The organism is Methanococcus voltae, from assembly GCF_017875395.1.
Lineage (GTDB): Archaea > AGJL01 > Methanococci > Methanococcales > Methanococcaceae > Methanococcus > Methanococcus voltae_C.
Genome location: NZ_JAGGMO010000005.1, coordinates 1 through 115,343, shown reverse-complemented (window position 1 = coordinate 115,343; position 115,343 = coordinate 1). Strand labels below are relative to the sequence as shown.

91 protein-coding genes and 1 pseudogene (1 of these 92 running past the window's edge) are annotated in these 115,343 nt (G+C 29.7%); 58 read left to right on the top strand and 34 right to left on the bottom strand.

Features of this window, described 5'->3' with window-relative positions; translation table 11 throughout:
- Together J2127_RS06440 and J2127_RS06435 are read right to left on the bottom strand one after the other, a co-directional pair.
- Window positions 1-442 carry the 5' portion of a fibrillarin-like rRNA/tRNA 2'-O-methyltransferase gene (locus tag J2127_RS06440; RefSeq protein ID WP_209732746.1) on the bottom strand. Its footprint begins 245 nt before the window's first position, so only the first 442 of its 687 coding nucleotides appear in the window; the start codon lies at window positions 440-442; its stop codon lies beyond the left edge, outside the window.
- 110 nt (window positions 443-552) lie between these two features.
- Entirely contained in the window at window positions 553-2,157 is a 1,605-nt protein-coding gene (locus J2127_RS06435; RefSeq protein ID WP_209732745.1) for a Pre-mRNA processing ribonucleoprotein, read from the bottom strand.
- Window positions 2,158-2,534: 377 nt separating this feature from the next.
- Here J2127_RS06435 and ftsY point away from each other — a divergent pair, with 377 nt between their 5' ends.
- Together ftsY and J2127_RS06425 are read left to right on the top strand one after the other, a co-directional pair.
- A complete protein-coding gene (gene ftsY / locus J2127_RS06430; protein ID WP_209732744.1) occupies window positions 2,535-3,737 on the top strand; it encodes a signal recognition particle-docking protein FtsY in 1,203 nt (400 codons plus the stop codon).
- A 198-nt stretch (window positions 3,738-3,935) separates the two neighbouring features.
- Window positions 3,936-4,205 carry a hypothetical protein gene (locus J2127_RS06425; RefSeq protein WP_209732743.1) on the top strand — a complete coding sequence of 90 codons (270 nt, stop codon included), beginning with the start codon at window positions 3,936-3,938 and terminating at the stop codon, window positions 4,203-4,205.
- 63 nt (window positions 4,206-4,268) lie between these two features.
- Here J2127_RS06425 and J2127_RS06420 read toward each other — a convergent pair whose 3' ends face one another.
- Complete coding sequence (locus J2127_RS06420; RefSeq protein ID WP_209732794.1) at window positions 4,269-5,567, bottom strand: Nre family DNA repair protein; 1,299 nt, start codon at window positions 5,565-5,567, stop codon at window positions 4,269-4,271.
- Between the two features lie 217 nt (window positions 5,568-5,784).
- On the opposite strand from J2127_RS06420, the gene J2127_RS06415 reads away from it, so the two are divergent.
- A complete protein-coding gene (locus J2127_RS06415; protein WP_209732742.1) occupies window positions 5,785-6,153 on the top strand; it encodes a hypothetical protein in 369 nt (122 codons plus the stop codon).
- Window positions 6,154-6,311: 158 nt separating this feature from the next.
- Here J2127_RS06415 and cbiT read toward each other — a convergent pair whose 3' ends face one another.
- Window positions 6,312-6,899: a precorrin-6Y C5,15-methyltransferase (decarboxylating) subunit CbiT gene (gene cbiT, locus J2127_RS06410; RefSeq protein ID WP_209732741.1), complete on the bottom strand. Its 588-nt coding sequence runs from the start codon at window positions 6,897-6,899 to the stop codon at window positions 6,312-6,314.
- A gap of 214 nt (window positions 6,900-7,113) precedes the next feature.
- Between cbiT and J2127_RS06405 the strand changes: the two genes are divergently transcribed.
- The 4 genes from J2127_RS06405 (at window position 7,114) to radA (ending at window position 10,491) form a co-directional block, all read left to right on the top strand.
- The gene (locus J2127_RS06405; RefSeq protein ID WP_209732740.1) at window positions 7,114-7,470 is read left to right on the top strand and encodes a hypothetical protein; all 357 of its coding nucleotides are present in this window, start codon (window positions 7,114-7,116) and stop codon (window positions 7,468-7,470) included.
- A 213-nt stretch (window positions 7,471-7,683) separates the two neighbouring features.
- Entirely contained in the window at window positions 7,684-8,061 is a 378-nt protein-coding gene (locus J2127_RS06400; protein ID WP_209732739.1) for a hypothetical protein, read from the top strand.
- 301 nt (window positions 8,062-8,362) lie between these two features.
- Window positions 8,363-8,746 (top strand): hypothetical protein, encoded by a 384-nt coding sequence (locus J2127_RS06395; RefSeq protein ID WP_209732738.1) that lies wholly within the window; start codon window positions 8,363-8,365, stop codon window positions 8,744-8,746.
- A 776-nt stretch (window positions 8,747-9,522) separates the two neighbouring features.
- A complete protein-coding gene (gene radA / locus J2127_RS06390; protein ID WP_209732737.1) occupies window positions 9,523-10,491 on the top strand; it encodes a DNA repair and recombination protein RadA in 969 nt (322 codons plus the stop codon).
- Between the two features lie 156 nt (window positions 10,492-10,647).
- On the opposite strand, the gene J2127_RS06385 is transcribed toward radA, so the two are convergent.
- On the bottom strand, window positions 10,648-11,871 hold the full coding sequence (locus tag J2127_RS06385; protein WP_209732736.1) for an acetylornithine transaminase: 1,224 nt from the start codon (window positions 11,869-11,871) through the stop codon (window positions 10,648-10,650).
- Between the two features lie 267 nt (window positions 11,872-12,138).
- Here J2127_RS06385 and J2127_RS06380 point away from each other — a divergent pair, with 267 nt between their 5' ends.
- The 5 genes from J2127_RS06380 to J2127_RS06360 all read left to right on the top strand — a co-directional run bounded on the left by J2127_RS06380 (window position 12,139) and on the right by J2127_RS06360 (window position 19,276).
- Entirely contained in the window at window positions 12,139-12,657 is a 519-nt protein-coding gene (locus J2127_RS06380) for a hypothetical protein (protein ID WP_209732735.1), read from the top strand.
- Between the two features lie 168 nt (window positions 12,658-12,825).
- On the top strand, window positions 12,826-14,976 hold the full coding sequence (locus J2127_RS06375) for an ATP-binding protein (RefSeq protein ID WP_209732734.1): 2,151 nt from the start codon (window positions 12,826-12,828) through the stop codon (window positions 14,974-14,976).
- A 312-nt stretch (window positions 14,977-15,288) separates the two neighbouring features.
- Window positions 15,289-15,876 carry a hypothetical protein gene (locus J2127_RS06370; protein WP_209732733.1) on the top strand — a complete coding sequence of 196 codons (588 nt, stop codon included), beginning with the start codon at window positions 15,289-15,291 and terminating at the stop codon, window positions 15,874-15,876.
- A 213-nt stretch (window positions 15,877-16,089) separates the two neighbouring features.
- Window positions 16,090-17,004 (top strand): hypothetical protein, encoded by a 915-nt coding sequence (locus J2127_RS06365; RefSeq protein ID WP_209732732.1) that lies wholly within the window; start codon window positions 16,090-16,092, stop codon window positions 17,002-17,004.
- A gap of 1 nt (window position 17,005) precedes the next feature.
- Complete coding sequence (locus tag J2127_RS06360) at window positions 17,006-19,276, top strand: cohesin domain-containing protein (RefSeq protein WP_209732731.1); 2,271 nt, start codon at window positions 17,006-17,008, stop codon at window positions 19,274-19,276.
- A gap of 102 nt (window positions 19,277-19,378) precedes the next feature.
- On the opposite strand, the gene J2127_RS06355 is transcribed toward J2127_RS06360, so the two are convergent.
- Complete coding sequence (locus J2127_RS06355) at window positions 19,379-20,176, bottom strand: D-aminoacyl-tRNA deacylase (protein WP_209732793.1); 798 nt, start codon at window positions 20,174-20,176, stop codon at window positions 19,379-19,381.
- Between the two features lie 252 nt (window positions 20,177-20,428).
- On the opposite strand from J2127_RS06355, the gene serB reads away from it, so the two are divergent.
- Complete coding sequence (serB, locus tag J2127_RS06350) at window positions 20,429-21,121, top strand: phosphoserine phosphatase SerB (RefSeq protein ID WP_209732730.1); 693 nt, start codon at window positions 20,429-20,431, stop codon at window positions 21,119-21,121.
- Between the two features lie 56 nt (window positions 21,122-21,177).
- Here serB and J2127_RS06345 read toward each other — a convergent pair whose 3' ends face one another.
- The 3 genes from J2127_RS06345 to J2127_RS06335 all read right to left on the bottom strand — a co-directional run bounded on the left by J2127_RS06345 (window position 21,178) and on the right by J2127_RS06335 (window position 23,395).
- Window positions 21,178-21,693 (bottom strand): chorismate--pyruvate lyase family protein, encoded by a 516-nt coding sequence (locus J2127_RS06345; protein ID WP_209732729.1) that lies wholly within the window; start codon window positions 21,691-21,693, stop codon window positions 21,178-21,180.
- Between the two features lie 172 nt (window positions 21,694-21,865).
- Entirely contained in the window at window positions 21,866-22,462 is a 597-nt protein-coding gene (locus tag J2127_RS06340; protein WP_209732792.1) for a DUF106 domain-containing protein, read from the bottom strand.
- A gap of 360 nt (window positions 22,463-22,822) precedes the next feature.
- On the bottom strand, window positions 22,823-23,395 hold the full coding sequence (locus J2127_RS06335; RefSeq protein WP_209732728.1) for an ATP-dependent Clp protease proteolytic subunit: 573 nt from the start codon (window positions 23,393-23,395) through the stop codon (window positions 22,823-22,825).
- Between the two features lie 292 nt (window positions 23,396-23,687).
- Between J2127_RS06335 and hemB the strand changes: the two genes are divergently transcribed.
- Entirely contained in the window at window positions 23,688-24,668 is a 981-nt protein-coding gene (hemB, locus tag J2127_RS06330; RefSeq protein ID WP_209732727.1) for a porphobilinogen synthase, read from the top strand.
- Window positions 24,669-24,727: 59 nt separating this feature from the next.
- On the opposite strand, the gene J2127_RS06325 is transcribed toward hemB, so the two are convergent.
- The 3 genes from J2127_RS06325 to glnA form a co-directional block, all read right to left on the bottom strand.
- Window positions 24,728-25,993: a peptidase U32 family protein gene (locus J2127_RS06325; RefSeq protein WP_209732726.1), complete on the bottom strand. Its 1,266-nt coding sequence runs from the start codon at window positions 25,991-25,993 to the stop codon at window positions 24,728-24,730.
- A gap of 94 nt (window positions 25,994-26,087) precedes the next feature.
- The gene (gene cobQ / locus J2127_RS06320) at window positions 26,088-27,635 is read right to left on the bottom strand and encodes a cobyric acid synthase CobQ (RefSeq protein ID WP_209732725.1); all 1,548 of its coding nucleotides are present in this window, start codon (window positions 27,633-27,635) and stop codon (window positions 26,088-26,090) included.
- 305 nt (window positions 27,636-27,940) lie between these two features.
- Window positions 27,941-29,281: a type I glutamate--ammonia ligase gene (glnA, locus tag J2127_RS06315; protein WP_209732724.1), complete on the bottom strand. Its 1,341-nt coding sequence runs from the start codon at window positions 29,279-29,281 to the stop codon at window positions 27,941-27,943.
- A 316-nt stretch (window positions 29,282-29,597) separates the two neighbouring features.
- Here glnA and thiM point away from each other — a divergent pair, with 316 nt between their 5' ends.
- The 3 genes from thiM to J2127_RS06300 all read left to right on the top strand — a co-directional run bounded on the left by thiM (window position 29,598) and on the right by J2127_RS06300 (window position 33,297).
- On the top strand, window positions 29,598-30,407 hold the full coding sequence (gene thiM / locus J2127_RS06310) for a hydroxyethylthiazole kinase (protein WP_209732723.1): 810 nt from the start codon (window positions 29,598-29,600) through the stop codon (window positions 30,405-30,407).
- Between the two features lie 450 nt (window positions 30,408-30,857).
- Entirely contained in the window at window positions 30,858-31,478 is a 621-nt protein-coding gene (gene thiE / locus J2127_RS06305; protein ID WP_209732722.1) for a thiamine phosphate synthase, read from the top strand.
- Window positions 31,479-31,656: 178 nt separating this feature from the next.
- On the top strand, window positions 31,657-33,297 hold the full coding sequence (locus J2127_RS06300) for a Na/Pi cotransporter family protein (RefSeq protein WP_209732721.1): 1,641 nt from the start codon (window positions 31,657-31,659) through the stop codon (window positions 33,295-33,297).
- Window positions 33,298-33,560: 263 nt separating this feature from the next.
- On the opposite strand, the gene J2127_RS06295 is transcribed toward J2127_RS06300, so the two are convergent.
- On the bottom strand, window positions 33,561-34,961 hold the full coding sequence (locus J2127_RS06295) for an NAD(P)/FAD-dependent oxidoreductase (protein WP_209732720.1): 1,401 nt from the start codon (window positions 34,959-34,961) through the stop codon (window positions 33,561-33,563).
- A 232-nt stretch (window positions 34,962-35,193) separates the two neighbouring features.
- On the opposite strand from J2127_RS06295, the gene endA reads away from it, so the two are divergent.
- The 8 genes from endA to J2127_RS06255 all read left to right on the top strand — a co-directional run bounded on the left by endA (window position 35,194) and on the right by J2127_RS06255 (window position 45,667).
- Window positions 35,194-35,742: a tRNA-intron lyase gene (endA, locus tag J2127_RS06290; RefSeq protein WP_209732719.1), complete on the top strand. Its 549-nt coding sequence runs from the start codon at window positions 35,194-35,196 to the stop codon at window positions 35,740-35,742.
- Between the two features lie 115 nt (window positions 35,743-35,857).
- The gene (locus tag J2127_RS06285; protein ID WP_209732718.1) at window positions 35,858-37,042 is read left to right on the top strand and encodes an archaeosine biosynthesis radical SAM protein RaSEA; all 1,185 of its coding nucleotides are present in this window, start codon (window positions 35,858-35,860) and stop codon (window positions 37,040-37,042) included.
- A 264-nt stretch (window positions 37,043-37,306) separates the two neighbouring features.
- Entirely contained in the window at window positions 37,307-37,561 is a 255-nt protein-coding gene (locus J2127_RS06280) for a selenium-binding protein (protein WP_209732717.1), read from the top strand.
- Window positions 37,562-38,377: 816 nt separating this feature from the next.
- Window positions 38,378-39,205, top strand: coding sequence for a formate/nitrite transporter family protein (locus J2127_RS06275; protein ID WP_209732716.1), 828 nt, complete (start codon window positions 38,378-38,380; stop codon window positions 39,203-39,205).
- Between the two features lie 482 nt (window positions 39,206-39,687).
- Window positions 39,688-40,227 (top strand): hypothetical protein, encoded by a 540-nt coding sequence (locus tag J2127_RS06270; protein WP_209732715.1) that lies wholly within the window; start codon window positions 39,688-39,690, stop codon window positions 40,225-40,227.
- 233 nt (window positions 40,228-40,460) lie between these two features.
- Window positions 40,461-40,934: a beta-class carbonic anhydrase gene (locus J2127_RS06265; RefSeq protein WP_245326491.1), complete on the top strand. Its 474-nt coding sequence runs from the start codon at window positions 40,461-40,463 to the stop codon at window positions 40,932-40,934.
- Between the two features lie 1,270 nt (window positions 40,935-42,204).
- On the top strand, window positions 42,205-44,232 hold the full coding sequence (gene fdhF / locus J2127_RS06260) for a formate dehydrogenase subunit alpha (RefSeq protein WP_209732714.1): 2,028 nt from the start codon (window positions 42,205-42,207) through the stop codon (window positions 44,230-44,232).
- Between the two features lie 274 nt (window positions 44,233-44,506).
- Window positions 44,507-45,667, top strand: coding sequence for a Coenzyme F420 hydrogenase/dehydrogenase, beta subunit C-terminal domain (locus J2127_RS06255; protein ID WP_209732713.1), 1,161 nt, complete (start codon window positions 44,507-44,509; stop codon window positions 45,665-45,667).
- 266 nt (window positions 45,668-45,933) lie between these two features.
- On the opposite strand, the pseudogene J2127_RS08565 reads toward J2127_RS06255, so the two are convergent.
- Together J2127_RS08565 and J2127_RS06245 are read right to left on the bottom strand one after the other, a co-directional pair.
- Window positions 45,934-47,898, bottom strand: a pseudogene (locus J2127_RS08565) (cache domain-containing protein).
- A 299-nt stretch (window positions 47,899-48,197) separates the two neighbouring features.
- Complete coding sequence (locus tag J2127_RS06245) at window positions 48,198-48,554, bottom strand: response regulator (RefSeq protein ID WP_209732712.1); 357 nt, start codon at window positions 48,552-48,554, stop codon at window positions 48,198-48,200.
- A 512-nt stretch (window positions 48,555-49,066) separates the two neighbouring features.
- On the opposite strand from J2127_RS06245, the gene J2127_RS06240 reads away from it, so the two are divergent.
- Window positions 49,067-50,575, top strand: coding sequence for an FIST signal transduction protein (locus J2127_RS06240; RefSeq protein WP_209732711.1), 1,509 nt, complete (start codon window positions 49,067-49,069; stop codon window positions 50,573-50,575).
- Window positions 50,576-50,722: 147 nt separating this feature from the next.
- Here the strand turns inward: J2127_RS06240 and J2127_RS06235 are convergent, their stop codons facing one another.
- Window positions 50,723-51,829 carry an ABC transporter substrate-binding protein gene (locus tag J2127_RS06235; RefSeq protein ID WP_245326490.1) on the bottom strand — a complete coding sequence of 369 codons (1,107 nt, stop codon included), beginning with the start codon at window positions 51,827-51,829 and terminating at the stop codon, window positions 50,723-50,725.
- A 479-nt stretch (window positions 51,830-52,308) separates the two neighbouring features.
- Here J2127_RS06235 and J2127_RS06230 point away from each other — a divergent pair, with 479 nt between their 5' ends.
- Window positions 52,309-53,097 (top strand): winged helix-turn-helix transcriptional regulator, encoded by a 789-nt coding sequence (locus tag J2127_RS06230; protein WP_209732710.1) that lies wholly within the window; start codon window positions 52,309-52,311, stop codon window positions 53,095-53,097.
- 97 nt (window positions 53,098-53,194) lie between these two features.
- Here the strand turns inward: J2127_RS06230 and J2127_RS06225 are convergent, their stop codons facing one another.
- The 3 genes from J2127_RS06225 to dph5 all read right to left on the bottom strand — a co-directional run bounded on the left by J2127_RS06225 (window position 53,195) and on the right by dph5 (window position 57,549).
- Entirely contained in the window at window positions 53,195-55,102 is a 1,908-nt protein-coding gene (locus J2127_RS06225; RefSeq protein WP_209732709.1) for a molybdopterin biosynthesis protein, read from the bottom strand.
- A 268-nt stretch (window positions 55,103-55,370) separates the two neighbouring features.
- Window positions 55,371-56,486, bottom strand: a complete 1,116-nt coding sequence (locus tag J2127_RS06220; protein ID WP_209732708.1) for a protease inhibitor I42 family protein — start codon at window positions 56,484-56,486, stop codon at window positions 55,371-55,373.
- A 295-nt stretch (window positions 56,487-56,781) separates the two neighbouring features.
- Window positions 56,782-57,549, bottom strand: a complete 768-nt coding sequence (gene dph5 / locus J2127_RS06215; RefSeq protein ID WP_209732707.1) for a diphthine synthase — start codon at window positions 57,547-57,549, stop codon at window positions 56,782-56,784.
- A 472-nt stretch (window positions 57,550-58,021) separates the two neighbouring features.
- On the opposite strand from dph5, the gene J2127_RS06210 reads away from it, so the two are divergent.
- Window positions 58,022-59,197 carry a cation:proton antiporter gene (locus J2127_RS06210; protein ID WP_209732706.1) on the top strand — a complete coding sequence of 392 codons (1,176 nt, stop codon included), beginning with the start codon at window positions 58,022-58,024 and terminating at the stop codon, window positions 59,195-59,197.
- Between the two features lie 133 nt (window positions 59,198-59,330).
- Here J2127_RS06210 and hdrB (J2127_RS06205) read toward each other — a convergent pair whose 3' ends face one another.
- Both hdrB (J2127_RS06205) and hdrC (J2127_RS06200) read right to left on the bottom strand, forming a co-directional pair.
- Window positions 59,331-60,251, bottom strand: coding sequence for a CoB--CoM heterodisulfide reductase subunit B (gene hdrB, locus J2127_RS06205; protein ID WP_245326489.1), 921 nt, complete (start codon window positions 60,249-60,251; stop codon window positions 59,331-59,333).
- A gap of 133 nt (window positions 60,252-60,384) precedes the next feature.
- Window positions 60,385-60,966, bottom strand: a complete 582-nt coding sequence (gene hdrC / locus J2127_RS06200) for a CoB--CoM heterodisulfide reductase subunit C (RefSeq protein WP_209732705.1) — start codon at window positions 60,964-60,966, stop codon at window positions 60,385-60,387.
- A gap of 272 nt (window positions 60,967-61,238) precedes the next feature.
- Between hdrC (J2127_RS06200) and J2127_RS06195 the strand changes: the two genes are divergently transcribed.
- The 5 genes from J2127_RS06195 to tgtA all read left to right on the top strand — a co-directional run bounded on the left by J2127_RS06195 (window position 61,239) and on the right by tgtA (window position 68,042).
- Window positions 61,239-62,234: a permease gene (locus J2127_RS06195; protein WP_209732704.1), complete on the top strand. Its 996-nt coding sequence runs from the start codon at window positions 61,239-61,241 to the stop codon at window positions 62,232-62,234.
- Between the two features lie 137 nt (window positions 62,235-62,371).
- A complete protein-coding gene (locus J2127_RS06190) occupies window positions 62,372-63,103 on the top strand; it encodes a 4Fe-4S binding protein (protein WP_209732703.1) in 732 nt (243 codons plus the stop codon).
- A 423-nt stretch (window positions 63,104-63,526) separates the two neighbouring features.
- Entirely contained in the window at window positions 63,527-64,573 is a 1,047-nt protein-coding gene (locus tag J2127_RS06185; RefSeq protein WP_209732702.1) for a FecCD family ABC transporter permease, read from the top strand.
- A gap of 101 nt (window positions 64,574-64,674) precedes the next feature.
- Window positions 64,675-65,793: a FecCD family ABC transporter permease gene (locus tag J2127_RS06180; RefSeq protein ID WP_209732701.1), complete on the top strand. Its 1,119-nt coding sequence runs from the start codon at window positions 64,675-64,677 to the stop codon at window positions 65,791-65,793.
- Window positions 65,794-66,023: 230 nt separating this feature from the next.
- Entirely contained in the window at window positions 66,024-68,042 is a 2,019-nt protein-coding gene (gene tgtA / locus J2127_RS06175) for a tRNA guanosine(15) transglycosylase TgtA (RefSeq protein WP_209732700.1), read from the top strand.
- 120 nt (window positions 68,043-68,162) lie between these two features.
- Here the strand turns inward: tgtA and J2127_RS06170 are convergent, their stop codons facing one another.
- Complete coding sequence (locus J2127_RS06170; protein ID WP_209732699.1) at window positions 68,163-69,227, bottom strand: TIGR00341 family protein; 1,065 nt, start codon at window positions 69,225-69,227, stop codon at window positions 68,163-68,165.
- 334 nt (window positions 69,228-69,561) lie between these two features.
- Here J2127_RS06170 and J2127_RS06165 point away from each other — a divergent pair, with 334 nt between their 5' ends.
- The 6 genes from J2127_RS06165 (at window position 69,562) to hdrB (J2127_RS06140) (ending at window position 75,710) form a co-directional block, all read left to right on the top strand.
- Window positions 69,562-70,410, top strand: a complete 849-nt coding sequence (locus tag J2127_RS06165; RefSeq protein ID WP_209732698.1) for a substrate-binding domain-containing protein — start codon at window positions 69,562-69,564, stop codon at window positions 70,408-70,410.
- A 171-nt stretch (window positions 70,411-70,581) separates the two neighbouring features.
- A complete protein-coding gene (locus tag J2127_RS06160; RefSeq protein WP_245326488.1) occupies window positions 70,582-71,349 on the top strand; it encodes a 4Fe-4S binding protein in 768 nt (255 codons plus the stop codon).
- A 489-nt stretch (window positions 71,350-71,838) separates the two neighbouring features.
- The gene (ilvC, locus tag J2127_RS06155) at window positions 71,839-72,828 is read left to right on the top strand and encodes a ketol-acid reductoisomerase (RefSeq protein ID WP_209732697.1); all 990 of its coding nucleotides are present in this window, start codon (window positions 71,839-71,841) and stop codon (window positions 72,826-72,828) included.
- A 145-nt stretch (window positions 72,829-72,973) separates the two neighbouring features.
- Entirely contained in the window at window positions 72,974-73,489 is a 516-nt protein-coding gene (locus J2127_RS06150; protein ID WP_209732696.1) for an arsenate reductase ArsC, read from the top strand.
- A 637-nt stretch (window positions 73,490-74,126) separates the two neighbouring features.
- Window positions 74,127-74,684 (top strand): CoB--CoM heterodisulfide reductase subunit C, encoded by a 558-nt coding sequence (gene hdrC / locus J2127_RS06145; protein ID WP_209732695.1) that lies wholly within the window; start codon window positions 74,127-74,129, stop codon window positions 74,682-74,684.
- Between the two features lie 141 nt (window positions 74,685-74,825).
- Window positions 74,826-75,710 (top strand): CoB--CoM heterodisulfide reductase subunit B, encoded by an 885-nt coding sequence (gene hdrB, locus J2127_RS06140; RefSeq protein WP_209732694.1) that lies wholly within the window; start codon window positions 74,826-74,828, stop codon window positions 75,708-75,710.
- Between the two features lie 86 nt (window positions 75,711-75,796).
- Here hdrB (J2127_RS06140) and J2127_RS06135 read toward each other — a convergent pair whose 3' ends face one another.
- From J2127_RS06135 to aksF, 3 genes are all read right to left on the bottom strand, one after another.
- A complete protein-coding gene (locus J2127_RS06135) occupies window positions 75,797-76,336 on the bottom strand; it encodes a DNA-binding protein (RefSeq protein ID WP_209732693.1) in 540 nt (179 codons plus the stop codon).
- A gap of 15 nt (window positions 76,337-76,351) precedes the next feature.
- Complete coding sequence (locus tag J2127_RS06130; RefSeq protein ID WP_209732692.1) at window positions 76,352-77,014, bottom strand: nucleotidyltransferase domain-containing protein; 663 nt, start codon at window positions 77,012-77,014, stop codon at window positions 76,352-76,354.
- A 209-nt stretch (window positions 77,015-77,223) separates the two neighbouring features.
- Window positions 77,224-78,255, bottom strand: coding sequence for a homoisocitrate dehydrogenase (gene aksF / locus J2127_RS06125; protein ID WP_209732788.1), 1,032 nt, complete (start codon window positions 78,253-78,255; stop codon window positions 77,224-77,226).
- 243 nt (window positions 78,256-78,498) lie between these two features.
- On the opposite strand from aksF, the gene J2127_RS06120 reads away from it, so the two are divergent.
- The 3 genes from J2127_RS06120 to pyrC all read left to right on the top strand — a co-directional run bounded on the left by J2127_RS06120 (window position 78,499) and on the right by pyrC (window position 81,920).
- Window positions 78,499-79,377 (top strand): AIR synthase related protein, encoded by an 879-nt coding sequence (locus J2127_RS06120; protein ID WP_209732691.1) that lies wholly within the window; start codon window positions 78,499-78,501, stop codon window positions 79,375-79,377.
- A gap of 88 nt (window positions 79,378-79,465) precedes the next feature.
- Entirely contained in the window at window positions 79,466-80,599 is a 1,134-nt protein-coding gene (locus J2127_RS06115; protein WP_209732690.1) for an RluA family pseudouridine synthase, read from the top strand.
- Window positions 80,589-81,920 (top strand): dihydroorotase, encoded by a 1,332-nt coding sequence (gene pyrC / locus J2127_RS06110; RefSeq protein ID WP_209732689.1) that lies wholly within the window; start codon window positions 80,589-80,591, stop codon window positions 81,918-81,920. The genes J2127_RS06115 and pyrC overlap by 11 nt, the downstream gene beginning before the upstream one ends.
- 221 nt (window positions 81,921-82,141) lie before the next feature.
- Here the strand turns inward: pyrC and J2127_RS06105 are convergent, their stop codons facing one another.
- The 4 genes from J2127_RS06105 to pth2 all read right to left on the bottom strand — a co-directional run bounded on the left by J2127_RS06105 (window position 82,142) and on the right by pth2 (window position 86,044).
- Entirely contained in the window at window positions 82,142-83,368 is a 1,227-nt protein-coding gene (locus tag J2127_RS06105) for an ammonium transporter (protein WP_209732688.1), read from the bottom strand.
- Window positions 83,369-83,453: 85 nt separating this feature from the next.
- Window positions 83,454-83,795: a P-II family nitrogen regulator gene (locus tag J2127_RS06100; protein ID WP_209732687.1), complete on the bottom strand. Its 342-nt coding sequence runs from the start codon at window positions 83,793-83,795 to the stop codon at window positions 83,454-83,456.
- A 482-nt stretch (window positions 83,796-84,277) separates the two neighbouring features.
- Entirely contained in the window at window positions 84,278-85,516 is a 1,239-nt protein-coding gene (locus tag J2127_RS06095; RefSeq protein WP_209732686.1) for a methanogenesis marker 15 protein, read from the bottom strand.
- A 177-nt stretch (window positions 85,517-85,693) separates the two neighbouring features.
- Window positions 85,694-86,044 (bottom strand): peptidyl-tRNA hydrolase Pth2, encoded by a 351-nt coding sequence (gene pth2, locus J2127_RS06090; RefSeq protein ID WP_209732685.1) that lies wholly within the window; start codon window positions 86,042-86,044, stop codon window positions 85,694-85,696.
- A 257-nt stretch (window positions 86,045-86,301) separates the two neighbouring features.
- Here pth2 and J2127_RS06085 point away from each other — a divergent pair, with 257 nt between their 5' ends.
- The 3 genes from J2127_RS06085 (at window position 86,302) to J2127_RS06075 (ending at window position 91,406) form a co-directional block, all read left to right on the top strand.
- Window positions 86,302-87,501: an FprA family A-type flavoprotein gene (locus tag J2127_RS06085; RefSeq protein WP_209732684.1), complete on the top strand. Its 1,200-nt coding sequence runs from the start codon at window positions 86,302-86,304 to the stop codon at window positions 87,499-87,501.
- Window positions 87,502-87,661: 160 nt separating this feature from the next.
- Window positions 87,662-88,027 carry a divalent cation tolerance protein CutA gene (gene cutA, locus J2127_RS06080; RefSeq protein ID WP_209732683.1) on the top strand — a complete coding sequence of 122 codons (366 nt, stop codon included), beginning with the start codon at window positions 87,662-87,664 and terminating at the stop codon, window positions 88,025-88,027.
- A gap of 388 nt (window positions 88,028-88,415) precedes the next feature.
- Window positions 88,416-91,406: a heavy metal translocating P-type ATPase gene (locus tag J2127_RS06075; protein WP_209732682.1), complete on the top strand. Its 2,991-nt coding sequence runs from the start codon at window positions 88,416-88,418 to the stop codon at window positions 91,404-91,406.
- Window positions 91,407-91,505: 99 nt separating this feature from the next.
- Here J2127_RS06075 and J2127_RS06070 read toward each other — a convergent pair whose 3' ends face one another.
- On the bottom strand, window positions 91,506-91,931 hold the full coding sequence (locus tag J2127_RS06070) for a molybdenum cofactor biosynthesis protein MoaE (RefSeq protein WP_209732681.1): 426 nt from the start codon (window positions 91,929-91,931) through the stop codon (window positions 91,506-91,508).
- Window positions 91,932-92,234: 303 nt separating this feature from the next.
- On the opposite strand from J2127_RS06070, the gene J2127_RS06065 reads away from it, so the two are divergent.
- Window positions 92,235-92,732, top strand: a complete 498-nt coding sequence (locus J2127_RS06065; RefSeq protein WP_209732680.1) for an archease — start codon at window positions 92,235-92,237, stop codon at window positions 92,730-92,732.
- A 139-nt stretch (window positions 92,733-92,871) separates the two neighbouring features.
- On the opposite strand, the gene J2127_RS06060 is transcribed toward J2127_RS06065, so the two are convergent.
- The gene (locus J2127_RS06060; protein ID WP_209732679.1) at window positions 92,872-94,167 is read right to left on the bottom strand and encodes an L-serine ammonia-lyase; all 1,296 of its coding nucleotides are present in this window, start codon (window positions 94,165-94,167) and stop codon (window positions 92,872-92,874) included.
- Between the two features lie 157 nt (window positions 94,168-94,324).
- A complete protein-coding gene (gene aroE, locus J2127_RS06055) occupies window positions 94,325-95,335 on the bottom strand; it encodes a shikimate dehydrogenase (protein WP_209732678.1) in 1,011 nt (336 codons plus the stop codon).
- A gap of 219 nt (window positions 95,336-95,554) precedes the next feature.
- On the opposite strand from aroE, the gene J2127_RS06050 reads away from it, so the two are divergent.
- The 11 genes from J2127_RS06050 to J2127_RS06000 all read left to right on the top strand — a co-directional run bounded on the left by J2127_RS06050 (window position 95,555) and on the right by J2127_RS06000 (window position 109,239).
- Complete coding sequence (locus tag J2127_RS06050; RefSeq protein WP_209732677.1) at window positions 95,555-95,908, top strand: carboxymuconolactone decarboxylase family protein; 354 nt, start codon at window positions 95,555-95,557, stop codon at window positions 95,906-95,908.
- A 61-nt stretch (window positions 95,909-95,969) separates the two neighbouring features.
- Window positions 95,970-96,326 carry a class II SORL domain-containing protein gene (locus J2127_RS06045; RefSeq protein ID WP_209732676.1) on the top strand — a complete coding sequence of 119 codons (357 nt, stop codon included), beginning with the start codon at window positions 95,970-95,972 and terminating at the stop codon, window positions 96,324-96,326.
- A 199-nt stretch (window positions 96,327-96,525) separates the two neighbouring features.
- Complete coding sequence (locus J2127_RS06040; protein ID WP_209732675.1) at window positions 96,526-96,708, top strand: rubredoxin-like domain-containing protein; 183 nt, start codon at window positions 96,526-96,528, stop codon at window positions 96,706-96,708.
- Window positions 96,709-96,807: 99 nt separating this feature from the next.
- A complete protein-coding gene (locus J2127_RS06035; protein WP_209732674.1) occupies window positions 96,808-97,158 on the top strand; it encodes a DsrE family protein in 351 nt (116 codons plus the stop codon).
- 429 nt (window positions 97,159-97,587) lie between these two features.
- Complete coding sequence (locus J2127_RS06030) at window positions 97,588-102,450, top strand: right-handed parallel beta-helix repeat-containing protein (RefSeq protein WP_209732673.1); 4,863 nt, start codon at window positions 97,588-97,590, stop codon at window positions 102,448-102,450.
- A gap of 363 nt (window positions 102,451-102,813) precedes the next feature.
- Entirely contained in the window at window positions 102,814-103,800 is a 987-nt protein-coding gene (locus tag J2127_RS06025) for a cell wall-binding repeat-containing protein (RefSeq protein WP_209732672.1), read from the top strand.
- Window positions 103,801-104,115: 315 nt separating this feature from the next.
- Window positions 104,116-104,781 (top strand): hypothetical protein, encoded by a 666-nt coding sequence (locus tag J2127_RS06020; RefSeq protein ID WP_209732671.1) that lies wholly within the window; start codon window positions 104,116-104,118, stop codon window positions 104,779-104,781.
- Between the two features lie 255 nt (window positions 104,782-105,036).
- Window positions 105,037-105,534, top strand: a complete 498-nt coding sequence (locus J2127_RS06015; protein ID WP_209732670.1) for a hypothetical protein — start codon at window positions 105,037-105,039, stop codon at window positions 105,532-105,534.
- A gap of 259 nt (window positions 105,535-105,793) precedes the next feature.
- Window positions 105,794-106,144 (top strand): ArsR/SmtB family transcription factor, encoded by a 351-nt coding sequence (locus tag J2127_RS06010; protein ID WP_209732669.1) that lies wholly within the window; start codon window positions 105,794-105,796, stop codon window positions 106,142-106,144.
- Window positions 106,145-106,406: 262 nt separating this feature from the next.
- The gene (locus J2127_RS08550; protein ID WP_209732668.1) at window positions 106,407-107,567 is read left to right on the top strand and encodes a hypothetical protein; all 1,161 of its coding nucleotides are present in this window, start codon (window positions 106,407-106,409) and stop codon (window positions 107,565-107,567) included.
- 109 nt (window positions 107,568-107,676) lie between these two features.
- Window positions 107,677-109,239, top strand: coding sequence for an alkaline phosphatase family protein (locus tag J2127_RS06000; protein WP_209732667.1), 1,563 nt, complete (start codon window positions 107,677-107,679; stop codon window positions 109,237-109,239).
- Window positions 109,240-109,333: 94 nt separating this feature from the next.
- Here the strand turns inward: J2127_RS06000 and topA are convergent, their stop codons facing one another.
- Entirely contained in the window at window positions 109,334-111,871 is a 2,538-nt protein-coding gene (topA, locus tag J2127_RS05995) for a DNA topoisomerase I (RefSeq protein WP_209732666.1), read from the bottom strand.
- 295 nt (window positions 111,872-112,166) lie between these two features.
- Complete coding sequence (locus J2127_RS05990; RefSeq protein ID WP_209732665.1) at window positions 112,167-112,604, bottom strand: universal stress protein; 438 nt, start codon at window positions 112,602-112,604, stop codon at window positions 112,167-112,169.
- A gap of 310 nt (window positions 112,605-112,914) precedes the next feature.
- On the opposite strand from J2127_RS05990, the gene J2127_RS05985 reads away from it, so the two are divergent.
- Window positions 112,915-115,343: right-handed parallel beta-helix repeat-containing protein (locus tag J2127_RS05985; RefSeq protein ID WP_209732664.1), on the top strand; the 2,429-nt coding region annotated here is incomplete at its 3' end.

The following is a 115,343-nucleotide window of genomic DNA, read 5'->3' as shown; positions in this document are numbered from 1 at the left end:
CTTCGAATATAACGTCTACTTTTTCCACGATGTTCGCATATTCATCTGGTTTGTTTGCATCGCCTAAAATAGGGAATAAGTTTTTCCTACCTTCACAGCTTTCAATGAACTCTCTCATAATTCTTGGTGCAAACTCAACAGCGTAAACTGGAGAATCTTCAGCAATATCTGCAACGTGTGACGGAGTAGTACCTGCAGAAGCTCCCAAGTATAAGACTTTACTGCCTTTTTTAATTGGCATTTCCTTTAATCCGTTAATGATAGATGCTCCCAACTTACTTTTGTTAGGGTTCCATACTCTGTACTCTGTATTTTTAACGTTAACTAATTTTTCGCCGTATACTCTTTTGTTTGGAACTAATGATTTTGTACCAATTCTTTCAATTCCATCGCCTAAATCTAATTCAAATACATTATCGAACTTTTCTTTAACTTTTGCCATATGACCACCGATTAAATCATTTAAAAATTAATAAAATTATTTGTATTTATTAATTTAATATTTTTTAGCTTTTCTTTAACGTTTAAGTTTTATTTTTATTATTATTTTTATTATTTGTTAATTTTTGAAGACGTTTTTCCAATAACAACTCTTTCAACTTTACGTTTTTCGCCTTTACCTGCTTTACCGCCTTTGTTTGCGTTGTTAGGTTTACTATCTCTACTTTTTCCATCTCTAGTAGGTTTACTACTTTTCTCGTTTCTTCTGTCGTCGTTTCTACCGTCTCTTCTGCCTTTATTGTCTTTTCCCCTATTATCTCTACTATCCCTATCGTCTCTTCTACCGTCTACCCTACTATCTCTTCTACCATCTCTTTTTTTATCGTCCCTTCTTCTGTCGTCGTTTCTACCGTCTCTTCTTTGAGGTTTTCCTGCACCTGGTTTTCCAGGTCTACTTGGTCTTCCTTTACCTTGTGGTCTTTTGGATTTCTTTTTAACTGGTGGTTTTGGGAATTTAACTTTAATATCTGCTACTTTTTTGTCGATTTGTTCTGATAAGGTGTCTGCAATGTAATTTCCGCTCATATCTGCTTTAATTGCAATGGACATTTTACAAGCAATTGCTCTTGATATTTTACCACGTGTCCAACCTGTAGCACCTTGTATGTAAGGGTGTTGGAATATAATACCGTGTTTTGGAGAGTCTGCTCTTTCTCTTAAGTGTGCAAATAAAGCTTTTTCAGCACCGATAACTTGTATCGTTGAACCCGGTAATATTGAAAGTCTGTCCATACCGCCTGCAAGGCTTATAAGTCTTGCACCGATTGAAGGTCCTGCAATTTTTGTCAAGTTAGGCGCAACTTCAGTCATGGAAACTTCTAAGTAAGCCTGTAATTCTTCTCTGTACTTGTATAAATTGTGTATTTCATTAGCAAGGCTTTTTATAATCTGTAAATCTACTTCCGAGATTTCAGCACCCATAGATTTTTTAGCTGCTAAGGATAAAGTTCTTGCTAAGTTTTGAGGCATCTCTTCTTTTAATCTAGTTCTGGTGTAATTTTCTCTGAATCCGTATTCTGAAACTAATTGTACGTACGCGTCTTGTTTTTTAACAATATTGTCCATTTCTGGGAAGTACAATGAGTACCATTCTCTTAATCTTTCTGAAAATAAGTTTAAGGTCTCATCAAGGTTGTCCAAAGCGTTAACGGTTTGCACGATTAATTTATCTTTTGCCTGTGAACTTCTTTTCATCATCATTTTAGTATATTGAACGGTCCATTCATTCATTTTATTTAAGAAATCGTCTTCCAAATCTTCGAATACGCCGTATTCTAAACCTAATTCATACATAACACTTCTCATAGCGTCGTTTTCAGGTCTAATTTTTGAAGCTTCAAAGCTAATGGTTTCTAATTCTTCAACAGCAATGTCGATAGGTTCTATTCCTTCAGCTTCTTCGCTTTCTTCGCTTTCTTCAGCTTCTTTATTTTTAAGTTCTGTAATTTCTTCGATTAAAGCTTGTTTTAATTCTGCCTTTTTTTCGTTAGCATCTTGCCTTAATTCATACATAATTGATGGAATGTCTTCTTCATCAAATTTTTTAAAGTAAACAATGTTTTTAGTAAGATTCTCAATACTTTGTGTTTCATCTGTTTCGCTTTCGTCTTTTTTAATTACAAAAATACCGTATGGTACTAAAATTGCGCTAAGCATTATAATCACCGTTATAATCCTGATTAATATTAATAGTTAATAATTAATAATTCCTTTTTAATAAAATTAAAATAATTATTGATAAAATTGATGAATTACCCTAATTATTAGTGATAACAATAATGATTATGATAATAATTTATTTTATATCTATAACTCTCTAATATATAGAAATCGAGTATATAAAAATATGTACGCAAGTATATTATATACAATTTGGAATAGCAAACTAGTGAATAATAAGGTAGTGAATAACAAAGTAATATATAATAATTAGTGTGTAACATTATCGTAACAACAAACAACAAATATCGATAAATTAATAAATTTTTAATAAATTAATAAATTAATAAATCGATTAAAATTTGGTGAAATAAATGTTTGGAAGCCTTAAGTCAAAATTAACAAACACCATGAATAAATTGTCCAACAAAATCTACAAAAAAGGCGAAGCTGTAGATGAAGAAGTTAAACCAGTCATCAACGAAAAACAAATCGATGAAGAAATAAACGAAGAAACCAAAAACGAAATAAATCAAATTAAAACCGAAGTAACCGAAGTAACTGAATTAGATGAAAATTCCAAAATAGATGTAAGTGATGAAAACGTTTTAGGAAAATTTGAAAAAACAAAAGTAGGGTTTTTAGATAAATTTAAAATTACAAAAAGCATTAAAAAAGTTTTAAGTAAAGAAGTAGTCCTTACTGAAGACGATATTGAGGAAATATTGGAAGAATTAGAGTTAGAACTATTGGAAGCAGACGTAGCATACGACACTGTTGAAAGTATAATCGAATCTTTAAAAGAAAGATTAATTGGCTTAAAAATTACAAGTGATGACAAACCTGAAGAAATCATTGAAAATGCACTTAAGAGCTCAATTAGAAATATATTGGCACAGGAAAAAATTGATATTGAGCAATTAATCCAAAATAAAAATAAAGAAGGCGAACCTGCCGTAATCATATTTTTAGGAATAAATGGGACTGGAAAAACTACCTCAATATCCAAATTAGCTTATAAATTAAAAGAAAACGGTCATAGCGTAGTAATGGCAGCAGGGGACACTTTTAGAGCTGGGGCAATAGACCAACTCGAAGAGCACGCAAACAATCTTGAAGTTAAGGTTATAAAACATCAAAAAGGCGCAGACAGTGCAGCAGTTATTTTTGATGCAATACAGCACGCAAAAGCTAAAAAAGTTGACGTAGTACTTGCAGATACCGCAGGCAGGCAAACAACCAACATAAATTTAATGTCGGAAATCAAAAAAGTTGTTAGAGTAACAAAACCAGATTTAGTCGTATTTGTGGGCGATTCATTAGCAGGTAACGATGCAATAACTCAGGCAGAAGAATTTAACAATGCAGTTACTATCGACGGAGCAATTTTAACCAAAACAGACGCAGATGCAAAAGGTGGGGCGGCTTTATCAATTGCTCATTCTATAGGAAAACCTATATTATATATGGGTGTAGGTCAAAGATATTCCGATTTACAAGAATTTGATGTCGATTGGATGGTAAATAAATTATTCTCTGAAAATGAAGAAAAATTATCCGTTGAAAGAGAATTTTAAATTCCATTATACTTTTTTTACGTTTTATTTTAATATTTTAGTATTTTTAATATTTCAGTATTATATTATTTTTATTTTTTATATATTCTATAAAAGTACTATTATCCTCGATTAAAATGAGTAACTTTTAATACTTTAAATTTAAAATAGTTTAGTAATGTTAATTGTGCATATATAACATAATATATGGTGGGTAACATGAAGGTAAAAAGAATTCAAAAAATTGATAGATTGAGCGATTTAACAAAGATAGACGCCGAAAGCTTGCTCGATAAAAAAAGCCTTGCAAAAATCTCAGGATCTTGGGTCGATGCCGGAGAAATCGTGGACATCGAAAAATCTGAAATAGAAAACGTGTTTGATGACATTGTTTTTATAAGAACTGAATCAAACGAATGGACTGAAGGTTGCAAATTAATTTTAAATGTCAAAGATAAAGGAAGTTTCATAAAATATTGGAGATATTAAAATTAGAAACTAATATATTAAATTAGAAATTATATCTTGGAATTAAAAATAAAAATTAAATAATTAGAAATATTGCTCCAATAAAGTTTGTCTATTAGTTATTTTTAATATTTTACTTTTTTCAACGTATTTTTCAACAGGAACTATCAAATGCTGTTCTAAACCAGAAATTGCCGATTTTAATGTATCAAACTCGCCAATTTTTTTAGTATCCATTGCAAGTTTAACCCCTTGACGGATTTGCCAAACTCCAACAGGCGCATAATAATCAGGCGTAATTTCACGTATTACAACGATTTTAGCCTGTTTTTTTCTTTTTTGAAGATGCTCCATAATACTCAATCGCGAAGCATGGAACGCGCCCGCAGTTTCTTTTACATAGCCTTTTAAGCCTTTAATACCTTCGTAATCTCCGAGAACGTGATATTCTGCTACTCTACCATACAAAGAACCTTTTAACCATACTTCCATGGCCTCAAAGGCGTATAAATCAGGCATTAATAATATAAAATACCGATTACCCAATAAAGTAGCGTGATACAATTCGTAATTATTAACTACGTTGTAACCTATAACTTCTTTCCGTATTTCTTTGCCAATCATATCTTGAACAGCGGTTATACTCCATTTTGTGGGTACAATTCTTTTATCTATCCCCATTAGCCCCGTAGATAAAAGTTTTATTATGTAGTATTCATCAAATCCTGAATTATAAAGACTCATAACGCCTTCTAATGATTTTATTTCATCATTTACTACGCTATCAGTCTTTTTTGGAATTTTAGGGTTTTCTGCAATATCAAATTTTAAAAGATTTTCTTTTGCACCCATAGGTGATGTGTAGGAGTTCATACCCAAAACCATTTTTGGATTTTTAAGTAATTTCATCTCACTATCTACGGGTTTTATTGACATAGCAATTTCTTGTATATTCTCAATATATCTGGTAGACGTTGGTAAATTAGCATCTCTATAATTATTTTCGACTTTAACATTTGATTTAGTTTCCCCCATAACTAACATTGACCTATAGTGCATAATTTCTTCAATAGAGCTATTTGTCCAGTTTTTAGGATTTTCAAGTTTACCAATATCAAATTCCGTGTTTTTATTGACTGTTTCATTAACTGTTTCATTTAATAATTCGTTAGCTTGTTCAACATCTCCAAAGGTAGGCAACATGGGGCCTATACGTACTTTTGGGTATCCATACTCACCAACGAACAAACTAGGTGGTGAAGCTCCAAAGAATTCTTTTTTTTCTATCAATCCTTTGAATTTTTTGGAAATTCTGAATTTTTGAAGAATTAAACATTTACTTCTACCACATAAATTCTTCCTACCCTTACATATTGAACACACATGACTCAAAAATATCACTTTGTTACGTTATTGATTACTAATTTATTCAATTATATTTCTTTATGATATTATATATAGAAAACTATAAAGAGTCTTCGGAATTTAATATATATGAGGCTTTTACTGAATTCAAATGCCTATTTATCCCATAAATAAATTGAAATATATCAAATATACTAAATATACTTAAAATACACTCATTAATTTCTCTCAGGGGGTGTATATCATTAAAAATCTCACGAAAAATAAAAATAAGCAAAATAATATCATAAAAAATAAAAAAGAATGTGATGAATTAAAAAATACAAAAAATAATCTCTTAAAATCAAATAAGTCCATAAATTCAGAAATCTATTCTGAAATATGCGAAATATTTGTGATAGATGATTTTCAAGGTTTTAAGGAGGAATTCGGTGAAATTTTAAAAGATAAATCTACTTATTGTTTATCTAAGGAAAATGGTATATCTTTTTCAATTGCTCATCGTCTTAAGTCCGATAAAGAATACAAACCTAGAATAGATACCTTATTAAAGGTTGTTCAATCTACGGGCTATAAAATAGCTCTTGTAGGTAAATATGATTAATAAATAATCACTAGCACTAATCTAATAATGATACATTAGTCTAATAATATATTAATGGCAATATAATAAAAATAATATGGAAATATAATAAAAATATAATAATAATAATAATAATTTAATTATTTACCCCTTATAATTTTTTAATATTTTTCAATATTTTACTTTTTAGCAGTTACAATGGTAATTGGGTTTCTTGCAATCATCATATATCCTGATTTTATCTTTCTACCGTAGGAAACATTCATAGTTATCAAATCAATCTCATAACCATAGTTTTCTAAAATTTCAGCAATTGTTAAACCAGTATTTACTACAATGGTATTTGAAACAATTGTTTTTACGCCGTATTCATTAGCTATTTTCAAAATCTCCTCAATATTTTGGGTACCGCCAATAAATATCTTTAAATTTTCTGAAAGCAATTGGTTTAATTCATTCGATTCTTTTAATTCTTTTAATACTTTTTCCAATTCTTCTTTTGCATCTCCAGATATTAGTTCGCAGTTTGTAACATTAAATTTTTCCAAGTTTGCTTTTGCCGTATTAACTGCATCTTCACTACTGTCAATTGCGTAAGCTTTTTTAGCTATCTTAGCCATTTCTACAGTCATTCCTCCACTACCGCATCCTATGTCTATTACCACATCATCATGTGTTAAATTTAGCTTTGATAAGCTCAAAGCTCTGATTTCTTCTTTTGTTATCGGTACGCCGTCATTTCTAATAAATTCTTCATCTTTGATCAAATTATCGCCTTATTTATGTTTTTGAACTGTTTTTTAATCGTTTTATACAAATTGTTTTAATATCCGTTATTTCAGACAATTATATATATTATTTTGTATAATTTTATTATATTATATCTAATTTATAATTGCATAAATAAATTTATAATCAATTTTACTATTCATATGCAATTTACGCAACAAAATACGCAACAAAAATTTACACGGTGAAATAATGTTTACTAAAATATTGACACTCGGTCTTATGGTGCCTTTAATAGCTATAATTGTAATTTTCGTATTGGAAGTTATAAGCACATATATCGGTTTAAAACTTGCTAAAATAGAATCAGAATTTAAAGAAATTTTAAAAGTTTCATTGTACAAAGCAATATTGATTACAGTTTTAAAATTGTTACCATTTGGTAGCATTATAGCATTAATCGCATCAATATTTGTAAACAAGACTTATTTCAATACAGACTGGAATAAAGGTATATTAATAGAATTACCGTTAATAATTTTACAAATAATAGTATTTATATTCAGCATGTTACTTGCAATACTATTAATATCTGCAAATTTTAACTAGATAATTATTTAATTAAATAGTTAAATAACTAAATAACTAATAATTAAATAATTAAATTATACTTTTTTAAAATTATGCAAATGGCTTAATAGTATCAACTACTAACATAATTATAATTATGAAAATAAGTACGATACTACTTAAAAAATAATTAAAAAATAATTAAAAAAATATATTCATAAATTTACGAAAAAAATTTACACGGTGAACAAAATGCACTCAAATGCAATGTTAGGACTAGGATTTTTAGGACTAGGAGTTTTTGCAATTATAATTTTTGCTTTTATTATTGGATTAATTTTAGAACTCATAAACACATATATCGGTTTAAAAATTGTTAAAATAGACTCTGAATTCATTGAAATTTTAAAAGTTTCATCATATAAGGCAGTGACTAGTACAATATTAGGTTTGCTTCCATTTGGATTTATACTCGCTTTCTTAGTAGCGATTTATATAAACAAAACATTCTTTGACACTGATTGGAAAAATGGTTTATTAATTGAATTACCATTGTTAGTATTAGGATTAGTAATCGGATTATTTTTCATGCTAATGATGATATTTTCATTTATTGCATTCGCATATTAAAATTTCTACATATTATATTTTTTAATTTTTAATTTTTAAGTTTTTAATTTTTAATTTTTAGAAAAACCTTGATGAACTAATTTTTTTATATTATATTATGAAAAAGTATATAATTTATGATATATTATATTATAAAATTAGTACAATTGATATTATTAGATTATATATTTACTAATTATTATTTATTGGGTCATTGAATTTAATTTATTGACGCATATTTCAATATAGGTTTGATATGCAGATATAATCAATATGTCGTTATAATATAATATACATTATTATATTGTTGTTTGGTGAAATTGTGAATACTTTTGAGATTATTGCAGGTCTTTCGGCAGTTTTTATAATCATTATATTTTTAATTGGTTTGGTATTGCAGATTGTACTTACATATTTGGGTGTGAAACTTGCTAAAATAGACACTGATTTAGCAAATATAACTAAAGTATCCCTTATTAAATATATTATTGGACTTATAATCGCCTACGTTCCTTTAGGGATTTTTATTAGCTACATTGTTTCAATATATATTAATAAGAGATATTTCAACATAAGCTGGAGACAAGGTTTTATTGTAGAATTGCCATCTTTGATTTTGGGTATTATCATAATAAGTTTGGCAATAATCGCGTTAGTTTCTGGCGGTGAAGATATTTATTCGGCAACTATGGAATTACTTTATTAATTCCAACCTACTTTTTTACTTTTTACTATTTTTACTCTAGATTATTTATTTTATTTTTAACTTAAATTTAGCTTAAATTTAGCTTAATTATTCTATTTTCAATTTTTCAATTTATGATTATATTTATTAGTCGCCCCATTATTTTAATTAATAAAATATATATACTATACAACCTATCTATAAACTGAATAAATTTACAAAAAATAAATAAATTTAGATTTACAAGTACATAGTAAACCCTAAAATAAATTAAATAAATTTAAACAGTTTTGTGAACTTATATCCATTTGCAATTATAATTAATTACAAAATAATATATAATTCAATATCGATATATGAGATTAGTATTCTAATATCTGCCCAACTGCCTTTGAATAAATCCTGGGATTTATAGCTTGCCAACTACGTTGTCAATGGGTGGACGGCTGTAACAACTCTCTTCGAGAGTTTAATATATGAGATTAATATTCTATATCTTTATTAATTGTACCGTATATTATTTAAAAAAATTATACACATTCGAAATAGTGATATTAAAAATTACTAGTTAATATACTATAATATAAATAATAAATTTAATGTGTATCGAAAAGAGCAATTACTAATTAAAAACGATTAATGATAATAAAATAACAAAATAACAAAATAATTATTAATAACGTTTATTTTGGTAATAATTAATGGATATCGTTCTATTTTTAAAACCTATTAAATACTTTGAATATAATGAATACACAAATTATCAATATATTACAAGTTAAAATAAAGGTGAGTTTATGAGTGATAATTTAACTGATTTGCCAGGAGTAGGTCCTTCAACCGCTGAAAAATTAGTAGAAGCTGGTTACATAGACTTTATGAAAATAGCTACTGCAACAGTAGGGGAGTTAACCGACATTGAAGGCATAAGTGAAAAAGCAGCCGCTAAAATGATTATGGGTGCAAGAGATTTATGTGATTTGGGTTTTAAAAGTGGTATTGACTTATTGAAACAAAGAAGTACAGTATGGAAGTTATCAACAAGTAGCAGTGAATTAGATAGTGTATTGGGTGGCGGATTAGAAAGCCAATCAGTAACTGAATTCGCAGGTGTTTTCGGAAGTGGTAAAACCCAGATTATGCACCAAAGTTGTGTAAACTTACAAAACCCAGAATTTTTATTCTACGATGAAGGATCAGTATCTGAAGACGAATTAGCACAACCAAAAGCTGTTTACATCGATACAGAAGGTACATTCAGACCTGAAAGAATCATGCAAATGGCAGAACATGCAGGAATTGATGGTCAAACAGTTTTAGACAATACATTCGTTGCAAGAGCTTATAACTCCGATATGCAAATGTTATTCGCTGAAAAGATAGAGGACCTTATACAAGAAGGAAACAACATTAAATTGGTTGTAATCGACTCTTTAACCAGTACTTTCAGAAATGAATACACCGGTAGGGGAAAATTAGCTGAAAGACAACAGAAATTAGGTAGGCACATGGCTACATTAAACAAGTTAGCAGACCTTTTTAACTGTGTCGTACTTGTTACAAACCAGGTTTCAGCAAAACCGGACGCATTCTTTGGTATGGCGGAACAAGCTATCGGTGGTCACATTGTAGGTCACGCAGCTACTTTCAGATTCTTTGTTAGAAAAGGAAAAGGCGACAAGAGAGTTGCTAAATTATACGACTCACCACACTTGCCAGACGCAGAGGCAATCTTTAGAATTACTGAAAAAGGTATTCAAGATTAATTAAAAACTAAAGCTAAAAATAAAAATTAAAATAAAAATTAAAATAAAAAAATAAAAAATTAATTTATTTTTACATATTTTTTACATTTTATTATATTAATTCATTGTATGATATTATTATATTCAGTTATTATACAATTATTCTATTTATTCTATTTATTCTATTTTTGAAAATATTTCATCCAAAGCATTTATTAAGCTATCTATATGCTCTTTTTCAACTATCAAAGGTGGTACGAACCTTAAAACGGTATCTGAGGTACAGTTTATTAAGTATCCTTTTTCAAGCATTTTAAGTACGAGGTCTGAGCCATTAAATGTTAATTGGATACCCAACATAAGTCCAAGTCCTCTAACTTCTGTGATGAACTCGTACTTGTCTTTTAACTCATTTAATCTACCTTTGAAGTATTCTCCAATCTCTGAAGCATATTCTAGTTGATTTTGTAGTAATTCCAATGTTTTTAAAGATGTAGCACAAGCTATCGGGTTGCCCCCAAATGTAGTACCGTGACTTCCAGGTTGGAAAGCTTCTGCAACTTCATTTTTAGCAACAATGGCGCCAATTGGGAAACCATTTCCAAGTGCTTTGGCAAGTGTCACAATGTCAGGTATTATCCCGTAGTGTTCATATGCAAACATTTTTCCAGTTCTTCCCATACCGCACTGAACTTCATCAAATATCAATATAATGTCGAGTTCATCGCAAATTTTTCTAACTTCTTTTAAGTATTCTTTATCAACTGGGTAAACGCCACCTTCCCCTTGAACTGGTTCGATGATTATGGCGGATGTATGTTCTGAAACCATTTCTTTGAGTGCTTCTATATCATTAAAAGGAGCATATCTAAAACCTGTTGGTAATGGTTCGAATCCTTCTTGGTATTTTGGTTTAGGGGTAGCTGTAATTGTTGTTAAAGTTCTACCATGGAATGAATGTTCCATAGAAATAACTTCCCCGCTTTTAATGAAACCTTTTTTACTACTGATGTGCTTACCATATCTACGAGCAAGCTTTATCGCAGCTTCGTTTGCTTCTGCACCACTGTTGCAAAAGAAAGCCTTACCCAATCCGCTTAATCCAACAAGTTTTTTACCTAGTTCAACTTGTGGGATATTGTAGTAAATGTTTGAAATGTGCATCAAATTGTCGATTTGAGATTTTAAAGCTTCCACAATCTCAGGATGGCAATGCCCCATATTATTAACTGCAATACCTGCCAAAAAGTCAAGGTATTCATTACCATCAACGTCATAAACTTTCATACCTTCTCCTTTTGTAATTACAATAGGTAATCGTCCGTAAGTATGAATTATATTTTCACTTTCATCTTTAATTATTTTTTGGGTTCTTTCTGATAATCTTTCTAAATTCGGCATAATTTTCCTCATGATTAATTTATTTATTTAACTAAGTTAGCTGCATTAACTAATCTATCTAATTTATTTAATTAGTTAATTTAACTATTATTAATTTCATTTTTGTTGTTATTTTCATTATTAAGAATATAACATATTATAATAACTTAATTAGATATTTAAATCCTACGATTATCGCAATTAATTTTAGTATATAATCTTTATATATTATTTTTACCAATATTTAATTTACAATATAATTGAGTCACAGGATTTGAGGATGATATTTTGGATGCTTATTCATTACTATTTTTAAAATGTACCGAATACGAAGTTTACAATGGCGAACAGAAAGTTCCACTCTGGCAAATTACAAAAGAGGATGTAATGACCAAAAAAATAAATTTTGACTTACCCTGGTCAAGTATCCAAGATTTGGCAATCTCTTTATTTGACATACTTAAGGATCAAAGGAGAAATCCTGATTTATCATACATAAATCTCGAAGAAATATTGGTGGGTATAGCCTTCTTAAAATCTGAAAGTTCCGGAGCTTCATTAATATCTAGTCAAGATATGGCAACTATTGCCTGTATTGATCACTTAAACGATTTACTATCTGCAAGAATATCAAAAATATGTGCACACCACGCCCCTACAAGGATACCAGAAACAGCATGCTTTTTTGAAAAATTAGCATTTGGTTTCCCTCAAAAAAAGGATGTAAAGATTACAATTAGCCCAGAATTAAATAATATTATTCAAAAACTTAGAAATTGTGATTTTGAAAGTGAATTAATAAAATAAAGTGAATTAATAATACAATAGATAATAAAATAATACGTAATAAAATAACACATCTCAATTAATTAAGTAATTAATTAAGTAATTAACTACTATCTAGACTTTACTTTATTAAAATTCAATTAATTATCTTATTTTAATTTAAAAACATCTCATTGCAGTGATAATAACATGTATAATATTGAATTAGACTTTGATGAAGAATACTTCGTAAATACGTACGGTTCTAAGATTAAAAAATTTATAAAAGACGAATTAGCAATAAATACGGTTCGAGACAACGTTTTTGAATTTGATATAAAAAAGTTTATGCACGAAAATATCGAAGCCTGTGATATCACAGACCACATATACGAAAATCCAAAATTATCGGAAGATACAATATTCCAAATTTTCAAAGAAGCATATTTAGAACTTTTTTCTACAAATGAATCAAGAAATTTAGAGAAAGAACTCGAAAAAATACAAATAGCATTCAAAAATCCCGTAGGTTGCGATAGGAAAATAGATGAAGTTACATCCTCCGAAATTAATAATTTAGTTAAATTTGAAGGGAATATCATAAAAGCAGCTAAAGTATGCGCACTTTTAAAAAAGGCTTGCTTTGTATGCCCAAGTTGTGGAAATATCCAGTATAAAACCGTTAGGGACTATTTTATGCCCTTAAAAATGTACTGTAGGAATCAGAATTGCGGGACTGAAATGAAGCTCGACCAAGATAATTCAACCTATGCAAATATTCAAGAATTGGAGATTCAACAACCAATCGATTTAATGAAAAATCCTGATGACCCGCCAAGAAGTATAAGGACTTTCTTGGAAAATTCAAACGGGATTTATTCTGGAAGGGTTGACGTGGTCGGAACAGTGATGAAAAAACAATCCCGTCCCAATATGCCTGTTTATGAGATTTATACACGAAGTAATTCAATAAACGTAAGTGAAAACTTCCAGAAAATAGAGGTTAAGGATCTTTTAAGAGATGGGGAAAAAGTAGAATTACTTAAGGAACTCGGAAAAAATAAAAATATCATTGATATACTGTCTCAATTCTTAATACCTCAAATTAAGGGGCACGATTTAGTAAAAAAGGCAATTTTATTGCAACAAGTTAAAGGTTGTATTAAATACTTACCTGATGGTTCAGAATTAAGGAATGACAGCCACATTTTATTAATTACCGATCCAGGTATTGGTAAATCTACAATGTTAAGGAGAATAGCAAGATTGTTCCCACAAAACGGTTATGCTTCAGTTACTACCGCAACCGGTGGTGGTTTAACTGCAAACGTTGTAAGGGAAGCTACGGAAATTGGTGACGGTTGGGTAGTTAAGCCAGGGGTTTTCGTTAAAGCTAACCAGGGTACGGCTTGTATAGATGAATTAACAGTTGATAAAAACGTTATGAAGTTTATATTGGAAGCCATGGAGAGTCAAACAATACACATTAATAAAGGGGGTATAAATGTTAAATTGCCTGCAAAATGTGCAGTTTTAGCAGCTTGTAACCCAAAATACGGTAGATTCGATAGAAATTTAGGCGTAGTGGAGCAATTAAATATGCCTCAACCTTTATTGAGCAGATTTGATTTAATATTCCCTTTAAAAGATAATCCCGATAGAAAGAGGGATGCAGAGATTGCAGACCACATTTTAAGTACACACTATGAGAGTGCTACAAAACAATACGATGTGCTAGCAGATTTAAATGTCGGCGGAATAACCGTGGATGACGAACTCTTAAAGAATTATATCATATTTGCTAGGACGTGCGCTTATATAGAAGACAATAAGAACTTGTACTTACGAGAAACTGATTCAAAGCTTTTAAAAACTCCAAGTTTAAACAAAAATTCTATGAAAATGATTAAGGATTTCTACGTAGATATGCGTAAACACGGCGAAGGTAATAATCCAATACCTATAACTGCAAGACAGCTTGAAGCAGTCGTTAGGATATCGGAAATGCACGCAAAAGCAAGATTATCTGATAAGGTAAACGAAAAAGACACGAAAGTTGCAATTGATATAATCGAAGAATGTTTAAGACAAGTCGCTTTTGACCCTGAAACAGGCACTTTTGACATAGATAAAGGCATGGGTAAGATTCCAAAGTCCAAAATGGATAAAATGAACATGATTATGGACATAATAAGAGAATTATCTGCAATAAGTGAAAATAAACTTGCTAACAAGGACGAGATTATAGATAGAGCAGAAGAATTCCATATAAAAGAAATTGAAGTTGAAGATTTATTGGAAAAATTAGCAAAGAATGCAGAAGTATTTTCGCCTAAATTTGGTAAGTATAGGCTTACTTAAATTAATAAAATACATTAATATCCTTTTAATTTATTTTTTTCGAATATAATTTTATTTTTATATTATTATTACGCCATTATTGCATTATTTTTTTATATTATTTTTATATCATTCTCCTATTATTTTATGTTTTACTATTCTACTTTATTTTATCTGTGGTAAAGTTATTTATATTATAATATACAATAATAATCATAAATTATTATAGATTACTTTATAATCATTAAACTTAACTTTACATATTTTTTAATTATTATCTTATCAAATCATATATAATAAATTAAAATGGTATAGAAAATGGGAGGTATTAACATGAAAGATCTAAAAGTAAAAATAAGCTTTATTTTGGGCTTAATTTTATTGTTGGGTGTCGGAACTTCATTTGCAATGGCAAATCCTGAAGTTACTTCGGATAATACTCAGGCAAGTGATTTTAACGTAGAATTAATTCCTAATGCTGACTTAAACAACATAAGCGTCGGGCAAACCTTTGACATAACCGTTAAATATACTCAAAATATTGAAGATTTAGCAGGCTTAGAAACAAGTTTAGAGCTACCTGGTAGTTTAGAAATAGTTTCCGTTAAAGGAAATGACCATTTAAAAGAATTGGCAACCGAACAATTCTATAAATTAAAGACAAATGACAATATAATAATTAATTCTTTCGTTGTTTTCGACGGAACAATCGACGATAAAGCGAACTTGTATACTGTAACAGTTAAAGCTACATCCCCTGGAGATTACTATTCCCTCTTAAAATACGAATATTCAAACAGTAAAGGTGATTCAACACCTAAAGAATATTTAAAAAGTCAAATGATAATTAATGGGGAAGAAAAAAACGATAAAGGATTTTTTGATTCAATAATTGATATGATATTAAGTATTTTTAAATAAATGGGTTTAATACGTTATAAATTTTAATTTAAAGTAGTATATTCAAATATAAATTAAAATTTAAAATAAAATATAAATTAAAATATAAATTAACCCCTTTAAACAAGTTTTTTCAATAAATAATTGGTCAATAAACTCAAATAACCCTTTAATACATGAATTATTTTTATAATTAGTTTATAATTATTTTTTTTAACTTTCGGATGGTTTATTATGAAATTGAATATTAAAAATAAAGATGTCACTAGTAAATATCGATATTTATCCATATTATGTGTATTGTTAATATTTTTTTTAGCTATTTGTAATACATCGTATGCTTCAGACGACGATGAAAAAAATAATCTTAGAGTAAAGCTCATTGAACACGATAAGACAAAATATCGTGATGAATTAGAGTATGACGGCAATAATATTGTTCTTGATGTGGTTATCGAAAATATTCCTAACAATTTTGGATATTCTGAACGTTCTGATGATAAGGACGGGGGCTGTAAGGGCGTAGACCTATTAATGAATTATTCGACCGAATATTTGAAGCCCGTGAGTTTTAATTGGAGTGAGGATTTTAAAGATACCAAACTTAAACGCTACGAGATGAAAGATGGAAAGCTAGATTTATCAATATCTTTTGAAGATTTAGTGACTAAAGACTTTATTATGGGTACTATCACCTATACTCCAATAAAAAAAGGAGAAACTGAATTAACCATGGGTGGCGATATAACGTCAAATTATGGGCAATCCTACAATGGAAATAACCCTTATTATAAGGATATTGAAAAATTAGAAATTTCAGGAAGGTATCCTTCAATAACTTACTATGATTTAAAGTTAGATATTAAAAAAGAGTCTAATTACACCGGAGAAACAAAAACAACTGAAAAAACCGACGATGACACTGCAAATATGGGCGGGTCTGACCCTTCAAACTTAAATATTCGGGTAAATCAGGGACAACCTGTAATCCATGTTAAAGAAATAAATGTTTCACAAATAGAGCCTAAAATAAGTGTAAATTTAGATACTGAAACAGTTTTTGATGTTAAATTAGTAGTTTTGGCAATAGTAATAGGTTTAATTTCTGGAGTAGCTTTTGGTTTATTCTCACGAATTGGGGGTAAATAAAATGAATATTAAAAATAAGATAAAATTTTCAATTTGTTTAATGATATTGTTATTTATTATTCCAAATAATTGCATAGCTACAACTCCTAATACGGATTATACTATGTCTTTAGAGCCAAATAGTAAGACTGTAGCTGTAGGCGATTCTTTTAATATTGTATTATGGGGAAATACTCCAAAAGTATCTGCTATACAGTCTAAATTTAATTATGACACTAGTATGTTGGAATTAACAAACATAGAACTTGGTTCAATTTCTGATAGTGCATCAAGTAAGCGTACGGATCTTTCGTCGTCTTTAATAACGATGTTATGGTTTAACCCCAGTACTGCCCCAGAAGGTTATTATAAGATTGCAACCTTGTCATTTAAGGTTTTAAAAGGTGGAAATACTACTATAATACCTAGAAGCTATGAATTTTCAGATAATAACGGTGTTTCAGTAACCCCGGTTACTAATTCCGCTAATATAATAGTTTCGGGAGGTATGAAAGCTGAATTAATTCTTAAAACGCCAAAACCTAACGTTGATAATGAAGCAGTTTTAAAAATATATGGTATTGACGCATCTGACCCAAATTTAAAAAATATAACGGGTAATTTTAATTTTAACGGAGATAACAATAATAATGTCGAATTAATTGGTAATTACGATATAAAAGTTGCTAATTCTCAATATAATTACTATATGATTGACACGTCAAAAAATTCATTTGTTATATCCTTAAAAGATGTTTTAGATGAAAATTATGATAAAGGTTATACATTCAATGAAATTATAAAAATACCTTTAAAATTAAATAATTTAGTGGATGATCCCAAAAATACCATATTGTACAATGTTAGCGTTGGAGATAGGAATGTTTATGATAAAAAGGTTTCTTACGATAGTTCTACAATAGTAGACAATAATCCATACTTTGCCATAGTTCCCGCAGGTTCTTCGACAGCCGTCTCTTCAACAGATTTGAAATTCTGTAAATATGAGAAATTTAGGCTAAAAGCATTTAATATGAAAGACAATAACTTAACAAAATTTTCAGGTTATATATTTGTAGACGAAGACAAATTTTCGGCAGACGAATTTAGAATATCTCAATTTTCAACAGTATATGATAAAGTAAATTACTCAAAATTAGAAATAAACGAGAGTTATTTAAAATATAACCTAACATTATCAAAAGGAATTGAAGAGGAAGATTATACAGTCTTAGAATTCAGAATAACTCCTTCACATAATAAGAATACTAGTTCTCCATTAATTTTGGGAAATTTCAGTGTCGAAAATAATGATACAAAAATAGATGTGGATATAAAAGATATCACAATTAATATTTTGGAAAAAGACGAAAATATGCCCCCATCTATCTCGATAGGCTATGCAGTTTCAGATAATAATTATATATCCTTCCTTCCATTAATGTTAGACCCGGATGATGATACTGAAGATTTGGAATTAGACTGGAAATTTGGAGATGGTGACGACTCTACAATGGATGAACCTTCTCATAAGTATGATTACGGTCAATATTCAGTATCCTGTACAGTAACTGATAAATTAGATGCAACCGATTCAGTAAGCGGTCATTTAATTTTAAAAGAATATAATGTATTGAATTACACTTTTGAGCAATTAGGGGTAGATTTAAATAATTCCGCTCAACAAAATTATACAAATAATGTAACGTATCTCGCAAACTTTAAACTTTATAACCCGTTAAGTGCTGACGTTAGTGCTTATGCCACGTTTAAAAATCCTAACGGCTATAAAGTAATTGAAAATAGCACTACTGGCACATCCTGTAACAAAATTATAATACCTGCAAAAGAAAAAAGAAATTTAACCATGTTGATTACTTCGTCATCAAAAAAACCATTTGATGTAAAGTGGGATGTTAAATACTATCCAAGCTCTAAAACACAGGATGATGAGTTTTATGTTCAATACTACGAATGGAATTTTGTAGAAAAATCATTTGACGGCGTTATTAGTTCTCTAAACGATCCTAAATATAAAGATATTACCTTAGGAAATCAGGAAGTGACTTTTAAGGTAAATAAAATTCCTGAGATAAAAGAGTATGAAATTACGAAGAAAATTGAGGTTATATCACCTAATTCCGTAGTTTTATACATAATTTTAACCGTCATAAGCTTTACAATGGGTTTATCTTTGGCAATTGTTATAAAAAATCCTAGAAATCGTAGAATTTTATTATATCGGTTAAGAAATAATTTTAGAAAAATATATAACCATATTAGGGGTTATTAAATTAAAATAAAGATATAATATAATAAAATAAACTAATAAAATAATAAAATAATAAAATAAAATAATAAAATAATAAAAAAATTACTATTTTATATCTTTTTATTAAATTCTTAACCATTCAATACCTAATTCTTCGAGCCATTGTATATATCTTCTTTTGTCTTCGCCATATAGACCTTTCCAATCAATTAAAACAATATCTACAGGCTGTTTAGTCAAAAGTTGCATAAACATATTCTTTGATAATTTAGCATATTTGGGAACCAAGAAACCCATATAATATTCATCATTTAGGGCTAATTTTGTAAATTTTGGACTGTAGTGACCCCCTCCAAGTCCTACCGCTCTTTTTAATGGTTTATGTTCGTTTTTTAATAACATATTCAATGTGTTATCAAGTGCATTAGCAACAATAACTGCAGGGTCTTTCATTTGCCATTGTTCCTCAGTACTACCTATTTCTACGAATACACACGGCGCATCTAAATCGGTAGGACCGTGATGTAATACTTCAAAGCTAACTTCAAATTCTATTTCTTCGCCGGTTTTTTCGTCGATACATTTGGTATTGTATTCATTTATCTTTTGTAAAAGTATAGTGTTTAATTCGGGCATACAGTGCGGTATCTCTTCAGGATTTCCGCCATGGGAGTTATCTTCTGTAAGATTACCTTGCGTATGGACTGTAAGAGTTGGTTTACCTGTAGCACTAGCGTGTTTGGATAAAAAGATATAACAGTCTGCATGAGGGTAGGAACTTTTATTTGTTCTTGTAGTTCTATTATCAATTTCAAAAACTTCATAACCTTTTTTTTGCATTTCTTCCTTTAAGTTTTGACTTGCAGGGTCTTGTTTTGAGGAAATCAATAAATAATTTTTAATGTCAAACTCTTTAGACATTTTAGGTATGTTATTTTCATTACTTAATTTATTCATAATATCACAAATATTTTTAATCTTTTAATTTTTAATTTTTAATTTTTAATTTTTTAACATTAATTAACATATCTTTGAAAACTATATAAATATTTAGATAAAATTTAAATAATTAAATCCTCTAATCGATATATAATAAGAATACAATTAGTAAAGTAGTAAATTATTAATATTAAATTATTAATTTAACTTAACTTATTAACTTTGGTGAATTTAATGAATGATAACAAACAAGAACAACTTAACCAGAATGAACAAATTAAACAACCCTGTAGTAAAAGAAAAATAATTTTATTTGATTTAGATAGTACATTGGTAGATTGCGAAGTAATCGACGAATTAGGAAGACTTAATAACGTCGAAAAAGAAGTTGAGCAAATAACAAAGGATGCAATGGATGGAAAATTAGAATTTGAACAAGCTCTAGAAAAAAGAGTACAATTGTTAAAAGGATTATCCGAAACACAAATTTTAGAGTTTTTAGAAAGTATACAATTAATGAATGGGGCAAAAGAAACACTTTCTAAATTAAAGGAACACGGATATATAACAGGTGTTGTAAGTGGCGGTTTTACATTTGCAACAGCACGAGTAAAGGATTTATTAGATTTAGATTATCATTTTGCTAATGAATTAGTTTATAAAGATGGAGTACTTACTGGAGAAGTTATAAAAAACGTTTCAAGTAGGTTAGCTAAAGGGGAAATATTAGCAAAAATAGCGGAAAAAGAAAACATAGATTTAAAAGATACTGTAGTAGTTGGCGATGGTGCAAATGACGTCAGTATGTTTAATATCGCAGGTTTAGGAATCGCATTTTGTGCAAAACCTGTTTTAAAAGATATCGCAGACTACTGCATTGATGAAAAAGATTTAAGTCATATCTTAAAAATTTTAAAAATAGAGTAATTAATTTTTATTTTATTATTTTATTTTATTATTTTATTTTATTTTATTATTTTATTTTAATTTTTTAAATGATCTTCAATATTGAAATATTCGTCAATTTCCATAATTGGCTTACTATTATGAATTATATAATATTTTCTTTGAGGTAATTCTTCCCTAATCGGATTTAATAAACTTTTGGCATCTTCAGGTATTTCTGAAACACTAATCTTTTCGATTTCCCTACGGGTTTCCAAGTTATGAATTTTTAGAATTTTACCGATTGGTATGTCTGCAGAAAGGAGGTCTCTTTTAACGCTTTCTCTTATGTAATAGTCCTCAATATTGATTAATGGGGTTTTTGATGTGGCGTATATCAAAGGGACTTCATTAACATAGAGGGCAACAGCCCTATGATTAACATTATCGATTATTTCTTGATAAACTGTTTTTACAACAACCTTACCTTCAAAAATGATTTCTAATAAGTTCGTAATGCTTCCGTCAGTACCGAGTAATATTTTTTCAACATCTGACAATCCGTACTGTTCTTTAAGTTCTGAAATAACTTTGTAGGGTTTAATATTGACCATACATTCACCAGTAATTAATTTTTATATTATTTTACACTATTTTAATAAGTTATTAGTTCATCTAATATATTTGTTTTTATTTGATTTGAACATTAAAATAATATAAAAATATGTTAAACTATTTTAAAATAATATAAAAATTTAAAAAAGAGATTAAGTTAAGTTAAGTTAATTATTTAATTCCCATAAGTTTTCTTAATAACATTGATGTACCCATTGAACAAAGTATGTACCAGCCTAACCAGCCCAAAACAGTTCCTGAAATTATTTCAAAACCGCCTTTGTAGAATATTCCACCAACCCAGTGCCAGATGTCAATAAATAAGATTTTTGAAATAATCAATGGTAATTCAACAATTGCACCGTTCCATGCAGGGTTTGCCAAATGGTAAACACCATTTACATCGAATACATATCTTAAATATGCAAATATCGCAATAATTGGAACCCAGGTATATATCATAGGTTTGAAACTCATTTTCATCATTTCCATCTGAGTTCCCATCATTTCCATCTGTTCCTTTTGTAATTCCTGCATTCTTTCAGGGTCTCTTCCTGCAGCTTTTGCTTTTTTCTGGAAAGCTTGCATTTCTTCTTTTATTTCAGCCATTCTGTCCTGATTAACCAAAAATTTAGTTGCTAAGTTAATTATAAAAGATACTATGAATGCAGTTGCTAAAATAAATAGTGCTGGGTCCATACTATTTACTAAAGGCAAAAATACGACATTCATTGCCCCAATAAACGCATTCCATATAGTATCAAAAATCGAAGTAATAAATTCAAACATACTTTTCCTCATTGTAAATTTTATAAATTTTAATTTGCTTTACTTTAATATTAGAATATATAAACTCTAATTTTAAATTTTAAATTATCTTAAATTTAAATTATCTCAAACATAAACTGCCTATAACTGTTAATTGTTTAATGATATTAAACTTTTTATTATATTTATAGATTTTGAATTACAATATTGTAATCTTATTATAAAATAGAAATTCATGATTAAAAAATATGATTTTATGGATATGAATGTAAATAAATGTAAATTAATGGATATGATGTTAAATCAATGTATAAGTAATATACTTAATATAAATTAATATAAATTAATATAAATTAATAATTAATGTATGGAAATTATTTTACTTCTTTTAGAATATAATTCAGAACGTATTTCTGTTATTAATCCCATATTAACGGCTTCGTCCGGATTAAGGGTAGTTCTTTCAAGCATAAATTCTTGAATTTGTGAGGCTTCTAGGTTACTATTTGTGGATATAACCTTTGAAATATTTTCCATGTCAACTTTTAGGGATTTTAAACGTTCTTCGATATCTTTTTCCCCTAAATTAGACGTACTGCTGAAAACTGACCTGACATCGTGTATTAAAAACCTGGATTGTGGTGATGCGTATCTTTCCCGACCTGCGCAAAATATAACGATACCGATTGAATCGACACTTCCAAAGTTATGGGTTGTTACATAAGCTGGTATGCCTTTTAAATAATTATATGCACTTAAACCCGCCGTAACATCCCCGCCCGGTGATGAAATGAGTAATTTAAACCTATCTACGCCATTGTTCATTTCCTTATCGATAGCAGTTATCAATGAAATAACGGAATTTTGGTCAACTGCACGCATAAATCGTATAACTACTTCTCTATCGTTATTTTCAACAGAATTCATTTTCATAATTAACCTCAAAGTTCTGTTTAATTGTTTAGTTTATATAACTTATATAATAACTAATTATATTATGTTTATAATGTTAAATATATATAAAATCCTAGGTAAAAACTAATTAATTGCGTTGACTAGTATATAAATTGTTATATAAATTGTTATATTTATATATCAATATTATGAAAATATATAAACTATAAGTAAAGATAAAATAAAAATAAAGAAATAAGATAATCCTATAAACGAATTTAAATTAATAATGAATAATTTAAAGAATAAAAAAATAATTTAAAGTGATTTTATGATAATTAGACCAAGAAGATTAAGAAAAACTCAAAAAATTAGGGATTTGGTACGAGAAACTGATTTAAAAGTAAATGATTTAATAATGCCCGTTTTTATCGATGAAACTTTAAACTACGATGAAAAAAAACCTATATCCTCCATGCCTAATCAATACCGATTTGGAATTGATGCTGCAGTAAAAGAGTGTGAAGAAATAGCCAATTTAGGCGTTCCAGCAGTTATTTTGTTTGGCATTCCAAAAGAAAAAGACGAAATAGCTTCATCAGGATATGACGATAACGGCGGAGTTCAAAAAGTTATTAGACAAGTAAAAGAAAAATTAAACGATGATTTAATTATAATTGCTGACGTTTGTATGTGCGAATACACTAGTCACGGACATTGTGGTATTATATCTAAAGATGGGGAAGTTTTAAATGATGAGACACTCCCTATATTGGCTAAAATAGCACTTTCCTATGCCAAAGCAGGTGTGGATATCGTAGCTCCATCGGATATGATGGATGGTAGAGTGTACGAAATTCGTAAGGCACTCGAAGAAAACAACTACAAAAATGTTTCAATTATGAGCTATTCAGCAAAATATGCTTCAGCATTTTACGGACCATTTAGGGATGCTGCAGATAGTGCACCACAATTTGGAGATAGAAAAGCGTATCAAATGGATATTGCCAATTCAAGAGAGGCTCTTAGGGAAATAGAACTTGATATTGAAGAAGGAGCGGATTTATTGCTCGTAAAACCTGCTTTACCCTACTTGGATATTATAAGATTGGCAAGAGATAATTACAATATACCAGTTGGCGGATACTGTGTAAGTGGTGAATATTCAATGATTGAAGCAGCCGCTGAAAAAGGCTGGTTAGACAGGGAAAAAACAGTATTTGAAACACTTTTAAGTATTAAAAGAGCAGGGGCAGAATTTATAATTACTTACTGGGCAAAAGAAGTCGCTGAATGGTTAAATAAAAAATAAAAAAATATAATATAAAAAATATAATATAAAATAATAGAATATAAAAATAATAAGGAAATTTAAATATCTTTATTATCTTCTTTTTTCAATAAAAAAACTCTATCGTTTTCTCTTACTAGGTTATCTATTTTTAAACCCACGTTTTGACCTTTTAAAGCTTTTTCTACAATTTTTCCATCAATCTGCATAGAATTAACAACCTGTTCTACACAGCCTGTGGTTTCACCAGTTATTATTAGCTCGTCACCGTTTTCAATGTCGTTCATTAAACTAATTTCAGCTACTCCAACTTTTTTATAGTAATTTACAACTTTTCCGGCTTCAATTTTTCGGTATGGTGAGGCATTACCCTCTATTTCATACTGTAAATCATGAACTGCATTACAGGTATCTCTGAAATAGAATCCTGTATCATATTCCCGGTTATAAATTTTTTGAAGTTCTTTCATGAAATAAGGGATTTTCTCCAAATAAGTGCCGTCATAAGTAGAATCAATAGCTTCCCTATAAATTTTAGTAGTTTTCATTACATAATCAAGGTTTTTAGCCCTACCTTCGATTTTGAAGCAGTCAAAGACGTCCATAAGCTCTGGCACGTGTTCAATGGTGCATAAATCTTTGGGTGATAATAAGTATTTACCTTCACAGACTAATTCATGGGTACCGTCCGAATGTTCATTTACTAATTTCCAACTTCTACGGCAAGGTTGTAAACAATCGCCACAGTTAGCGTGCCTGTTGAATAAATAAGAGCTTAAAAAGCATCTACCACTCATAGCAACACATAAAGCACCGTGCACGAAACCTTCAAGTTCCAAATTAACTTTTTGAGCGTTTAAATTGTTTTTTATTTCTTTTATTTGGTTTAAACTTAATTCTCTTGATAGGACAACCCTATCGGCAAATTTTGAGAAGAATTTTGCAGAAAGGGAATTTGTTATGTTATTCTGTACACTAACGTGTACTTCAAGTCCCATTTCTTTAGCTTCTTGCATAAGTCCTAAATCGCTTACTATAACGGCGTTAACTTCTGCAGATTTTGCAAAATCTAATATTTCAAGTGCTTTTTGTAAATCATTTTCGTATAAAACTGTATTTGTACACAAATAAACTTTTTTGTCGCTTTCTTGTGCAATTTTAACACCTTGTACAAGTTCGTCTCTTTCAAAGTTTTTTGTGGTTGCACGCATACTAAGTTCTTTTAAACCACAATAAATGGCATCTGCTCCGTTATTATATGCAGTTATTAGTCCCGATAAGTCCCTCGCAGGAGATAACAACTCTACGTTTTTCTTTTTAGTATTCGTATTGTCAATATTGTCCATATTATCCCTAATTTACATATTTATTTTATTTTTTATTATTATTATTTTTTTATTTTTTATTATTTTTTAGTTTATCATTCTAATGTATTATATTTTATTTTTTATTTCCTTCAAAATCATAATTTATGCTATTTTCAATTATTTTCGCTAATCTATCCAAATTTTCGTCAAATATCTCATTTGCAGATTTTTTTGACAATTCATAGTTATAGCTATTTCTTTTAATTATTAAATTTAATAAATAATCCTTAAATTCCTTATTATCTAATATTCCATGTAAGTAAGTGCCTATTAATAATGATTTACCATCTGATTTAACCATACCATCAAATCCTTTGCCATTATTTCCAAAGCCTTCTTTTAATCTTATTAATTCGCACTCTTCAAGACTACTGAATTCATTAACTTGCGTTATTCCTTCGTGTAATTCGTAGCCTGTTACTTCAAATTTTGAAGTATCGTTTATACCATTTTCTTCGGAGTTTTCAGAGCCGTTTAGGTACAAAGTGCCTTTTGAATTTTTAATTACTTTTTTATTTTCCTTTTTAAATTCGGTAATAATATCAAAGAGTCCCAAACCTTCAATTGTACCGATTTCTGATTCTATTTTATCTTCATCAATTAATTTGTTACCCATCATCTGATAACCGCCACAAATGCCTAATACAATACCGCCGTTATCGATATATTCCTTTATTTTTTTATCCATGCCACTAATTTTTAATTTATCCATTTCTAATGTAGAACAACGAGTTCCAGGTAAGATTAACATGTCTCCTGTTATATCCTCATTAAAATCAATAAATTTAATCCTAGCATCGGTTGAAAGGGCATCCACGTCTGTAAAGTTAGCTATTTTGGAGAATTTCATTACGTTTATTTCAATGGGGCTAGTCATATTTCCAAATACTTTTTTGGCCTGTAGGGCTTGACTATCTTCTTCAGGAAGTATTAAACTTTCATCATATGGTATAAGTCCCGCAACGTCAATATTTGTTAATTCAGTTATTTTTTTGAACCCATCGATTAAAACGTCCGCATTTCCTCTAAACTTATTTATTATGAAGCCTTTTATTAACTTTCTCCAGTTTTCAGGTAAAAGTTCAACCGTACCATAGAGTGATGCAAACACACCGCCCCTGTCAATATCGGAAACTAAAAGTACGTCTGCATTTGCTATTTCAGCAACCCTTAAGTTCGCTATATCATCGTCTAATAGGTTAATTTCACAACAGCTACCAGCGCCTTCCATTATTACATAATCATAATTTTTATCTAAATAATCAAGACTTTCCTTTATTTTTTCAATGCAGTAGTTTTTTTCTTTCCTATATTCATTATAATCTAGGTTTTTGTACGGTTTACCCTGAATTATAACCTGCGAAATGAAATTGCCTTTCGGTTTTAAAAGTACTGGGTTAAAATGTGTTGAAGGTTCAACTTTTGCTGCAACAGACTGCGTATATTGAGCTACTGCTATTTCTCCATCTTCTACGCTAACTCTTGAATTTAAACTCATATTTTGAGATTTAAAAGGAGCTACTTTATATCCTTTATTAGCTAGCATTCTACAAATACCGGAAACCATAACTGTTTTACCACTATTTGAGGCTGTTCCTGCAACCATTATAAATTTTGCCATTATTACACCATAATATTTTATTGTAATTGGTAAATTAACCATTTAATCATAATCCTAATTTAATAATACTTAATCGTAATTATAAACATATATTGAAAATAATAAAACAAATATATCTTAAAGATATTAAATTAATTTTTAATTGAATTATTTATTAAATCAAAATAGTGAAAAATAGTATATATAATTTTATAATTATTATTTTAATTTGAAACAACTGTAAAATAATTATGAATTATCAATAAATTAACTATAAACTAATCAAATAATAAAAAAAGAAATAAAAAAGAAATAAGATATAAACCTTAAATTCTTACGTATTTGTTAAATTCCCAATCAGTAACAGCTGTTCTGTATGCGTCACATTCTTTTGTTTTAATTTCAATAAATTGATTGAAGATGTGGTCACCGAGTGCTTTTTTAAGTACTTTGTTTTGTTTTAATTCTTCGATAGCATCGTATAAGTTTGAAGGAACTGATCCGATGTTTGCTTCTCTTTTATCTGCTTCTGACATTGCAAAGATGTTCTTTTCAACTGGTTCTGGTGCAATTAATTTTCTTCTTACACCATCAAGACCTGCTGCTAACATAACAGTGAATGCTAAGTATGGGTTACATGCTGGGTCAGGAGCTCTAAATTCAACTCTTGTACCTTTTCCTCTTGCTGCAGGAACTCTAATGATAGCACTTCTGTTGCTGTTTGCCCATGCAACGTTTACGGGTGCTTCGTATCCTGGCACTAATCTCTTGTATGAGTTTACGGTTGGGTTTGTAATTGATACAAGTGCGTTGGTGTGTTCTAAGATACCACCGATGTAGCTTAAACAGATATCGCTTAATTGGTGAGCGTTGTTTTCATCGTAAAATGATGGTTTTCCATCTAACCATATACTTTGGTTACAGTGCATACCGCTTCCGCTCATACCATAGAATGGTTTAGGCATGAATGTAGCAAGTACACCGCTCTGTTTTGCGAGTGTTTTAATTGTTGTTTTAAAGGTTATCACACTATCAGCAGTTTTAACTGCGTTGTCGTATTTAAAGTCAACTTCGTGCTGACCTGGTGCTACTTCGTGGTGTGAAGCTTCAACGTGGAAACCTAAGTTTTCTAATGCAAATACAATATTTCTTCTTAAATCATTTCCTTCATCTAATGGTTCTAATTCGAAGTATCCTGCATCGTCTCCAGGTACCCATTTACCGTCTTGGTTTTTCAAGATAAAGAATTCTGGTTCAGGACCTACAAAGTATTCCCCTTTGAATTCTTCCTTGAATTCTGCTAAAACTCTTTTTAAGCAACCTCTTGGGTCTCCTTCGAATGGTTTTCCGTTTTTCTTGTATACGTCACAGATTATTCTTGCAACTGATTTTTCAGACGGTCTCCATGGTAAAACTGACAATGTTGATAAGTCTGGTTTTAAAACCATATCGGAGTCTTCAATTTCAACAAATCCAGCAATTGAAGAACCGTCGAAGAAAAGACCGTTTTCTAAAACACCCATTAATTCTTCTTCGCCATCTGCTGTTCCTAATTTTACAGGGTATGCGATATTTTTAGGTTCACCGTGTATATCAACAAATTGGAATCTTAAAAATTTCACGTTGTTGATTTTTATGTATTCTAAAGCCATTTCAAGTGAAGTCATATTTTGCCTCCCGTAGCATATCTTGTATTTTTGTTTTTTGTAATGATTAGTTAGTACTTATAATACTTATCTCTATCGGAAATATATTTCCGATACAAGTATATATAATTTACGTCGGAATGTTGCTTTACAAAGTAAAATTATGAGATTATATTTTATCGTATCAAATAATTAATTTGTAATTAATAATAATGATAGATAGAAAATATATAAATAATATGATATCTAAAAAACAAATGATTATTAAAATAAAAATAATATAACAATTAAAATAAAAAATTAAACATGAAACATAGAAAAATAAAAAGGGATAATTATGAGTTTAAATTATTACGAATATTTGGGAAAAGTAAGGGAAATGAACCCATTGGTTCAAAGTATTACAAACTACGTGGTTATGAATTCTACCGCTAACGCATTACTTGCATTAGGTGCTTCCCCAGTTATGGCACACGCAAAAGATGAATTAGACGAAATGGTTGCAATAGCAAGTAGTTTAGTTATTAACATTGGTACACTCGACGAATACTGGATTCCATCAATGAAAAAAGCTGTAAAAATAGCTACTGAATTGGATAAACCGATAACTCTTGACCCCGTGGGTGCTGGAGCTACAAAATTAAGAACTAATTTAGCTCTTGAATTATTGGACATCGGAAATATTACAACTCTTAGGGGTAATTTTGGAGAAGTAACCGCACTTTTGGGTGAACACGGTAAAACAAGAGGCGTAGATAGTGCAGAATGTTGTTCTAAAGAAGCACTTGAAACTTGTTTAAATGCCTCAAAAGAGTTCAACACAACCGTAGCAGTTACGGGAAAAGTTGATTATGTTGCAAATAAAGCAGATAATGAGTATTTTGCAATTAAAAACGGTCATGAGATGTTAAGTAAAGTTACAGGCACAGGTTGTGCAAGTACTTGCGTTATAGGTGCATTCTCTGCAGTTGAGAGAACCCCAAAAGCTGTAGCTTCTGCATTATCCACCTACGGATTATGTGCTGAAAAAGCAGTTTTAGAAGCACCATACCCAGGTAGTTTCAGTGTAAAAATGTATGACTGGCTTTATTTAATGAATAAAAATGTTTTAAAAGATGGTATGAAAATTGAACACTATAACATTTAAACAACTAATATAACAATATATATGCTAAATATATACTAAAATATACAATCTATAGTGATATTCAATCATACATATAATAATATAGAATAATACTAACAAATATATTAACAAATTTATAAATTATTTTTAATTTATCTTTTAGTTTTTTTAATTTTTTTTAGTTTAATTTGGTAATATTTAATAATATTTAGCCTATTTACTAATTGGGATAGTAACTTACAGTAAATTATATATATTTAAAATACTATTTATCTTAAAAGAGTAATTAATTTCATATTTTAGGAATTACAATTCTATCTTTATGATTTTTAATCATCTAAAATAACTATAAATAAAATAAGGTTTAAAATAAATTATTAAAAACAGTATAAATTATGGCACATGATAAAAACATGATCAAATAGTGCATAATTGTACGTAGTAAATATATACGACAATAGAGTGCAAACTATGAGCTTTAGTGACAAATTGAAATTATATATAATAACGGATAGCCGTTTTGGTAGCGAAGTAGACCAAGTTAAACAGGCATTGGAAGGCGGGGCTACATCAATACAATTACGACTAAAAAATGTATCTACCAGATATTTTTTAGATACTGCCAAGAGTTTAAGAAAATTAACTACGGATTACGATGCGCTCTTTTTTGTAAATGATAGATTAGACATTGCTATAGCATCTAATGCCGACGGCGTTCACGTTGGTATGGATGATATGCCAGTGGAACATGTAAAAGAGATAGCACCAAACTTGATTGTCGGTTCTTCTGCATATAACATTGCCGAAGCTAATTATGGTATAAATGCAGGTGCCGATTATTTAGGTGTTGGAGCTGTTTATTCAACAAATACCAAATTAGATGCGCGATATTTGGGCGTAGATGGTTTAAGAAACATTTCTAAGGCTGTTAAGTTACCTATCGTAGCAATTGGGGGCATCAATCATCAAAATTGTGAAGATGTGCTTAATTGCAATGTTCAAGGACTTGCGGTAATTTCTGCAATTTTAAATTCGGAAGATGTCATCAATTCATCTAAGGAAATGAGAAACATAATTGATAAATATATCTAATATATATGAGATTTTAAATTATGATTTTAATTAGGATTTTAATAATGGTTTAAATATTAAAAATAATGATACTCGATAATCGATAATCAATATTCGAAATATATTAAAAAATATAAATATGTCCAATAATTTGCAATATAATAAAAAATCTAAATTTGATACCTCGAGGTAGTCAATCATGTATGAAACCGTTTTGTTTGAAACTGTAGCAGGAGTTGTCGGAGGTCTTGCCTTATTTCTTTACGGCATGACTTTAATGGGTACAGGTCTTCAAAAGGTCGCAGGAGACCGACTTAAAAAAATGATAGAAGTACTTACAAAAAATAAGTATATGGGCGTTTTAGTGGGTGCTGTAGTTACTATGATTATACAGAGTAGTAGTGCCACCACAGTTATGGTTGTTGGTTTTGTTAACGCGTCTTTAATGAGTCTCTACCAAGCTATCGGAGTTATTATGGGTGCTAACATAGGTACTACAGTAACCGCTCAATTGGTAGCTTTCAAGTTGACACACATAGCACCATTAATCGTAGCTTCAGGGGTTGCTTTATACCTCGCATCTAAAAAGAGGAAACACTTAGACACTGCTGAAGTTTTAATTGGTTTTGGTATATTGTTTTTAGGTATGGCAATGATGTCAGCGGTTTTAAAGCCTTTGGCTGGAACACCTATATTCGAAGAAATGTTAATGAACTTAGAAAATCCATTCTTGGGTATTTTTGTAGGTTTTATTATAACAGTAATTCTTCAAAGCAGTAGCGCAACAACAGGTTTGCTTTTAGCAGTCGCTGCTTCAGGTGGTATGTCCTTAGAAGTTGCATTCCCTATTATATTTGGTCAAAACATTGGTACATGTGTTACAGCAATTCTTTCAAGTATTGGGGCAAGTAGAAACGCTAAAAGGGCAGCAATTATGCACTTGTTGTTCAACGTAATTGGTACCTCCATATTTATGATTTTAATCTACGTAACTCCAATAATAGGTTTTATACAAAGTTTAAGCACTACTGATATCCAAAGACAAATTGCAAACGCTCACACCTTGTTTAACGTTGCAAACACGCTCTTGCTATTACCTTTCGCAGGATATTTCGTATACGTTGCTGAAAAGATATTGCCTATTCAGGAAGATGAAAGGGAAATGAAGCCTATGAAGTATGTGGACAAACGTATCGTTGAAGAAACACCTTCTATCGGGTTACTTTTAATCTCTAAGGAAGTTTTAAGGATGGGTAAAACAGTAGGTAAGAGTATTGACTATTCAATGGATGCCTTATTAAATAAAGATATGAAATTAGTTGAAAAAGTAAAGAGAAAGGAAAAATTAATTGACTTAATGGCGCATGAATTAACGGTAAATTTAATAGAATTATCAAATAAAAGTTTATCTGATGAACAACACGCTAAAATTTCAGTTCTTACAAGCACAGTTACTGATTTAGAAAGAATAGGCGATATTGCAGAAGAAATCGCAGAAAAAGCTGAATACATGATCGAGGAAAATCTTTCATTCAGCGAAGAAGCGCTCAAAGATTTAAATGAAATGTATGGAATGATAGATTCAACCTATTCAAGGACTATGGATGCTTACAAATCTACAAGTTTGGAAGTAATCGATGAAGTTATCTATTTAGAAAACGAAGTGGATAAATTAGAAAAAGCATACCGTAAAAAACACATTAAAAGACTTAAAGCTAAACAATGCAGTCCTAAGGCAGGAATTGTATTCTTAGATGTTATAAGCTACCTTGAAAGAATTTCAGACCACTCTTCAAACATTGCTAAAACAGTTAGGGAAGCCGTACATGATAAAAAATAAATAACAATATAAAAAGTAATAAAATAGAATAATAAATAGAATAATAAATAGAATAATAAATAGAATAATAAATAGAATAATAATAATAATAATAATAATAATAATAATAATAAACTACTAAAAATAAATTAAAATAAAGAATAATATACTCTTTTTTTCTTTTTAGTTCAATAAAAAAACTATAAAATTATAAAATTATAAAATTAATAAGTTAAAATCAGTAAGTTAAAATTAATAGCTTATTAACTTGTTAAATTAATTTATTAATTTTCTTTTTTAATTTTTTCAACTGTGTTTTCCGCTGCTAAGAATAACGGGTCTACAACCATTGATACTGGCGGAGCGTATGAAAATTCCATATTTGCCAATTCTTCAACAGTAACACCTTTACTTATAGCAATGGACATTGCGTCGATTCTTTCGGTAACACGCTCTTCACCAATTGCTTGGCAACCAATAACCCTGTTATCATCTTTTTTAACGATTAATTTAATGTAGATTGGTTTTCCGCCAGGGTAGTATCTTGCTCTAGATGCTGATTTGGTAATTGTGGTAATTACCTCAATGTTGTTCATACCGGCCCCAATTTCTGACATACCGGTTCCTGCAATTTCTAATTTACCTATTTTGGTCACATTACTATTTAAAACAGGTTTTGAAACCGGTGCATTTTCTAATTCTGCGATGTTTTTACCAACTACTTTCGCTTGTCTAACTGCGGTAGTTCCAAATGGTGAAAGTGTTTGTTCTCCTGTAATAGCGTCTACTACTTCAACACAGTCACCCACTGCGTATATATCGTTAACACTTGTTTCCATGATTTCATTTGTTAAAACTGCCCATTTGCCAATTTTACAACCTGCTTTTTGTGCAAGTGCAATATTTGACCTTACGCCAGTTGACATAATAACCATTTTAGCTTCAAGGGTTTCTTCGCCAACCATAACACCGCAAACAGCGCCATCGTCATCTGCTACTATTTTTCCAACAGGTTTTTCAAGTATAATGTTTAATTTAGCATCTTCAGAAGCATTTTCTTCTTCGAGGTAGTCTTGAACAATTTTCGCCATATCTGGGTCTAAAGCTCTTGGGAATATTTGAGGTACCATTTCGATAACAGATACATCAATGCCAATTTCTTTTAAACAGTATGCCATTTCCATACCAATAGCACCCGCTCCAGCTACAACTACTTTTTTAACACCGTTTTCATTGATGTAGTTTTGAATGTCCATTCCATCTTGGATAGTTCTTACTTTAAATACACCTTTGGAGTTTACACCTTCAATAGGTGGTATAAATGGAGTTCCACCGGTTGCAAGAACTAATTTGTCATATTTTATTTCCTTTATTTCATTAGTTTCTTCTTCGGAATTTTCACTTGCTTTTTTGTATAAAACTGTTTTTTCATCAGCTTTAATATCAACTACTTCGGAGTTGATGAGAATTTCCACGTTTTTCTTCGCATAATCTGCGGGCTCGTGCATAACTATTGTTTTAAAATCTTTGATTTCCTTACCTATAACGTACGGGATTGCACAAGGGGAGTATGCAATATAGTTTTCCTGTGTTAATACGGTTATTTCAATGTCTGAATTGTATTTTCTTATTGTAGATGCAGTTGTTAAGCCTGCTGCACCAGTACCTATTACTAAAACTTTCATAATATAGCCTTCATGATAATTTTTAATTTATTTTTAGTTTTATATTCCATTATATAAATAAAATCAAAGGATTAAATTTCAATAATAACTAAGAATATATACTATATAATACTAATTTAGAATAATAATACAGTTTCATACTTTAAATAATTTTACAATTCTGATATTTACTAAAATAACACGATATTATATATTATAGAATATATTACCGAATAATAAAACACGTGATAATATGGCAAGAAAAAAGGTTAAAAAAACCTCATCGGCAAAATTAGTGGATGATAGGATATTGGTACATGATAGGAATGCAATTTCAAGGTTAAACGAAAAAAGATACGGGGAATTACACGATAATTTTTTATCATTGTCACTAGTAGAGGGTCTATATCTTACATATAAGGAATGGATAGTAGTAGCTAAAGGAAATAAAAGAGAAGGTTACACTACAATTGATTTTGAGGAACTATTCGAAATAGTAAATGAAATAAACCCGAAATTATGTTCAAAATACCTCGTATACAAAGATTTGAGAACAAGGGGATATACAGTTAGAACTGGTTTAAAATACGGTTCAGATTTCAGACTTTATGAAAGGAACAATATTGACGAGATACACTCTAAATATCTTGTGAAGGTTTTCACTGAAGAAATGCCTTGCGAATTATCCGAAATGACAGGTTTTGTTAGGGTAGCTCATTCGGTTAAGAAACAACTCATAGTTGCAATTGTAGATGCTGACGGAAGCGTTGTTTATTATAATATGGGATATTTAAGACTTTAATTAAAATATAATTATAAAGTATAATTATAAAGTATAATTATAAAGTATAATTATAAAGTATAATTATAAAATAATAAAATAATAAAAATAAAACTAAATATTAAAGGGTAAAATGATGACCAAATTTATTGATATGGAAGAAATGGAAAAATTTTTAAAAGAAAACAGGGCAAGACAATTAAGGAAAAGAAAAGAAATAGACCCTGATAGGGCTATTGCTACTTGGATACAAGACGATATATTTGTAGACCAAACAATGGGTAACAGTTTTACAATTATTTTGCGAACAAAAGGTTGTAAGTGGGCATATGTAAGCGGAGGCTGTACAATGTGCAGTTACTTAATGGATGCTTCGCCTGTTGATATATCTACTGAAAATATCATAAACCAATTTACAAAGGCACTCGAAAGAAATTTAAATATAAAAGAAGATGCAACTGACGAAGAAAAAGCTGAAAATATAAAAACACTTAACAAAAAATTCAAAAAAGGCTTTTCAATTAAGATGTTTACGTCAGGAAGCTTTTTAGATGAGTTCGAGATTACAAAGGATGCTCAAAAATACATCTTTAGTAAAATTTATGAATTGAGAGAAATGGGCTACAATATAAAAGAAGTGGCAATTGAATCACGTGCTGAATTCATAAACGATGAAAATATGAAATTTATTAGGGATAACCTTAAAGACATAAACATCGAAATCGGAGTCGGTATCGAATCCTTTAACGAGCAAATAAGAAATATTGCAATACACAAAGGAGTTTCAAATGAAACAATTATAAATGCGTTTAATGTAGCTAAAACGTACGACGTAGGTATGAAGTGCTATATTTTAATAAAACCGCCTTTCATAACCGAGCAAGATGCAATAAACGATGCAATAGCATCTGCAAATAAATGTATTGAATTAGGAAGTAGTAGAATTTCATTCTGCCCTGCTTCAATCCATAAAGGCACCATAATCGAAATGTTATGGAAGAAGAATCAATATAGACCACCATATTTATTAAGCCTCTTAAAAATTGTAAAAGAAGTAAAACAAGCAAATCCTAATGCTTTGGTAATGTGCGATACTTCAGGTATACCTTCAAAAAGAGGTGCTCATAATATATTGGATTGTGAATGTAACTCAAAAATTAAAGAAATTTTGGGAGATTTCACAATAACCCAGGATATAGAGCTTTTAGATTACGAAAATGGTCAATATGATTGTTGTAAAGAAAAATGGGAACAATTTATTGAATTTGAAAATAATAACTATGTTCCATTGGGTGATGAAAAATTGATATTAGGTAATTAAAATATTATCTAGTTATTAATTACATATTTATTATGTTATTATTTATTTTTCTATTATTTTTTATCATTTTTTAATTAGTTTTTAATTATTTTTAGTTATTTTGATTATTTTAACCTAATTTACTTTAAAGTAGCTTATTTTGCCATAATTTTAAAATTTTAAATATATACTGTATATTAAACCATATGGAAAGTTATATATACAATCTTTTAAAAAAATATTATATGGTCTTAGGGGTACTGTATATATAGCAAAGGTGTAAAAATGGTTTTTGAAGATACATTTATAATAACTACTGCCAACCAAATTCCAGGGGTGGAGCTATACACATTAGGCATAGTTTCTGCTACTTCAAAAAATGCAAACGTCGATGAAATTGTACAAGCTTTAGAAACGCTTGTAAAAGCTAAAGAAGGTGGCTTTGCATTAATAGGATTTACATTGGTATATACAGATGGAGAATTATTGGGGTATGGAACAGCTGTGAAAGCAGACGAAGGACAATTTGTAATGGGATAATCCAAAAAACCCGAAATATAAAATAAATATAAAATAAATATAAAATAATACATAATTAGATAAATAAGTAAATAAGTAAATACCTATAATATATAAGTAAATAAAGTTAGCTAAAATTAAATAATATTAAATAATATTAAATAATATTAAATAAAAATTTTAATTAATTTTTAGCCTCACGTAAATACATTATATTACAATTATATTATTTTTACTTTTATTATTTTTAATCAAAAGCTTGTAAAAATACATAGATTATTAATATTTTTAAATACCTCATTTGATTATCTAATTGCTTAACTATTCAGAATTGTAATCAGTATACGTCATATAAATTGACTTATAATTGAATAATCTCTAGATTAATTTATTCAATAGTTAACTACATTATATTAACAATTCCAATATTGCAATGTAAAGCAATTACGAGGTAGAAAGCTTAAAAAACTACTATATAACGTTTTTGATATGAACTGAACTGATACCTATTTATATTTATACTTACATATGTGAGGATAGTACCCAACAAGACCACAAGACCACAAATGAAATAAATTGTGAAGGGTAATGTTGAACGAATAACCTGTTCAAAGATTCAGTATCAGATAATTTGTTCAAATATTTAATACCTAAATATTGAATATTGAATATAAAATATATCTAATATAGAAAATAATGTTAAAATGTTACTTAATTGTTAAATATCTATCAAATATTTAATTAAATATTAATTAAATATTAATGAAATATTAAAAAGATATTAAAATAGTTATTATTTGAACTAAAGATAATATTATTATATTTGGAGGTAATATTATGGTTGACATGAACCCGCCTGACAAAATGGTTGACATTGCAGGAAATGCAGGACAAACAAAAGGTAATTTATCAATTGACCAACTTCTTTTAAGAGGTATCATGGGTGGAGCGTACATCGCTATGGGTGGTGGACTTGCTACCGTTGTAGGTACCGGTATCGGTGCAGCAATGGGTGCAGGATTCGGTAAATTCATGGCTGCAGCTGTGTTCCCTGTGGGTTTGGTTTTAATTATCATAACCGGTATGGAATTAGTTACAGGAGACATGATGCTCTTGCCAGTTGCTATGTTCCAAAAGAAAACATCATTCTCAAAATTGATGAAAGTATGGATTTTTGTTTATCTTGGTAACCTTATTGGTTCATTATTATATGCTTTCTTAATGGCATACGGACCATTACAATCATTCGATAAATCAACAGGTGCTGCCACAGTTAACGCATTCGGTCAGAGCGCTATCGCAACCGCTGAAGCTAAGGTTTTACCTTACATGGCTGCAGGCGGTATGGGCTGGTTAGCAGCATTACTTAAAGGTATTGGCTGTAACTGGTTAGTTAACTTAGCTGTTATTGGTTCAATGGCTGCTACAAGTATCCTCGGTAAAGTTATTATGATATGGTTCCCAATCATGGCCTTCGTTGCTACTGGATTTGAGCACTGTGTGGCTAACATGTACTTCATACCTGCTGGTATGATGTTAGGAGCTGGTGTTACAGTAGCTGACTGGTGGATTTGGAATATTATTCCAGTAACCATCGGTAACATTATAGGTGCAGTTATCTTTGTATCTATGGTTTACCACTACGCATACAGCAAAAAAATTTAATTTATTAAATAATTTAAAATTTATTAATATATCCCCAAATATTAATAAATTATCAATTTAGTAAATTAATAGCTTATTACTAGCTTATTAATAGCTTATTTATTATTTATTAGATAATAAACGTATATAATAATTTTAAACTAATGCACATTTGTTTAAAAACAAAAAATTAAATAATTACAGTATTTAATTAGTAAATCTAAACATATATTCCAATAAAACAATATTCCCAAAATATTCCCAAATTAAAGTATATTCTCGATATATCCAAAAGATTTTACGACGAACTGTAAAATCTATTTAAATTTACATTTTTTGTAAAATGTAACAATCCAATCAATATGAATTTGTTAATTTGTATTAATCACTAATATCAAATAATGATAAAATATAGTAATAGCATAATGCGCCAAATTTAAATTATATTTAAATTAATAATTAATGCTAACTAAATTATTAATTTTAAAACCTAAGGTGAAACTATGAATATAAAAACGGGATTAAGCTTTAAAGAGATATTATATCACGCTAAAACTACACCCTCAGCCACAGCTTCGTTAATAATATGGACAGCATTTTCTGTATGGGCAACTATACAGTCAAATAATCCCTGGTTATTCGTAGTATGTATTCCATTCATCTTGGGTTTAACATTAATTCCTCTAAAAGTTTCTAAAATGAATAGAAATTTGTCAAACGATTTACTGCCACAATATATCGGTTCGACAAAAGAATATAAAATTTCAGAAATTACTAAGGATAAAGTAAATGAAAAAGTTAAGTTGGTTGGAACCCTGGATAAAGTTATCTACGGGGTATCTGCAAAACCAACTATACGATTAAAAGATGATTCCGGTGAAATATACGCCAATTTAATAGCCCCCATCCCCGAACATATTAAAAAAGGCGACACTGTTGAATTATACGGCGTTGTAGCCAAACATTATTATTTATTTGGGTTCATAGGTATTCCAAAATTGTGGAAGCCTAAAATATACGGTATTGGATTAGTTAAGCCATAATCCATTGCCAATAAGCCACAATGGCCTAAGTAGATATAAGTCTAACGTTTATAAGTCTAATACAGATAAATAGACCAAATAACCCTATTATCACTGCTTTTTGCAGAATTATATTAAGCATTAAATTAACCTCTCTAATATATAGTTTAAACAAAATCTCATAATTTTAGAACATATTATATTTTCAATTTTTTCAAGTTTTTTTTATTGTTATTAAACAATTCTATATAAAAATGAGCAGTAAAGGTGAAACTATCGGAGCAGAAGCCAGACCAAAAAAGAAATTAGCAGTAGTAACTTGTATGGATACAAGACTTGTAAACTTTTTAAACGAAAAAATGGGCCTCGAAAGAGGTGACGCAAAAGTTATCAAAAATGCAGGAAATATCATAACAGAAGACGCTTTAAGGTCATTAGTGGTTGCGATATACTGCCTAGGTGCTGAAAAAATAGCTATAGTTGGTCACACCGACTGTGGAATGGCAGGAGCAGATACTGAAGAAATAAAGAACGAAATGATAAAAAGAGGCGCAAATCCATACTTTACAACAGACTTCGATGCTTGGATAGGTAAAATGGATGATGAAGAAGAAAACGTTAAAAGAGGCGTAGAGTTAGTTAAAAACCACCCTGCAATTCCTAAAGACGTAGAAGTTGAAGGTCTTATTATAGACATCGTTACTGGAGAAATTACAAAATTAGTATAATTGCGAAATGTAATTTTACACTAAATATGCCTAATTGTAAGAACTTAAAAAGAGCTTTGTAAGAACTTAATATCAATACATTAATTTTTTGGAAAATGTAATCGAACATAATAACTAAATGACCATTAGTTAGTTTAATTTACAAATAAACAAATAATATTTGAATAACTGGAGAATTACAATTAATTTATTAATTAATTAATCAAAAGATTGAATTATTTGAATATTTTTAAAAAATAACTGTAAATTATGGAAAAATAATTAAAAAACACAGAAAGATTTTAATACAATGAGTATAATACCTTACACGATTAGAAATAGAATCTAAAACTTAAAACTTAAAACTAAAATTAAAACCTAAAAAATAAAAACTTTCAAATGAATGTATGTTAGCTTTGAAATCTGGATGATGCAGTATAACTGACTCGTTATGCTTGCGGACACCTTTTAAAATTAACATAGAGTCAGTAAATTTTACTAAATAAGCCGTCAATTTTGGGTTAAATCTCCGAGATTTAAGTTTAAATTGCATAGTCTATATTAAATGTCTAAATTAACAACATATCCGAGCCTAACGACGTGTATGTTAATCACCTAGATATCCGAATATATTCAAAAATTTAGTAAATTCAAAGGATTTATAAAATATTTCCTAAAATAATTTAAATAACTTAAGTTACACGGAATAACCTGAAACTCTGTGTAATACGATAAGTCAATAAATACAAAAAAATATTGAATATTTCAAAATACAACTCTAAATTAACTCTAATATATACATATTAAAAAATTTCAAATACGTTTCAAATACAAAATTGAAATTAATACGTTTCAAGCATTATATGGTATACAACAATATTTGCGAGCCTAATATAAATTATAAATTATGCTTATAATCTTTTAATTTATATTTTATATTTTATGCTCGTATTTTGTTTTATATTAGAATGCGGTACAATACTATTGCTAATTTATTTGTATTTATGATTTTATCATAAAATTTCATCACTAAATATTACATTAGATTTAGCTTATATTGATAATATTATACATTAATTAAAATAACTTAAAATATGCCGAATATTATATTAAATAACTTATAATTACCTATTTATCAAATTTATCAATTTATCCAAAGATGTTAGCGGTGGCATCTTTATTTACAAGTAACTATAATACCCAAATATGCACATATGATATGCATACATACGAATAACATCAACATATATACTTTAAAAATATTCAACAAATGATTTAATACGGTGATATTATGACAGGTCTAAATTTTGTCCACACGGTCTGTCCTTATTGTGGTACTGGTTGTGGTATCGACTTAGTTGTGAAAGACGACAAAGTAGTTGGTACAAACCCATTCAAAAGGCACCCTGTAAACGAAGGTAAAACTTGCATTAAAGGAGCATACTGCCACGAATTTGTGCACAGAGAAGACAGACTTAACAGCCCATTAATTAGAAAAAACGGCGAATTAGTTAAAGCTTCATGGGATGAGACAATCGACTTCATAGTAAGTAAGTTAAAAACTTACGGTAAAGACGAAGTAGGATTTTTCTCATCTGCAAGATGTACAAACGAAGACAACTATGTTTTCCAGAAATTTGCAAGAGCAGTTATGAAAACGAATAACGTAGACCATTGTGCAAGGTTGTGACACTCTGCTACTGTTGCAGGATTAGGCCAAGCATTTGGTTCAGGAGCTATGACAAATTCGATACTCGATATAGAAGAAGCAGATTGCATTCTTATCATTGGTTCGAATACATTTGAACAACACCCTTTAATTGCAAGAAGAGTTATCAAGGCGAAAGAGAAAGGTACAAAAATTATCGTAATTGACCCAAGATACACCCATACAGCAAGACAAGCTGACAAATACTTGCAGTTAGTTCCAGGTTCAAATACCGCTATGTTAAACGGTATTATGCACGTAATTATTAAGGAAAACCTCATTGACGAGGAATTTATTAAAAACAGAACTAAAAATTACGAAGAACTTAAGAAAACAGTTGAAAAATACACACCTGAATACGTTTCAAAAATAACAAACGTACCTGCAGAAGATATTGAAGAAGTTGCAAGAATGTACGCAAGTGCAAACGCTGCTTCAATATTATACTGTATGGGTATAACTCAGTTTATACACGGAGTTAACAACGTAAAATCATGCTGTAACCTTGCTATGATTACCGGAAACATGGGAAGACCAGGAACCGGTGTTAACCCATTAAGAGGTCAAAACAACGTTCAAGGTGCTTGTGACATGGGTGCATTACCTAACGTATACCCAGGTTACCAGAATGTGACTGCAACACAAGAAAAATTCCAAGACGCTTGGAAAACTGATTTAGATCCTAACCCAGGTTTCACAATTCCTGATATGCTCGATGAAGCAGGTAAAAAAATTAAGTGTTTATATGTTATGGGAGAAAACCCTATGGTTTCAGACCCTGACTTAAACCACGTAAAACACGCTTTAGGTCACTTAGACCTCTTAATCGTTCAAGATATCTTCTTAACTGAAACTGCACAAATTGCAGATGTAGTTTTACCAGGTGTCTCTTGGGCTGAAAAAGATGGTACATTCTCAAACACTGAAAGAAGAGTTCAGAGAGTACACAAAGCTGTAGAACCATTAGAAGGAGCTATGGTAGACTGGGAAATCGTTAAATTAATCGGAGAAAAGATGGGACACCCTGAATTATTCGAATTTAACACACCTGAAGAAGTATTCAATGAAATTGCTTCAGTAACTCCACAATACGCAGGTATGGCTTACGACAGACTCGGCGTAGATGGATTACACTGGCCATGTAAAACCCCTGAAGACCCAGGAACTCCAATATTACACAAGGAAAAATTCTTAACCGCTGATGGTTTAGGAGTTATGTTCCCTATTGAATACGGAGACCCTGCTGAGTTACCAGATGCTGAATATCCAATGATTTTAACAACTGGAAGGGTTATATTCCACTACCACACCGGTACAATGACCAGAAGAAGTAAACACTTAGATAGTGAGCTTTCAGAGGGTTTCATCGAATTACACCCTGAAGATGCTGAAGCATTAGGTATTAAGGACAAACAGCCAGTTAAAGCAAGTACCAGAAGAGGCGAAGTTGTAGTTAAAGCAAGAATCACACCTAACATTAAGAAGGGCGTTGCATTCATGCCATTCCACTTTGCGGAAACTGCAGCAAACACTTTAACCAACCCTGCACAAGACCCTAACTGTAAGATACCAGAGTACAAGGTATGTGCTGTAAAAGTTGAAAAGGCTTAATTAATGGTATATTAATATTATAAGTTAATTAAATTGAAATAAATGCTAATTAGTACTTATTATTTTAAATTTAATTTACTTATATATTTAATTCAATTAATTCAATTAAGTCAATTAATTTAAAATTACTTATTAAACACGTTGCTGATTCTTATTTAAACCTATTAAATTAGATTAAGATTTAAATAAAAGCATAATATATTGTAAATTTATAAAATTTGTAAAATATTATAAGATATTATAAAATATTATAAAAGTATAAAACGGTGGAATTATGGGCGATATGTACTATGTTCAAGCTTCCGACCCTGAAATATTAAGTAAGGGAGAGTGTGGTGGCGCAGTAACAGCCTTATTTAAATACCTATTAGATAGTAAAATCGTAGATGGCGTATTGACACTTAAAAAAGGTCAAGATGTTTATGACGCAATCCCTACATACGTTACAAACTCAGAAGACCTTTTACAAACAGCTGGTTCATTACACTGTGCTCCTACAATGTGGGGAGGCATAATCAAAGAACACTTAAAAGATCAAAAAATAGCTGTTCCTGTAAAACCTTGTGACATGAAAGCAATCGTTGAATTAGCTAAAAGAGCACAAATAGACCTTGACAACGTATACATGATAGGTTTAAACTGTGGTGGTACAGTACCCCCTCAAACAGCTCTCGAAATGATTAAATTATTCTATGAAGTAGATCCATTCGATGTAGTTAAGGAAGAAATCGATAAAGGTAAGTTTATCATAGAATTAAAAGACGGAACCCATAAGGGTATCAAAATGCACGACTTAGAGCACGACGGTTACGGTAGAAGAGATAACTGCCAAAGATGTGACGTGAAAGTACCAAGAAAAGCAGACGTTGCATGTGGTAACTGGGGAGTTATTGGCGAAGATGCTGGAAAGTGGACTTTTGTTGAAGTAAACACTGAAAAGGGTCAACAATTAATAAAGGACGCTGAAAAAGAAGGCTTCATTAAAACCAAAGCTCCAAATCCAAAAGGTATTGAAATCAGAGACAAAGTCGAACAGACTATGTTAAAAATGAGTGAAAGTGGTAAAACAGCTCAATTAGAAACTGAATACCCTGATTTAAAAGAGTGGGACGAATACTTTAACAGATGTATTAAATGTTACGGCTGTAGAGATGTATGTCCTGTATGTTTCTGTGTAGAATGTGCAATACCTGACTTCACAACAAAAGGACAGATACCACCAGAACCTTTAATGTTCCACGGTGTAAGAATGGCACACATGGCATACAGCTGTGTAAACTGCGGTCAATGTTCAGATGTTTGTCCTATGGAAATCCCTGTGGCTAAGATATTCCACAGAGTTCAGGAAAGAACAAGAAAAGAATCCGGATACCAAGCAGGTGTTGATGATACAATGCCTCCATTAATGGATTCACCTTGCGGTGGACAACACTAAAAATAAATAACTAAAAATAACTAAAAAATAAAATATAAACTTAAATCTAATAATATTTATTTAATTTCTTTTTTTATTTGATTATTTGAAAAATTTATAAAAGTTTATAAAAGTTTATAAAAATAATAAAAAATTATATGACTATTTTGAATAGTGTTATCTCCGCTATAATTTAAAATCAAAATCAAAATCAAAATCAAAAAACTTAAAATAAAATATAAAAAAGTAAAATTATTTTTTTTATTAATTTGTATTGTATATCAATATTATTCAAATTTATCTTTATTTAATTTAGTTATGAATGGATTTTCCTCATCATCAATTCCAAAAGTATTGGAAAATATTGGTAAGATAACATGGAATGTACTTCCCTTACCAAGTTCACTCTCAACCCAAATGATACCTTCGTGAGCTTCTACAATACTTTTACATACTGCGAGACCCAATCCAGAGCCACCTTTAGGTCTTTTCGATGAAGAATCAACTTGATAGAACCTATCGAATATCTTTTCAAGGTCTTTCTCAGGAATACCTGCACCGTGGTCTGTTACAACCAAGTGAATGTTTCCTTCGTCTTCGTAAGCACCAATATATATTTCTCCATTCGTAGGGTTGAATTTAATAGCATTTTCAACCAAATTTGTTATTACTTGCATTAATCTATCTTTGTCACCGTACAAACTTAGATTTTGCAATTTTTTATCCAATCTTATATTTTTTTCATCAAATAATGGTTTTAAATTTTCTACAACTTCATTAACTGCAGTTTTTATATTCATTAGTTCTTTTTGCATTTGAAGTTCGCCACGCTCTATTTTTGATAAATCAAGCATACTTTCTATTAGTCTTCTTAATCTATCGATGTTATCATTTGCAATAGATAAACATTTTCTTTGAGCTTCGTTAACTTCGCCCATAGTACCGTCAAGTACTAATTCTACGTATCCCTTAACGGATGTAAGGGGTGTTCTTAACTCATGGGACGCAATTGCAATTAAATCAGATTTCAAATTATCTAATTCTTTTAATTCATCATATGACTTACTTAATTCTTCAGCGTGTTTTTGTAATTTTGTATGGGATATACTTATTTCATCGGACATCTTATTGAATATCTTGGAAAGTTCCCCAAATTCATCAAGGCTATCAACTGGAACCTTGGTACCATAACGTCCTTCACTGAAGTTTTGGGCTGCTTCTTTTAAATTTTCCATTGGTCTTATTATACTTTTACTTAACATTATCGAAACAATTAAAGCAATTATTAAACCTAGGAATGCGATAACAACTGTTTGAACTTTAATGTTACTATTCAAGGCTTCGTAAGGTGCCACAGGTGTTCCTACGAATAACATGCCTATAACATCGCCTTTAAAGTTCTTTATAGGGTCGTATGCGGTAAAATACCACTCATTAACAACAAAAGCCTTACCCTAGTAAGTTTCTCCACTAAGTAATGTTTTTTTGTAAACATCTTCTGAAACAATGGTACCGATAGCTCGTTTATCTTCACTATCTTTAACATTGGTGGATATCCTTATATCATTTAAGAATATTGTGGTAGCTTCTCCAGATACGTCTTTTGCTTTATCTACTAAATTATTATCTTTATTTAATATATCTACAACAATTATTGAACCTATTAATTTACCTTCTTTATAAACAGGTTGTGCAGAAACCAAACCCATTGCCTTATAGAGATATCTATCAGAATTTTCAAGTCCAGATAGTTTAATAATACTTTCATTATAAACATTCTGACCTTTAAGGGTCTGTTCACCAATTAGTTCAATACATTTATGTCCTTCTTTTTTAAATTCTGCATCCATTAGATATTTAAAGTCTCCAACTCCTGTATCATTACTATTCGACCCACCTATAGAATTTCCATCTGCATCACAAATCAGCACGAAATCCGAGTTCGTCGATTTCTTAATAGATGATGCTAACTCGTAAATACGTTTTTTATCTTTGGAGTAAATTATGGATTTTGTCAAATTTGAATTCTTAGAATAATGGACTACAGCATCCATTTCACTTAATCTACTATTCAGTATGTTTTCGGCCACTTTTAGGTCACTATTAATTTTGTTCTGCGAGTGCTCTTGCATGGTATTGCTAATCGTACCATTCGATATAACACTTAACAATATTATAGGGATAATTGCAACAATGGTAGCGTATATTAATAGTTTAGTGCCAAATCTCTTAAATAATGGAACCTTTTTCATAAAATCCTCTCCATTTAGAATATGACTACATGGCTATACTATTATAGTATGTGCTAATTTTATTGTACTAACTTAAATTCATAATTTAAATTATTTTATATTGAATTATGATTCTGGTAATTTTAATTAATTTCAATTTTAGTTTTAATAATACCTATCTATTTACTCAGCTATTCTATATAATATTAGTTATTTATCTAATTATATGGTAATTATGATGTATATGTTATGATATTGAATTATTATTTAAAGATTGATTTTAATTTAATTTAATTTAATTTTAATTCCAATTCAGATTATTACCATGAATTATCATATTCATTTACCTTTTCAACTAACGCTTGTTTATCAAATGGCTTTATTAAGTAGTCTACATTCTTTTCTTGAGCTATCTTAATATTATTACATTGTGCATTTGCAGTAAACACGATAACAGGAATTCTTCCATGTTTTCCCCGGGATATTTCTAAAAATTCCCAACCATTCATTTCAGGCATCATAATATCTAATATTATTAAGTCAGGGATTCCATTTTCTAATTCTTCAATTGCGAGCTGTCCACTTGAAACAGCTTTTACTTCATGACCTTCAATTTCAAGTATTAATTTTACTAAATTTAAAATATCTTCTTCATCTTCAACAACAAGTATTTTCATATTAACACCCATTAATTAATATCATACATTAAAATATAGTAATTATTAGTATGTTACTGTTATTCGAGGGATATATTAATCAAAATTAACAATAGACTATATGTGTTTAGTATATATTCTTATAATACTTATTATTTATCAAATTGTCCCATTAATAAATATATAATAGTGTAGTTATTAATATTACAAATGATATTAATAGATTAAATAATATACATATATAATTATAATACAAATATAATACATACGGTGTTAAATTAAATAATATGTTTAATATATTAGAGTAACACATATATGTATATTATAATTATAATGTGGTAAATTCTTAAAATTAAGCTAAATGTGTAAAATGTAAATAATAATTAATAATAATTAATAATACTTAATAATTAATAATAATAAATATTTAAATATTTAGATATTTAGAATGTGTAAAATGTGTTAAAAATTATTTAAAATATATCAACTAAATTATTCAATAAAAAATTATTAAATATTATCGTGGTGCTATTGTGCAATTTATACAGTATGGATTTGGAACCTCCGAAGATACTAATCCACTTAAAGCAGGGGCTCACGCAACTTCAGATGCACTAAAAAATATGGAAAAACATTCTGAAAGTCCAACTATCGCCTTTTTGTATTCTTCACCGGAATATAATCCCGAAGAAGTTTTAAATGGGGTACGGTTGGTTTTAGATACAAATACGCCAATTGTAGGCAGTAGCTCTAATTTTCAAATTGTAAGCAATAAAGTTGTTTCAAATGGCGTTTCTGTAGGTATTATAAGTTCTAAATATATTAGTGTGGGCATAGGTGTGGATTTAGGTGCAAGTGTAAATCCAAAAGAAGCGGGAAGAAATGCAGTTCGTGATGCGATAGATAATTTAGGAATGTCCCCTAAATTGATATATGTGCTAATGGATTTTTGCAAATCTGAAGAAAAAATTATGGAAAGTATTATCGAAGAAGTAGGGTATACCATACCAATTTTTGGAGGTATCTCTTCCGATAATTTAGAATTTAATAAGATGTATCAGTACTGTAATGATTCGTATTTTGATAGTATCGTCTGTGTAGCTTTCGGGGGCGATTTAATCCCTAAAATGTCGTACGGTAGATATAAGAATATGGAAGATACGAAGGAAAACTCTCAATTTAATATGGCTACTGATAATACAGATAATAATGCAGTCGAAAAATTTGAAGTTGAAGATATGTGCTATTTGAGAGATAAGCTAATAATAACGGAAAATACCAAAAGAAAAATTATGAAAATAAATGGTAAAAATGCCGTAGACCAATATAAAGAATTAATTGGTTATAAAAAGTCAGCAAATGAACTAAAAAAGGATAAAAAATCTTATTTATCTAATCCTTTGGGCATGGTGGCTAATAATGAGGAGATTTATTTAAAAGGTCCTGTAAATCTTCTTGATGACCATATGGCCACTGCATCTTATATCCGTAATCACCAAGAATTAAAACACGTAAAAATTGATGAAACCAAAGTAACTGAGTTATTTAATCAAAACATAGATATTTTAGAGAATTCTCCCCCTTACTACAATAAACCAGCAATTACCTTTTGTAATGTGTCGGCAATGTTAATGGAAACCAATACTGATTTATTAAAGGATAGATTAGAAAATTACCAACTTGGCGATTTACTGGGTCTTACAACTTACGGGGAAATCATATTTGGCGATATAAGGAACTATGACATTGCAATGTGTGGTATTTGCCCAGATCTTGTCAGTATAAGTGCAAAAGAGGGCATACATATGATAACAAAACACCCTGCAACCAGGGAAACGCTTATTAAAATAGATGAGCTAGGTGGTTCTGTTAAAGTTGAAGAATTAGCCAAAGCGTTGGGTATTCATAGACGTTCTGCCTATGATAGGGTAGACCCAATATTAAAACACGGTTTCGCAGAAAAAGAGAACGCTTTAATTCAAATAACTGAATTTGGTAAAATATTGCTTAAATTTGGATTAATATTTAAAAAAGAGCATTAATATTTATTAAATTTTTAACTTTTTAACTTTTTAATACTATTTTTCAATAAGATAAATACTTAAAAAATAATTATATGTCATATAATAAAATAAATTATAAAAAAATTAAAAAAATTAAAAAGAAAATGTTTAATTAAAGAATATTAATTATTCAATTTCGTCAATTTCTTTTGAAACTTCTTCAAATAATGAGAAATCATATAATTTTTCTCTAATTCCATCTTCTGATAATCCTTTTAATTCGTTTTGCATCATTCCTTGTTCGTCCATAACTTGAACAAATTGAGGGCCAAATACTTTTAATTTATCTACTTTTTCAGCAAATTTAATATTAGGAATTGATAACTCTTCTACTTCTAAAGGAGTACCTAACTGAGCAGAACAAGCGTTTACTGCTAATTCAGGGTTTTTGTTGATTTCTTTGTTTCCAGCTAACATTAATTTAGTCATTGCTTTAACTACATCTCTGTTATTTGCAATTGCATCGTCTGAAGCTACTAAAACACAGCATGAGTGACCTACCCAAGCTCCTTCAGGTGGTAATTCTGCACTGTATGCAATAGGTTTTGCGATATCGTTTATTTTTAATATTTCAGGTGTAGGTTCCCAAGCAATTACTGCGTCTAAGTCTCCTTTTTCAAGTAATTTAGACATTGAACCTTGTCCTTTACAGTTCATTAAGTAAACCATAGCGCTTTTATCATCAGCATTTTCTGTATATGTGATGTTTTCATAATCTAAAGCTGATTTTATCATAACATATTGGATTGAAACCGGTAATGGGTGACCAATAGCTACTTGTTCGCCAGCTTCATTTTGAGCTTTAACCCAAGCTACAAATTCATTCCAGTTAGTTGCAGGAATATCGTTTCTTACAACGAATGCGGAACCTTCTTCATTGATTCCAGCTACAATTTTAGCTTTTGTACCGCTATCTACTGAAAATACAACAGGAGGAACGCCGTTAATACCCATATCGAGCTGACCTTGTGACAATAATGTCATAATTTGAGCTCCACCTTGGGTGATAAGTACTGATTCAACATTTGCTATTTTTTTATCATTTTCGTATAATTCGTAGTTATTTTTACCGTCTACGTTTTTCAAGTAAACGCCGTATTTTTCTTTGAATAAATCAGGATTTTCTGTTGCTACGTGTAATGGTGCATCGTGGTCAGATGGTAAGTGTCCTAATTTGATTGTTGGAACATCTCCATCATCTGAAGGAGTGCTTACGCATCCAGAGAATGCCAATACAAGTATACAGCCTAATACTAGGATAATTTTTTTAATAAAAACACCTCAGTGTATAATCTGTAATAAATTAGTTAATTTTTGAACTTATTAATTAAAATAATGTTTCTTGTATTTTTATGGTTTGTATTTTTGTATTTTTGTATTTTTTTTATGTTTATGTATTTAATTAGTTTTTTACGACATATACCTTTTAATTACTACTATATGTATCTTACGAAACAATTTCAAAAAATTAACACAATAAGACATATTATTATATAGTTAAGTAATAGTAAATTGTCTTTTAATAAAAAAATTATTTTTGAGTGCCCCTTATTGAAATTAAGCCCTATTAATAAAACAAATGTCTAATAAATAATGTAAATTGGAGAATTTTACAAAGCTTTATATATCTTAAAAAAAATAGAATTTACTAAATCAACTAAATTTTAATAAATTATTCAAGTCACTTGAATAACAATATATTTGGTGTGAAAATGAAAAAAAGAAATATTACAGAATTTCAAATACTTTCTGAAATCGTAAGAAAGCAACCTCATATAAAACAAAAAGAAATTGCCGAAGTTTTGGGTATAACCGTTCAAGGAGTTTCAGAACATGTTAGAAACTTAGCAAAAAACGGATTTATCAAATCAAGAGGTAGGGGAGAATACGTAATTACAGATATGGGTATGGAACACCTTAAATTGTGGATTGGAGATTTTAAAGACTACCTTTCAGAAGTAAACCAGAATTTATACAGATACAAGGACACCTGGCCTGCAATAGCAAATGAAGATGTAAAGAAAGGGGATAAAGTATATCTTTACATGCACAAGGGTTTAATGTATATATCTAAAACAAATGTTACTGAAGCGTCCGCTATTGTTTATGAAGATGGTAGAAAAGGCGACGATATATCAATACATGAACTTGAAGGCTACGTAGACGTTAGAAAAGGAAAAGTAATAGTTTTAAAAGTTCCTCCTAAGGTAAAAGGCGGTACAAGTGCGGTAAATGTAGAATTTGTCTTAAAAATATTGGAAGAGAATCCTGACGCAGTTATCGCAATGATGGGGACTGTTAGTGCCGTATTGTTAAATAAATTAGATATAAAGCCAGATATAAGATTTGGTGTGTCAAGTGGTATTACAAATGCGTGTACACGAGGTTGCGACGTTATTGCATTTGTAACTGGAAAAATGACTGAAAATGTACTAAATGAAATCGATAAAAACAAAATAAGTTACACAATTTTAGATGCGGAATTAGAATTTAACGATTAAATAGCCAAGATAATAAAATAAAAAAGAAATAAAAAAGAAGTAGAAACTAGAAAATAAAATTAATTTCTATTAATTTCTATTATTATATTACTTTTTTTTATTCACTTTTATATATAATTTCTCCGCAATCATTTGATTTTTCAAATGGTAATTCCACTTTTTTAAGTAATTCAATGAATTCTAAGACTTCAGGATCATTTAATTTTTCATTTCGAATCAATAAATCATAATTTTCATCTGCAAGTTTTATAAATTCCAAATTATATTTTTCAGCAATGGTTTTAATTCCTATACCTATATCCACTTTATCCATGGCAACTGAAGCTCCAACCGCTGAATGAGTTTTAGCCTCCAAATCATAGCCATTAACATTGGATTTGTTTATTTTATTATCTTTTAAAAATTTATCAAACAAAACTCGTGTACCGGCACCTTTATTTCGATTAATAAAGTCAATTTCTTTGGCAATTGGAGATTTCAACAATTTTAGGACGTCTTCGATAGTTTTTAATTCAAACCCTATTTTTTCAACTAATTCTTTTTTAAACATGAAACCTTGTTCTCTAAGGTATCCTCTAACCAAAGAAGCATTTTTTACACTGTATCTTTTTAAAAATGGTACGTTGTATTCTCCATCATCACCAAGTAAGTGAATACCTGCAATGTCGGCTTCTTCTCTTTTAATGGAACTAATACCGCCTAAAGAACCCACATTTATTGTTTTAGCTATTAAATCACTTTTTTGTAAGATATAATCTATTCCAATACAATGACTACCGATAATATTAAGTCCTAATTTGATATTTCCAAATAAGTGTACGTCAACAACTTCATCTTCCAACATCTCTTTATTTTCAGGTATTATGACATATCCATCAGCATATGTGAGGGATGTAATTGCACCACTGCCTTTTACAATTGGATATACACCATAACCTTCTAAACCTTTTATAATTGATACTGGCAAATATTCTTCTCTTCCTTTCGCGGAAATATAACGAGGATGGAAGTGTGCAGTTAATAAATTCCCTTTTTCATTAAATAATACGTCAAAAATGGTTAAACAAGATGTTGGGTAGCCCGGTAGTCCCACAACTAATTTATGTTTGTTATTATATGGGATTTGCCCAATTATCGTAGGCTTTCCAGGTTTTATTTTTATGCCATGAACTAATATTTCACCGCCTAATTCTTCTATGACGGTGCTAGTTAAATCCCCAACTCCTGCAGAGGTTCCCCCGCTTAATATAATAACATCTTCGTCATTATTTAGTGCATTGGTAATCTTTTCTTTCAAATCTTTTTTATTATCCCCTACAATACCGTAAAAATTAAAATTCCATCCATTTTCCTGTATTGAAGAGGCCAATGTGTACGTATTTACATCGTATATTTTGTTAGGTTTTAAATTATCTCCCAATTCTTGCAATTCGTTCCCTGTGGATATCAAACCAACATTTAAATTTTTTTCAACCTTTATTTTATCCATTCCAATGGCTGAAATCGCGCCAATATCACGAGCGGTTAATTTGGTGCCTTTTCTTAAGATTAATTCACCAATCATGATATCGCTACCGCAATATTGTATATTTTCATGAGGTGCTACAGCATCATAGATTTTTATCTCATTTTCATCAGTTTGTTCAGTATATTCCACCATTACAACAGCATCAGCACTTTTAGGCATGGGTGCACCCGTAGCTATCTCGATACAGGTTTTTTCAGTTAATTTTTTATCACTAAAAGCCCCTGCTTTAACGCTATCGATAACTTTTAGAGTTACAGGATTGCTCTCATCAGCTTCATAGGTATCTTTTGCAAGTACTGCATAGCCATCCATACGTGAACGGTCAAATGGGGGTACATCTACATCTGAAATTATGTCATCTGATAGTATACGACCATTAGAATAAATTAAATCGATTTCTTCGTTTTTTAATTCGCTTAATTTATCCGTTATAATTTTTTTTGCATCTTTTATTTCTAAAAGTTCTAAATATCTCATAAAAACACCGTATTTTTTTTAAATATTTTCATACATCGCTAAATAATGAAAAAATAATTCTTGTAAATTAAAATATAATACTTAAAAGATTTATTACTTTTTATTTAATTGTAAAGTTTAACGAAAATAAAATAGAATAATAATAGAATAAAAACATAATAAAATTAAAAAAAGGAAAAATAAATTAATAGTCAATTTTGGTCATTAATAACTTATTCATTAATAAATTAGTCATTAATAAATTAGTCAATTTAGTAACTATAGTCAATTAGTTACTGCTAATCACTGAAACAACGCCTTCTTCAACTTTAACGTTGTAGGTGGTTATTTTTTCAGCATCGGTGTTTTCTTCACCAAAGTATTCTCTAATGATAAGTTGGGTATCGCCTGCTTTTGTAGCATTGAATATCCAAGTAATATTTAATTCATCGTCTACGTTAGATACGGTTTCAAAGTTTAAAACTTCTTTATTGGTAATTTCAATAGCGTATCCTACGTAATTTTTAGGCATTGCATGGGTAATACTTAATTCTTCCCCAACTTTAACAGATTTGTTTTCTGCTACTTTTTCAGCGTCTTTCAAATCAATATATACGTCGTAGTATTCTACCTGTGTAACTTCTTTTGCTGGTGATACTAAATAGTATGTTAATCTAACAGGGACAGCTTCTAAACCTTTGTAGGTCCATATTCTGTTACCACCTGCGCCAACAACAACGTCCTTTGTATCTTCTGCATTATTTTCAGTAATGAATTTTGAGGAAACGAGTTCTAATATTTTAGGTGCACCGTTGTCAACTACCCATTTGTAACCTGTTGAAGGGTTTTCAGGTAATGAAACTTGCATCTCATCGTTTAATAAAACTACTTTTGAATTGTAGTTTTTGGTAATGTTAGGATTTTTTGATATTTCGTATCTGTCAATTTTTATAACATTTACGATACATGTGTATTCTTTAACTTCACTATTATTTTCCCAATTTCTTTCGTATTTGAATATAATTTTAGCTTGACCTGCTTTTTTACCTTCAATTAAGAATGAACGTGTTCCAGGAGCACCTTCAAGGTCTGATTCAGGAGCTATGTAGTTATCTTCGATAATTTCAATAGCGTCTTTGTCGCCTTCAATGGTGTAATTCCATCCATATCCAGTTGATGGATTTTCTTTTAAATTTACTAATGTCTTTCCGAGTGTTGGAATTGTTTTGCCGAATGTCATTGTTTCGACGTGCTGTGTAATGTTTACTTCACTGTATTTTGAAGAATTTGATGTATCATCAGGGTTTGTAGTTTGATTAATTTCCCCCGTAGGTTGTTCTGTAACACAACCGGATACTAAAATTGCCAAAATCACTGCGAGTACTGCAAATAACTTTTTGTACATGCTTCACCCCTATAAACTAGCTTTTTTTAGTATATTGGTTATTTTGCTATGTTTATTACATGAATATTATAATATTTACCTTATAAATACATTTTTAATTAGTACGGCGATTAGTAAATATTAAAAACTTAATAAATATACATCTAAATTAATTAATTATATAATTATATATTAATATATATTAGTATACAGATAGATTCAAAGATAAAATAACATTTTAATTAAAAATAAAAAATAATATAAAAAATAATATAAAAAGTAAAATAAAAAGTAAAATAAAAATAAATTTATTGAATTATATATTTTCTGCGAGTATTTCAAGAGCTTCTTCTTCCATAAAGTGAAGGTTTCCAAGAACTATAATGCTGTGTAATGGAGCCCCAAAGTCCTGTTTTATCAAATCTTTTATTTTTCCGTAAACTAATTTAGGTTTTAAACTACCTGCTCTAGCTACTACCAAAACTTTCGTATCTTCACTTAATATATTCTCTTTTCTTCTCTCTTCAATATCTAAAAGTACCTGTAAACCTTCATTAGCCGTCATAAATTTATTTTCATGCGCATGAATGTCTAAAAGACATAATGTATGGTAACCCAATGATAAGTTATCTTTTATAACATTGTAAGGTGTTTCTGGGAAATAATTAGGTTCAGGGAATACTATAGACGTAGTTTTACCAAACTTATATATTTGTAAACCTGTGATGCCGATAGCAGAATATATTGACGGAGCGTTGATAATAACAACTTCAATACCTTTCTTTTTAGCTTCTACTGCAATATCAACGTGTGTAGTAGCAACCATTGGATCGCCTGCAGTTAAAAACATTATATCCTTGTCTTTTGACTCATTTATTAATTTTTCAGTCTCATATTCTACTTTTTCACGGTCTAATACGTGTATCTTTTTTCCGAGTGTTTTTTCAATTGTTTCCAAGGTTGTACCGGTTAAAATAGCAGTGTAAAATTCTGCATAAATTTTATCGGCTTTTTTAGCATGTTCAAGTGTTTTTAAGGTTAAATCTTTTTCATCATAGAGTCCTAATCCTGCCATAATTAACATATTATCACCATTTTACTAATTTTTACAATTACTAATAATCGGTAAGTATTGCATAATAATTAATTTAATATCCTTATTTAATTTATTAATCCCATCTATATTATCTTAACGTTTTATTAAAAAAATCGATGTAAAATTGATTAACTTATCGTATCTAATCGTTTATTGAGTATTAAAGTATTTATATTATAGTATTCATACGTAAAATTTATTGAAAATTAAAATAATTTTTATTATATACTATTCGATAATATTTACAATGTATGAATAATAAATATACAATTGTATCATAAATATTATTAGTACTTTTAAAACTATAAATCATAGTATCTAATTTAAATTATTAATTTTCTTTTACCTTAAAATTTATTGATTTATATAATTTACGGCAAAAAATATAATTTCAAATTAATTCAACTTAATACAACTTAATACAACTTAATTCAAATTTAAACTTTTCACGGTGTATATTATGGACAATTATATAATGTTATTTATTGTTATGCTCTTAATCTTCATATTCCCCCAGGTTTTAAAGCGATTTAATATCCCAGGCATCACAGCAATGATGTTGGCAGGTATTTTCATAGGACCTTACGGTTTAAACTTAATACCTATGAGTGACGCACTTATGCAATTTGGTGCGTTCGGTATGTTATTTTTAATGTTTTTAGCAGGCTTAGAAGTAGATAACGATACTTTAAAGGCAGAATTCAAGAATTCCACATTTTTAAGTATATTTTCAATGGTAATTCCGGCAATTGGCGGTTATTTTGTGGCTCAACTCTTTGGATTAGATTTCATTGGTTCTCTTATTTATGCGGTTATATTTTCTTCACACTCCGTTGGAATTGTTTATGGGCTTATGGATGAGTTAAATATGATTAAGTCAAAACTCGGTACAACTTTATTAAGCGCAACTGTCATTGTGGACCTTTTAAGCCTTATTATAGTTTCCATAATAGTTAAAGTCAATGAAACAGCAGGGGGCTTAAATTCTGAGATATTCCAGTTTATGGGCTTGGTTTTACTGTATATTGTAGGGCTTTTACTTATAATTCCGTTAATGTCTAAGTACATTTTCAAAAAATTGGAAGAGTTACACGTTCCTAAAATCCATTTTATACTCTTATTGATACTTATTTCCATCATAACTGGAGAATACATCGGAATACACCCGATTATCGGGGCATTTATTACAGGAATAGCTGTTTCAGAAGAGCTTACTAAAGAAGAGCACGATACTTTATTAAATGAAAATTTAAACGCTATAGGTTATGGACTATTTATCCCATTATTTTTCCTAACGGTGGGTATGAACACTAATATAAGCGTTTTGACCGATTTAAGTAACATATCCTTAATAGCAGTAGCTGTTTCGGTTTTAGCAATATTAAAAACGTTTTCAGGGTATATATCCTTAAGAATGTTAAAATACAACAATATAAAGAGTTTTTGTGGAGGGGTTTTCACCGTACCATCTCTTTCAACCGCGCTAGTTGCAGCAACACTGGGTTTAGAAATGGGTATACTCCCATATCCTTATTTTGTTGCAATTGTGATATTATCACTCATAACGTCCACGATACCACCAATATTCTTAAAGAGCTATGTATTAAAGCATAAAAAAGAATTTGTCGAAGAATAAAATAAAATAAGATAATAAAAAAAGAATAAAATAAGATAATAAAAAAAGAATAAAATAAGATAATAAAAAAAGAATAAAATAAGATAATAAAAAAAGAATAAAATAAGATAATAAAAAATAAATAATAAATTACTTATTCATCAATATATCCTAATTTTTTTAATAGTGGATCAGCAGATTTAAAGTGCAAATCAAGAGCCACATCTTTTGGTGACATATTCATAGCCAATCCTAAAAGCTGTGAATAATGTATAACTGGTAAATTATACTGTCTTTTGAACGTTTCCTCGATTTCAATTTGTCCCCTATCAAATTGTAAGTGGCAGAATGGACATACTTCAGTTACACAATCTGCTCCTGCAGCAATCATATTTTTGATTTTCGTTTCAGACATTTGGAGAGCAACTTCTGGGTTTCTAGCCCTTACACCACCACCTGCACCGCAACACATGTTTTTATCACGATATGGGATTGATGTAGCACCTATAGCTTCAACAAGACCATCAAGTGATTTAGGAACCTCTGAACTTTCAATATGTTTTACATCGGTAGGTTTTAAGTAGTGGCAACCGTAGTGGACAGCTACATTTGCGTCTAATGGATTTTCTACCCTATCGGCGATGTATTCAGTACCTAAATCAAAGTAAAGCACCTCGGTCAAGTGTCTAACGTTTGTAGTACCTTTGTATTCTAAACCGTGCTTTCCCAATACTTCATTTACTTTTGTTCTTGCTTTTTCGTTGTCTTTTAAAATGTGGTCAGCTTCAAATAAAGAACCATAGCATCCATTGCAAATCGTTAGAATGTCTAAACCTTCCTGTTCCGCGAGTACAATGTTTCTTGCTGCAATTGTTAACCAAGTCATCAAGTCAAATGAACCAAATACCCCCGGAGCTGGACAACAAGACGCTTGTTCAAATGGTTTTAACTTTAAATCTAATTTTTCAAGAGCTTTGTATGTCGCACTTTCGATACCCGGATATCGATTAGGTGCAATACAACCAAGGAAAAATACATATTCGTCTTTCATATCCTTATTTCTGGCATTCTCCATTAAAATCCCCTCAACTATACAAATACTTAATTTTGTTATCTAAAATATTGAATTATTAAAATATTAAAATATTAATAAATTTAAACTGCTAAACTATTAATTTATTAATTTTTCAAATTAGCAACTTATTAAATTATTCGCTCGCATATTTTAAATCTAGTTCTGTTAATTCCCCTGTTTCTTCACAGATACCTACTTTTTTACAGAAATTCAAATCGCCCATAATATCTTTAATCATTTGTAAAGCTTCTGGATATTTGTGGGTTGTTGGCGGAATTTCTGTTAATCCCAAATCAAGTCTTGCTTTTTTCATTTCAGCATTTACTGGTACAGCATGACCTGTTTTGAAAACATAAAGTGACGTTTTCCGGTGCGGTTCTGCAATATATCCTTTTTCTGATGCTAAGTTTCTAATTACTTTGATTAAATCTGTTATTTTAACTTCCCTTGGACATTTCTCGTAACATTCGTAACAAGTTGTACACATCCATAAGTCATCACTAGATAGCAAGTCTTCATCACCCAATAGAGCCTGCCTAATTATTTTTCTTGTCCTAAATCCTGTTATCCTACCACTTGGGCAAGCTCCCGTACAGGTACCGCATTGGTAACATCTTTTAAATGAATTACTTTTGTCTTCTCCCAAAAAATCAATTCCTGCATTCACAATTGCTTCTGAAAACTCTTTATTGTATTCATTGGATTTTAAAACCATTATTTCACCCCTATTTATATATTTTTTTTAAGCCTTATTTATATACTGTTACTAAGTTCGGATGTAATACAACTGTATAATATTACGAAAACCCCTCGGACTAAAGATTAAATATACAAATGTATTTATGTAATTGAGTATAGGTATAAATAATATTAAATTAGATATTAATAAATTTAATAACCCAATAAAAATAAATTAAAAACTTAAAAACTTAAAAACTTAAAAACTTAGAAAATTAGAAACTTAAAAGTTTAAAAAACCGGGATATTATGGATATCATAACATTTATAGAATCTGCACTAAATTTTATAATAACGAGTAATATACTAACAAATAATACAATAACGTGTAATATATATACAAATTTGGAATCTTATTTAAATATCGATCTTATTTCTTTAAATTTTGACAATATACTTTATATAATTATAAAATCTTTTGAAAAATCATTTAATTTCCTAAAAGATTCTATTTTATATATTTTAATCGGATTTATAATTTCTGCATACTTAAAAGTAAAATTAAAGGGGGATTTAAGGAAAAAGATTGTTCATAATTTGAATTATTCAAGTTTTTCACTTTTGAAATCTTCATTAATGGGTGCAGTTTTACCATTATGCTCTGCTAGCGGCGTGCCTGTAGCGAATGCAATGAACAATAAAGGCGTAAATATGGGCACAAGTATGGCATTTATTATATCCGCAGCATCTATAACCCCCATTGGGTTTTTTATGACTCTTTCCATAATTGGCTATAAATTAGCTATTTATCAGTTGATTTTATCCATAATATTATCCATTTGCGTTGGCATTGTATTTTTAAATGATAAATATACCCCTTATTTTAAAGAAGGGAAACAACAAGAGCACGATTTTACATCAATATTGATAAGTCAATTGAAATTTATAATGCCATCCATATTACTTGGTTATATGCTATCCGGGTTTTTTGCTACGTTAATTCCAACTGAAGTTATTGTTATGCTGTTGTCTAACAATTTAATTACGTATTTTGTAATTTCTGCAATTCGGTTGGTTATATTTTTATGCCCCTACGCACTAATCCCATTAATAAATAATTTTGCAATTGAGGGGATTCCAAAAGGTATAATATTATCTTTCCTAATATCGGCGCCTGCTACTGGGTTGCCTATGATTTTAGCCCTAAATAAATGTTATGGGCTAAAAAAGACATTAAAATATCTTATTTCCATAATAGTAATTAGTGCAATATTGGGGCTTTTATCGGATATGCTTATTTTTTAATTTCTCCATCGTATCAATTTTTAAATTATGAACTAGTAATTATGAATTATTAAATAATTTGAATCATAGTCTAACATTTTTATAGATTTAATTTTATATCTTAAAATAGTTTTACAATTTGAAGGGAAGGCGGTAATTTGAAAAATTTGGCTAAGGGTAACGAAGATGTTAAAAAAAATGAGGATAGTTCGCAGAAGGGTAAAAAAAGTACTTTAAAAAAGATTAGGGACTTTACGGTTAATAATGGTCGGTATTTATTATTTTTAGTAGGTATACCGTCTGTTATTTTTGCAATATTCCGATGTATATACGTAGTACCATTTATTGCATGTGATTATTGTACTCATTATATATGCCCCCTAAAATATACTCGTAATCCATTATTGGTGGGTGTTTTAGGTTATATGGCAGTTTTTAAGGCTGATTTTTGTACAAAAATATGTCCTTTTGGAACGTTGAACCATATATTATTTAAAATACGTATGAAAATCTCAAAAAAGACCTATAGTTTATCAAAACATAAGACCTTAAAAAATGGTATAATGGTTTTAAAATACGTCATATTTTTGTTTGCAATTGTAGCAGCGTCTTTGAGTATTCGTTCTTATTTATTGAACCCTTATGGAAAAAATAGGGCTATTGCAGGTACTTACATTTACGACATTGCCGTAACCGCGATATTGCAAAATGCTAGGATAGCTTTAGTAATCGTAGGATTGCTAGGTGTCATATTTATAGCTCGTTTCTGGTGTAGATACTTATGCCCTTATGGAACTGGTATCGAGACCGTAAAAAAAGGTTACAAACTATGTACGTCATGTAACAGCTGTAAAACTAAAAATACTAATAAAAATACCCCTAAAAACTAAAAATAGTATTGCCAATAGTAAAAAATAGTCAAATAAATAACTAAAATAATAAAAAATAAGATAATCCTATAATAATAAAAAATAAGATAATCCTATAATAATAAAAAATAAGATAATCCTATAATAATAAAAAATAAGATAATCCTATAATAATATAATAAAATAAAACTAAAAATAAATTTAATTTTCCTTTTTTACAATTTTTAACCTTTTTAACCGTTTAACCTTTTTTAGTCTTTTTAATCTCCCTATTTAGCATATATTTAGCATATATTTCACGTGCTATTCGTAACATTTATATAACTAATCTATCTAATTAAAGTTATCTTAATTTTATTAAAATTTACTTTAATATAACTAATGTAAAATAAATACATAAACTAATTAAAAAACTAATTAGAAATACGGTAAACTTGGTGAATTATGGATAAAAAATACATATTTTTGATGTTGGCATTCTTAGGACTATTGTTCATACTATCAATCTTTAGTTTAACCGTAGGAACTTCAAATATTACATTTTATCAAATTTTACAATATTTATTAACCGGAACCACAGGTATTGAACTTACTGACACCATAATTTTCAAAATCCGTATATTGCGAACTTTGGGTGCTATTGTAGCTGGTTTAGGAATATCTACAGCAGGTATCCTAATGCAGAGCTATTTTAGAAATCCTTTGGCAGACCCTTATTTAATGGGCGTTTCAAATGGTGCTACATTAGGGGTGGTGCTTTACGGCTTTACATCCGTTTTACTGTGGTCACATCTACCTAAATCCTCCATAGGTATGATATTATCCGCTTATGTCGGTTCAATAGTTGTGATGTTGGTTATATCAGCTATAGCAAAATTTTCTCGTCAAACATCTACATTGTTGATTTCAGGGATAATGATTGGGGCAATTACTTCCGGAATAACTACAATGCTAGTATATACAGGCGATATGTTAGGTGACGATAATTCAAAGCTTAGTCACTTTTTCAGTTGGGGAATGGGGTCTGTATCTAACTTAACAGTTAATTATTTGATTATAATGGCTGTAGTTGTTATCCCATTAATCTTTTTAACCTTAATATTACTTTCAAAAAAACTTGATGCAAACATTCTGGGAGATAATTATGCGAAAAGTGTGGGTTTGAATGTAAAATCTTTCAAAAAAGTATTGTTATTATTATCCTGTATGCTTACGGCTACAATAGTGGCATTTACTGGTCCAATAGCTTTTATTGGAATGTTTACGCCTATTATCGCCAAAATAATTTGTGGAACATCTAAACATTCTAAAATAATACCGCTTTCTGCAATTTTGGGTGCAATATTCTTGTTAATTGCCGATATAATTGCTAGGCCAAGTGTTATTATCCCGCATGGTGCAAGTACGCTTCCGTTACTCTGCCCGCTTTCAATTATGGGGGCGCCAATAGCTATATACGTATATACCAAATCTAAGCAGTTTAGAATGTAATATTAGCATGGTGGTATGATATCTTGATATAATGCCATGGGAATATGGAAACAAGAATAAAATACTAATACCTACCAATACCTAATTTTTAGGTGAAAATTATGGATAAAATCCAAAATAATAAAAAAATGGGAATTATAAATTCTTTAAAAAATATGCAAAATAATAAATTTTACAAATTATCGGTTATTGTAATATTACTACTTTCATCAATAGTATTTTTAATATTGGGGCTGTATTATGGCGGTAATGCTAAATCCATATCTTTAGATGACGTTACAAACTTTGTAATTCATCAATCAACAGGAGATATGTTTAAAGACACCCTTCTAAAAGAAGTCCGATTTCCTCAAATATTTGGAGCGATAGCGATAGGCATAACTCTTGCAGGTAGTGGGCTAATGTTACAAATACTATTTAGAAATCTGCTGGCTTCTCCATATACTACAGGTATATCTAGCGGAGTTTTACTAATGGTTTCTCTGATTCTATTTGTAACTTCGGTTTCAAACTTATTTAAGGTTTTTGGAACTGCCGATATACTAATAGCCGGTTGGATGGGCGGTATGCTATCTACAATTATACTTATAAGCATTGCTTTTAAAGTAAAGGAATCAAATAGTGTAATTATAATTGCATTGCTCGCAAGTTACTTATTTAGTGGGGTAAGGTCCTATTTAATCCATAGTTCCGATAGTTTATCCGTAGAAGAATATTTTGGCTTTGTAGTAGGTAATTTGTCAAAGTTATCATTTGAAGCGGTTTATCCTATGGCTTTTGCTACAATAGTGTTTATAATTGTATCATTGTTTTTAATAAAGCCTTTAAACGCCTTAGTTTTTGGTGAAAACTACGCAAAGAGTTTTGGATTAAGTATAAAGAAAATTAGAATAGTAATATTAATGTTAACATCATTTGTAGTCGGTTTGATTATTCCATACGTAGGTTTAATGGCATTCGTTGGAATATCTGCTCCTTATTTAGCTAGACCGCTACTTAAAACATCTGATAACACCTATTTATTACCTGGAAGTATGTTAGTGGGAGTTTTATTGATGTTATCATGTCACATAATAACATTGCATTATTATTTACCATTCAAATGGCTTTTTGGTGTTAAAACTGCATCAGTTTTGCCAATAAGTACAGTTTTAGATGTATTTGGTGGTATAGTAGTATTATATTTAATAATGCAAGGCGAAAAAAAATTAATACTTTAAATAATTATTAATTCCATTTTTATCATATTTTTGTTTATTTATTTTTTTATCATATTTTTATTTTTCTTATTCTACGCTATATTAGGGTCTAACTAATTTAAGTTATTTTCATCGCATATTATTTATATGAATTAATAAATAATAGAATAGTTATTAATTTTATTTATAAAACAATTTTAGTATAAAAATAATTTAAAAATTAAGCAGATATGCAGTATTCGGTGAAACAAATGTTTGAAATAAAAGCACGTGACGCAATGGCAAGACTAGGGGTAATCAAAATTAACGGAAAAAAAATAGAAACCCCGACAATAATGCCTGTTGTCCACCCAAACCCTAAGAAACAAACCGTACCAATCGATTTAATCAACAAATTAGCGGACGTAATCATTACAAACTCTTATATAACATATACCACCCCAGAATTAAACGAATTTGCTTCTGAAAAAGGTATACACGAATTAACCAAATTCAAAAATGTAATTGTAACTGACAGCGGTTCTTTCCAATTAAGCGTTTATGGTAGTGTAAACGTTCAACCAATGGAAATTATCGATTTCCAAGAAAAAATAGGCGTCGATGTCGGTACAATTTTAGATATACCAACACCTCCAGACGTTTCGTACGAGAGAGCAAGTAGAGAATTAGATGAAACACTTATTCGTGCAAAAGATTCCATTGCAAGAAGAGACGAAATGGGATATAATTTAAAATTAAATGGTACAATACAAGGTTCTACCCACATGGATTTAAGAATAAAGAGTGCTCAACAAATGGGACAAATGGACTTTGATATTTACCCATTAGGTGCGGTAGTGCCACTTATGGAGCAATATAGATATGGTGATGTTGTAGATATCATTTTAAACTCAAAAATGCACCTACCTTCAAATAAACCAGTTCACTTATTCGGTTGCGGACACCCTATGTTATTCGCACTTTCCGCTGCTTTAGGATGTGATTTATTTGATAGTGCCGCTTATGCACTTTACGCAAAACAAGGACGTTATTTAACTGTTGATGGTACAAAACACCTCGAAGATTTGAAAGATTTAAAGAACTTCCCGTGTCAATGCCCAATATGTTCACAGTATGCGCCAAAAGAATTAAACAAGATGTTTACAAGTAAGAACAAAGATGAAAGGAAGGAAGCTGAAAGGCTCTTAGCAGAACATAATTTATATGTAACTTTCGAAGAACTTGATAGAATTAAATTTGCTATCAAAGAAGGTAACTTGTGGGAACTCGTAGAAGAAAGATGTAGGGCACACCCTAAATTAATGGATGGATTAAGAAGAGTTTCAAAATATATGGAATTTGTAGAGAAAAACGACCCAGTTTCTAAAAAATCAGGATTTTTCTATACTGGATTTGAAAGTATGTTTAGACCTGAAGTTTACAGGCACAAACAAAGATTGAATAGGGTACAAATGGATAAAATCTATGTTACAAACGTTTCAAGTACTGTGAGAAAGCCATACAGTGAAAACTTACCAAATATCGAGTGTGACGTTGACGTATTGATAAAAGATCCAGTATTTGGATTAGTACCTATGTATATCGATACAATGTATCCATTATCTCAAAATGAAATTCCTCAATTATACGAGCACGAAAAGAAATTTAACAATGATTTTGTAAACGAATTTATGGGTAAAATTGAAGAAGAAAATCCTGAAAAAATTATGGATATTCATACTTACAATTATTATACCAATCATTCAAAATCCAAATTTGAAAAGAGTAAGGAAACACTCTACGCTCACAAAGATACATGCGATTTAACCCGTATAGACAAGATGTTACAATATCAATACGGTCATAAAATTCTCGATGACGAAATAATGGATAAATTAATGACCAAAAGAAGTAAAACTACCAAAAGACTTAGGAATGTAATGTGGAAGGATACAAAGGAAGTTTTATTTACCGTAAGGGCTAGTGACAACTATTTAATCCCTGCAAAAGAAGGGGCGAAATTATTGCATGAAAAAATCCCTGCTCCATTCCATAGAGTAGTAATTGATCCAAGTGTTGAGGAATTTGCAAAAGATGGTAAATCCGTTTATGCAAAATTCGTAATAGATTGTGACAAAGAGTTAAGACCTTACGAAGAAGTTTTAGTGGTTAATAAGGAAGATGAATTGTTAGCATTCGGTACAACCCTGTTAAATGGTAAAGAACTTCTTGAATTTGATTACGGCGTAGCTATCGATGTTAGAAACGGTGTAAATAAATTCAATAAATAAACTAACAAAATATAAAATATAAAATATAAAATAATAAGAAAATAAAATAATAAAATAATAAGAAAATAAAAATTAAAATTAAATAACTTTTTTCATTTACCTTTCATTTTTTTGCAATACTTAAATAAATAAATTAATAATATTTTCTCGATAAATTATTATTCCCGCCATAAACAATAGTGCCAAAAGCCAAAAAATCAGCGTAACTATTGTAAAATTCTTAGCTTTCTCTTTTTCCCACCATTTGTATGGTGTGACACCATATAAGAAGAATAGTAGCACTGAACAGAAGTTAACGGCTACAATGTTGGTAATAAACAATATTCCTATCGGCAATGATTCTATATAGTACCCCGAGCCAACCATTAGTCCAAAAGCTACTAAAGGAGGGATTAAAGCGATTGCAATCATAACCCCTACAACTGAAGAAGATATTCCACAGATTAAAACAGATAATGTACCAATTATACCTGCTGAAAGTGCTATAATTATGTTGTAGAACCCTAAATCCATTCTAGAGGCTATTTGCGGATATTCTGGAGATATTGGTATTATATTCCCTAAAAAAATTGAAAATACCAAGACTAAGGATATCCCCAATATCAGATTTTTCAAAGATTTTTCTGCAAGTTTAAAGTCCATAACCGAAACAGAAAACGAAAGTGCTATATTTGGACCCAAAAGTGGCGCAATTATCATGGATGCAATAATAATTGCAACATCATTTTTCCATAGGCCTATTGAAGCTACAATAGCCGACAGTATTAACATTAGTATCGATTCTTTTGATATCCTTGAAAAATCTTCCATTTTGGAAAGTATTTCTGCCCTCGTGAACCTTTCTACTAATTTCTCGTCTACCACTACTTTTTCATCTTTCTTTTTTTCAACCCCTGCAGATTCTTTTTCTTTCTCTTTTTCTTCTTCATCCTCTTTAATCGGCGGGAATACGCTCGTAGGGCTTAATGTAATCATTCTAAAATTTGAACCTCCGTATGCAGTAGAAAGTTCGTCCATTACAACTTCTGCGTAACTTAACGTGGTTAATATCTTTATAACAGTCTGATTCCTCTCTTCGTTTACACTACTCCATATAATTTGTTCCAGTGATTTTTCAGATATTGAACTTTCAAGACCTGCAAATATCCCCTTTGGAACATAACACTCAATAAGTCTAAGTTTCATAATATAACCCATCCCTTTAAATTATTTTAACCTATTTTACCCTATTAACTTATCTTAACGTATTCTAATTGTTTTAAATTATTTTACATATTATTTTTTATTTTTTACATTATTTTAACTAGTTTGGTATTAAAAAATCTAATATCTATTAAATACTAAAATAACCCATTTAATAAACTATTTATATATAATCATAATAATTTATATCGTGTTATCGGACATACATACATTAAAAAATCTAATAGCATATAGCATATAGAAAATTGCAATTCAAACTAACTCAAATGTTAAATAAATATTAATTAATTAAAAATTTAATTATTAGGTAGATATTATGAAAAAGAATTTATTTTTAGTATTAGGTTTGATTTCATTGACTTTGTTATTTAGTGGCTGTGTTTCTAGCGGTGATGGTACAAACACAGGCGAAAAAACTGTTCTAACAGTTTACAGTTGTGGAGGACCTACTGAAGCACTAACTGAAGTAAACAAAGTTTTTGAACAAAAATACGATTGTAAAGTAGAATTCACCGGTGCGAATGCCGGTAAATTAGAAAAAGCATTAGAAGGCGGAGCTTACGCAGATGTATTTTTGCCAAGAACAGTTATTTTTTCCCAACAATTAGTGGACTTAGACTTAATGAATCCTGATTATAAGGTATATCAATTTACCGACTGGGTAATACTTACTAAAAAAGGTAACCCTAAAAACATACAGTCATTAGATGACTTAAATAGAACAGATGTAAAAGTTTACACTGATTCAAAATCATCAATACCTGCTAAAAAAGCAATGTTAAATCAAACTGAAGTTATAACTTCAATATACGAAAAATCTTCAAAAGACTTCGACTGTTACAAAAAAATGCTCTTAGAATTTGAAAACAGTGAAGCTGACGCTACATTAGTAGAAAGAAGAGTTACAACATTACCTGAAGTTAAAGGTAGATATGAAATTATCAATTTACCAAGAGAATATATGACCCCACAAATCGGTATTTTCACAGTAGGTGTTATGAACTACACAAAATATCCTAAATTAGCGTACGAATACCAAAACTTTGTTTTAGGTGAAGAAGCTGAACAAATTTTAGCAGCAAATGGATTTGTACCTGTAAATACTGAAAAAGGTCAAGAAGTATACAATAATTACTACAAAGACTATTTGTCATTAAATAATTAACTAAATATTGATTATTAAATTATTTAATTAATTATTTACTCAAATATCTTTTAATTTTAATTTTAATTTTAATTTTTTAGTTTTAAAATTATGTTCATCAAATGTATTCTATTTTAATTATCTTATAATGTATTAAACATAATATACCAAGTTAAATTGTAGCGTGTAATAATGAATTCAAAAAACCCTAAAGATTTTAATAATGAAAATAAAAAAAACTTAGATAACTTACGAAATATAAAGAGTATAAAAAAGAAATTACTATTAAAAAATATGTATACAAAATTTATAAAATACGGAATTTTTTTAATATCTATACCTTCACTCGCAATAATCGTGTTTAGATGTCCTTATATTGTTCCTTTTGTTGTATGCGACTTGTGTCCAGTTGTTGATTGCCCATCAAGACAGTTACGAAAGCCTGTTTTCGTAGCAATTTTGGGATACCTAGCAGTTACGAGAGTAGATTTCTGTGGAAGAGTTTGCCCTTATGGTACCTTAAATGATGTTTTATACAAAATACGAACAAAAATATTTAAAGGAAACTTTAAAACCAACAAAGAGTACAAAATCATATTTAATATGTTAAAATACCTAATCTTTACCTTTGCAATTATCGCACTTATTATGGGCGACCCTAGATTCTATAGTCCTATTAGAACAGGTAGTTTGTTAAATTCAATATGGATTACTTTGATTTCTGGAAACAATGCTTATTATGGTAGACTTTACCTTATATTACTAGGTTTAGTTTTAAGCATGATAATTGCAAGATTCTGGTGTAGATATATGTGTCCATATGGGACAGGAATTCAAGCCCTCAAAAAACTATATCGGAAAATAGTTTCAAAGAAAGATGTCAAAAAAGAGACTAAAAAAGAAATCAAAACCGATACTACCTGCAGTGTTGGATGTAACCATTGTAAAAGTAAAAAATAAAATAAAAGTAAAAATAATTTTAAATCATATATTATGAATAATTTTTCTATTTTTTTAATATAAGTACTATTTATTCTAAATAATGCCCTATTTTTATTTTATTCATTATTTAATTAAATATATCCTATAATACTTTAAAAAAATTGTATATTATTGTACTTTATCAAAAAATAACGCTTTTAATTCATTTTATTCCATAATTATTTATATAAAAAGATTTATACTTATCTCGATGAATTATGGCAATGTTACATAATATTTAAATATGATATGACAAAATAATAAATAATATAAACTATATCAAATAACTTAAATATACAGGATAACTTAAATATGCTAAATAAATTCATTTCAATTCATACATTAATTTTATTTTTATATTACTTTTAAATTGGCATATAAATAGCATATATATTTAATTTAACTTACAGGAATAAAATATAAATGTAAACTAATTTAAACTAATTAGATGTAAATACAGGTGACAAAATGCAAGTACTTTACGATGCTGATGCAAATTACGACAAATTAAAAAACAAAACAATAGCTGTTATCGGATACGGTAGCCAAGGTAGAGCTCAATCATTAAACATGAAAGAGAGCGGTTTAAATGTAATAATGGGCTTAAGAGAAGGCGGTGCATCTTGGGAAGCTGCTAAGGAAGACGGTCACGAAGTATACACTATCGAAGAAGCTGCTAAAATGGCTGATATCATACACGTATTAATCCCTGACGAAATACAAGGCGATGTATACAATAAACAAATAAAACAGTACTTAGAAGAAGGCAACACATTAAGCTTCTCACACGGTTACAATATCCACTTTAAATACATTGTACCTCCAAAAGGCGTAAATGTAACATTAGTAGCTCCTAAATCACCAGGAAAAATGGTAAGAAAAACATACGAAGAAGGTTTCGGTGTACCAGGTTTAATCTGTATAGAAAAAGATGAAACCGGCGAAGCTTACGACGTTGCATTAGGAATGGCAAAAGGTATCGGCTTAACAAGAGCAGGAGTTATCCAAACAACATTCAGAGAAGAAACAGAAACCGATTTATTTGGTGAACAAGCTGTTCTCTGTGGTGGCGTTACAGAATTAATCAAAGCAGGATTTGAAACACTCGTTGAAGCAGGTTACGCTCCAGAAATGGCTTACTTTGAAACATGCCACGAATTGAAATTAATTGTTGATTTAATCTACCAAAAAGGATTCAAAAACATGTGGAACGATGTAAGTAACACAGCAGAATACGGTGGACTTACAAGAAGAGACAGAGTTGTTACAAAAGAATCAAAAGAAGCAATGAAAGAAATCTTAAAAGAAATCCAAGATGGAAGATTTACAAAAGAATTTGCTCTCGAAAACCAAGCTGGAAAACCTCACTTAAACTCAATGAGAAGATTAGAAGGAGAATTACTCATCGAAACAGTAGGTGCTGATTTAAGGAAAAAATGCGGTTTAGAAAAAGAATAAAATTCGCAATGAATTTATTTATCTTTTCTCTAATTTTTTCCTAATTTTTTTAATACAATTTATTCATATATTTAAATATAACATTATTAACTAAATATTAATAAGATAATTTAAATATTATATATTAATAACCGCGAGGGATAATATGATGATTTCAAATCAAAAAATGCCGAAATCAAGTTTAAATTGCGATTGTGGATGTAAAAATCAAAGATGTACTAGTAAATCGACAAATTCAAAAAAACAGCAAAAAGAAAAAATACTATTTTTATGCGTCCATAATAAACGAAGGAGCATAATGGCAGAGAGTTTTGCAAAATATGAAGGGCTAGACGCTTATAGTGCAGGATTAGAAAAAGATAAAAATGAAAATGAAAATAATAAAGTCGATGAAATGGTGGTTTTGGTAATGGATGAGGTAGGATTACCAGTTAAACAAAAATCCGAAACCGTGGAAGAAGTAATGGAAGATATAAAAGGCGTGGACATCCTTGTAACTATGGGTTGCATGGGTGCCTGTCCTTATGTACCTTCAAAAAAACATATTGCCTGGGAACTTGAAGACCCTGAAGGAAAGGATATTCATTTTTATAGAAAAGTACGTGACGAAATTCAAAGAAAAGTCATAGAATTATCGGAAACTTTAAACGAATATGAATAGATAATTATAATCAAAAAATAAAAAATAAAAAAATAAAAAATAAAGGCAGGAATGGTAATTAAAAATACTATTTTTTACCTTTTCCAGCTGATTTTTTAGAGGATTTTCCTTTTTGTGTGTTTTCTTGTTTTGGTGCGTTTGCCCCTTTATCATTGCTTTTTTTACCTTTTGCCATTTAAATCACTTCTTTTTATATTTTTGTGTATGTATTAGGAATTTATTAATAAATAAGTTATAATTATGTTAGTATTTTTAATATTACCAACATAATTTTATTAAATAACTGTATAGCTATATAAATTTATCTCTTTTTAAAATTTAAATATTATATAAGCTTTAATTAAGATTTTAAAGTTAAAATATTAATTTATTGTTCATTAATTTTTAAAATAAGCATGAATAATTAAATTAGATCCCTTATGTTATCTATATCACTTATAAAGATTTTTAATTTTTAAAAATAGAAAATAAACGCTAATACGTCTTTTTTAGGGTATTATTTTTTATTTTAATTTTTGGCAAATATGTTAAAAATACTATTTTATAATAGAGGGTATTATACAATTGTATAATACATGAATGTAAACATCAACTCATATATTATATATATGCCTATATAGTGTCGAGGTGTAATATTATGATAAACATGGAAACTGGAACAGATAAGAAATTTGCAGACAAAATCATAGCAGCAGGAGACCCAGTACCTGGGGAAGATGTAACTGCATCATTTAAAGCATGCTACCAATGTGGTACATGTACAGGAAGCTGCCCAAGTGGTAGAAGAACAGCATACAGAACAAGAAAAGTTATTAGACAAGCTTTAATGGGTGTTCAAGAAGTTTTAGACAGCGACGATATCTGGAAATGTGTAACATGCTACACATGCTTCGAAAGATGTCCAAGAGACGTTAAAGTTACAGAAGTTATCAAATCATTAAGAAACTTAGCAGCTCAAAAAGGCAACATGGCAAAAGCTCACAAAATGACCGCTTTATACGTTTTAAAAGCAGGACACGCAGTACCAGCAAATGCTGACACAGCAAAATTAAGAAAATCAATCGGATTATCAGAAAAAGCTCCAATTGCACAATTCAGTGAAAAGGACATGAACGAAATCCAAACATTAGTTAAAGAATTGAAATTTGACGAATTAATTGGATTTGATTGGGAAACAAAATCATTAAAAGAATAATTAAACCCCCACAATTTAAATTTAAATAAATATGTCCATATTTAAATTTTTGACGACTATATTTGGAATATTTAAGAATATTTAAGAATATTTAAGAACAATCTTTAGAAAATCGAATATTATTAAAACACAGGTGATTTTATGAAATACGCATTTTTCCTCGGTTGTATCATGCCAAACAGATACGCAGGTGTGGAAGCAGCTACAAGAACAGTAATGGATAAATTAGGCGTTGAATTAGTAGACCTTGAAGGAGCTTCATGCTGTCCAGCTCCAGGGGTATTTGGTTCATTCGATCAAAAAACATGGGTTACATTAGCAGCAAGAAACTTAGTACTTGCAGAACAAAAAGGAACAGATATCGTAACAGTATGTAACGGATGCTACGGTTCATTATACGAAGCAGCGCACATGTTACATGATAACAAAGAAGCTTTAGCATTTGTGAACGAACAATTAGCAAAAGTTGACAAAGAATATAAAGGAACTACACACGTAAGACACTTTGCAGAATTAATCTCCAAAGAATTAGGTCCTGAAGCTATCGCTGAAAAAGTTGTTAAAGACTTAGGTGCTATAAACGTAGGTGTACACTACGGTTGCCACTTCTTAAAACCAACCGATGCAAAAGGTTTAGGTGCAGCAGAAAGACCAACCATGTTAGATGAATTAGTAGAAGCTACAGGCGCTAAATCAGTTGCATACAAAGACAAAATGATGTGCTGTGGTGCAGGTGGTGGTGTAAGAGCTAAAGAATTAGACTTAGCTTTAAGCATGACCAACGAAAAAATAGAAAATATGGTTGAAGCAGGCGCTGACTGTATTGTAAACGTATGTCCATTCTGCCAATTGCAATTCGACAGAGGACAAGTTGAAATCAAAGAAAAAATGGGTAACGAATACAACATACCAGTTCTCCACTTATCACAACTCTTAGGTTTAGCTATGGGAATGGATCCTAAAGATTTAGCTTTAGACGTTCACCAAGTTTCAGTTAAACCATTATTAGAAAAATTAGGATACTAATTTATTTAAGCTAATAATATAATTAAAATTAATACATAATAGTTACTAATTATTAATTAATAAATCAATCAATTAATAATTAGTAATTAAATCTTATTTTGACTTTTTTTGGAATTTTCAATGATTTCTTCAACTTTATTTATGTATTCAATCGATTTAAATCGCAATTCTTCAACAGTTTTATTTGAAAAATTTAATGTAGTGGAGTAACTAGCTTTTTGACGTTCAGATTTTAAATCCGCATAGAATAACAAATCTTCTTTATTAAGGGCTAATTCATCAATAAAATGTATATCGTCAGAATTTAATTTATCCGAATAGTATTTTATTAAAAATAAAAGCGTGGCAGTGTGATTTTTAGATATATAACCTTTTAAACATACTAATGCAAGACTTGCATGGTAAACAGCATAATATAACCCAGTTATCTTCCAATCATTAAATTCAGAGCTTTCATCTTCCATAAGATGGTTTACAAACTCCAAATTGTGATTTGTTTTTTCAACATGGGCATTTACTAGCATTTTCGCATTACTAAATTTTCCAATTACTTTCTCACGCTTGTATTTCCTCAATCTATAATTTAATTCTTTTTCATTTTCAAAGTAATTTGTAATTATAAACATGATAACCCCTCAAAATTAAAATATTCCGTAGTATTTTTGATGTCCAAATATCGGAAAACCTGTTTTTTTTGCCTGTTCGAGTACGTAATCTACATTAACATACCTACCCGCTGTACCGTCTAAATTTGTATATTTGATGTAGTTATCGTAATCCGTATAGAATATACTTAAAGGGTATAATGATTTAGAATTGGCTTTTCGTTTTGCTTTTTCAATTAAACTTCTCATTTCTTCGTCATATAATTTTTGAAGTTCATCGTTTTTAAAACTACTAAGTACGACCAATAAATCTATGTCGCTATTCCTTTGCTCTTCCCCTCGAGAAGCAGAACCAAAAAGAATTATAAAATCAATGTTTTTGGGGCATTCTTCCATAAACCTTTTTAAAGGCATTTTAACATTCCGATTTAGATTTTCAAATTTATTGATGTCAAAACCAATAAATTTCAGATAATTAAACTTATTATTTGTTAATTTGTAATAAGTGTTTGATTTTTCCTTAATTTTTTCAATAAATCCATCTTTTTCCATTTTAGAAAGTGAATTCTGCAAGGAACTATGGGATAGCCCCGTAAGTTCCCTTAACTCACTAAAATAATGAAGTTGATCTTTTTCAAATCCAACATGACCCGATTTTTGATTATAGTATGCCCAGTAAATTTTATCAACAGCTTTCATACTGTAAAATATATTTATTTATCTATATATATCTTTGCCAATTTATGGCACAATATTGCCAAAAAATGGCAAGTATGTAATGTAAAGCAAGTATACAATGTAAATATACCATTAAGAATATAAAAATAGAATTTTAATTCAAAACAAAAAACGTAGAAATAATTAAAAATAGTATTTGTTAATTTAAAGGGTATTTGTTAATTTATAAATTATTCAAGAGTTAAATAGTCAATAATTTTATCCGTAACTTCTTCTGTATTTAGTAGGCCACCTAAATCTGCAGTAGTATTCCCTTCGAGGAATGCACGTTTTACAGCATTTTTAATTGGTTTACTATCTATTTCTAAATAATCTAGCATCATAGCACAACATAACATTGTAGCCATTGGATTTGCAATCCCCTGACCTGCAATATCTGGTGCAGAGCCATGCACTGGTTCAAATAGTGCGTAATTATCCCCAATATTTGCAGATGGTGCCAAACCTAAACCTCCGCCCAATGCTGAAGCCTCATCTGAAAGAATATCTCCAAATAAATTGGTTGTTACCATAACGTCAAACATTTCAGGGGATTTTATAATATACATTGCGGTAGCATCCACCAAATAATCGTTATGGGTTATATTTTTGTACTTTTCATCTTTAGCAATTTCTTCAAAAGTTTTTAAAAATAAGCCATCTGTGACTCTTAAAACGTTAGATTTATGAATACAGGATACTTTTTTCCTATTATTTGAGTTTGCATAGTCAAAAGCAAATCTTACAATTCTTTCGCTACCTTTTTTAGAAATTTTTCTTTTAGCGATTGCAAATTCGTTTTCTTCATCATAATATTCTTCTTTAATGTAAAGACCTTCCGTATTTTCTCGAACTATTACAAAATCAATATTTGATGTATAATCAATAGTCGGTCTAACATTTGCATAGAGATCCAATTCTTTTCTAAGAGTTAAAATAGGACTTTTATATAATTTGTTAAGCTCTTCGCCTATTTCCGTAGGTTTTGGGGAGGTAATTGCACCAAATAAAATTGCATCACAATTTTTTGCAGTTTCAATTGTTTCTTTAGGTATGGCGTCTTTATTATTCATAAATTCGGTTAAGCCAGCTTTTGCTTCAACAAATTCAAAATTAACAGATTTTAAGATTTTTTCATAGGCTTTTAACATCCTCAAAGTTTCTTCAACAACTTCTACCCCAATACCGTCGCCTTTTATCACGCATATTTTAAAATTTTCCATTTTTCCATTTTTTCCATTTTTTTTATTATCTTTTTTATTATTATCATTTAAATTTTCTAAATTGTTCATGTTATCGTCTAATATCATCTTATTTTAATTTATTTTTGCATTTTATTTTTTAAAACTAATATAATTTATCATACGCATATTTTATATAAATTATTACTTATATACTACTTTACAATTTAATAAATTAATTTAACTAATATAATTGGGAAAATTAGTAAAAATTACGGTGAAATTATGGAATGTATCAATTACGAGATAAATCATGCAATAGAGCATATGCTCGAGAATAATTACCCAAGAAAACAATTTTGGAATATGGATCTCCAGATACCTGACTTAAAAGCAGGAATACGAGCCGGTGACGACTCCATAATCGTGGGCAACAAAGTTTACAATATGGAAGGACCTTATCCTTTAGTATTGGGCTCCAAAACTGCATTAATACATACATCTTGCGATATTGTTGCAATGGGTGCTAAACCAATATTTGCTATGGATTCAATACAAGCAAAACCCGAAGAAATTAAAATGGTAATTGATGGACTCAAAAAACAATCTGTAGGACTTGATATACCGATAATCGGGGGAAATACGCAAACAATCGAAGAGTTAAAATCCTGTGTCAGCGTAATGGTTCATGGCGAGTTAATAAGTGATAAAATAATTTATGATGCAGGTTCTAAGTCTGATGACGTTTTAGTAATGTTAGGACACCCTATAGAAGGTGATATTGGTGAAAGAGCACAAAAAGCTAAAAATAAGTACGATACGTTCTTAGAAATCTTAAGGAATGATGTCGAAGTACATGCTTGTAAAGATGCCTCAAGAGGGGGTTGGCTCTGTAACCTACTGGAAATGATTTTAAAGGCAAAAGTAGGTGTTAAATTAAATTCTATACCTTATCCAAGGGCTACAAGATATTTGGGCACTTATATCGTTTCAATACCTGAAGAAAGTTTAAACGATGTTTTAAAAATTTCTTTAGAAAATAGATGTCCTATCATGAATTTTGGGAAAGTAACCGAAGAAAAAACTTTTTTAATCGGAAATGAGGAATATATCGATAAAAACAGGATGATTCAATTAATTAGAAGTTTCCCGTATAAAAAATAAGGCAAATCGGTAATATGTAATAGGTAATAGATGATAAATAATAGGTAATAGATGATAAATAATAGGTAATAGATAATAGGTGGATGATATGGTATCAAAATTTAATTACGAAATCGAAGGGGATACAAATAATTTATTAATATATGTAAATTCAAAAAATTGCAAAAATAAGCAATTTATTGGTAAAAAATTAATTGAAATTTTACAAATTATTGGTTTATCTCGAAAATCGATTAATAAATTTGATAAACATAACTATATCACCATAAATAACAAAAATATATCTTTAAAATCAAAAATAAAGGATAATGAGATAATAAACATATATTTAGGAAATAATGAAGAAACAGACGAAAATTTAATTAATGCCGATGATTTAATTAATTCAGCTAATTCAACCAATTTAGGTAACTCAACCAATAGTTTAGAAAATTATACCCCTAAAATAGAAATTGTTTATGAAGATATGGATATTTTGGCAGTGAATAAACCAAAAAACATGGTTGTTCACCCCACTAAAACTATAAAAAGTGGAACCTTGGCAAATGTAATAATAAAGTATCAAAAAGATACGGAAAAAGATAATGGGAAAAGCTTTAACTTTAAAATTAGATTCATAAACAGAATTGACCGAGATACCACAGGAATTGTTTTAATTGCTAAAAATTCTTTTGCACATCAAAAAATAGCCAATCAATTTCAAAAGAGCATGAAAAAAGAATATTTGGCAATAGTTTGCGATAAAATGGAAGTAAATAATTTAAATATCGATACGGTTTATAAAAATATGGAATTTAATAACCAATCTAATAAAGAAGTTACTTTATCAGATGATTTATATTTAAATTTAAAACGTAACAATGAAAATAATTCTGAATTTTCAGTAGTTATGCAGGATAAAAATACTGGTGAAATTGTTGAACATACAAATTTTGAGATTATTACATATAATTACAATAGTAATGCTACCCTTTTAAAAGCTTCATTGATTACGGGTAAAACTCACCAAATACGAAGACATCTAGCTTATTTGGGTTTTCCAATACTTGGTGACGAACTATATGGTAAAAATAATGAAAATAGGGATGTTATGAACCATAGTTTAATGCTACATTCTTATAAAACAACTTTTATACATCCTAGAACAAATAAGTTACTAACGTTAAATCAAGAACCGCCAAAAGATTTTAAGCGATTAATGGGGGATATATATGGGCTTTGAATACCAAGAGCAATATGGAAATAGCTATATTTTAAAAAATTGTAAAATTTACGACGATAAAATTGATAAATTTATTATTAGAGATATTAAAATAGAAGATGGCAAAATTTCAAAAATTGAAGATAAAATTGAACTTAATACTAAAAATAGCCTATCTGCAATAGATTTGAATGAAAAATTAGTAATTGGTGGCGTTATTGACGCTCACGTTCATTTTAGATACGGTAACGAGGAGAAAGAGACCTTAAAAACAGGTTGTGAAGCCGGTTTAAACGGAGGGGTTTGTTTTGCAATAGATATGCCAAATAGTAATCCGCCTACCATCACAAAACAGCTTTTCGATGAGAAAGTCCAAAAAGCAAAAGATGATAACTGCGCAATTAACCTGTATTTTGCATATGGTGTAACCGAAAATAATTATACTGATGTAGTTGACGATGCAAAATTCTACAAAATTTTCATGGTTAAATCCGTTGGAGAATTATTTATCAAAGACTATTACAAATTAAAAGAGATTTTAATGCAGAATAAGCTTTTTGCAATTCATGCAGAGCATAAAAATTTTGTAGAAGAATTTAATCAAAATATGGAAAAATTTAAATTCACAACTCACTGTAGAATGAGGGATCGCTACAGTGAGATAAATGCTATTAGTGAAGTTTTAGACGTTTTATATGAAATTGATACTGAAAAAGATGTGGTAAATAAAATAATAACTCCAAGAGTACATTTTTGCCACGTATCTACAAAAGAAGCTTTAGTATTGATAAAAAAAGCAAAAGAAGCTTTGAAAAATGTAGTTATTACATGTGAAGTGGGACCTCATCATTTAATATTAAATGAAGAAATGGCGGAAGAATTAAAAGGATTGGGTAAGTTTAATCCACCATTAAGAACTAAACTGGATAATTTAGCCTTAATTGAAGGAATAAATGATAAAACAGTTGACATCGTAGCTACAGACCATGCACCTCATACCTATGAACAGAAAATGAAAGATAACATTTTAGAATGTCCATCCGGTATCGGAGGTATTGAAACGCTCGTACCGATAGTTTTTGATTTAGCAAAAGAAAAAAAGATTAAATTGGAAGACGCCATTAAAATGGTGTCTATAAATCCTTCTAAGATATTTGATATTAGTAACAGTCTAAATGTAAGTAATATGGCGAATATTACTATAATTGATTTATGTGACAATACTACAATTAAAGCGTCTGAATTTAAATCAAAGGCTAAATTTAGTCCTTATGACAATATGACGTTCAAATGTAAGATATATAGTACAATAGTAAATGGAAAATATTATAAAAATTATTAATAGTTGATTTAAACATACTAATAACTTTTATAATGTATTTTTATTTTTTATATTATTTTTTATTTTATTTTATTTTAATTATTTTTTTAAATAATTGAGTATTTTAATTTGATTTTACGTGTATTTTTATGGCATATTTATTTTTAATACATTATTTAGGTTTATTTAGGTTTAATATGGTTAGATTTTAACCTATTATTGTTTTACTGCTTTCAATGCTTTTACTGCTTTCCAGGGTATGCAGGCAATTTGTGTTCAGATATGTCCAAACCAACAAGTTCTTCATTATCTGTAACTCTTAGACCTTTGGTAAAGACACCTACCAATTTACCAAGTCCATATCCTCCTGTAACCCCAAATACTACAGTTAAAACTGCAGCTATCACCTGGTCAAGTAAGCTTACGCCCCCAAGACCTCCTAATGCAGTTAATCCGAATACACCCGTTAAGACTCCCCCGAGAATTCCTGCTGTACCGTGTACTGGTACTACACCACACACATCATCCACACCGAATTTTTCAATCAATTTATACATGAACGGCAACTGTATTCCTGCCAATAGTCCAATAACTAAAGCACCGATTGGGCTTACAACGTTTGTCCCTGCACAAATTGCAACTAATCCAGCCACAATTCCGTTTGCAGTAAATAATACATCATTTTTAGAAGCTAATAAAGCACCTATTCCACCCCCTGCCATTGCAATAGTAGTGGTTGCAATAACTACGCCGGATATATCTGCAACAGCAAATGAGCTCCCCACGTTGAAACCGTACCAGCCTATGGCAAGCACGAATGCCCCAATTGTAGCCATTGGTATGTTGTGACCGGCAATTGTGACAGGTTTGCCGTTAACAAACCTTCCAGCTCTTGGTCCAAGGGCTATTACTAAACCTAAAGCTAAGAAGCCCCCTAATCCGTGTACTACATAGCTACCAGCGTAATCCGCGTATTGTAACAGTCCGGCACCCCAAGGACCAATATGTACCCATATAGGATATATTAATGCGGTAATTACTATCGCAATTAAGATGTAAGAACTAAATTTAATCCTTTCAGCTACCCCTCCAGAAACAATCGTAGATGCTGCACCTGCAAAAGTAAGACCAAAGAACCAGTTCGCTAAATCCAAGTTACTCAATGAAGATGCACTTAGTATATTTCCCCACCAAGATACTAAATCTCCAAGGTTTAATGACGTTGATAATACATAACCAACAAATAACCAGGATATACCTGCAATCATCCAATCAGTCATGTTTTTCATCATAACGTTGTTAACGTTCTTTTCACGCACCTGTCCTCCTTCAAGTAGTGCAAATCCAAGTTGCATGGCAAATACAAGAACACCTGCAAATACTAAGAACATAACGTCCCCCGCACTTGCCAAACTTGCCAAACTCTGGGCAATGTTCGTTGTACCCCCTGCAATTTCTGTTATAGCCACAACTTCACCCTTTTTTTATTCATTTATTCATTTACTCATTTTTTTAGTAATTTAGTAATTTAGTAATTTAATATTTAGTAAATTATCATTTAATAGCCGTATTTCCATTTTCTCCAGTTCTTATCCTTATAACCTGCTCCAATGGAATTACAAATATTTTTCCATCGCCCATTTTGCCCGTATAAGCATTCTCTTTGATGATTTCGATTACTTTGTCTTTTTCATCGTCTGGAATAACTATTTCAAGTTTTATTTTTGGCAATAAGTCAACCACATATTCGGAAGTTCTGTATCTTTCAACTATACCGCCTTGAACACCACGGCCTTTTACTTCGGAAACCGTTAAACTTATGAATCCATTATCCGAAAGTGCTGTTTTAACGATATTTAGCCTTTCCATACGTATAATAGCTTCAATTTTTTTCATAATTTCACACATTGTTTTATTGGCATTAGTAATGGTATTTTTCGTGTTTTTAAATTTGTATTGATAATTAATAGGTTAGTATTAAGCTATTATTAAGTTTTTACTAGTTTATTGATTATTTATCAATATTTATTAATTATTTTTTAATTTTGGGTTATTAATTGTAATTAACAATATTGTTATTGGTATTTCAATCTCTATTCAACGTAATTTTGTTAATATTTTTATTTTATATTATATTTTAATCTTACCGGAACCGGAATTCCTATTCCGACTTAATAGTACTATTGTATGTTTAAATATATAAATGTATCTGAAAAAATAACATGACATAATTAAAAAATTAGAATCAATAAAAAAAAATAATAAAATAATAAAATAAAATAATAAAATAAAATAAAATAATAAAATAATAAACTAACATATAAAAAATAGCAAATAATAATTCTAAAAATAGTAAAAATAGTAAAAAAAGAGTTATTTTATTTTTTCTTATTGTATCTGTAGCCAGAAGCTAATAAAGCCGCACCAACTGCACCAATATATTGGGAGTACTCAGGAACAACGATTTTTTTACCCAATATCTCTTCAAGGGCCATAACCATACCTTTTAACAAGCTACTTCCACCTACTAAAATTAATGGCTCCCTGACATCGACTTCCTGTAATTGTTGTTCGTAAATCTGCTCTGCAACGGAGTGAGCCGCAGCAGCTGCAACGTCATTTGGTGTAGCACCTTCTGCAAGGCTAGTTACTAAGTCCTGAATACCGAAGACGATACAATAACTGTTCATCATAACATTTCTCCAGTTTCCTTCAGCCGCCATGTCCCCGAGTTCCCCTATTTCAACACTCAATCTTCTTGAAGTCATTTCAAAGAATCTACCACTCGCACCCGCACAAATACCGCCCATTGTGAAACCATCTGGAATAGCATTGTTTAATGAGATAGCTTTGTTGTCCATACCGCCGATATCGATAACTGTAGCTTCTCCTTCTTGTTTTTTTGCTAAAAAGGCAGCACCTTTTGAGTTAACCGTTAATTCTTCCTGAATTAAGTCTGCATTAAAGTGCCTACCTAGATTGTGTCTACCATAACCTGTCGTACCAATTGTTTCGATATCTTCCATCTTGAGATTTGCTTCTTTTAATGCATTATCAAGAGCTTCTTGAGCAGATTTAACAACATCTTTTGTATAAACCCAACCTGTACCAACAATCTCGTTATCTTTCATAATGATTGCTTTTGTGGTTGTAGAACCACTATCTAAACCTAAACTGATACCTTCTTGCTTTTTCCTTGCAAGTAATGATTTCTTTTCCACAATTGTAACGAGTGCTTCCATTCTAGTAAGTAATTCTGGAGCTTTTGTCCTTTCAGTGAATGAATACATAACAACTGGTAAATCCGTATGTTGTTGTATTAATCTTCTTACTTCGTTTCTTACTAAGGCTCCTTCAGCACATCTAAAGCAAGTAGCAATAAAAACGGCTTCAGCATCTGTTTTTCCTTCTATTATTGACATTGCTCTTGCAAACATCAATTTTAAATTTGCTGAAGCTACTTCAAAACCTAGATGTTTTTGAACTTCATCAATATATTCAAGGTCCACTTCTGGAAATACTATTTCCCCACCGACTAATTTAGCAGCCTTCTCAATTTCAGCCTGTACGCCACTATACTCAGCACCGCAGGTAAGTTCTGCAATTTTAACAGTCACAATATCACCAAATACATAAATAATTACAAATTACGCTTAATTTAATAATTTAATTTAAATACTTTAATTTAATAATTTAATCATATTCCTATTACATAATTATATTGATATATCTTATATATTTACAATATATATTAAACCCTATATTTTAATTCTAATGTTATTTAGTTTATTTATTTATAGCAATTTTAAATCTTTGGTAATTTTGGAAATTTTTTCTTCTTTTTCTGGACCAATGCCTACAGCAGTAAGCGTTCCCGAAGCAATTTGGGTTCTTCCTGCATCTCTTATTAATCCAACAGGTAAACCTTCAATATTTGCATTTTTAAACACTTCTAAAAGCTCACTTTCCGAATTAACTTTTACAACTACCTTTTTTTGGCCTTCATTCATCCATTTTTTGACTGCATCTGGACAAATTTTTTCAGCATGTAAAAAAGCCTGTATCGCAGCATGGCTTGCTTGTGCCGCTATTTTGCCTTTGCCCATTTTTAAGTCGTTTCTAATAACAATAACTTGTTCAAACATGTTTCATCCTCTATATTCTCTATTTTCTTGTTTTATATAATATTTTATTACATTATCCCGTTATTAATAATCTTTTTAAATACATTTAATTTATATATTGAAATTTTCATAAATAATATTGTATTAAATATATTTGAAATAAATTAGCCCTAAAAACTAAAGGATAGTATTAAGGAATAATTAATAATTTACTACAATATATAGTATTTGGTAATAAAATCAAATAAATACGTCAAAAATATTTTTAAGGTGTGATTATGAAAATTACTGACAGAGTCTATTATATAGGCGTCGTAGATTGGAAAGCAAACCATTTTCACGGTTTTGACATACAAGGTACGAGCTACAACTCTTATTTAATACTCGATGATAAAAAAGTTATAATAGATGCAGTAAAAAAAGAATACTACCCCACATTTATAGAAAATATTGCTAAGATAATAAATCCAGAGAAGATTGATTATATTATAGTTAATCACGCGGAAATGGATCATAGCAGTAGTTTAGAGTATTTAGTTAGGGATACCGGTGCTAAAGTTGTATTAAATAAAGTTACAAAGGAATACTTAGAAAAAATGTATGATACAACAGATTGGCATTTTATAATTGTAGATACTAATGAGACTTTAGATATAGGTGAAAGAACTTTAAAATTCATAAGAACGCCAATGCTACATTGGACTGATAACATGGTAACCTACTCGAGTGATGGAATACTCTATTCAAATGATGCGTTCGGTCAACATTTGGCGACTTCAGAAAGGTTTGCTGATCAAATCGATGGTGGGGGTAGGTCATTCTACGAAGCTAAGGATTATTTTGCTTCTATTATCTTACCATATCGTATGTTCGTAGGTTCAGTATTGGAAGAATTATCGCAATATGATATAAATTACATATGCCCCGCACATGGTACGGTATGGAGAGGCGATTTAATCGACGATATAATCTACAAATATGCCCTTTGGAGTTCAGACGTCCCAAGAAATAAAGCGGTAATTTTATATGGATCTATGTATGGATCTACCGAAAAAATAGCATATGCACTCGCAGATGGATTGGTAGGTGCAGGCGTAACCGTTAGGATATTAAATACAGAGTCCCCAGTAAATAAGATTATGAATGAGCTCATGGACGCTCGTTATGTACTCATTGGTTCTCCAACTATGAATGCAAATATATATCCGCCAGTACGCAATATATTGTCTTGGTTAGAAGATTTAAAACCTATTGACAAGCTAGGCGTTGCTTTCGGTTCGTATGGATGGGTAGAATGTGCAACAGGGCATATTTGTGAAACTTTCAAAAAATTAAATTATGAAATTATAGATGACGAATGTTTAAAAATACAATTTACCCCTTCAGTAGAAGAATTAAGGGAATGTCGTGAATTCGGAAGAAAATTGGGCAGTACTACTAATAATAATAATAATAATAATAATAATTACGGAAATTAAGATATAGAAATTAAATTATTAAATTTAATCTTTTAACAACTTTTTTTAAAAAACTTACACTACTTATCAATTATAAATTATTAATTTATCAAAATTAATTATTAAATTTTTAAATCGTATTATAATAGATTAAATCTAAAATTTATAGGCGGTTAAGTTTATGATATTGATATATTCAACGTTTCCTAGTTTAAATTCTGCTAAAAATGTTTCTGAATTGTTACTTGAAAAAAAATTAATATACTGTGCCAATTTTTGGATGCATAACTCATTATATCTCGGTAAAACTTCTGAAAATTTAGACTATAATGAAAAAGTGCTAAAAGAGATAGATGATGGAGAAAATAGGATAATAACTAGTTATGAGGTAGGTGTAATTTACAAGACTTCTACAGAAAATTGGTCTGAATTATGTAATCTTTTTAGTGAGATTCATCCTTATAGTACACCCATATTACTTAAATTGACTGTAGAAGAGTTAAATTCAGAATTTGGAGAATGTTTGAAAAATCACGGTTTTAAGTAATATTTTATAATAATTACCACATAAAATTAGTATATAATATTGGTATACTAAAATTAGTATATAAGAGTACTATATATTCCTCAGAATTTAAAATTAAAAAGTTTTAACGGTAAAAAGACATAATATCGGTTAAATGCAATATAAGAATATAAAATTAACTAATTTTGGATATCAAATAGTATTATTTATATAGTGATACGTAGCACTATATAATTATTAAAATATTTAAGCATACTTAAATTTAATATTCATACCTGTGAATTTACGAGCATGTAAAATAATTTAATAAAACATAAATAACTACACAATTAAATTTATAAATATATATTTTTAAAATAATATTATGTTATATTCAATAATAGACTTATAGGTGTATTTTGGGATTATTATGAAAATAGAGTTACAAATATTTGGAATGCACTGCAGTAGTTGTGCATCAAATATCGAAAACAATGTTTTAAAGCTTAATGGGGTCAATTCTATAGCCATTAACCCAGTTACTGAAATAGGGGTTATAGATTACAATGAAAATATTGTGGATTTAGATGCCATACTGGATAAAGTTGCAGAATTGGATTTTGAATACGAAATTATAAACAAAGATATCGATAATTTAAAATTAGAAAATAGCAATAATTATGATGATAATTATAATAGTAATAATAATAAATTATCGAATGAATATGAAAATGAATCAGAATTAGAAAATACGGGTAAAGATAACGATAACGTGCAAACTAGGGGAAAAATTGCAGTTATCAACAATACCAAAAAGATATCTTTGCTAATTTCGGGTATGCACTGCAGTATGTGCGCATCAAACATTGAAAAAAATGTTTTAAAAATTGACGGGGTTAAATATATATCGATTAATCCTGTTACCGAAATTGCAAGAGTTGAATATGACCCAAAAATTGCTAATTTGGACAATATGACCAAAGTTATTGAAGAATTAGGTTTCGGGGTTAGGATATCTGAAGATGATGTACCCAATAATTTTGTAAAAATTAATAATGTTGATAATAAGGAATTAGATGAAACTAATTATACTAATAATAAGGATAATAATAAAATCAATAAAATTAGCGACTCTGAAAAATCAGGTCATGCAGAACATAAAGAAAATAACTATGCAAATAAACTTAAACAATTAAAAAAATCAACCGAATCTAAAAATTCCAACGAACATACTTCTGAAAACTCAGAAATTTCAGATAATTTAGATATTGCGATAATTTCTAAAAATGAAAATGGTTCAAGAACTTACGAGTCAAAATTACCAAAACCTCCTAAAAGCAAAAAAGAGCTTGAATTGGAGCATAAACGACTTCAAATTTGGGTAGGGGTAGCATTCTCCTTAATTCTTGTAATTTTCAGCATGATGTCAATGGATGCTACTACAAAGAATTTTGCATTATTGATATTGTCGTTATTCCCAATGTACTATGTAGCTTTACCAATAATTCAGAATGGCTACACTGCAATAAAGCATAAATACCTAAATATGAACGTAATGTATACATTAGGTATTTTAGCGTCATTTTTAGCATCAGTTTTTGCAACATTTGGGATTTTGTCACAGGATTTCATGGTGTACTCCACACCAGTCATGTTAGCAACATTACTAACACTCGGTAAGTATCTTGAGGGTAAAGCTAAGGGTAAAACTTCAAAGGCAATTAAGGAATTAATGAGTTTACAGGTTAAATATGCGGTTATCGTAGAAATTGAAAATGGCGTAGAAAAATATTCTAAGGTACCCGTAGAAAGAATAAAGAAAGGAGACATTGTACTAGTCAAATCAGGTGAAAAAATACCTGTCGACGGTACTGTTTACAATGGAAGTAGTTACGTTGACGAATCTTCAATAACTGGAGAGCCAATACCAAACGCAAAACATATCGGGGATAGCGTTATTGGCGGTACCATTAATCAAGAGGGAGTTTTACAGATAACTGCTCAAAAAATAGGTAAAGATTCATTACTTGCACAGATAATCGAAGTAGTTAGACAAGCACAAGCAACTAAGCCAAATTTCCAAAGTATCGCAGATCGATTAGTTAATTACTTCATACCTGCAGTATTTCTATTGGCCATTTTATTCTCTAGCTACTGGTATTTAGGCGGTTACGGGCTATTAATATCTGCATCGATATTCATATCAGTAATTGTTATCGCTTGCCCTTGTGCTTTAGGTATTGCTATTCCTACGGCTGTTACCGTAGGTTTGGGTCGTTCTGCAAACTTGGGTATACTTATAAAAGATACTGAAGTATTTGAATTATCAAAAAACATTAATGCGGTAATATTTGATAAAACAGGTACTTTAACGGAAGGTAAGCCGTCAGTAACTGATTATATATCTGATTTACCCGATGAGAAGTTTGCAAGTTATATAGTTTCAATGGAATCAAATTCTAGTCACCCTTTAGGAAATGCAATTGTAGAGTATTTCAAAGATAAATATGAATCTGAAATGACTGAACAAATGATTAAAAAAGTTTCAGATTATCAAACAATTGTTGGAAGAGGAGTTGAAGGAAAAATAACGGACGAAGGCATAACTAAAAGTTTACTTGTAGGTAATAAATCGTTAATGGATCAAAATAATGTACCAATTCCTGAAAAATACCTTGAAAAATTAAATGAATACCAAGAAAATGCCCAATCCATAGTATTTTTAGCAATGGACAAAGAAGTTAATGGTTTATTGGCAATAGCTGATAAATTGAAACCAAATGCAAAAGAAACAATTTCTAATTTGATAAACATTGGTATTAGTCCATACATGGTTACTGGGGATAACAGAAAAACTGCTTCAGTAATCGGTAATCAATTAGGAATTCCAGAAGAAAACATATTTTCTGAAATTTTACCAAATGAAAAATCAGAAATTGTGCTAAAAATAAGGGAAAAATTAAATAAAGGAATAAAATACACCAATACTCCAAAGACTTGTATTTTACAAGACACTCCAAACGATAAAATCGAAAGAAATGTTTCAAATCACAAGTTAAAGAGAGTTGTATTTGTCGGTGATGGAATAAATGACGCTCCAGCTCTTTCAGTTTCAGATATTGGAGTAGCTATGGGTTCAGGTACAGATATCGCTATAGAAAGTGGCGATGTAGTTTTAATGAATGAAGATATTAATTCCGTATACAAATTCATTAAATTGAGCCGAAGAATATATTTGCAAATTAAAATAAATTTATTCTGGGCAATTGCATACAACTCGATATTAATACCAATTGCAGGCGGGTTGTTAATACCATTTGGTATAATGTTTAGACCAGAATACGCAGCATTTGCAATGACTTTGAGCTCCCTATCTGTTGTAGGATTTACCTTAATGCTTAGAAACTACAATCCAAAATAATAATAAATAAAATAACATAAAACTAAAATAATAAAATAAAGTTATTAAATTAAAATAATAAAATAAAGTTATTAAATTAAAATAATATGTGATGGAAAATTAATGTTGTTCTACCCAATAACTTCCATCTTTTGCAAATTCTTTTTTCCATATTGGCACTTCTTCTTTAAGTTTATCTATCAAGAATTCACATGCTAAAAAAGCTTCTTTTCTATGTGATGCACCAACCACGATTAAAACGATATTTTCGCCTACCTTTAACGTGCCTATTCTATGTATCATTGTCACGTCAATTATATTAAACTGTTCCATAGCCCTATTGGCTAGCTCTTCTAACTTTTTAGTGGCCATAGGTACATAACCTTCAAAATCTAATTTGTTGACTTCTTTTTCATCGCCGTCTTTATACCCTACATTCCTAACAACGCCAATAAAATTTACGAGTCCCCCTATATCAGGGTGCTTTTCAAGCATTTTTTTAACTTCTAAATCCGTATTAAAATTTTCTTCAGAAACTCTTATCATAAATTATCACGATTTTATAGATTCATAAGTAATTATAGGTTCTATTAATTCTATTCTATTAATTAACATTTATTAAATTATCCTTTTAATTCTTATTAACTTTAATTTTAATTACTCTTATTTTTATTTAAATATGTATATAATCTATTAGTTATATATTATAAAATAAATATATTAACATATATTGCATAAATATATTAGAATACTCCATAATCTACTAAATTTACTATCAATTCGTAAAATACCATAAATAAAATTTGCAATGTCTAAAAATCTAAGCGTTTAAAAGTTGAAGGTGAAAATTTGAGCGGATACGAATATTTTGAAACTATGGCCGACATAGGTATTACATCTTACGGAGAAACCATTGAAAAAGCTTTTGAAAACGCAGGTAGGGGATTATTTAATATTATGGTTGATATTGATAAAATCGATAATAAAAATGCACTGGGGAAATTTCAAATAGCTTCTGACGATTTACTAAGTTTATTGTACGATTACCTAACAGAATTGTTAATACTCCACGATTCAGAATTTTTATTACTATCAAACTTTAAAATAAATATTGAATCAATTGTAGAAGAACAAGATGATGAATCAGACAATATCCAAAATATGGATAACAAGGACAGTAGTGAAAAATTTAAAGAATATTATACCTTAGATTGCTATTATTTTGGTGAAGAATACGATAACTCCAAACATGAAGCAAAAGAGGAAGTTAAGGCGATAACTTATCATAAAATGAACATTTCAAATAACGAAGGAGAATTTAAAATAAATTTTATAGTTGATTTGTAATAATGATAATAATAAATAAAATATATACTAAATAAACAATATATACTAAATAAATAAAATATACACTAAATATAAAATAATTTTATAACTTTTTTTACAATCATTATATTTTTTTATAAACTTTACAACTTACAATTATCTAATTTTCAAATTCTGTATTCATATAATATTTGGCTAAACCTGCTTTCGAAGTTTCTTTATAGCCACATTTCAAATCTTCGCCCGTTTCTTTCATTGTTATAATAACCTGGTCTAAACTAACCCTATGGCGACCATCCGTAAATAAGGTAAAATTTGCAGAGTCTAAAGCTCGTACTGAAGCCACCGCATTTCTTTCAATACAAGGTATCTGCACATAACCGCCAACTGGGTCACAAGTCATGCCTAAATGATGTTCTAAAGCCATTTCAGCAGCGTATTCAATTTGTTGGTTGGTACCGCCGAGTATGTATGACGCCATAGCTGCAGCCATAGCACAAGCTGTCCCGACTTCACCTTGACAACCAACTTCTGCACCGGAAATGGAGGCGTTCTCTTTAACTAAGTTTCCAACTAAGCCCGCAATAGCAAGAGCTTTCAAAATTTCATCTTCAGTAAGGCTATATTCTTCCTCTAAAACTTTTAATAATGCAGGAACTATTCCCGAAGACCCACAAGTAGGTGAAGTAACAATTACGCCCCCATCAGCATTTTCTTCAGCAACTGCTAAAGCATAGGCATACAGCTTTCCATTGGTTGAAAAACGTGTTTTTCTCATTCTAGCTTGTTTATATATCCGTTTTGCTTTACGCGGCAATTTTAAGGGTCCCGGTAATACTCCAGATTTGTGTAATCCATTTTCAATTGATTTTTGCATAACTTCCCAAATATTGCTCAAATAATGCCATATATCATTTTCTTCAAAATCTTCTACATATTGCCATAATTCTTTCCCATTTTCTTCACACCATGATAATATATCTTCCATTTTATCAAAAGGATATACTGGTTTTTTATATGGTTTAAAATCTTTGGTTCCAGTCATTTCCGAATCTTTTACAACTGTTCCTCCGCCAATGGAGTAGTAAATTTCTTCAGCAACTACGTTCTGATTTTTATTATTTTTATTATTTTTATTATTTTTATTTTTATCATTATTTTTATCATTTAATATTGCTTTAATTTTTAAGGCATTTGTGTGATATTTTTTTACTATTTCGGGCTTCCAATAGATATTTACCGTTTTAGGCACTAATGTATCTCGTATAATTTTATCAGTCAGGTGTCCTTTCCCTGTAGATGCTAAACTTCCGTATAATTCAACATCATAATAATCAAAATCTATATTATTTTGAATTAAATAATTTTTAAACTCATTGGCCGCTTTTTGAGGTCCCATTGTATGGCTACTTGAAGGTCCGTGACCTATTTTGAATAATTCTTTTAAAGAATCCATTTTATCACCTTTAACCATTACCATTATAAAATTTACTAACATTAAAATTAACATTGTAAGTGGTATACTATTGATATATGCTTTAAAAACGTTATAAATATTTCAGATGTAAAAAATTAGAATTGAATTATTATTATTTTATTAGTTTATTAGTTTATTATTTGGAGTTCAATTCTTTAATTAAACTATTTTTCATGATTTCAACATCTGGTTTAAGACCCGTCCAAATCTCAAAGCTAATAGCGCCTTGATGTACCAACATGCTGAGACCATTTTGAGTAACAGCCCCTTTTTCAGATGCCTGCTTTAAAAATTTTGTTTCAAAAGGATTGTAGATTATATCAACTACAAATTTCCCAACGAGTGAATTTTCAGGTAATTTTGATAAATTAATAACTGTTTCATCAATATTTGGGTGCATTCCCAACGAAGTAGTGTTTACAATAATATCGTAATCCATTAAATTATTTATATTATTAAATTCGTCCAATTTAATTGAATTAACATTTTTATGACCAATTGATTTTAAGTACTTTTCAAGAGCTTCTGCTTTTTCAAAAGTCCTATTTGTAATTGTAACAAAGTTATCTTTCGACATTTCGTAACAAATCGACCTACTAGCACCACCTGCGCCTAAAACAAGTATTTTTTTACTTTTAATTGTGCTATTTGAGGTATTTAAATTACGGGTTTCCATTAATTCTTCGATAGCTTTTCTAAATCCTAATCCATCAGTATTATACCCTTTAGAATTGCCATTTTCAAACAATATGGTGTTTACCGCACCTATTTTTTCAGCATCTTCATCTATTTCATCTAAATACTGCATAACATCGATTTTATACGGTATTGTAACGTTTAAGCCATGAATGTTTAAAGTTTTTGCAGAAACTACCATATTTTTTAAATTTTCCGGTGAAATGTCAAATGCAATGTACACATAATTTAAATTATCAATTAAATTACTTTTTAAGTATTTAAATTCCTTTAATTTCTCGATGGTGTCGATATTTTTAGAAATAGCTTCACTATTTAATTGATTAACCTTATTTTTAAAAATAATCGAATTGTGCATAACAGGGGATAGCGAATGAGCAATTGGATGACCAATTACCCCGAGAATTCTAGTTTTTGAATTTACTAGATTACATAAATTGCTATTTAACATTATATCACCGTTTTAGTATTGTTATATTATTATATCTATTTAATTGTATTATAAATTATTTAATATATTGAATTTATTATTTGGGTTTAAATTTGTTATTGGTCTTAATATATGATTTAGTTATGATTCAAAGTAAAAAATATATATAACCGTATTTACAAAAATTATAGTGTGAATAAATTAAAATAAACCATATATAAAAAAAATTTGAGGGAAAATATGAAGCAGCAAGTATTCTACGGCAAGGGAATGCCTCTTGTAAAACAGGAAAACCCTGAATTGTATAATGCAATCGTGGCTTTAAACGATGCGGTTTTTAATGGGAAGGTTTTGGACTACAAAACTCAAAAATTAATTGCTATAGCCATTACAGCAGCTAGCGGGGATAAAAGAGGAACTTTTAAACAAATATACAGTGGTATGAACCACCTTGCAATAACCCACGATGAAGTAATGGATGCTTTAAATATGGTTTTATTAACATCTGGAATGCCACCTTTCATTAAAGCAGTAAGGGTTTTAGAAAAAGTAGAGAAAGAAATCGAAGCTGATAAAAAACAGTGTAAATCATAACGAAATAACTAGTTTATCCAAAATACTAAAAATTAATTATCATGAAATACGGGGTATATATATGAATAAACATGTACAAACTCTTAAAGAAGGAACTGATTTTGAAAAAAAGCACGTTCCAATGATAGAATGTAAAGATGAAGTTGCTGTTAATGAATTATATGAAGTAAAAGTACATAGTGCAGGTGTTGACCACCCTATGGATGATGGTCACTTTATACAGTATATAGAACTTAGGATAGGGGACTTAACAGTATATAGGGGTAGTATGACGCAGTATGTTAAGCCTGAATTGACAGTAACCTTAAAGGCTCCTTCCGAGGGTCATGAAGGTTTAACAATGACTTTAAAGGCATTTATGTTCTGTAATTTACATGGTCTTTGGACATATGAAAAAGAAATAGCTATAAAAAAATAAGATAAAATAATAAAATAAGATAAAATAATAAAATACGATAAAATAAGATAAAATAATAAAATTAAGAATAAAATTATATATTTGGAATTATTAGACTTAAATCTATGGGATATCGTCTATACTTATTTATTTAGTTATTTACTCATTTATTTTTAAATATTCTAATAGATAAGTTGTTAGATTAAATTAGGGGTGAATTATGACTTGGTGGAAATGTTCAAACTGTGGATATATATTCGAAGGTGACGAAGTACCTGACCAATGTCCAAACTGTGGGGAAAAATGTACTTTCTATGACGTATCTTGTTATACGCCAGAATGTGGTTTTTGCGGAATTGACCCAAAAATTGCAGGTCGGAGACAAGAAGAAAGTAGACTTTAATTGATATCATTAAATATATTAAAAATTGCAGTAATTGCAGTAATAAATTAATACACTATATACTAATACAATAATTACAAATTTATAAGGGGGATAAATTTGAAGATTTCATTATTGGTTTTTTCCTATGAAAAAGATGGAGCACCAATGAATACATTAATGTTCCATGTTTTATTATTTGCAAAAGAATTAAAAGAAAAAGGCGAAGATGTAAAGATATTGTTTGAAGGTGAAGGAGTACAATGGGCAAAAGAATTAATAAACCCAGAACATCCATTTAAAAAACATGTCGAATATCTAAAGGATAATTTTGTAGCTTGCGAAGCTTGTTCCAGTATGCACGGGATTTTAGATGACATAGTTGGAAAAGTAGCTATCGAGAATGACTTGCACGGTCATATTAGTCTAAAAAAATATTTGGACGATGACGGAAAAGTTGTAGAATTTTAATTCGAACAACTTTCAAATTATATTATAGTATATTATATTACCGTATAACATAAAATAAAATTCTTTTACTATTTTTATATATTTTTTGTAGTATATTATTATATTTTTAAACTTTATTTTTATATGATATTTTTAGTATTGTCACATCTTTTTCAACATTATGTTTATTCGTAATCAACTAAATTATTTAACTTATTTTTACAATCAAAATGTCATATGTCGATATTATTTAAAAATTCCCTATTATCTGTTGTTATATCCCAAACAAATCGTAATTATAATTCAAATAATATATATAACCCTTTATTTAAATAATTATATGTATGAAATTTTTTTTTAATACATATCATAAACTAAGTATATTATACTAAATTATACGTTTGATAGAACATTCTATCAAATTGGTGAGTAATTTAACGAGGGGGATTTATGAAATCCAATTACTTAAGCTATGCCTTATTCTCGATATTATTACTTACACTACTAGGGTCTGCTTGCGCAGCAGAATACAATATAAGTGCAAGTAATTTCACAGAACCTGGTATTGTAGGTTTAACAATCGAAGAAAGCGGTATTTATAATTTAAATGAAAGTGTAATGGTCGATAGAAAAAACGCTATTTACATTAAAACAAGTAATGTAACGATAAACGGAAATGGTCATACATTGACTTTTAATAGTGGGGGAATCGCTAAAAACGGTATTCGTATTTTTAACACTGTTATAGGTACTACCAATGTAACCATTAATAATCTTACATTAGATGGTTGGGATATAGGGGTAAATGATGCAGGTAGTAATTTAACAATGATTACTAATCTTAACATACTAAACTCTGATAGTGAAGGTATGAAACTTACTCAGCTTATAAATTCTAGGGTTGAGAATTGTTCAATTATAAATAGTAATAATGGCAGTGCAATATTGGCATCATCCGGTACAAACTGTACTTTTAACAATATTACAATACCAAGTAGTCCAGAAAGTTGTATAAGACTTGTAGATTGTGTAGATTATACAATAAATGGTTCTACATTATCTAATTCACAAATAGGTATAGATTTACTAGATTCACCAAGTTCAAATATTTTGAAAAATACCATCAAAACATGTAGTTTAACAGGTGTACATGCGGATTACGCACCATACAGTACATTTAAAGACAATGAAATATCTGCATGTGAAGTTGGTTTTGATTTCTATGACACTGATTATTGTGATTTCATAAACAATACAATTAAAAGTGAAGATGGATTTGCATCTAAAGACATGGGTGTGAAATATGAGATTTCAAATGATTGGAATGTATCAAAAAACAATATTAGCGGATACGAATACGGTATAAAAGTTTCAGAATCCGATGATTATAATTTAACTGAAAATTACATATGGAATAACAGCATCGGTGTTTATGTCGATGAAAATTCCGATTATGTAAATATATTCAATAACACAATATACAAAAATATATTGGGAATTTCATTGTATTCATCATTAAAAGCGTTCCCTACGAATGTTTTACCAAATGATGGTATCTTAAATGAAGACGGCACTGGTAACGATGGATTAGACCACCCTGTGATTCTAACTGCAAACATGAGCAGTGAAGAAATACTTTATGTTACCGGTTATGTGGGTGTTAATAATTCAACTAGTGCATTTGCAGATACAATCGTAGATGTTTATTTGGTAAATTACACAACTCCTGCGAGTGGTGACACTAATGCAAATATTAGTAACTACGGTGGAAGCTGGATTTACTTGGGTTCTAACACTACAGACGGAAACGGGGTATTTAAGACATATACCAATATCGTGGGAGTAAATACGAGTGCGTTAGTAAATAATTCGTATGTTACAGCATTAGCAAGGAATGAAACTTCTGGAAAATATTATACATCAGAATTTGCATTAAATACACCAGTTCGTGAAAAAATACCGGTATGTAGAAATCTATCCATAAATATATCTGAGGAAGTAACCGATAGACCAATATGGATAAATGTAACTATAGAGCCGAATGGTTACAATATAACGTATGTAAATGCTACTTTAGGAAACATGACATATCGATTAGATACGATCGATAGCGGAACTGCTAGAATATATAACGGTACCATTTATACGCCAAATTCAACCGGTGTTTATCCAATAAGAATTACAACGTACTATAATCAAGGTGGGTCTACTCCTATATTGAACATTAAGACTTGTTCTTGTGATTTATGCGGTTGTGCAATAAATGTAACGGGTAACCCTGTTGAAATACGAACTGTTACAAGTCCTCAAAACTTTATAGTAAATAATCCTGACGAAAAATTGGTTATAAATGTAACGACAAGAAATAATTGGACTAGTGCGGCAGTAAATAATGTAAGTATCAGTATTTTAGGGGATGAATACTGGTTCACTGAATTAGCTACGGACGTTTGGGGTGCAAACATATCTGTGCCACACAGTAAAGGAAATTACACATTTACAATAAAAGCAATGGATAATTTAAACAACTTCAATACATATGATGGTTGGCTTTATGTAAATGACACATACTTCATCTATAATTCAGACATTCCATATTATATTACCAATCCTGGTAACTACTTAATAATGGAAAATATATTGCAAAATGATGATGAAGGTATTCTTATATCCTCAGATAATGTAACAATTTATGGTAATGGTTACAGTTACAATTACTACAATGCAAGTTTCAACTATGCAACAGATTCACATTACGGATTTGCGATATCATCGGGAAATAACGTTTCAATTAGTAATATTTCAATGGAAAATTGGATATACGGCATAATTGGAGGTTATGTTGAAAATTCAGAATTTGAAAATATCAATATATCAAATTCCTATGCTGGAATGATGTTCTTAGAAATTCAAAATTCCGAAATTAGAGATAATGTTTTAAAAGAACTAAATCTTACAGGAATTTTAATTTATACTTCAAATTCAAAAAATATAACAATTTCAAATAATATAATATATAATTTCACTTACACGCCATATGTATTTGGAGATAGTAACCCAAGCAAAATTTATGCAATAGAGTACAATACAGGTGAATTAAACACTTCAAAAGTAAATAGCAATATGAATTACCCTGTATTTACAAACGTATCATATAATAAAACAAACAATTCTTTATACGTTAAAGGATTTATTGGGCGTAATGCACCAAATGCGGGAGACTTTGGAAATTCAAAAATTGAATTATATCTTGTAAACAATACAACTGACGGAGATAAATCCAATACAATCCACCCTGGAAGTTGGGTACTAATAGGTGTATTCAACACAACTGCGGCAGAATTTAATAAAAATATTGATGTATCTTCAGTAAATATTGATAATAATTCATATATTGTAGCATCAGCATATTTAAAAGACATAGGTACTTCCGAATACTCAATAGGATACCCAGTATTCTATAGGGATGATGGAAGCATAACTATTGGAAACATATATACAATTCCTGGGCAAACTACAGGAACGGCTGACCCTATAGACGCTTATATAGCAATCGTGGGAATAGGTGTTCCAGCTGAAATCAATGTTTCGATATTAGGAACAGGAATTGAAAACAACACCACAACAATGAATTTGGCATACATAAATGATACGTGGGACGTTTATAAGGTAAGCTTACCAGCTTCACCACTTGAAGAAGGATTATACACCTTAAACGCATCTACGAAAACAGCAAGTAAACCATCTATTTGGAAACTCTCATCCGAATTTGGAAACTACTTTGTAGTAGATAAATCAGCTCCAAAAATAAGTGTTTCATTTGACCCAATGTATGCAAAAGTAAATGGAACAACTAATATTACAGTTACAGTAAACGATACAAGCCCAATAGATAAAGTAAACGTTACACTTAATGGTAACAACAGTAATATATTCCATCTAGTTCAGAAAAACTCTACAACCTGGTATGGCCTCTTGGATTTAGGTGATACACCAGGTAACCAAACAGTTATGGTAAATATATCTGATATATTAGGTCACAAAAATTCGACTACGTACACAAACTTGTACATAGATACAGAAGCACCAATCATCGGAAATATTTATGTAACACCTGAAGAAGTAGCTTTGAACCAAAATACAACAATTTGGGTTTTAATTGACGATTACGTAAATATACCTGAAAATAAAACAAATATTACATTAAAAGCAGAAGATAACAGTACAAAAACATATAACGTTACAAAATTAGCAGATAATTTATTTGCTTTGAATATTCAACCAAATATTGAGAATATGAGTTCAGGAATTTACCAAATTGCAGTAAATACTTCTGACGAATATGGAAATAATAATTCAACAGATTATATTAAAAATTTGACTGTATTAAATGTAAATATTACAAATAACGATACGTACAATAATTACACGCAATTTAATACAGGCGGTACAACAATAATTAATTTATCTGGAATATACATTGAAATAAACACCACGGAAAATATTTCCTCGCCAGTATCTGTCTCTGAATTAAATAACCCACCTGCAAGTGGTGGAGCATTCACAGCCGGTGCAAGTCCTTGGGAAATACAAATACCACTATTGAATAGTTCAGTAATCAACAATTCATACATTAAAGTCTACTATAATTTAGCAGACTTCCCAAGTAATATTAATGAAAATAGCTTGAGATTGTATAGATACAACGAAACAACTGGACAATGGGTCGTATTTACAACACCTAATGGTGGAGTAAATATTGTAGATGATTATGTATGGGCATACACAAAAGATACATCAGGTAAATGGATCGTAGGTGGTTCTTTACTTGCTTCCACTAGTGGAGGATCTGTTAGAAGCAGTAGAAACAGAGATAGCTTTGAAGGGGTATCCGATGATGTAGCATCAGTTGAATTAAGAAGTTTCATATCCAATGCAGAGGTAATCGCTGGAAACAACATTGATATGGGCTATTCAACTACATTAACCAGTAATGGAGTTTTAGCATCAAGTAGGGCATCAGACAACATTACACAGCAAACAATACTTATCGGAGGTCCTGTATCAAACCCTGTAACACGTAGATACAGAGGTTATTTGCCGATACCGATAACAAATGAAGAACCTGGAGAAGGAATAGGCGTTATTCAAACCTTTACAATAGGCGATTATACCATAATAGTCCTTGCAGGTTCTGATAGGGTAGGAACTCGAACTGCTGTTGAGTATTTCGCACAAATGGATGAATTACCAACAGATAGCCTAAAGGTAACATTTGTAGCAGGACAATACAAAGTTGTAAGAGTTTCCTAACCATATAACTAAAAAATAAAATAATAAAATATAAAATAGAATATAAAATAAAATAATAACTACCTTATCTATTTTTTAATTTTTAATTCTTAAGTTTAGTTTTATTTTTAGTTTTATTTTTAGTTTTATTTTTAGTTTTAGTTTTATTATTATCTATTTTTGATTTAAATTTTTCGTATATAGTTAATTTAACATTTTTCCAATTTTCAAGAGACATTTTAGGTTATTTTTTATCGCAATTATGGAAAATACATTAATATATTAAAAATTATATAATATTATATCATAAATTAAATAATATAGATGTTTAAATATAACTTTAATAAACGTCAACATATAATTAATTTACGTTATGGTGACAATATGACAAAAGATTTAAAATCAAGTGGTTTAAAATACATAATTACAATATTAACCATCCTTTCGGTATTGGTTGGTGTATCCTCTGTTTCTGCAACCGAGGTTTTACTTGTAAGTGACAATTATGCTGATTGTTTGACTGCAGGCACTTTGCAGGAAGTTTTAAACGATACTGTAATCGTTACAACGCCTTGGGGCGAATATACAAATGAATCATGGGATGCAATAGTTGCAGAGAACCCTGAGACTGTTTACATAATCGGAGGTCCCGTAGCAATCCCTACAGATTACGATGATAATTTAGAAGATAATAACATAACATATGCAAGATTAAATGGTTCAAATAGGTATGAAACCAACCAGGAAATAATTAACAGATTCATAGAAAGATTCAGAGAAGCAAATATTACAAATATTACCATAGCATACGGTGACGACGTAAATGGAAATTGCACCGGCTGGGGCTTTGTAATTCTCACAAATGGAACTAATTTATCAATTGATAATGATACGGTAGATTATTTAAATATTACAAATGATACAAACATTACAATTATTGAAACACCTATGTTTAACGGTTCAACAATTGTAAAAAGACTTAATAACCGTGGATTTAGAGTAAGCACTCAAGCAATGACTGGGGAAGTCTTACAATTAAAAGTTCAAAATACAAGACAAGCTTTAATTAGAAAAATGGAAAGATTAACCGTTTACGGTCAAAACATGTCTGCTGACCCTGCATACCAAGCATTAGAAAATAAATTAGCAGAAGTAGACGAAAATATCGCAAATGAAAATTATGTACAAGCATATGCCTGCGAAATCGAACTTCAAAGTATGATTTCACAATACAAATTCACAAATAAAAAAAACTTTAAATACACAGGATACTCGACTGTAAGTACCAACTCAAGTAACTATACTAATCCTGGAGTAGGTTATGGGAAAACCAAGGTAAAAGTCAATAATCCAAATAAACCAGTTAAATAATAACTCAATAAAAAATAAATTAATTAAATAAATTAGAAAGATATATACTTAACATAATAAATTAAAAATGTAACTCGTTAAATTCTCTTTTTTTTAATTTTTAATTGTAATTATCTCCGATTTACGCAGTATTGTATTTTATAAACCTAACAAACTAATAAATAATATATATCATAAAACAATATTGTATAATCACATTATAAAATAAATAAGATATATAAGATACCTAACTAAACAATATAATAAATAGACTATAGAAAAATATTTATAAAAAATTTAAATATTCACAAGTATGTAATTTACACAGGTGAAAACATGGATTTTAAAAAAGTCGCTGTTTTAGCATTGACTTTAGTATTAGTTGCGAGTTTTTCACTTTGTACAAGCAAATCTAACGATAACAACGACGTTCAATTGAAAAGTTCAGAATATCTTGTACACTTTGGTAATCAATCGCAAATATTGACTTTAAGGTCAGATGTTTTAGATACAGTTTCAGTAGATTTAATTAATACATCAGATAATGATATCAAGAATACATATTTCAATAATTCAGCATTGGCATATATTGATTATGACCCGTCTTTGCCAAACAATGAAGGTGGAGTATCTGTTATGGACTTAAAAGTTAAGTTAATTACATTTAATAGCTATTACTACTACGATAATAATTACAAGCCACACAATATCGCAAGTTTGGTAAGTACTGAAGGTAATGACACATACATACAATTATTGATATATGGAAATGAATCAAATCCTTTAAACTTAAAATTAAACACTACAGAACTAGATATTGTGAAAAATAGTAATAAAACAACAGTATTTGAAGTTAGAAAAACAAATAATACTGCTACAATTACAAAAGTAGGATTTAATCACTACTTAATTGAAGGTAACTCATTAGAAGAATTGGATAAAGCAGAATCAAGACTTTTAATAGCTTTAGTAGGAAATGTTAATAATTCGGCTGCTGCTTAATTTAATAATTCCAATATCTTTTTAATTTTATTTTTTAATATTATCTCTTTATAATATACTTTTATATTTGGTTTTATTTTAAGAATTATAATATTTGATATTTGATATTTGATATATCATATACAACATATAGTTTTAACAAAATTTTTTAACTAATTATAAATAGTATTGATTACATAATAAATCAATAAAAATAAAAATAATCCTTATCGTTTTAACATCTATTTAAATATCTATTAAATTCTTGGTGGTTTTATGCGAATATTTGATGATTTAGAAAATATTACGGACATTACAATGAAGGTAAATGATTTAAAGGAAGTAAGGCAGAGCAAAAAGAAAGCTTTAGTATTTGGTAAATATAGGGGCTTAGTATATGGGGAACCGATGTTTGTAATAAGTGTTTACGGAAGAAACCTTTTTAGATTGATTTGTGGCTGGAATTCTGAGAATGAAGAGGTTATATTAGTTAGATACAACAAAGTAATTGATGGATATCAAAAAAGACACGAAAATGAAGCCTTACAAAAATACATGGCAGTAGCTGACGTTGTACAAGATATCGAAAAATACGTATCCGAAAATGAAAAAGACGTTTCATTTAAAATGACTGAAACACCTGTTAAAAAATGGGTAGAAGGTGGGGAATACGTTTCAACAAATTTAACAATATGGGAAACATTTAAAGAGTGCGGTTACAACGTATACCGTCCATTAAACAATATACCTGAAGATGTAGTTATTAAATTATAATATCTCTTATTTTCAGCATATAATATACCAATAATCTAATTTTTAGCATGTTTATCTGATTAATCTTTTTTATACTATTAATTCCCTTATTATTATCTTATTAGTTATTCCATTATTAATTCTATTATTAATTCTATTATTTTTTAAATATTCTTAAATCACTTATAAATCAATAACTTTAAATCGTACAAGTTTTAAATATCTTTATCAATTTTGAATTTACGATTATTTTTAGGTTTAATTATTATCGAGGGATATTTTGCAAAATAAAAACTATACACTTAGTTCGGTTGATGACACAGAAAAAACAGAGAAATTTGATGTGATAAAAGACTCCGAAATAATAACGCTTTTAGGTCGTAAAAGTGTCTTAAGTGTCTTAAAATGTTTAGAACATAAGGGGGCGTGTAGGTATGTTGACATATACAATACAATAGACGTCTCAAAGGGTACTTTATACAATAATTTGGAAAATCTTGTAGATATGAACTTAATAGTTATTAAATTGGACGGTAGAAAAGTAATTTACGAATTATCCGATTGTGGACGGCAGATATTACATGGAGTAAATAATTTAATCCATTATTTTAATGAAAATTGTGTTAAGTAACATCTTATTCAAATAATAAACTAATAAAATATTAAAATATTAAAATATTAAAATATTAAAATATTAAAATAATATAGTAATAAAATAATATAATAATAAAATAGTAAATTCCATTTTATCTTTTTTAAACAACATTGTGAAAATAAAAAAATATGCAAAAAAATATATAAACTTAAAAACAAATTTTATATATTATTTCTATGGTTATGCAATATTCTATATTTTTTATTGGATAAAGAAATTATTTTAGAGGGGGATAAGGATGTATTTTACTCGAAAAATGGATAATTTTATAGATTTTAAAACTTCATTTGATAAACCACTTTTATCAAACAGGACAAATCAAATAATTGAAGAGTTGGGTATAAAACCTGAAGAAATAGCTATTGGGGAGTTTGCAGGGAGGGACAGCTCAGCTGCTATAATAAAAGCTTTTGAAGATAACGACGATATAAACGTAATATTACCAATATGTGCATTTACTGGTTTAGAATATGATAATTCAAACGGAAGTGATATACATGGTAGATTGGGCTATGAAAATCAGCAGGTGGACGAATTTTATGCAAACATGGTTGATGTATTGTCTTTAAAGGAATATGCCCACTATGAAAAATTCGAGGTGTATTATAGAAATTGGGAAAGGATATATAATAGGTTTTCTGAGCATAATGATACTTTTTCTTTAACTGAAATGGTAAAAATGTTTGTCGGCAAATACGCGAAAGATAAAGATGTCGATAAGAATACAAAGATTATGGACACTTCTTTCGTTTCAGGTCGTTTTTACATTCCAAAAAAAGAACAAGAATTGGATAAACTTAAAAATGGAGCTATGGAAAAAGATAAGATATTTTTACCATTACATTTTATGTATGAGCCAAGTTTATGGCACGCAATAAATGGGCGTTTTTCTTCATTAATCGGGGATAAATTCTACTATTATTCTCCTTGCATGGGTTGCCACGCTTATTTAAGAACTTTAAGAGTTCCATTGGCTAACAAATTGGGTAAAAAAATTATTTCAGGAGATAGAATTAAACACGACAATAATTATAAAATTGACCAAATCGCAGTCGCTTTTGAAGTTTATACAAATATTGCAAAAGAATTCGACGTCGAAATGTTATATCCCATTAAAGACATTGAAAAGGGCTCTGAAATCAAAGATATCATAAATGAAGACTGGGAGCAGGATGCTAGTCAGCTCACGTGCATGTTTAGTAAAAACTATAGAAATATTGACGGTACAGTAAATGAGCGGAAATGTCACTTAGAGGATATTGAAAATATTTACAAGGAATATGTGGAAGTAGTTTGTAAGGATTTGTTACACAACGGTTATCGGGGTAATTTTGACTACACGGGAGTTGTAGCAAAGTATTTTGAAAAAGCATGTAAAAAGGACTATCCAAATTACTAAAATGCCACAAATACCTAAATATTCTAATTATTTTAAGTAATTAACTAATTTAATTATTTTAATATACTCTTTCGATTATTTTTAATTATTTTAAAAAGTAGGTAAAAAAATGAAAGCAATCGTTATATTACTTGACGGCGTTGCAGATAGACCTTCCAACGATTTGGGTGGTAAAACGCCTTTACAGTATGCAAATATTCCCAATTTGGATAAATTTGCAAAAAATTCTCTAACTGGTTTAATGTGCCCTCAAAAAATAGGGGTACCTTTGGGGACGGAAGTAGCTCATTTTTTACTTTGGGGCTATGAAATCAATCAGTTCCCTGGAAGAGGCGTGATAGAGGCGTTAGGTGAAGATTTAGACTTAAAAACTGATTCGATATATTTAAGAGCTACTTTAGGACATGTAGAATATACTGAAGAAGAAAACGGATATATGGTTCTAGATAGGCGAACAAAAGACATAAACAATCAAGAAATTTCAGAGTTATTAAAATCTATTTCCAATATTGAAATAGACGGTTATTTGTTTAAAATACATCATATGCAGGGTATACATAGTATTTTAGAAATTTCAAAGTTAAATAATACCAATAATAAAACTAATAAATCTAATAAAACTAATAAATCTAATAAATCTAATAAATCTAATAACAATATTAATAATAATATTCCCAATTTGGATAAATTTGACGAATATAAATCTAATTTAACGCTAGAATTAACATATGATGAATTTTGTAGTTTAAAAAATGGTTTAAACTGTGAAAACAATGTTATATCATCTAAAATTTCAGATAGTGATCCATTTTATAGGAATAGACACGTTATAAAGGTTAAACCAGTCATTGAGTTGATAGAAACCTTTGAGGAATATCAGAATGCTTTAAATGTATCAAAGGCATTAAATAAATATTTAATAGCTTGTAATGATATTTTAGAGTCCAAAAAAATAAATATGGAGCGTAAAAGTACTAATAAATCTCTTGCAAACTTTTTATTAACAAAATGGGCAGGTAGCTATAAAAAAATCCCTTCTTTTAAAGAAAAATGGGGTTTAAACGGTGTAATAATTGCAAATAGTAGTCTTTTTAAAGGTTTGGCTAGATTACTAAGAATGGATTATTATGATGAAAAAGATTTTAAAAAGGCTCTTAAATTAGGGTTAAAATTTAAAAATAATAATTATGATAGTATCCATAATAATAATAATAATAATAATTCAAACTATGATTTTATACATATCCATACAAAAGAGCCTGATGAAGCAGGGCATACAAAAAACCCTTTTAATAAAGTAAACGTCTTAGAAAAGTTGGATAACGATTTAAAGATTATAATGGATGAAATTAACCAAGAAACAGAAAATAATAATAAAAATTTATATATAATCACCGGAGACCATGCTACGCCTTCAACCGGTAATTTAATACACTCTGGGGAATTGGTACCGATTGCAATATATGGCAATAGCGTAGGTAGTGATAATACAAACGCATTTAATGAAATAGAACTTTCAAAAGGATATTATAGAATAAATTCAAACGACATAATGAATTTAATATTAAATTACACCGATAAAGCGTTATTATATGGATTAAGACCAAATGGTGAATTAAAAAAATATATTCCAAAAGATTATGAATTAGAATTCTTAAAAAAAGAGAAGTAATTATTTTTTATTATTTATTATTTATTATTTAGCTATTATTTAATTATTATTTAACTAGTAATTAATTAGCAATTATTATTTAATTATAAATTAATTATTCTTTTTTCTTAGTAGTAGCTTTCTTTGCTTTTGTAGTGGTTTTAGAATCTGCTTTTTTAGCTGTAGTCTTTTTAGTAGCAGTTTTTTTAGCTGTAGGCTTTGTAGTTTTGGTGGTTTTAGTAGCAGTCTTTTTCGCGGTTGTTTTCTTAGTAGTAGCCTTCTTCGTTTCCTTTTTTTCTACTGTATCTTCTTCCCCTTCCTTTTTGATTTTTTCAGTGTGCCTACATTTCGGGTAATTTGAACAGCCGATAAATTCCCCAAATCTACCTTTACGCTTAACTAAATCGCTACCACATTTAGGACATTTTCCAACTACTTCTTTTTCATTGGATTCGCCTTTTAAGTTTTCTGTGTATTTACATTCCGGATAGTTTGAACAACCCCTAAATACGCCGAAAGCTCCTCTTTTAATGGTTAAAACCCCATCACATTTAGGGCATTTCTTTTCATCTTCTTTTTCATTCTCAATTTTTTCAAGTAATTTCTTATCTTCCTCTGAAATTCTCGAACTACATTCTATATTAACACATAAATCCTTGCCCATGTAATTTATCATCGGGAGCCCACAAACTTCACAAACTTTATTTGGTATTTTTATAGCTCCTTTTTGAGGAAGTGGGTATGTAATCTCACAGTTTGGATAATTTGAACAGCCTACAAATCTGCTTTTGCCCTTATATTTAATAATTATGAGGTCCCCCTCACATTTACATTTACCAATAATTTGCAATGACCTATTTGTAGAATCGATTTTATCTACAAGTTCATTACCTATTTCTTTCTCTTTTTTCCTAAATTCATCGAGAATTTGAGATAGTTTTACCTTAGTTTCTTCAATAACTTGTTCTTTTTTTATTTTATGGTCTTGTATCTTTTCTAGCTTATCTTCTAAATCTCTAGTAAGTGTTTCCTCTACGATTTCAGGACAGTATTTTTTAAGAGTTTCTATAACCCCAATACCTAATTCAGTAACACTAAGGGAGCCGTCTTCAATAACGTAGCCTCTTTTGGTAAGTTTTTCCAAAATATCGGCTCTTGTAGCTTTAGTACCTAATTGTCTTGTTTCAAGTTCTTTGATAATTGAGGCCATGGTGTAACGTTTAGGTGGTTTGGTCTCTTTTGAAAGTTTTTCCGTACTTTCTATGGATAATACAGTACCTTTTTTCATTTCGGGAAGTTCATTCTCATCAAATTTCGTAAAGTAATAGATTTCGTGCCAGCCTTCGTGTGTGGTACGTGAACCGCTTAATTTAAACTTCTCGCCGTTTATATCTAAGGTTACTTTTGAATATTCACGTTCTGCGTCATCCCAGAATGCAGCAAGTGCCCTTCTTGCAATTAAATTGTACAATTTTTGTTCATCATCGGGTAATGCTTCTTTAGGAACATCTACCGGGTGAATTGCAGGGTGTGCAGGATCATCCTTTTTACCTTCCATAGGTTTCAAGTTCTTTTCAAGAATTTCTGAAGCGTATTTTCCGTATTCCTTACTTTTTAATAGCTTATTCAAAACTTCCTTCATATATTCTGCATCTTTAGGTAATTTTTGGGAGCTAGTTCTCGGGTATGAACAATAACCTTTTTCATACAACTTTTGAGCTATTTCCTGTGTTCTTTTTGGAGAATATCTAAAAGCATTGTGTGCTTCTCTTTGTAGAGTACCTAAATCAAACGGAGGATAAGGTTTTATCTTCTTTTTATTTTTCTTGATTTCTTCTACAATAGCTTCTTTTTGACCTTCTACATTGCCATATGCTTTATTTGCTTCTTCTTCATCCCAAAATTTATCTATTTCGTGTGTAGCAATGAGTGGTGCTTCTTCATCAGCGCTTACGCTGTTTCCATTATTATTTATGAGGTTAGCATTAATTACCCAATAAGGGACTGGTACAAACTTTTGTATTTCAAGTTCCTTTTCAACTAAAAAAGCAAGTGCAGGACCTTGTACTCTACCCGTACTCATCGTTTTCCATCTTTTAGCGGAGCTAATTGCTTGCATTAATGCTCTCGAGATGTTAATGCCGAAAAACCAGTCTATTTTGTGTCTACTGTCTCCCGCATCAACTAATCCAAAATCAATGCCGTCAGTATTTTCAAAAGATTTTACGATTTCTTTTTTCGTTAAACTTGAAAATCTCATTCTTTTTGCGATATCTTGACCGCAAGCATAATGTAAAGCGTGGTAACCGATTAATTCCCCTTCGATATCCCAGTCCGTAGCTACATAGTATTCATTAGCTTCTTTTGAAAGCTTTTTTAACACATTTATGTATTTCTGAACGTATTCTTTACCTTCAACGGTTGAAGCAGGTGCCCAATCAATATCGTAAGTTGGATAGTCGCCGAATTTGGTTTTATTTTTTTCTATAAGCGTGTATAAATGACCTACAGCTGACGCTACATAATAAGTTTTGCCCTGTTTATCTACTTCGTAGTAAGGAACTTTGTTTTGTGATTTCTTTTTAGGTTTCCCCAAGGCGTCAGCTATCTTTTTTGCCACATTTGGCTTTTCGCAAATTATAAGTCCTGTCATATTTTCCCGATAATCTTAATAATTGTAATAATTTTAATAATTTTTATATACTTATTTTTATAATAACTTTTATAATAAATTTTATAAACATTTTTATATTATTTTATTCTAATTTTCAAGATATAAATAGTTAATAGGTACAATATTAAAATAAACATTATAATGTACTTTAAAACGAATTATCTATTTTTATTTATTTATAAATCCAAAACAAAATCAGAATTTGGGTTTAACTACTTTTAAAGTGTTAAATTATAAATTGCAAAAATTATAAAAAATAGAGAAGAATTAATGATTATTCTTTTTGTTTAACGAGTAAAACTGGGCATTTTGTATGTTTTAAAACTCTTTCAGCAACACTACCTAATAAAAGTCTATCAAATCCAGTTTTACCTGTTGTACCCATTACAATAAGGTCAGCGTTAATTTTATCAGCAAATTCAACGATTTCTTTTTCCGGATTTCCTTCTAAAACTTGGTTTTTAAATGCTACATCATATTTTCTTGCAGCTTTTGCAACAAGATGCAATGCGTTGTCTCCTTCTTCTTCGAGTATCTCTTTTAAATTACTCCATAATCCGTCAGCAGGTATTTCCGTATAAGGTGTAGTGTCTAACACATAAACCCCGAATATTTCAGCACCTGTAGTTTTAGCTATTGCTACCGCATGTTCAATTGCTTCAAGAGATACATCGGAACCATCTGTTGGTACTAATATCTTTTTGTATTGCATATTGCTCCTCCCCCTAAAAGTTAGTACTATAATCATTATTTATTTTATATATTATATTTATTATTAGTATTAATAGTATTAATAATGTTATTTCTATTTATAAATTTATTTTTATACTTTTTATCTTTATTGATTTGGATTTTATCATTATTATTCTATTTTTCCACTATTCTATTTTTCTATTATTGCAGGATAATTCTATATAATTTATATATTTAAAAACCTATATAATGTACTATATTCTTAAATTTAATTAGTAGAATATATTATTTCTATTTTTACAAAATATTTAATATTATAAGGGGAGACTATGAAAAAATATATAATTATTATGGTAATTTTAACCTTGTTTTCTCTAAGTATGTCAAGCGGGGAGCAATATCTTAGCCAAGCTGACTTTAATGGGGGTACATATACAATATCTACTCCTGGTACGTACATACTTAGTGAAAATATAAGTTTTAATGAGGTTAATGCAATATATATTGAAGTAAACAATGTTATCATAGATGGCAATGGTCATCAAATAATGGGTAATAGGGTAAACGACTTTGGGATTTCTACCAATAATCCAGGTTATTTAAGTAACATCACTATTAAAAACACCATACTCAAAGCGTTTGATCGAGGTATTAGATTAGCTCGTGCTAATAATTCTATAATAGACAATGTTTTCATAATTGGTGCAACTATATCTATAGACTCTATAGCTTGTGATTACACCGTTAACAATTCTTTATTGCTTAGTGCTACACAACAGGGTATAGATTCAGATTATGACAATATCACAGTTGAAAATACAAATATGTCTACAACACAATATGGTATTTTTACAGGTGGGTCACGTATGTCAGTTAAAAACTGTAATTTTAGAGATACTCTTTCAACTTCAATTTACCACCTTAGGGGTAAAGAACTCAATGTAACGAATTGTACATTCAATATTTCATATCTTGCTATTAGGGCACAGAATGGTAATAAATTCCTTTTGGAAGATAGTATAATTGAAGATAGTGACGCTGGAGCAATATATCTCTACGAAACACATAATTTCATATGCAGAAATAACGTAATGAAAAATATTAGAAGACCAATAAGTACATTCCACATATTCCAAAATGTAAATAACGAATGGATAGAAATAGGTAATTATCACTATAATTCTAATTATGAAATTTATGACTTTGACATAATTCCTCAAAAGGAAATAAAATTAAAAATTATTCCTGTAAATACGCCATTTTCAGATATTGAAAAAGTTTCATATGATTTATATGATTCAGAAAATAATTTGAATGATGAATTATCATCTGATTATGCAAAATCATACGATATCATAAATAAAATAGAAGAATACAATACTGAAGAAAATTTATTAAATGTATATGATTCGTCAAATGAATTAACAAATGAAACAGATATATTAGAAGATGTAAAATTTGACGATAATAACGTTGCAGTAACAAGTGGAAAAGAAGTACACATGGGCATAAATTTAACAGATGAACAATTGGCAAACAGCCCAAAAATAAAATTGTCAATGAAAGCTAATGAATATGGTCACGGTGTACCAGTTAACTATCCGATATTAAATCAATTCGTAGATTTCAATACACAGGCAGGTACTTTAACCGTTGATGGAGTAATAGACGAAGTAAACGGTATGGATACAGAATACAAAATTAACTGGGTATCAACAAGTGGACACCCTGATGCAGAAAACTACCTTTACATATTGGAAGACGAATCTTACTACTACATAGCATTCGATGTCGCTTCGGATAACACAAATGAATACGGCAAAGATTTCGTTGAGTTTGATTTTAAAACTGATAGCAATGTATCATCATACAGAATTGATGATTATAATACAAAATATGGATTGGGCGGATTCCAACTAACACCTAAAGTAACATACAAACACCAGGTTTATGAAGTAAAAATACCAAAATCAGAATTTTCAGAGCCAATAACCGGCTTTAGATTGAGATATTACGGTACTGAATCTTCATTCCCTTCAGTAATACATTTAGCAGGCTGTATAAATGCAACAATTGAAAATAATAGCATACATGACAATGAAGTTGAAGGTATTACTTTAATAGGTGCTTTGGATAGTTGTATAGACAATACAATATCTAAAAATAGAATATGGAACAATAAATACTTAGGGATTAATTTATATGAAGATTTTGATTTTATTGGAAAAGTAACTCCTAATACTGGAACATTAAGTAGTTCAATACCTAATAGAGGTGTTGATTTCCCTATTATGGAGTATGCAAATTTAACAGACGATGAACTTAAAATCTCAGGATATATCGGAGTTAATAACGGTAGTTCAGTCTTTGCCAACGCAAAAGTTGAAGTTTTCTTTGTGAAAAATTCAGAAGTTGGAGATAATTTAGTAGGTAATGAAGATAATGGAAATTATTACGGGGAAGGTTATTTCTACATTGGAGATATCATTGCGGATGAGAATGGAAACTTTGAAAAAACCTTCAATGTTTCAACAATGCCATATGCCTTCAATAATACAACAATGTTATCTGCTACAACTACATTCGAAAGATGTACTTCAGAATTTGGTAAAAATATAAATGTTACAATAGTGGTGCCTGAACCAGAACCTACCCCTGAGCCCGAACCTGAACCAACACCATCGAGTGGAGGAAGTGGGGCAGGAACAATATATAAAGCTCAAGCAAGAGAGGGTACTTCAGAAGGATTCACTTCACA

What these genes read in the sequence shown, in the direction of transcription:
- J2127_RS06360 (WP_209732731.1), top strand. Translation starts at nt 17,006, where the DNA reads ATGAATATTAAAAATAAGATAAAATTTTCAATTTGTTTAATGATATTG.
- cobQ (WP_209732725.1), bottom strand. Translation starts at nt 27,635, where the DNA reads ATGGCAAAATTTATAATGGTTGCAGGAACAGCCTCAAATAGTGGTAAA.
- topA (WP_209732666.1), bottom strand. Translation starts at nt 111,871, where the DNA reads ATGACAGGACTTATAATTTGCGAAAAGCCAAATGTGGCAAAAAAGATA.
- J2127_RS06120 (WP_209732691.1), top strand. Translation starts at nt 78,499, where the DNA reads ATGGAATGTATCAATTACGAGATAAATCATGCAATAGAGCATATGCTC.
- J2127_RS06225 (WP_209732709.1), bottom strand. Translation starts at nt 55,102, where the DNA reads ATGAGATATTTAGAACTTTTAGAAATAAAAGATGCAAAAAAAATTATA.
- J2127_RS06355 (WP_209732793.1), bottom strand. Translation starts at nt 20,176, where the DNA reads ATGTCTAAAGAGTTTGACATTAAAAATTATTTATTGATTTCCTCAAAA.
- J2127_RS06365 (WP_209732732.1), top strand. Translation starts at nt 16,090, where the DNA reads ATGAAATTGAATATTAAAAATAAAGATGTCACTAGTAAATATCGATAT.
- J2127_RS06100 (WP_209732687.1), bottom strand. Translation starts at nt 83,795, where the DNA reads ATGAAAAAAATTGAAGCTATTATACGTATGGAAAGGCTAAATATCGTT.
- J2127_RS06220 (WP_209732708.1), bottom strand. Translation starts at nt 56,486, where the DNA reads ATGTACAAAAAGTTATTTGCAGTACTCGCAGTGATTTTGGCAATTTTA.
- J2127_RS06085 (WP_209732684.1), top strand. Translation starts at nt 86,302, where the DNA reads ATGAAAATTACTGACAGAGTCTATTATATAGGCGTCGTAGATTGGAAA.
- J2127_RS06030 (WP_209732673.1), top strand. Translation starts at nt 97,588, where the DNA reads ATGAAATCCAATTACTTAAGCTATGCCTTATTCTCGATATTATTACTT.
- J2127_RS06070 (WP_209732681.1), bottom strand. Translation starts at nt 91,931, where the DNA reads ATGATAAGAGTTTCTGAAGAAAATTTTAATACGGATTTAGAAGTTAAA.
- serB (WP_209732730.1), top strand. Translation starts at nt 20,429, where the DNA reads ATGAATGATAACAAACAAGAACAACTTAACCAGAATGAACAAATTAAA.
- J2127_RS06270 (WP_209732715.1), top strand. Translation starts at nt 39,688, where the DNA reads ATGAATATAAAAACGGGATTAAGCTTTAAAGAGATATTATATCACGCT.
- J2127_RS06180 (WP_209732701.1), top strand. Translation starts at nt 64,675, where the DNA reads ATGGATAAAATCCAAAATAATAAAAAAATGGGAATTATAAATTCTTTA.
- glnA (WP_209732724.1), bottom strand. Translation starts at nt 29,281, where the DNA reads ATGACTTCACTTGAAATGGCTTTAGAATACATAAAAATCAACAACGTG.
- J2127_RS06385 (WP_209732736.1), bottom strand. Translation starts at nt 11,871, where the DNA reads ATGCCGAATTTAGAAAGATTATCAGAAAGAACCCAAAAAATAATTAAA.
- J2127_RS06015 (WP_209732670.1), top strand. Translation starts at nt 105,037, where the DNA reads ATGCGAATATTTGATGATTTAGAAAATATTACGGACATTACAATGAAG.
- J2127_RS06335 (WP_209732728.1), bottom strand. Translation starts at nt 23,395, where the DNA reads ATGAAAATGAATTCTGTTGAAAATAACGATAGAGAAGTAGTTATACGA.
- hemB (WP_209732727.1), top strand. Translation starts at nt 23,688, where the DNA reads ATGATAATTAGACCAAGAAGATTAAGAAAAACTCAAAAAATTAGGGAT.
- J2127_RS06345 (WP_209732729.1), bottom strand. Translation starts at nt 21,693, where the DNA reads ATGGTCAATATTAAACCCTACAAAGTTATTTCAGAACTTAAAGAACAG.
- J2127_RS06275 (WP_209732716.1), top strand. Translation starts at nt 38,378, where the DNA reads ATGGTTGACATGAACCCGCCTGACAAAATGGTTGACATTGCAGGAAAT.
- J2127_RS06060 (WP_209732679.1), bottom strand. Translation starts at nt 94,167, where the DNA reads ATGGATTCTTTAAAAGAATTATTCAAAATAGGTCACGGACCTTCAAGT.
- J2127_RS06150 (WP_209732696.1), top strand. Translation starts at nt 72,974, where the DNA reads ATGATGATTTCAAATCAAAAAATGCCGAAATCAAGTTTAAATTGCGAT.
- ilvC (WP_209732697.1), top strand. Translation starts at nt 71,839, where the DNA reads ATGCAAGTACTTTACGATGCTGATGCAAATTACGACAAATTAAAAAAC.
- J2127_RS06020 (WP_209732671.1), top strand. Translation starts at nt 104,116, where the DNA reads ATGGATTTTAAAAAAGTCGCTGTTTTAGCATTGACTTTAGTATTAGTT.
- J2127_RS06130 (WP_209732692.1), bottom strand. Translation starts at nt 77,014, where the DNA reads ATGAAAGCTGTTGATAAAATTTACTGGGCATACTATAATCAAAAATCG.
- cutA (WP_209732683.1), top strand. Translation starts at nt 87,662, where the DNA reads ATGATATTGATATATTCAACGTTTCCTAGTTTAAATTCTGCTAAAAAT.
- J2127_RS06165 (WP_209732698.1), top strand. Translation starts at nt 69,562, where the DNA reads ATGAAAAAGAATTTATTTTTAGTATTAGGTTTGATTTCATTGACTTTG.
- J2127_RS06300 (WP_209732721.1), top strand. Translation starts at nt 31,657, where the DNA reads ATGTATGAAACCGTTTTGTTTGAAACTGTAGCAGGAGTTGTCGGAGGT.
- J2127_RS06185 (WP_209732702.1), top strand. Translation starts at nt 63,527, where the DNA reads ATGGATAAAAAATACATATTTTTGATGTTGGCATTCTTAGGACTATTG.
- J2127_RS06370 (WP_209732733.1), top strand. Translation starts at nt 15,289, where the DNA reads ATGAAAGATCTAAAAGTAAAAATAAGCTTTATTTTGGGCTTAATTTTA.
- J2127_RS06400 (WP_209732739.1), top strand. Translation starts at nt 7,684, where the DNA reads ATGCACTCAAATGCAATGTTAGGACTAGGATTTTTAGGACTAGGAGTT.
- J2127_RS06210 (WP_209732706.1), top strand. Translation starts at nt 58,022, where the DNA reads ATGGACAATTATATAATGTTATTTATTGTTATGCTCTTAATCTTCATA.
- thiE (WP_209732722.1), top strand. Translation starts at nt 30,858, where the DNA reads ATGAGCTTTAGTGACAAATTGAAATTATATATAATAACGGATAGCCGT.
- aksF (WP_209732788.1), bottom strand. Translation starts at nt 78,255, where the DNA reads ATGGAAAATTTTAAAATATGCGTGATAAAAGGCGACGGTATTGGGGTA.
- J2127_RS06425 (WP_209732743.1), top strand. Translation starts at nt 3,936, where the DNA reads ATGAAGGTAAAAAGAATTCAAAAAATTGATAGATTGAGCGATTTAACA.
- J2127_RS06115 (WP_209732690.1), top strand. Translation starts at nt 79,466, where the DNA reads ATGGTATCAAAATTTAATTACGAAATCGAAGGGGATACAAATAATTTA.
- J2127_RS06195 (WP_209732704.1), top strand. Translation starts at nt 61,239, where the DNA reads ATGGATATCATAACATTTATAGAATCTGCACTAAATTTTATAATAACG.
- J2127_RS06160 (WP_245326488.1), top strand. Translation starts at nt 70,582, where the DNA reads ATGAATTCAAAAAACCCTAAAGATTTTAATAATGAAAATAAAAAAAAC.
- J2127_RS08550 (WP_209732668.1), top strand. Translation starts at nt 106,407, where the DNA reads ATGTATTTTACTCGAAAAATGGATAATTTTATAGATTTTAAAACTTCA.
- J2127_RS06025 (WP_209732672.1), top strand. Translation starts at nt 102,814, where the DNA reads ATGACAAAAGATTTAAAATCAAGTGGTTTAAAATACATAATTACAATA.
- J2127_RS06050 (WP_209732677.1), top strand. Translation starts at nt 95,555, where the DNA reads ATGAAGCAGCAAGTATTCTACGGCAAGGGAATGCCTCTTGTAAAACAG.
- hdrC (WP_209732695.1), top strand. Translation starts at nt 74,127, where the DNA reads ATGATAAACATGGAAACTGGAACAGATAAGAAATTTGCAGACAAAATC.
- J2127_RS06265 (WP_245326491.1), top strand. Translation starts at nt 40,461, where the DNA reads ATGAGCAGTAAAGGTGAAACTATCGGAGCAGAAGCCAGACCAAAAAAG.
- ftsY (WP_209732744.1), top strand. Translation starts at nt 2,535, where the DNA reads ATGTTTGGAAGCCTTAAGTCAAAATTAACAAACACCATGAATAAATTG.
- hdrB (WP_245326489.1), bottom strand. Translation starts at nt 60,251, where the DNA reads ATGGAGAATGCCAGAAATAAGGATATGAAAGACGAATATGTATTTTTC.
- J2127_RS06170 (WP_209732699.1), bottom strand. Translation starts at nt 69,227, where the DNA reads ATGAAACTTAGACTTATTGAGTGTTATGTTCCAAAGGGGATATTTGCA.
- J2127_RS06280 (WP_209732717.1), top strand. Translation starts at nt 37,307, where the DNA reads ATGGTTTTTGAAGATACATTTATAATAACTACTGCCAACCAAATTCCA.
- dph5 (WP_209732707.1), bottom strand. Translation starts at nt 57,549, where the DNA reads ATGTTAATTATGGCAGGATTAGGACTCTATGATGAAAAAGATTTAACC.
- J2127_RS06325 (WP_209732726.1), bottom strand. Translation starts at nt 25,993, where the DNA reads ATGGACAATATTGACAATACGAATACTAAAAAGAAAAACGTAGAGTTG.
- radA (WP_209732737.1), top strand. Translation starts at nt 9,523, where the DNA reads ATGAGTGATAATTTAACTGATTTGCCAGGAGTAGGTCCTTCAACCGCT.
- pth2 (WP_209732685.1), bottom strand. Translation starts at nt 86,044, where the DNA reads ATGTTTGAACAAGTTATTGTTATTAGAAACGACTTAAAAATGGGCAAA.
- J2127_RS06230 (WP_209732710.1), top strand. Translation starts at nt 52,309, where the DNA reads ATGAAAAAAAGAAATATTACAGAATTTCAAATACTTTCTGAAATCGTA.
- J2127_RS06375 (WP_209732734.1), top strand. Translation starts at nt 12,826, where the DNA reads ATGTATAATATTGAATTAGACTTTGATGAAGAATACTTCGTAAATACG.
- J2127_RS06435 (WP_209732745.1), bottom strand. Translation starts at nt 2,157, where the DNA reads ATGCTTAGCGCAATTTTAGTACCATACGGTATTTTTGTAATTAAAAAA.
- J2127_RS06075 (WP_209732682.1), top strand. Translation starts at nt 88,416, where the DNA reads ATGAAAATAGAGTTACAAATATTTGGAATGCACTGCAGTAGTTGTGCA.
- pyrC (WP_209732689.1), top strand. Translation starts at nt 80,589, where the DNA reads ATGGGCTTTGAATACCAAGAGCAATATGGAAATAGCTATATTTTAAAA.
- aroE (WP_209732678.1), bottom strand. Translation starts at nt 95,335, where the DNA reads ATGTTAAATAGCAATTTATGTAATCTAGTAAATTCAAAAACTAGAATT.
- J2127_RS06045 (WP_209732676.1), top strand. Translation starts at nt 95,970, where the DNA reads ATGAATAAACATGTACAAACTCTTAAAGAAGGAACTGATTTTGAAAAA.
- J2127_RS06000 (WP_209732667.1), top strand. Translation starts at nt 107,677, where the DNA reads ATGAAAGCAATCGTTATATTACTTGACGGCGTTGCAGATAGACCTTCC.
- J2127_RS06245 (WP_209732712.1), bottom strand. Translation starts at nt 48,554, where the DNA reads ATGAAAATACTTGTTGTTGAAGATGAAGAAGATATTTTAAATTTAGTA.
- J2127_RS05990 (WP_209732665.1), bottom strand. Translation starts at nt 112,604, where the DNA reads ATGCAATACAAAAAGATATTAGTACCAACAGATGGTTCCGATGTATCT.
- thiM (WP_209732723.1), top strand. Translation starts at nt 29,598, where the DNA reads ATGAGTTTAAATTATTACGAATATTTGGGAAAAGTAAGGGAAATGAAC.
- hdrC (WP_209732705.1), bottom strand. Translation starts at nt 60,966, where the DNA reads ATGGTTTTAAAATCCAATGAATACAATAAAGAGTTTTCAGAAGCAATT.
- J2127_RS06255 (WP_209732713.1), top strand. Translation starts at nt 44,507, where the DNA reads ATGGGCGATATGTACTATGTTCAAGCTTCCGACCCTGAAATATTAAGT.
- J2127_RS06285 (WP_209732718.1), top strand. Translation starts at nt 35,858, where the DNA reads ATGACCAAATTTATTGATATGGAAGAAATGGAAAAATTTTTAAAAGAA.
- J2127_RS06040 (WP_209732675.1), top strand. Translation starts at nt 96,526, where the DNA reads ATGACTTGGTGGAAATGTTCAAACTGTGGATATATATTCGAAGGTGAC.
- endA (WP_209732719.1), top strand. Translation starts at nt 35,194, where the DNA reads ATGGCAAGAAAAAAGGTTAAAAAAACCTCATCGGCAAAATTAGTGGAT.
- J2127_RS06135 (WP_209732693.1), bottom strand. Translation starts at nt 76,336, where the DNA reads ATGTTTATAATTACAAATTACTTTGAAAATGAAAAAGAATTAAATTAT.
- J2127_RS06405 (WP_209732740.1), top strand. Translation starts at nt 7,114, where the DNA reads ATGTTTACTAAAATATTGACACTCGGTCTTATGGTGCCTTTAATAGCT.
- tgtA (WP_209732700.1), top strand. Translation starts at nt 66,024, where the DNA reads ATGTTTGAAATAAAAGCACGTGACGCAATGGCAAGACTAGGGGTAATC.
- hdrB (WP_209732694.1), top strand. Translation starts at nt 74,826, where the DNA reads ATGAAATACGCATTTTTCCTCGGTTGTATCATGCCAAACAGATACGCA.
- J2127_RS06295 (WP_209732720.1), bottom strand. Translation starts at nt 34,961, where the DNA reads ATGAAAGTTTTAGTAATAGGTACTGGTGCAGCAGGCTTAACAACTGCA.